Origin of the sequence: Bacillus sp. 0102A, from assembly GCF_036765155.1 — a bacterium.
In the GTDB taxonomy this organism is placed as follows: Bacteria; Bacillota; Bacilli; order Bacillales; family Bacillaceae; genus Bacillus; species Bacillus subtilis_G.
Map to the genome: position 1 here is coordinate 1 of NZ_JBAIZW010000006.1, position 115,020 is coordinate 115,020.

Below are 115,020 nucleotides of genomic sequence, written 5' to 3' on the forward strand. Positions count from 1 at the left end.
AATGGATCACAGGTTAAGTCCACCGCATCCTGCGGTGACACCTGCGTGACCTGCATTGTGCAGGCCCTAGTTTGACTGACTACGCACATCGCTGTGCGATTTTATAAAAAATGAATTAACAGGTACGTTTTGTCTTGTTTAGTTTTCAAAGATCATTTTCACTTCTTGTTGAAGCGACTTTACTAATATAACATTTTGACTTTCTTTTGTCAAATGTTTTTCAATTTATTTCTCCGCCGCTGTGAGCTCATTTTTCCAGAAGCACATCAGCGACGTTTAATAATATAACACGGTCAAGAATTAGAGTCAACATCTTTTTTGAAAGAATATCCTCGGTGATAGACAGCCTGTCCTTTCGTTTCTATCTGGCAGACGTTAATAAGTCCCTTGTCAGTCAGGTAATCAAGCATAACGCCAAGGTCTTGAGTAAAGTGCTTTAAGTCAGGATGCTGAAGAAGCTCCCCAAATTGCCAAATGTCTTTTTCTTTCATCACCTCAAAAAGATGTGCCGACCCGATATCTGATTTAGAATGGATAAGAAAATCATTTGCTAGAAATAATAATTCAAGTCTTTTTTCCAAGCTCTCGTGACTTTCAATCAGCTCAGAATATAATTTGTATACTTGAGGCTCCATCTGGCGCACTTGGCTCCATACCGTGGTTTCCGGATGGAATCCTCTGTCGATTACTTCTATACGCGCTAAATGATGCAGTGCATGAACAACCGCGTTGTAGGCATCTAAAAATTGATTGGCTTCAAAAAAAGCTTTTCCTTCAACATATCTTCTGATTAATTTGCCGTATTCAAGTCCGATCTTCAGTTTACGTTCGGCAAACGGAAATGTATTCAGTCTCTCAATCTGTTCGGCAATGTATTCATTGCGGTCAAACATGACTTTTCCATTTATAATCCAATCTATGATTCTTCTATTTGTCCCGAGCAAAATCCATTCTTGAATCTGAGAATCTGTTACCACATGCAAAGAAGCTGTTTTATGATCAAATTCATAATGCTTTATAAAAACAGGCTCGTAAGCCTCCTTTACAATCACCAGCAAAGCGGCATCAAAGTTATCTGTTAAGGAAGATGTTTTGTTTCTTCTCTCGATCATTATGACAGCCAATGTGTTGGGGTGACTTGCTCTTTCTTGGTAAATTGGACGGAGAAGATTATCCATCACTATTCCTCCAATGCAAATGTTCAATTTTTTTATTTTCTATTTGATTCAATTCTATGGTTAAAACGAAATTCCTTTATTCTAAACACATTGAACTATTATAAACAATTTCACAGGAAGTCTCCATATGTAAATTCCAGTTCAACCGAAAACATGAAGAAAATCCCATTGGGTTTGTGCTATAGTTAAAGTCAGAGGGGGATGGACATGGCGAAATACTCCAGCAAAATTAATAAAATCAGAACATTTGCGTTAAGTTTGGTTTTCGTTGGGTTTGTCATTATGTACATCGGGATCTTTTTCAAGGAGTCAGTTTTGCTTTCTAGTTTGTTTATGATACTAGGGCTTTTATCCATCGGGCTCAGCACGGTTGTTTACTTTTGGATCGGTATGCTTTCGACCAAAGCGGTCCGCGTCATATGTCCAGGCTGTGAAAAAGAGACAAAGGTTTTGGGGAGAGTAGATATGTGCATGCATTGCAGAGAGCCGCTGACTTTAGATAGGGGCTTAGAAGGAAAAGAATTTGATGAGTCTTATAATAAAAAGAAAATGTCCAAATAAAATAAGCTGACCGTTTCGTACGGTCAGCTTATTTTTAATGGTTTTCTTTTTTTGAACACTCTTGGCAGACGCCGTAAATTTCTAAACGGTGGTGACTTACTTTAAAGCCCGTGACATGTGCAGCAAGCTGCTCCACTTCGTCAAGGCCCGGGTAGTGGAAGTCCACAATTTTGCCGCAGTTTTCACAGATCGCGTGATAGTGATCGGATGTGACAAAATCGAATCTGCTGGAAGCATCACCGTATGTGAGCTCTTTTACCAAACCGGATTCCCGGAACACACGCAAATTGTTATATACCGTCGCTACGCTCATGTTAGGAAACTTCCCTTCCAGAGCTTTATATATATCGTCCGCTGTTGGATGAGCCATAGAGTTAACGAGATATTCCAGAATCGCATGACGTTGAGGAGTAATGCGAACTCCGGTTTCCTTCAACGTTTCTAAGGCTTCTTTTAGTTCATGTGCAGCCATCCGTCATGCACCTCTCTTCTAAAAAAAATTCTTACATTGTAATGTTTATAATTAGTGTAACTCTTTTTACGATAATTTGTCAATTGATATCAGGGTGAAAGTAACCAAATCAGTTTACTTTTCCGACATATCCTTGAGTGTCTGAAGCGCTTCGGCTACATGGTCTTTTACTTTTACCTTTCTCCATTCTTTAACGAGCCGGCCTTCCTTATCAATCAAAAAAGTAGAGCGCTCAATTCCCATATATTCTTTTCCAAAGTTTTTCTTCAGCTTCCAAACATCAAATGCTTCCGCCAGCTTATGTTCGTCATCAACAAGAAGCAGAAATGGAAGGTTATGCTTCTCTTTAAATTTTCCGTGTTTTTCCTGGCTGTCCGGGCTGACGCCGATAATAACAGCATCAAGTTCAGCGAAGCTTTCATGGCTGTCCCGAAAATCACATGCTTCAGTTGTGCATCCCGGTGTCATGTCTTTTGGATAAAAGTAAAGCACGATATACTTCCCTTTATAATCCGATAATGTTACTGTTTCCCCATGATCGCCCTTTAACTCAAGATCAGGCGCTTTTTGTCCGATTTCTATAGTCATTGCATTACCTCCGAATGTTTTTTATTAAGCGTATCCAATTCTTGTCCAGATTACAACCATCGTCCCCTCCATCTTAAGCCCGAATCCGTTGTTCTTATTGGGAAGCATGCTACAATAGAAAGGACGCATGGAGATATAGGAGGTTTTTATTTTTGCATACAAAATCAATTGAACTTCACAACGAGGCATTAATGCACATTGTCGGCGGAGTAAACAGCCCGTCTAGATCATATAAAGCGGTCGGCGGCGGTTCTCCCGTCGCAATGGAAAAAGCAAACGGCGCTTATTTTTGGGATGTGGACGGCAACAAATACATCGATTATTTAGCGGCGTACGGTCCGATCATTACCGGACATGCCCACCCGCATATTACAGAAGCAATTAAAAAAGCGGCAGAGAACGGTGTATTGTATGGAACACCGACGAAACATGAGGTTACATTTGCAAAGATGCTCAAAGAAGCCATTCCCGCTATGGACAAAGTAAGATTCGTTAATTCGGGAACAGAGGCTGTGATGACGACCATCCGCGTGGCTCGCGCATATACAGGCCGGACAAAAATCATTAAATTTGCAGGCTGTTATCACGGGCATTCGGATCTTGTTCTTGTCGCAGCCGGCTCTGGCCCGTCTACTCTCGGCACGCCAGACTCAGCCGGCGTACCGAAAAGCATCGCAAACGAAGTAATCACAGTTCCATTTAATGATATTGACAGCTATAAAGCAGCCCTTGATAAATGGGGCAGTGAAATCGCGGCGGTTCTCGTTGAGCCGATTGTCGGCAACTTTGGAATTGTTGAGCCGAAAGAGGGCTTCTTGGAAAAAGTAAATGAATTGACACACGATGCGGGCGCTCTCGTTATTTACGATGAAGTCATTACGGCTTTCCGCTTTATGTATGGCGGCGCGCAGGATCTCTTACAGGTGAAACCGGATTTAACCGCACTCGGAAAAATTATCGGCGGCGGACTTCCGATTGGCGCCTATGGGGGTAAAAAAGAAATTATGGAGCAGGTAGCTCCGCTCGGACCGGCTTATCAGGCTGGAACAATGGCCGGTAATCCCGCTTCCATCCTATCAGGCATCGCTTGTTTGGAAGTGCTCAAAGAGGAAGGCTTGTATGAAAAGCTCGATCATCTTGGCGCTATGCTGGAGGAAGGCATTTTACAGCACGCAGAAACACACGGCATCACGATTACTGTCAACCGGTTAAAGGGTGCACTCACGGTTTATTTCTCTGAGGAGAAAATCGAAAATTACGAGCAGGCTGAACGCAGTGACGGGGAAACATTCGCTACGTTTTTCAAGCTGATGCTGGAACGCGGAATTAATTTAGCACCATCTAAATATGAAGCCTGGTTTATTACAACAGCACACACAGAGCAGGATATTAAAGACACGCTTGCAGCTGTCGAGGATGCTTTTAAACATCTTAAAAACTAGGATCACACCCCTTGGACAGGAGCATAAAGCTCCTGTTTTTTCATTCATTCCCACAGCGTGTAAGATTTTGGTCTTTTTCTTGAAAAAATAGCTTGAATATTTGTATTGATCCCTGTATATTACTTAATTGTTTAGCAAATAAACTGACTGGGAATTTTAAGGATAGCCATTTGCTATGTCACATAATTTATTATAGAAAGGAATGCACGCACAAACCAATGAAACTTGGTGCCCGCATTTTCAAAACCGGGATTGCGATTACACTGGCTCTTTATTTGGCTTCGTGGATCGGGCTTCCCGCGCCGATTTTCGCTGGGATTGCAGCGATATTTGCGATTCAGCCGTCGATTTACCGCTCTTTTCTCATTATTATTGATCAGGTTCAGGCCAATATTATCGGAGCTGTTATCGCCACAGTGTTCGGCCTTATTTTTGGACCCAGCCCGATTATGATCGGGTTGACAGCAGTTATTGTTATTACAATTATGCTGAAACTTAAAATTGAGCATACAATTTCGATCGCACTTGTAACAGTTATTGCGATTTTAGAAACCGCCGGCGACGACTTTTTAATGTTCGCGCTGATCAGAACAAGCACAGTCATCTTGGGGGTGCTGTCTTCTTTTATCGTCAACCTTGTGTTTTTGCCTCCTAAGTACGAAACAAAGCTGATTCATAATACCGTTGAAAATACAGAAGAAATTATGAAATGGATCAGGCTGAGCATGCGGCAGTCAACAGAGCATTCGATTTTGAAAGAGGATATTGAAAAGCTGAAAGAAAAAATGATCAAGCTTGATCAGACTTATCTTCTATATAAAGAAGAAAGAAGTTACTTTAAGAAAACGACTTATGTGAAATCAAGAAAGCTTGTCCTGTTCAGACAGGCAATTATTACTGGAAACAGAGCGCTTGATACATTGAAGAAGCTGCATCGTCTGGAAAACGACATCTATCATATGCCGGAAGAGTTTCAGGAAACTCTGACTGAAGAGCTTGATTACCTGCTTTACTGGCATGAACGGATTTTGATGAGGTTTGTCGGCAAAATCAAGCCGCATGATGACGCAGATGAAGAAGGCATTCAATATAAGCAGCTTTTAACCAAGTCGTTTTTGAAAAATCAGCAGAATACTGATGATGAGCTAATTGATTACAATATGCTTAACATTATGGCAAGTGCCGTAGAGTATCGTGATCAGCTTGAACATTTAGAAACTCTTATCACAAGTTTTCAAACGTATCATCCGAAAGACTGCGAAATAGAGACAGAAGAGTAACCCGGTTAAACAGCCGGGTTTTTTTATACAAAAAAATCTTATACCCTTCGTTGAAAGGGTATAAGATAAATGTTTCAGCTTAAATTTTGAATGGTAAATAAGTGCTTGTACTGACTCTCATAGTCCATGAGTTCATGATGGGTTCCGGTTTCGGTGATTGTGCCGTTTTCCATGACCACAATTTTATCCGCATGTGTGATGGTCGATAAGCGATGGGCGACAACGAATGTTGTTCTGTCCTTTGCCAGTTTGTCCATCGCTTCTTGAATGTAATGCTCACTTTCCAGATCAAGAGCTGATGTCGCTTCATCTAAAATCAGGAGCGGCGGATTTTTCAGAAATACTCGCGCGATTGAGATCCGTTGCTTTTGTCCGCCTGACAGCTTAACGCCTCTTTCACCTACCCGGGTCTCATACCCTTCTGGGAAACTCATAATAAATTCATGGGCATTGGCAGCTTTAGCGGCTTCGATAATCTCTTCCAGCGTGGCATCAGGTTGGCCGATTGCGATGTTTTCCCGAATCGTTTCGCTGAATAAAAAGGTATCCTGAAGCACCATACCAACCTGGTTGCGAAGGCTTCTCGCTTCATAATCGCGAATATCTGTCCCGTCAATCAGCAGTCTGCCGCTTGTCACATCATAAAATCTCGGAATCAGGCTGACGAGTGTGGATTTGCCTCCTCCGCTCATGCCCACGAGAGCTACGGTTTCCCCTCTATTTACTTTTAAAGAGACGTCATGGAGAATGTTTTCTTTTTCCTTCTCATATTGAAACGAAACATGATGAAATTCCACTTCACCGCGAATTTGGTTGGCTTTAATGGCATTTGGTTTGTCGGTGAGCTCATAAGGCTCATCAATAAATTCAAACACCCTGTCCATTGATGCAATTGACTGCGTTAATGTTGTAGAGGAATTAATCAGCCTTCTAACTGGGTTGTACATTCTGTCAATATATCCGACAAACGCGACCATTGTTCCGACTGTCAGCGGTCCATTTATAACAAAATAGCCGGCGCACGCAATCACAATGAGCGGTGCCAAATCTGTAATGGTATTAACGACCGCAAAGGTTTTGGCATTCCAATTCGTGTGGCTGATGGCTTTATTTAAGAAATGGCTGTTTTTCTCATTAAAATTAGCTTGTTCATGATCTTCTATCGCAAAACTTCTGATGACCGGCATGCCTTGAATGCGCTCATGCAAATGCCCCTGCACTTGAGCTAGCGCCTGGGAGCGCTCCCTTGTCAGCTTTCTTAAACGGCCGTAAAAATACTTCACTGATATGCCGTATAATGGGAATAATACGATAGAGATCAGCGTTAATTTAATGTCCAGTGTCAGCATGATAGAGATTACAATCAAAATCGTCAGCATATCAAGCCATATATTCATCAGACCTGTGATGACAAAATCCTTAGTTTGTTCCACATCATTGATCACCCGGGAAATGACTTCCCCTGTTCTTGTATTCGCATAAAAACGAAGGCTCAGTTTCTGTATATGGTCAAACAGCTTGGCTCTTATATCGTAGAGCACCTTGCTGGCTGTCCACTGGGCAAAATATTGCCTATAGTATTCAACAGGCGGGCGCAAAATTAAAAATAAGGCGAACATAATCGCCATAATGGTGAACAATGACGTTGTTTTGTCACTGGCCGTGCCGCCCCCTTGAATAATGTCGTCAACTACGTACTTCAGAAGCAATGGGAGAGCAAGCGGAATGGAGAATTTTACAATCCCGATTAACACGGTAACGAAAATTTGCTTCTTATAAGGTTTGACGAACTGCATGTAGCGTTTCATAACCCCCACGTTGATTCCCCCTCTCTCTTTACCATGATGTGTGTGAGCCCATGTGAAAAACCTGTTGTACCCCGCAACAGGTTTTTTAAGTAACCATTATTTTGTATAGCGCAAATACCGTTCATACCACATATCGACAAACTCGGGAGCAAACGGTCCCTGACGCTGGTGAATCCAATGGAGCAGCGTGTTTAGGTAGTCTCTTAAAATACTGTCGATTTCTTTTGGATAATTCATGGCTTTCCGATGATCATCATATTCGTCTTCATCGAGAATATTGTAGGTCATGTCAGGAAAAACCTTAACATCTAAGTCATAATCAATATATTTAATTGCTTCGCCATCGTAGGCAAATGGAGAACTGATATTACAATAGTAATGAACTCCGTCTTCCCTCAGCATCCCGATGACATTAAACCATTGTCTTGCGTGAAAATAACAGATTGCGGGCTCTCTGGTTATCCATGTCCGGCCGTCTGATTCGGTAACCATCGTCCGGTCATTGGCTCCAATGACACACATTTCTGTACTTTTTAAGATTGTCGTCTCATTCCAAATTCTATGAATCAGCCCGTTATGCTTATAGCTGTGAATTTGAATGGTTTCTCCTTCCTTGGGATAGCCCATATTTCTCCCCTACTTTCTATAAAGCCCTACAGTTAGTATGTCCAAATTTTGCTTACCGACAACGTCTTTTACCTATTATAACGTTACAAATTGAAAAATGAAAATAAAAGAGCCATTCCGGCCGGGGAATGGCACATTCCTGCTCTACACAAAGGAAGACGGCTTTTCTGAGCTGCGATATGAACGAATCACCTGCTCTGTCTGTTTTTGAAACATATCCTTTATATCGGCAAGATGTTTCCGTTTTACCGCAATTTCATTCTGAATACCGCGCAGCCTTGCATCTCTTTCCAAATGCCGGAGTTCTGCTTCAATTTGTTTGCAGCGGTCGAGCTCTGATTGGAGCTCGAGAAGCTTGTCCATCGTTTTCATCTGTTCACTTACGAGCTTTTCAAATTCCGTCATCGGTTCCTCCTTCAGCCTGGTGAAAGTCTAAACGTTTCCTCCTTTCATTATTTCGATCTCAAGAAAGCAAACCCTTTGACTCTTTCTGTAGACCTTGCACAAGTTTTGTCGTTTTACAAACAGAAAAAAGCACTTTCACCCGAAGATGAAGTGCTTTTTTCTGTTTCAGTGATTAGCTGTTTTGTTGTTTGTTTTGTTCAGCAGATTGGTTTTGCTGTCTTACCTGCTGTACGTTTGTTTCGCTAGCGAATTCAGTGCCGAATTGGCCTTGTTGGCCAGCAGCTGATTGCTGGTTTTGTTTTCTGACTTGCTGAGCGTTTGTTTCGCTAGCAAATTCAGTGCCGAATTGGCCTTGACCAGCAGCTGATTGTTGGTTTTGTTTTTTGACTTGTTGTGCGTTTGTTTTGCTGAAATTTTGGTTTGCCATTGTTATCACCTCCACGGTCATTAGAATGTGCAGGTGACGGTATGGCTATTCCTCTTTTTTAAAAATTTTAAACGAGCAGCGAGCGTCCGCCATCGATAATAATGGTCTGTCCGCGAATCATGTCAGCCTTAGATGACACTAAAAATTCGACAGTATCAACCATGTCTTTAATCTCAACCATGCGTCCTGCCGGCGTGTTTTGACGCGCATCCTTGAGCAGGTCTTCTCTATTCGGGAAGTGTTTGAGCGCGTCTGTGTCAATCGCTCCGCCCGATACGGCATTGACGATAATTTGTTTTGGAGAAAGCTCAACCGCGAGATAACGGGTTAACGCTTCTAATGCCGCTTTAGATACCCCAACTGTCGTGTAGTTTTCCAGGTAGCGGATAGAACCTAGTGAACTGATGCTGACGATATGCCCGCCCCCGTTCTTTTCCATTAGCTTGGCCGCTTCCTGAGCGCAGAAAAGCAATGCCTTCGCATTAATGTTCATCGTCCAATCCCAGTGTGTTTCTTCTAATTCCATGACAGGTTTCAGGACGCCTGAAGCGGCATTATTAACAAAAACATCAAGTCTGCCGAACGTTTCTTCAATTTGCTGAAACATTTCTTTGATTTTTGCCTGCTGTCCTACGTTTGCTTTTACGACAAGCACTTTGACACCAAGCTTTTCGATTTCTTCCGCTGTTTCCAAAGCGGCTTTTTTACTGCGTGCATAGTTAATGACGATGTTATAACCGTTCTCAGCGAGCCTGATCGCTGCCGCTTTTCCGACACCTCGGCTGCTTCCTGTTACGAGTGCGCATTTATTTTGTTCCATTTTTTCCTCATCTCCTTGTAGCGTATAGTTCTTTTATTTCCACAAACAATAATGGCAAGAACGTAAAGGGGGATCTTCTGTTATGTATGTCGGACGTGATATGAGCGAATTAAACATGGTTTCCAAAAAAGATTGGAAGAACAGTGAACTCGCCTATTTTCATCATGCCTTTCAGCAAATTATGCCTTATTTAAACGAAGAAGGCCAATCAAAATACCGGGAATTAGCGCAAGAAATTGAAGCGCGAGGCGGGATGAAACGAAATGAAGCGGACTACACCCACGGCACGCGCGTCACTTACGATTAAGAACGTTTACGGAGCAGCCGTGTATTCGGCTGCTTCCACTGCCATCTTCCAGATTTTTTGATGTGACACCGGGAACGCAAATTGTTCAAGCTCTTCTTTCGTTACTTTTTTCAGCTTTGTGGAATCCGACACTTGTTTTACTTTACCGAAAAACACAGAAATATTCCATACCAGGTGGGTGAAAACGTGCTCGACTACACCTTGCAGATCACTGATGTCAGCTTGTATCCCACATTCGGTTTCTAAAAATGCAATGAGCTGTTCACGCTCGGTTTTGATTCCTTTTTGTGTTTCAAGATTAGGGAATTCCCACAGGTTGGCGAGCAAACCTTTTGACGGGCGTTTGTGTATATACACTTGTCCGTCTTCATCAGTCAGAACGATCGCGGCCATTGATTTGACCCCTGGCTTTTTCTTTTTGCTTTTTACGGGAAGTTCCCGTTCAGTGCCTTCTTCAAATGCTGAGCAATGCTGCTGAACCGGGCATAGCAGGCATGAAGGTGATTTCGGCGTACAGATCAAGGCTCCAAGCTCCATCAGGCCTTGATTAAATTCAGATGGTTTTTCTTTTGAAATAAATGCACGAACTGCATCTTCAAAGATCGTCCTTGTTTTTGGTTTGGCTATGTCATCCCAAATGGAAAGAATTCTGGACATGACACGCATCACATTTCCGTCAACCGCAGGGACGGGTTTATTGTAGGCGATGCTGAGCACAGCTCCCTTTGTATAAGGGCCGACGCCTTTTAAGCCGCCAAAATCTTTCTCGTCTGGAGGAACAATGCCCCCGTATTCCTGTTTCACTTCTTTTACCGCGCTTTGCAGATTTCGGACTCGCGAATAATAGCCGAGCCCCTCCCATGCTTTCAGCACTTTTTCTTCATCAGCATCAGCGAGCGCTTCCACTGTCGGGAATTGTTCCACAAACCGCAGAAAATAAGGAATCACTGTATCTACTCTTGTTTGCTGCAGCATCACTTCAGATACCCACACTTTATATGGATCTTGATCCTCTCTCCACGGCAGAATTCGCTGCTCTCGTTCGAACCATGAGATTAAATCATCGCGAAATTGCTGTATGTCTTTTTGTTTTAATTTGTCTTCAAGTACGTTCATATGTGTTTCTCCCCAGTCTTTCGCGCCCCGCTTTTCTTTAGACTGTTTTTTGTTGTACACTAAGGGCACAGTACGATAATATGTTACATTAAATAGAAGTAAAGAAAAAGCGGAAACATATGAGAACGATTAAATCGGTTGAAAAATTGGGTATATGAAAATGGGGAATATCTTATAAAGTCAATGTGCAGGACAATCCTGCAAGGAGGTCACCTATGGATACGGGCACACATGTCGTCATGGGCATCGCACTTGGCGGTATTGCGACGCTTGACCCTGTTGTCGGATCAGATCCGGCAATGGCTCACGCTGTTATGATCGCAACGCTTGCGGGCTCTCAGGCTCCGGATATTGATACTGTGTTAAAGCTTAAAAATAATGCTGTTTATATAAGAAATCACAGAGGATTTACCCATTCAATTCCCGCTGTTTTGTTTTGGTCTGTGATCATCCCGGTCATTCTGTATTTATTTTATCCGCAGGGCGATTTTCTGCATCTGTGGCTGTGGACGCTGCTGGCAGTCGTTCTGCATGTTTTTGTTGATATTTTTAACGCATACGGAACACAAGCCATACGTCCGTTTTCGAAAAAGTGGGTTGCGCTCGGGCTGATTAATACGTTCGATCCGTTTATTTTTATCAGCCATCTGGCGGCTATTGCGATATGGTACGCGGGCGGCAGTCCCGGCATCACGTTTCTCAGCTTATATATCATATTGGCAGGTTATTATATGGTGCGCCTGATCATGCAGCTGAGAATTAAACGGAAGCTTCATGAGATGATTCATGATGAAATCGAAAGCATCATTATTTCTCCGACGATGAAATTCAGGCAATGGCGGATCGCAGTTACGACAGCCCATGCTTTCTATGTGGGAAGAAGCATGGAAGGGCATGTCGTGATTCTGGATACGTTTAATCGGGTGCCTGTTCCTGAAACCGAAGTGATGCATGCGGCAAAGCAGGATGATAACATTGCGGCGTTCCTGTCATTTTCTCCTGTTTACCGATGGGAAGTGGATACGTTTAAAGATCATTATGAGGTGAGATTTATTGACCTGCGTTACCGAAGCAAAGGCCATTATCCTTTTGTGGCAATCGTGCATATCGGCCATGATCTCAAGATTCGCTCATCCTATACGGGATGGATATTCAGCGAAGAAAAGCTCCAGAAAAAATTAAAGCTCGGCTCTATTTAGAGCCGGGCTTTTTTCGTCTTATATATAAAACAGCAAGCAGCAGACTGACGAGAGATATGAGCGCCGATCGTTTAAAGTATGGCGGATAGTAGGCCAGCTCAATGTGATTGTCTCCCTTTTGCGCCTTAAAGCCTATGAAAGCATAGTCCGCTTTTTCGATCGTCTGTGATTTCCCGTTAATCTTCAGCTCCCAACCTTTTTCATAAGGGATGGGAAGCATGATGTACTTGTCTTTTGACAGATGATAGGCAAACATCAGTTTGTTTTTATCCCATTTCAGATTGTCTGCTTCTTCTGTTTTATTTTTCCGCACAGCGCTTTTCAGTATTTGATAATTTTCTTCGTAGAGCGCTATGTTTCTCAGTTCATATGATCCTTTCGGAAGCTGGATCGAGATATGGCCTGATTTAGGCACTCTGACCGTGATCTCATTTAGTCCGGTTTTATAAATCGATTGGTTCGATTTCCTTGTTGTGGCATAATCATTGACTCTTAACGTAAATCCTTTGTCTTTTGCTTTGCTTTTCAAATAAAAGCTGACATAGTAGTCTCCCGGAGAGGATGACGCCTCTTGCGGGGTAATGATCAGTTCTCCTCCGTTTTCTCCAGTCACAGTGAGCAGTCCGTTTTGATACTGGGCATGCTTTGCGGTGATGTCCGACTTGTGAATCAGATTGGCCAGTTTTGGTGCCTGCTCCGTTTTCCCCGTTGGATCTGCTACTACAATTCCTTGCAGCATTGCCTGTTCTTTCACAAGAGCGGGCAATTTGTCCAGCTCGGTTTCGCTGTATATGGCATCGGCTGTTTTGACAAAAGGAAGCATGTATTGATTTTCATAAACCGCATAATGCTCTGATTCCAAGTGCTTTTTGAAGCCGTACGGGACATTGGCTTCGTTTGTTTTTTCCGTCATGTAATATTTTCCGTAAAGCAGGCTGTATAAATTCGCCCTGTCTCCCAATGACGCATAACGGCTAACGCTTTCCCTCCCCATATCGATGCTCAAATCATTCCAATAAAAGGTCAGCAGATGTTTGTTTAAAATGCTGGAATAAGCGCTGAAGCCATTAAACCCGTAAATGATTGGCGTGTTATTGCGGACCCCATTCATCCAGTCTATTCTCATGAGCGGATCATCGTCTTCCTTCTGTAAACGCTTGATGAGCTCAGAAGATTCTTCCCCTCTGTACTCCTCACCCGTGAGATATGCTCTTGTCACTCTGTCCAGACCGCCGCCTTCTGAGAGTGCGTATTTTTGATAGGTGTTGGCGACGAGCAGCGAAGAAAGAATGACCACACCGTACACACCTACTGTTGCCCATTTTTTCGCAATGGCTGAAGTAAACAAGGCAGCGATTGTCAGGAATAAAAGTAATAGAATCCATTCATTCGCAGGCTTCCATATATCAAGCTTATACCTTTGGATATGATATAAGTACAGAAGCAGGACAACGGACGCAGCCGGGAGCAGTTCTTTCCATTTCAGTTCTGACAGCTGTGAAAATCCCCCCGCAACCGCTCCCGCAATGGTAAAGGCCAGAACATATTCAAACCGGTTTTGCGGGGCGGAAAAGCCGTTAAATGCACTTGCCGCATAAGGACTAAAATGAAAAAGAATAAACAGCAGGCTCAATCCGGCAAAGAGACGAAACACGCGTTTTTTGTAAAAAGAAACAATAAATAAAAACAGCAGAAAGGCGGCCGGCAAAATGATGATCCGGCTTGTAAATAAGATATTATCATCGAAATTAAGCCACTCTATGTTCTGGCTGTACGGAGGGCGCAGGTTGTTTAAATAACCGTATACCACCGGCATAAACGCCGCCGCACTAATACCAAAAGAAATCAGGCCTGAAACGACAAACATTCTGCTTTGAATCCATCTTTTCTCTTCATGCTTCTCCAGCCGGATCAACCACCTGAACAGCACGTAGATCCCGATGAATATGAGGTTTATGTATGCAAAGTAAAAATTGTTGATTAACGTCAGCGAAGACGCAATGATAAACCATGCCGGTCGCCGCTCTCTAATGATTTTTTCTGCTCCGAGAACAAGAAGCGGAAGCCAGATCATTGTATCGGTAAAAAATTCCCAATACGCTTCGTGTCGGAAATAAATGATTGAGGTACCATATAATACGGCCCCCGTAAACGACGCCGCTCTGTGTTTGAGAAGATAGTGAAAAACAGAAGCGGCCGTAAAGATGATCAGGCTCAGTTTAAAAATACTGATAAAAACAGCTGATTCCGCCCAAAAAAGCGTATCCGCTTCTCCGATCAGCTGGACGGCTTGAAGCAGCCAAACGACGGCGGACGCCGCAAGAAAAAGAAAGGAAGCAGAAAAATAATAGCCAAGCTGACTGAACGTGCCGCCGCCGAGCCCGAATGAATAATTATAAAAAAAATTCCCATGTGTATATTGTTCAAATAATATTTTTTTAAATACGATCATTTGCGCAAGCCCGTCACCAGGACCTGTCATATATCTGCCGTCCGTCCATTCTTTCACAAAAAAAGCGTGTGCCAGAACGGAAACCAGCAGACTGGCCGCATAGATCATGACATATTTTCTTTTCATATGAATTCTCCAGTCTTGCTTTTGAGATGGTAAACAGGCAAAAAAAGCACCGCTCGGTGATTTCAGTGCATTTTTGTCAGGCGCCGCATGCTTTTCAGTTCGTTCGTTTCAGGCATGTCTTTGTTCGGGATATTCGCTTCTTTAATCAAATAATGCGGGCGTTTTTTTGTTTCATAATAGATTCGCCCGATATATTCGCCTATGATTCCGAGGCTTAACAGCTGTACTCCGCCGAGAAATAACACTGCTGAGATAATCGTGAAATATCCGGGCACAGAAATGCCATTCGTCAAAATTTTAAAAAATGTGGCAATGATATAAATGATGGAAAGCAGTAAGATGAAAATGCCGGTATAAAAGCATATTCTCAACGGCTTATGATTAAATGAGACGACGCCGTCCATTCCGTAGTTAAACAGACTGCTGAACGACCATTTTGATGTGCCGTTTTTTCTTTCAACATTTTCATAAAACACGATTTTCTGATCGAAGCCGATCCAGCAAAACAGACCTTTTGAAAAGCGGTTGCCCTCGCTCAGCTTCAAAAGAGCGTCCACAGCTTGGCGGCTTAACAGCCGAAAGTCTCCGACACCGTCACGCAAATCAACCTCCACCGCTTTATTGATGAATTTGTAATACAGAGATGACAGGAATGAGCGGACAGGGCTGTCGCCTTTTCTGTTCCTTTGGGCAATAACTTGATCATAGCCTTCTTCGTAGCCTTTGATAAACTCCTTCAACAAATAGGTCGGATGCTGCAGGTCTGCGTCCATGACAATTACCGCTTCGCCTTGAACATGCTCAAAGCCCGCCAGAATCGCAGCTTCTTTTCCAAAGTTCCGTGAAAAAGATATGTATTTAACACGGCTGGATACGGCTGCTAAATCTTTGATCTGCTGAAGCGTGTCATCGACACTTCCGTCGTTTATGAAGAAAATTTCATAGTCATAATGAATGCTCTTGAATTCCTTTTTCAAGGATTCATGAATGAGTTTGACATTATACCCTTCATTGTAAGACGGGATAATAATCGAGATTAAACCTTGTTTCATTAAGGCACCTTCTTTTTATATTCTTTTTAAGCACTGCCTTAGGGGAGTTTTACACAAATCTTCAGTAAGGCTATTCCTTTTTTAAAAGTCGTTTAAACCTGTTTTTTGTTACATTTTATGGTGACATTCATGATTTTTAATGTTATTTTGTCATGTTTAAAACAGACTATGAAAAAAACGCACAGAAAAAGTCTGCCATTACGACAGACGATTGGGAGACATTCTGGCTTATATTTTTTAAAGATATTCGAGAATAAGCTGATTGACGATGGCTGGTTTTTCGTGGTTAATCCAATGGGAAGCTTCATCAACAAAAATGAGATGCCCATTCTGGCAATACCTTGCCGTTTCTTTCGCAAGCTTTCTGCTTAAAAAGCGGTCTTCCATTCCCCAGATCATCCGGTAAGGTGCTGTTTCGCAAGTTGCTTTCTCTGATAGGCTTCCTTTTCTGAGGGCTCTGTACCAGTTCAGCATAGCCGTCAGCGCGCCAGGCTGTTTCCACGCTTCTTTGTACCTGCTGACATCCTCGGACGAAAAAAGCTCAGGACGTGTCGATAATCCAATCGCTTGATCTAATGTTTCATAATCATTTTCCTTTAGTGATGCCTCCGGTATGTCAGGCAGCTGGAAGAAGGCGATGTATGAGCTTTTCAGCCACTGTGGAGGATAAACCGGCGTTATACTTTTCATGATATGTGGGTGCGGGATGTTAATGGCGATCAGCTTTTCAAGATATTCGGCGCGTGTTGAAGCCAGATGCCATGCGACAGCACCTCCCCAGTCATGCCCGATAACAATTGCTTTTTCATCTGTGAATTGGGTAATAAGCCCGATGATATCATCTCTTAATGTATCAATCCGATATGATTCAATTCCCTCCGGTTTATCACTGAGATTGTAGCCTCGCTGATCAGGAGCAATGACTCGGTAACCCGCATCGGCGAGCGGCTTGATTTGGTTTTTCCAGCCGTACCAAAACTCAGGAAATCCATGGAGCAGGACAATTAACGGGCCGTCCTCCGGCCCTGCGGCTGCAACGTGGAGCGTGATTCCATTTGTTTTGACAAACTGGCATTTAACTCCGTCCACTTCTATCTCCTCCTTGACTGTGCGTCATGTTTTTCAGCCTTTTCTCCGTTAGCATCATTGTGATGACACAGGCCGTTACCAGAAGGCTAAGCTGAAGAATGATCAAGTTTGACTTCAGCAGCACACCCATTCCCACAATCAACAAGCCTGACAGGATCATCAATGATGCACTGTAACGGTTCGCTTCATTCCATAATTTTTCATCTGACATTGAGCGTCTCGTTCTATATCCGTACACACTGTTGATGGACTTGGGAGGAAACAGCTTGGTCAGAACACCTGCTATGACCATAAGGCCTCCGCCTACTAAACCAACCATATCATCATCTCCTTTCTCATTGTTACGTACAGAAAGAAGAAATGTTTCATACTCAGCAAAAAGACAAGCCTCGGCCTGCCTTTTTTATCCTAGTTGTAAGTCCTTTGTCTGAACATAGCCCATGACTCCGCCGTAATCAACAAATGCCCAGGTGAAGTCAAATCCGCCGTTTTCACTGAATCCCCATCCGAGTAATGTTACCTCTGTTCCAGATGAGAGCTGTTTGGCTTTTCCGTTTTCGGGTGTCGGTGCATAGAAGGCTGTCTGTTTTGCCGTTTTCGCTTGGCTTGCGGTTTTCATTAAGAAGTGTGTTGAAATATATGCTTTTTTTCCTTTGAAGTGAATTTGAGCCCAATCGGCATTTGCGAAACCATTGACTGTAACTTTTTGTTCTGATGATAAAGTGCCAAGAATTTTGCCTTTTTGATTCGGCTCAGTCCGGACATTCAGCTTTCCTGCTTTTATGATGTAAGAATCGGATGATGGCATGCTTACAGATATGTTGTGAAGGGGCGCAGCTTTTGCTGCGGGCACGGAGTGAAGTGCTGTAAAACCCAGTCCTGCTGCAGCTGTTAAAGCGAGCATTACTTGTTTCTTTTTCATACAAAGCTCCTCCTCGCAATTTGACCAAGATATAGGTGGTATTCCCTGATTGACATGCGGGTGAAACACATATTGTTTATTTTTTTATCCTGTTAAGGTAATTTTAAGAAATGTAAGGTGTACATTACGTACTAATTCCTGTATCGTTATTTTTGTAAAGTAGACGTTACATATAGAGAGGATCTATCAAGATGAAGCACGGGGTGCGCAATTGCGTAAAAGAATACAGAAAAGACAAAGGGTGGACACAGGACCAGCTTGCAGAACAAATCCAAGTCACAAGACAGACAATTATCGCGATTGAAAAACAAAGATATGAACCTTCAATTGGTACTGCAATTAAATTATCTACCGTGCTGAACTGCTCATTAGATCAATTATTCTGGATAGAAGGAGAAAGGTAATATGAACATGACGTATCGTACCGGATTATTTTTTCAAGCACTGCTTCCTATTTTATTATATGTCCTTTATTGGTATGCACCTTCAAGGTTGACACTTATATTAGCAGTTATTGGAACTTCTAGGTTTCTCTATTCTGCCCTGCGTATCCATAAAAATAAACTATGGAGAAAAGTACATTTGCAAAATGACCAGCGAACTCGATCAAATTCTCATTTTGCCGGTTACATATCTCATTGGGTAATGATTGTCGTTTTACTTCTAGGGGTTGTTTTGATTCATCAGTCTATGCTTCCTCTATCATATCTGCAGCTGATTACTTATACTGCTCTTCTTGGTTTTTTAATTAGAATGGTGGTCAAAGATGTACTGAATACAAATGTATAAAAAAACCTGCCGGATGATAACGGCAGGTTTTTTAATGCAAAAGGCCTCTGCTTTGGTTTAAGTAATCATTCACGTTGTCACGGGAGCTTTGGAAAAGGTGGAGCTGGCCGCCATAGTTTTCGATCCATTGTATGACGATTTTTTCGGTCATTTTTTCACCCTGATAGGCGTGTCCGGCTTTTGCATAGGTTGCTTCGAAGTCGCTCCATAACAACTCCACCCATGTTTTTGCCTGTATATAGCTGATCATCTCGTTCTTTTCCAGAAGCAGATTTGTCAGTTTCTCAATGTACGTATTCATGTGCAGTCTCCTTTCTTCAGGAAAAAAATGACGCTTTAAAACGTGCTGTTCTCCATATACTAACCTTACGTCTTCATCTGGAAAGACGCAACTTTTTGATCTCGAACCTAGGGGGAAATGACATGGTCCGGAATAAAGAAAAAGGATTTCCTTACGAAAACGAAAACAAATTTCAGGGTGAACCGAGAGCAAAGGACGACTATGCTTCAAAGCGTGCTGACGGTTCAATCAATCAGCATCCTCAAGAAAAAATGAGAGCCTCCGGCAAACGGTAAAGAAGAACAGCTGCATGCGCTGCAGCTGTTCTTCACCCTTTATTGACCTGATACTCATAGACGCTCTTCTTTTCTGATAAGTGGGCAAGGGTTGAAAGCACGAGTCCGCATGCGGTCATAAGCGCTCCGCCCGCAAACAGCCAGGAATAAGAACCTGTTCCGCTCAAAATCATCCCGCCGATCCACGCACCGAGCGCATTAGCAAAGTCATTGGCAATCGACGTCAAAATCCCCATCACGGCGTATTCTGTGTATCCGATTGAGAATGTACAAATCATAAGAACAAAAATAATAAATTTCACTGATGGGTTTTTGATACTCAACGTCAATCGCCTCCTTCGATTTTAAAAAACAACGAGGTTCATCTTAAAAGATTTTTGGAGTGAATTCAATGATTTTTTCTTGAAGATTCAGTGTAAATGTGCTGCAAATAAAAAGAGGCTGATATTCAGCCTCCCTGTTACACTTGCTTCTCTTTTTGCAATACTGAGATTGGCAGCGCTTCTTCTCGCTGAGGAGACGAGGTTCTGTATCCCCATGCGAAAACGCCATTTAAATAACTGATGGTAAACTCGTCCTCAGTGTCTTCCACACGATACGTTTCTCCCGGTGAGAAATCTTCCGGAGTCAGCAAATATGCCTTTGCCATCGTAATTTTCCGTTCGAGCACTGCCAGTTCATTGATGATTCCGTGCTGTTCGGCTTTTCTTGCTTTTTCTGAAAGTGATGCGATTTCGGTATTGAGTTCGTGCGGTGTCATTTGACTGTATCGTTTCTCCATTTTTCAGCTACTCCTCTTCCTGCAGAAATTGCTCGATTAAATCGAGTGAGAATCCTTTGCGGAATAAAAATTGTTTGACCTTCATGGTGCTTTCATACGAGCCGTCATAGCGGTATTTTCTAAGCGCTTTTTCGGCGTGAAGGCGCAGCGCTTCTTTCTCTGTGTCTTCATCATTTTCATATTCAATCTGCTCCAGCGCAGCGCTGATGACATCAAATGAGAAGCCCTTGCGCTGAAGCTGCATCTGAGCGCGCTGTTTGAGTTCTTTCGTCGAAAGTTTTTTATCTTTTTTGAGAAGCTTTTCAACATGCTTAACTGCTTCTCTCGTCTGATCTTCAAAGGAAAAGGAACTTAATGCCTCCTTAATTGTATCGTCGTCAATCCCCTTCGCTCTCAGCTCTCTGAACAAAACATCAGGGCCTTTTCCGTTCGTTTTTTTGTGGGTGCTGACATAGGCCGCGGCAAATTCCTGATCATTTAAGTACTTGTAGTCGTTGAGCTTATGAATGACTTCCGCAATTGCAGGCGCTGAGGTTTCTTTTTTCTTTAAGTGATCCTCTACCTCTTTCGTTGACCGCATTCGGTAGGATAAAAAGTCAAGCGCACGGTTGAAGCCTTTTTTCACTTCATCACCGTATTGAATCTCTATGATGTCAAGGTCATCAAGCTCTTTTCCCTTTGTGAGCTCAAATTTTACGAGCACATCTGCGTCCACGCTAAAGGCGTATTTTTCATCGAGAAAAATATTGAAGCGTTCCGTATTCTTTTTTTGCGTTGATATTTTTGTAATAAATGGCATCTTAATCTCCCTTCTCAGGCCTGAAACGCGTTTTCTTTTATGAAAGTGAGGTAAAGTATGGTTATTAGAACGATGAGGAGAGATGTTTATGAATATCGCAATGACAGGCGGAACCGGTTTTCTCGGCCAGCATCTGACAGGCATTCTTACCCGTCAGGGACACCATGTTTATATTTTATCAAGAAACGCAAGGGAAACTGAACAAAAAAATATGACATATGTTCAATGGCTGACAGAAGGAGCCGCACCAGAACGGGAACTTCCTCATATTGATGTCTGGGTAAATCTTGCGGGACAATCGATTTTTGGCCGCTGGACAGAAAAAACGAAGCAGCAAATCCTCTCCAGCCGTATTAATGCGACCCGTGAAGTGCAACGGCTTATTCATAAACAGAAGGAAAAACCGAAGGCGCTGATCCAAGCGAGTGCCGTGGGCATTTACGGCACAAGTCTTGAGAAAACTTTCACAGAGGATTCTGCAACGTCAGATGAGGACTTTCTTAGCCATACTGCCCATTTGTGGGAAAAGGAAGGACAGAAAATTGAGGCGATGGGCATCCGGACGGTTTATGCGAGATTTGGCGTGATGCTTGGGGAAAAAGGCGCTCTCCCGCTCATGGTTCTTCCCTATAAGCTTCTGGCCGGCGGAACGATCGGAACGGGCAGACAGTGGCTGTCATGGATTCACGTCGAGGACGCGGCTCAGATGATTCGATATGCGATGGAAAACACCGGCATCTCAGGACCCATGAATGTCACCGCGCCAAACCCTGTGGAAATGAAGCAATTCGGAAAAACGATTGCGCGGGTAAAGCACCGACCGCACTGGCTCCCTGTCCCGGAATTCTTTTTATCAAAGACATTGGGTGAAATGAGTCTTCTGATTGTAAAAGGACAGCGTGCCCTGCCTAAAAAAGCAATGACCTCCGGGTTTCGTTTTACATATTCAGACCTTGAATTGGCACTCTCACAGCTGATAACGGTCCGAAAGACTGTATAAAAACGGAAAGAAGCGTCAACCTTAAGAATAACATGGTTGAAGGAGGTCCTTTTATGGAAAAGAAGAGGGAGAAGCATCAGCAAGGCGCTAACCTGAAAAAAATGCAGGAAGTTCTTTATTCAGGCGAATTTAAAAAAGCGGAAAAAGCTGCTAAGCGCAAGTAGGAATACATAGCCCCTTTATGCCAGATACTATGTTTGTTTGATATCACTTTTTAGGGGGAATTTGATATGGGCAGAAATCATATTCACAAAAACCGTGATAAAAACAAACAAAAACTTCCTCAAGTTCCCGACGCATTAAAAAGGGAAACTGACGGTGTTTACGAAGAATATTCAAGCGAGCTTGCTGATGCGGATGACCGCGAAGCGCAAGAGCGTGCGAAAGCAGCAGACAACAGAGCGAAAAAGAAAACTCGTTAACGAAAAACCCCTTGTCTCCGTTTGAGACAGGGGGTTTTTTACATGTCGGTGAACCGTTCACGGATCGGCGTGCGTTTTTTCACTTCCGGCGCTTCGTCAGGATAGCCCGTTTGTATGATGGCGGCGAATCGTTCATCATCCTGTAAACCAAAGGCCTGATGCACCTCTTTGTCGTAAAGGATTTTTCCGCTTTTCCAAACCATGCCGATTCCTTTTTCCCAAGCAAGAAGCTGAAGATTTTGAATCAATGAGCTGGTTGCCGCAAAATCATCGTCTCGCGCTCTTTCGTTTTCATCTTCTTGAAACACGACGAGCAGAAATCCCGGTACGCGTCCAAGTGTGTTTTTGAAATTTTGAAGTTTTTCCTCTGTTATATCCGGCTTGGATTTCTTAGAGAATGCTGCAAATGTATTGATCAGGTTTGCTTTTCCCGTCTCACTAGAAACGTAAATAAATCTCCATGGCTCTGTCACTCTGTGATTTGGCGCATATTTCGCCGTTTCAAGCATGTCAAGAATATCTGCTGAAGGTACTGGCTCTTGTTTGAATTTTCGAATCGATCTTCTGCTGCGTATGATGTCCTGCAGTGCTGAATGTTGATGTATCTGTTCGGTTTGAGGCATACCGTCTCACCTTCCTAAGCAATTGAAAATGATTATCATTCATAATAATAACGGATAGTGCATCTTTTTGTAAACCATCATCCGTATTAGATTTTTAGAATACGGGTTTCTGAGTAAACAGCCGTTCCTGTCATATTCACTTTCACATGGCCGCCGTCTTCGTTCATTTCGATTTCCACTTTCCCGTCTTTTCCTATTTCCTGCCCTTGTTCAATGATAAATTCTCGCTGCTCGGCATTGCCGTACTGTTTCATATAAGCCCCCATCACGCCGGATGCCGTGCCCGTCACGGGATCTTCTATCGTTCCCGAATACGGGGATGAAAAGTGGCGTCCGTGCAAGTCGCTGTCGGGATGAATGGTTTCAAAGGTAAACGGGTGGACTGAAGCGTTTGGCAGATCAACTAATACTTCCGGAAATTGTTTGTTATCAGGCACCATTTTTTTGGAGGCCTCTAATGATTTAAGCGGAACGATGGCTGTCCATATGCCAGTGCTGCCATACACAATCGGAAGGTCTTCATGAAAATCTTCTTCAGAGATTCCTAGCGCGCCCGCAAGTTTTTCCCGATTGCCTGTAAATGGTTTGAATTGCGGAGATGCCTGTTCAAGCGTGATATGAATGCGGCCTTCTTTTTCAGAAGTCTTCACAGGCAGGATACCGGCTTTTGTCTGGATACTGTACGTTTTACCGCTCTCCAGCATTCCTTTTTCACATAGTGCGTAAAGAGAAGCAACTGTTGCATGACCGCACAAGTTCATTTCGTGTCCAGGGGTAAAGTAACGGAGTTCAAGATCAGCCGGCTCGCTTTTCCGGATAAAGGAGGTTTCTGAATATCCGGCACGCTCAGCTATGATCTGCATCTCTTCGTCAGTGTAGTGGTCTCCCTCCAATACAACGCCTGCGGGATTTCCTTTGCCGGGACTGCTTGTAAATGCTTCATATTTTAATACCTCTATTTCTTTCACTTGTCTGCCGCCCTTTCTTTATCAATGTCTCTGTCAGTATAGCAAAAAATGATTATGAATTTTCAGTCATTATCAAAAAAACCCATTTTCTTTTGAAAATGGGCGTAGCTATCAAGTGTTTCTCGTTTTATAGAGCAAATAAATAAAATAAGGGGCACCGATAGCGGCTGTAAAAACACCGGCTGGCACTTCCACCGGAGCAAATAAGGTTCTGCCGACGATGTCAGCTGTTAGGACGAGCAACGCCCCGATGAGTGCCGACGCCGGGAGCAGCGCCCCATAAGAAGAGCCGACGAGGCGTCTTGCAATATGGGGCGCCATCAGTCCGACAAAGCCGATTGTGCCGGCAATCGAAACCGCACAGCCCGTAAGAGCCGTACTCAAAAGGAGCAAGAAAAAGCGATTTCGCTGCACAGCGCTTCCCGCACCCGCCGCAATATCTTCCCCCAGCACCTGTATATTCATATTTTTCAGCGCGATAAAACAAATAAAAATGAGAATGACAGATAAGATAATTGCTATTTTTACATGCTGCCAGTTTGATCCATAAACTGATCCAGTGATATACACATTGGCTTGTGATGCTCGGTAAATTGGGCCTTTGATCATCAGCAGGGTGGTCAGCGCTTGTGCCGACATTGAAAATCCGATCCCGATAAGCACCAGCCGAAATGTGGAGGCGCCATTTTTGTATGCCAGTAAATAGACGATGAGCCCAACAGCTGAGGCACCGATAAATGCAGCCGCCGGAAGCCATGACAGACTGATTGTAAGTGAACTGCTGCGGTCTGAAAAGAACATCATCACAAGCACGACTGCTACCGCCGCTCCCCCCGTTATTCCGATAATATCCGGAGATGCGAGAGGGTTTCTGACGAGCCCCTGCAATATCGCGCCTGCCGCCGCCAAGCAAACGCCGGCGCATAAAGCGGTTAAAATTCTTGGCAGGCGGAATGACATGATCATCAGTTCATCCAGCTTGGAGCCTGCACCAAAAAATGTTTTTGCCACATCCCAGGGAGGAATAAACCTTTGTCCGAGACCAGCGCTAATGATCAGTACAGCCGCTGTTAATCCCAGTAAAACGAAAAAGACGGTCCATGCTTTCTTTTCAGCCGCGGTAACGCCAAAACGAAGTTTCATAGTTTTGCCCCCCTTCTTGCGATGTATACAAACACAGGCATACCGATGATGGCTGTCATGACCCCGACAGGAACTTCCTGAGGCATAATGATATATCGGGCCCCGATATCCGCGGCAACAAGCAAAACCGCACCCAAAACAGCGGAAAACGGCAGAATCCAGCGATAATCATTGCCGACGATAAACCGCGCAAAATGCGGAATAATGATGCCGATAAAGGAAATCGGCCCGGCAATGGCCACAGCAGATCCGGCAAGTAAGACAACACAAAGCGCCATCACAAATTTCAGCAGGCCCGTTTTTTGGCCGAGTCCTTTTGCCACATCTTCTCCCATAACGAGGAGATTCATTTTCTGGCCAAGAAAAAAGCTGATCACAAGCGCTGCGGCTGCATATGGAAGCATTGTCATCAGCAGATCCAGACTCCTGCCCTGCACAGAGCCGGTCAGCCAAAAAAGCACCTGAGCGAGCTCGAGTTCATTGACAGAAAGCAAGCCTTGTGTCAGAGAAGAAAACATGGCCGCCATGGCAGCCCCCGCCAGCGTCAATTTGATTGGCGTCAGCCCTTCCCTTCCAAGCGATCCTGCGGCATAGACGATCGCAGCGGTAAATGTTGCACCGAGAAAAGAGCTCCATACTAGCGCCTGAGGTGATTGAATATGCAGAAAAAACGATCCGGCAACAATAAAAAAGCCGGCACCGGCGTTAACTCCGAAAATCCCCGGTGACGCGAGCGGATTTTTTGTGAGCGCCTGCATGAGAACGCCTGCGGCTGCAAGCGAGGCGCCGACAACTGTGGCAACCACTGCACGCGGGAGTCTGACGTCTTTGATGATGACATGTTCATTTGTACCGTTGAAAGAAGTAAACGCCTGATAGACCTGTCCCCATGACGTACCTGTATAGCCGTAAACAACGCTTGCACAGACAGCCGCCAGTAAAGTCAAAATCAGACATACTAACACAATCCATTTTGAAGATGCCTTTTTGCAGATCATGATCTAATTCTCCTAGTTATTTACTATGTCATGTTTGTTTTTGAGAATAATCCTCAATTAGGGATTGACACTCTTAACACTAGCTTATTATGATCTAAATGATAATGAATTTCAATATTGGGAGGAAAAAGATGAAAAAGCATATCAGCATGCTATTCGTAATTTTAATGGCCGTTATGGTACTTTCTGCCTGTAATGGTTCAGAAAGTTCAAGCAACAGCGAGGGGTCAAGCAGCAAAACAAGAACAGTCAAACATGCAATGGGGACATCAGACAACATTCCCGCCAATCCAAAACGGATTGTTGTTTTAACAAATGAAGGAACAGAGGCGCTCTTAGCGCTTGGCATTAAGCCGGTCGGAGCCGTAAAGTCATGGAAGGGCGACCCGTGGTATGACTATCTGAAAGATGACATGAAAGGTGTTAAAAACGTCGGTCTTGAAACGGAACCGAATGTGGAAGCGATCGCAGAATTAAAGCCTGATTTGATTATTGGCAACAAAGTGCGCCAGGAAAAAATTTATGATCAGTTAAATGCGATTGCGCCGACCGTTTTCGCTGAATCTTTGGCTGGGAACTGGAAGGATAACCTGACTCTATACGCCAACGCGGTGAATAAGGCGGATAAAGGCAAGGAAGTCATTGCCGATTTTGATAAACGCGTTTCTGATTTGAAAGACAAGCTTGGCGATCAGACAAACAAAACAGTTTCTGTCGTACGCTTTTTATCCGGCGAGTCAAGAATTTATTATACCGATTCATTTTCTGGGATTATTTTAGACCAGCTTGGATTCAAACGCCCTGAAAAACAGGTGGAGCTGTTTAAGAAACAGAAAGATCAATTTACGTTCTCAACAGACAGTAAAGAGTCCATTCCTGATATGGATGCCGATGTGCTGTTTTATTTCACGTATAAAGCCGATAACGCAAAAGAAAATGAAAAATGGGCCAGTCAGTGGACGAGCAGTTCACTATGGAAAAACCTGAAGGCCGTGAAGTCAGGTAACGCCCATGAAGTCGATGACGTCGTATGGACAACCGCAGGCGGAATTAAAGCGGCAAACTATCTGCTTGATGATATTGAAACCTATTTCTTAAAGGCGAAATAAAAAAGGACTCCGTCTGGTTAGACGGAGTCTTTTTTGCTTTTACCGATCAGCCGCGTAACGAGGAACATCGTGACAGAAAGAGATCTGTTTTTCCGGTACGCCAAATATTTGCCGCGCCACTCCGGTTTATATTTTTCTTTAAAGGCCCTGAGCCCGCTGAAACTGTACATGTATCTGACATTATTAAAAATGACAGCGGCAAATCTTTCTGACCAGAAGGATGTAAAGGCGGTGCCGACATTGGCCAAGGGTGCCATTCCCATGTTAAACGACGTGCAGCCTTCCTCCTTCGCCCATAAAAACATGCGGATGAACAATGCGTCCATAATGCCGTTCGGGGCGTCATCGCGGTAGCGCATCAGATCGACTGAGATTTCCCCTTCCTGATACATCGGCATGACATTTGCGAAGGCAACGATCTCTCCTTCTGCATTTTTCATGTAGGCGATCGGCGCTTTCTGTAAATATGAAGGATCAAAAAATCCGAGCGAGAACCCCTTCTCCTTTTTCAAGCCGAGCCATTCATCCGAGATTTGTTTCAGTTCCTCCAAAAACGCATCAGAAAATGGGGGATGATCGATATGGAAGGTATATCCCTCCCGCTCAAAGCGGTTATTGATTGCTCGAAGACCGGCTTTTTTCTTCCCGGTCAAGGTAAATGTATTTAAATCCACATAGGCTTCCTCGCCCAGTTTAAAGAAGTTATAGCCGAAATCGTGATACAGCGCCATGTCCTCTCGTTCAATTTGATAGAACAGAACACTGAATCCTTTCTGATGCGCTTCGTTCAGAAATTCTTCCAGTACGAGCGGGAACGATTCTCTTCGGCCTGACGGATCGCCGAGCACGACCAGCCTTCTGGCGATTTTCCCAAACAGAAGCAGTGCATTCCCATCACTTGAAAAATAAAACCGCTTATCTCCAAGATAGCCGAGGTGGCTCAGCGCGTTCCCGCCATTTTGATTTAAAAATAAAGCAAGGCGATCGGGATCAGCTTTTTCCCCGATTGGTTTTGTCTTTTTATGATACACCACTGTAAATAAAAAGAAGAACAGCGGCACAATGATGATCGCCATGATGGTTGCATAGGTAATATGCGAGGTGCTGTGGACGAAATATTCGTGGCGCATCACCTTCTTCATATGTTCCCAAATGAAACCTGCAATGACGTTATAATTAAAGAGCGCCACAGTGAAAAGCGCTGCAGCGAAAATCATTTGTCCGAGCGTATAGGATGCCTGTTCTCGAACAAATTGTTTTTTCAATAGCACAAGCAATACAATAATCACCGGCAGTACGAATATCGCACTGATGTTGAGTCCTTTTAAGAAGCTGAACACAAAACCGCCGACAAGCGCTGTAATCGCCATCGTATAGGAGCGTTTTGTCCGTTTATAAAGCTCTATCGGCAAAATCAGCAATATGAGCGCTGAGCTTAAGGACAGGCCGTTGAACAGCAAAAGGGCCGGGCGCGGAATGTGCGGGATAACGGTCAGCCTGTCAATCGGCAGAGATACTGAAGCCAGGACAATCAGCCCGGCAACAAACACAATAAGGGAAAGTGAGCCCTGCAAAATTCTCAGTAATATCGCCCGCTGGACGACAAGCAAAACGTTTGTCGTCTCAATTGCCGGTGCGATGCGCGGATTCGTTTCGAGCCGTCTCATTGTGTTTTCGGTCAGGTCGCCGGCAGCAAAGAACAATCCCAGACCGAATGGGATAAATGAATAGACGATCCTGTACAAGAGAATAGATGTCACAATGGCCTCCTGATGATAGCCAAGCTGCTCCATCCCGAGCAAAAACAAAAGATCAAATGAGCCGAAGCCGCCCGGCACGAGACTGATCATCCCTCCGATCGCCGCAATGACGAATACCCCGAACACATACCGGATATCAGCATGAATACCCATGGCGAACAAAGACAGATAGATGACGCTCCCAGCCATTAACCATTCGGCAACGGAAGCGCCGATATAAGCGAAAATTGGATTTTTCACTTTGTCCGCATTTTCTTCGTCTCCGGCTTTACGGCCTTTTATTTTAGAAACCGCTAGTGATAGCGGCAATAACAGCGCGAAACCGATAACGACAGCCCACAGCCAAGGCTTTTCATGAATCACTTCATCCACTGGCAGCACTCGTGCGGCGACGAAAATGCTGAAAACAGATAACCCAAGAAGCATTGAGGATGTAAGCCAGGCGATTCCTTTTACGAGCGCCTTATGGTCTTTCGTATGCTCTTTATAAAACATCATTCTTAACCCGACTCCGGCTAAACCGCCGAACCCGAGCACATTATTAAATGAATTGGCGATCCAGGAAACCCTGAATACCTTTCCGTTTGTGATCGATAGGCGCAGTGAGTATTTCAGGACATAATCATACAGCGACATGGCCGCAACAGCCAGCAAGCCGATCAATACAAGGATGAATAAGTCCGTACGTTCCAGCCCGTTGATGACCATAAGCGTGCGTTTGAATGATAGATTTGTCAGTTCTTTTTTCGATTGATAAATAACAAATAGTAAAACCGCAATAGGAAAAACAATTTTTAAAATTGATAAAGCATTCTTTTTAATCAGCAATGGTCTCTCCAATCATATTCTAGTTCACTCTTCTCCCCCTAATAATCTCCAACTCATTATACACTACCGTTATTTTTCGGACAAAGTCCCGCATGCGGTTTCTGCTCACTTTCTTTCGGGAGTGAAAATCGAGTAATATGGTAAGAGGAGCGAATGATGAGGAAGTGATGAAATGGAATATAATTTACACGATACAACGGTATTAAACGAAAACATTCTTTCATCTGAGGAACGGGAAATATGGGTGCTTTATATGAAAGTCTTAACCTCTGCCGGGCTCGGTGACGTGTCCGAGTGGATGAAGCTGGATATGAGCATGCCGCAAATGAAAGTGCTGATGCTATTAAACAACCATGGAACACTGAAAGTAAGCGACATTGCTGAAAAAATGGGGGCTTCCCTGTCCAATACAACAGGGCTGCTTGACCGCCTTGAGAAATCAGGGTTTGTCAAACGCTCACATTCTGAAGAGGATCGCCGCTCAGTGGTTGTTCAGTTGACTGAGAATGCAAAAAATATTTTTCGTGGTCTTTATGAAAAGGGCCACCTGAAATTAAAGCGTTCACTGGAACTGCTGTCTCCTGAAGAAAAGCAGGCTGTTTCCGAAGGGCTTTCTATCCTTTCAAAAGCGTTGGAGAAAGTGAAAAAAGAATAAATCTTTAAGTCTGTCCTCCGCAAACCGCGGAAGCAGGCTTTTTTTATTTGACATTTAGTTCATTATGAATGAATAATATATTCGAAGTGAACAAAAAGGGGTTGATGAATATGTTTGAAGCATCGGTAGAGCAGAAAAGCCAAAAGTGGGCGATCAGCCTGTTTACCATCGGTGTGTTTATGGCTGCGCTGGATAACGGAATTATTTCGGCGGCTTTAACAACGATAAACGAGTCGTTTGCCGTTTCTCCTTCCTGGGGGTCGTGGGGCATTACCCTTTATACGCTCGGCCTTAGCGTCAGTGTGCCAATCGTCGGAAAGCTTTCCGATCGCTACGGCAGAAAGAAACTCTTTCTCATTGAGGTTTGCCTGTTCGGACTTGGTTCTTTGCTTGTTGCTTTGAGCCAAAGCTTCCCGCTCTTTCTGATCTCACGGCTGATTCAGGCGCTTGGGGGCGGCGGGATTTTCATTATCGGCAGCTCACACATTCTCGCTACCCTTCCAAAAGAAAAACAGGGGAAGGCGCTTGGGCTGCTTGGCGCGATGAACGGGATGGCCGCTGTGCTCGGACCGAATATCGGAAGCTTTCTGCTTGACTGGACCGGATCTTGGCATTGGCTGTTTTTGATTAATCTGCCGATTGCCGTGTTATTGGTTGTTTTCGGTGCATGTTTTATTGCAGAAACAAAAGCGCCTGAAGCTAAACGCCTTGATACGGCGGGAATCCTCCTTCTATCCCTGTCGATTTTAGCTGTGATGTACGGCATGACGAATCTTGACGGGGCAAATCTCTTAAACAGCTTGGGAGATTTAGAGGTTTATGGATGTATTGGTTTTGGCATTCTTTGTTTTGCAGGGCTTATCTTGTTTGAAAGGCGGGTTGAAATGCGCGGGGGCGATCCGATTTTGGCGTATTCTCTGCTGCGCAACCACATGTTTCAGCGCACGCTTATTATCGGTTTGTTATCTGGCGGACTCTTGGCGGCAGTCATTTTTATCCCGTCATATGTTGAGCAGTATTTGGGTGTCCCTGCTGCAAAAGCAGGCTATTGGATGACACCGCTTGCGTTAGCTTCAGGAATCGGCGCTTGGCTCGGCGGAGCGCTCACCGACAAAAAAGGTCCGGTGAAAACCGTAATTCTTTCGGGAATCATTTCATGTGCGGGATTTGCTTTATTTCCGCTTTGGGTGACGGAGAAATGGGAGTTTGTAATCGCTAGTGTGGCGGCAGGCATCGGTTTTGGCTTTCTGTTAGGCGCCCCGCTGAACGTCCTTGTATCAGAGGCGGCGAAAACGAATAAAGGCACAGCGCTTGGCACGCTTTCATTGGTGAGGCAAATCGGACTGACATTGGCGCCTACTCTTTATGCAGGTTTTATCACAGCCGGTTTTGACCAAATCGGTGATGAAATCAAAAACCGCTTATCGGATAGCGGACAATCAGAAACGGCGATGCAAGCGATTCCGAAGATCGACAGTTCTGATGTTTCTGCTTTACAAGCACAAATCGAACGCATTCCCGTGCCTGAAGTCAAAACCGCGATAAGCGATGCCATTCACGCGAGTGTCGCCAGCGGCTATGATCATTTATATGCGGCGGCGGCTGTAATTTCACTGCTGGTGATTGCTGCTATCACTCTTCCGGCTTTCCGCCGGCAAAAGCGTTAAGACCACCCCATCCGTTTGGAAAGCTCCGTAATATGGGCGATATGATGATGTGAGTGCCAGACATACAGCCCGAGCGCGTTCTCCAGGGTCATGACCTCTTTTGTGTCGGGGTGATAAAAACCACATTGAAATTGCTGATCCGTCAGGGTGCGGAGAAGAGCCGCCCATCGCCCGTGAAGCGCCTGCAAAAGTGCGAGTGAACCGCTCGGATCAGCTGTTTTCGGGTCCTTTAGCTCCGACCACGCTTTTTCATCATATGGACGGATGGCCGGTGTCTCTTCCGTCAAGCTCAGCTTGAATCGAATATAGCTGTTCATATGACTGTCAGCCAGATGGTGAACAACTTGCCGAACGGTCCATCCCCCGTCCCGGTACGGTGTGTCAAGCTGGCTGTCCGTCATGCCTTCAACGGCTTTCTTCAGTTTGGCCGGCACTTTTTCAAGAGCTTGAATCCATACAACTTTTTGCTCCTTTGATACCGATTCCCTCGGCTGGTATTCTCCTATTGGATAGCTTAGATTGGCTGTTGTCATGTATGTTCTCCCTTCTGTTCAATCTTCTCCTTTATTTTACAAGAAAAAGATTGTATATTGTGTCTTTTTCCCATACAATAAAAACGACACAAGTGTCATTTTAATGATCAGGAGGATGAATCATGGAAAAACCGTTGTTTCGCAATCAAAAAGGACTGATAACACTGTTAGCCTCGCAAACCATTTCTTCACTTGGAGACTGGCTTCACATTTTGGCCGTGCTAACATTAGCTGCTTTTCAGCTTCACGCTTCACCGTTAGATATGTCATTTTTGATGATGTCCTTCGCTTTGCCTGTCATTGTACTCGGTCCGGTATCGGGTTTGCTTGCCGACCGCTTTGACAGAAAAACGATCATGTTTCTATCTGAAATCGGCCGTGCCCTCACCGTTATCAGCTGCGTTTATGTCAGTGAGCTTTGGCAGCTTTACGTATTGCTAAGCCTCCAGAGCTGTTTTTCTTCACTTTTTTCACCTGCTAAAAACGGGAAGCTTAAGGAATTGGCTCCAGAAGCGCGCATTCAGCAGGCCGTTTCCGTCAGCAGCATCATTGATAACAGCGCAAAAATCTTCGGCCCTGCCCTTGGCGGCATGCTGATCGCTGCTGTCTCTATACATTCTGTTTTCTATATCAACGCCTGCGCCTTTCTTCTTTCCGCTGTCATTTTGTTTTTCCTCCCCAAAGATGCTTTTTTACAAAAAGCCAATACACCTCAAGAAAAAACATCAGCACTTGCTTCTATCAAAGAAGGCCTTCAGTATTTGAAACGGATGCCGCTTCTTTTAACAGGCTTACTCACAGCTTGCGTCGTTCTCTTTGTTTTGCAGATTGGTGATTCCCAGGCTATCATTCTTATCCGTTCTTTTTCAGGCGCTCCGCCTGAGCTTGCAGGCTGGTGCATGGCCGTCAGCGGAGCCGGCATGCTCCTTACGGCGGCAATTGCCGGCAGACGGCGAATCACTTCTTATTTTCTTTATTTCTCAGCTGGGACCTTTCTGCTTGGACTAGCAACTGGAGGCGTGCCATTTCTGAGCGGAATGGGAATTGCCGGCATTGCTCTTTTTATTTTCGCTTTTTTCATCATGGGAGCGGCTTTCGGTCTTGTCCATATTCCATTTCAAATTCTCGTGCAAACAACAGTGCCTGTCGATTACAGCGGCAGGGTGTTTGGCGCCATTCAGAGCGCGACGACCCTCGCCTCCATCCTCGGCATGGCGGGCGGGGGCGTGCTGGCGGAATGGATCGGTGTATCACTTGCTTTTCTTGTCTGTGGCTGCTTGCTGATCATGGTCGGGTTGATTACACTTGTAGGTAAAAAAGTTGCAGAAAGCAGGCGATATCTTGTCACCGAAAGTAACAAAGGAGCACAAGGATAAACGGCAGGCAGAGATTTTAGAGGCTGCCAAAACGGTTTTTAAACGAAAAGGATTCGAATTAACGACAATGAAGGACGTTGTGGAAGAGTCAGGTTTCAGCCGAGGCGGTGTCTATCTTTATTTTTCAAGCACCGAGGAGATGTTTCGGCGAATCATTGAAGCAGGGCTAGATGAAGGGCTCCGAAAGCTTGATGACTCAGCTGAACACCGAAGTGTTTGGGCCGCCATCTCCAGCTATTTGGATGAACTGGCTGAAGGCCTGCGTGATGCAGCGGATACACTGGCGCCGGTGCAGTTTGAATATTTAGTGACGGCTTGGCGCAATGAAGAACGGCGGAAGTATTTGGAAAAGCGGTATGATCTTTTTGTGGCAAGGTTTTCAAAGCTATTGCAAAAAGGAATCGATCAGGGGGAATTTCAGCCTCTGCAGCCTCTCTCGACGATCGCGAAATTTTTCCTCAATATGAATGACGGCATCATCCAGAACGCGCTATATTTCGATGAAGAAAAGGCTGATGTATCTGGACTTGCTGAATCTGCAAAACTGTATTTAAAAACGGTACTGCAAGTAGATGAGAAATAAAGAAATGTGGCAGGAGCCTCTCTCCTGCCGCTTGTTTTCACCCTGCGTGATCACCCACTTCTACTGTTACTTTTTTCTGTTTTGGCTGATAGACCTTTCCCACAAATAAATAACCGTATTTGAATTTATTCAATGCCCATGAGGTCAGGATCGGGCCGGCTGTGCACACGGCAAACAACAGAAGAACAGCAGGTACGGCGGGAATCCCGGGCATATTTAAAAGCAAAACGTAGCCTATGATCATAAAATAAGCATGAAGCAGATAAATCGAAAAGGAATAGTTGCTGATAAACATCACGATTTTCGGCACATGCTTCATGTTAGAAAACAAGTGAAAGCACAGGAAAATCATGCTAGTCGAATACAGCATGATATCAGGCCGTTTCGAACTGATCATGCCGGTTTCTCCGCCATAGGAAACAGTGACAACCAGCGCAGCAGAAGCTAGCGCGGCGCCGTATATCACCCAGCGGTATTGGTTCAGCAGCGCTAAAAAGCGCTTGTACTCTTTTCCGCAATAGTAGGCCAGACAAAAGTAGAAAAGCCAGCCTGTGAACGGAACCCAGAAGAACGGAAACGCCCCTCCCTCTTCAGAAGCAGGAGCCGGGCTGACTGCTGAGAAATAGCTTAAATAAGCGGCTGTCACGACAAATGAGATGGACAGCACCCATTTCGGCGATGCTTTTTTCAAATACTCGTGAAAAATTATATGCAGAATGTAAAATTGAAAGATAACGAGAATAAAGTATCCGATAAAGTTTCCTAACAATACGTTCGCCAGGTATTTTTGCACAAACGCGAGAAAGGTCACCTCTCCTCCCATCGCACTGGTCATCAACAGTGCATCAATAGACGCGATAAATAAAAAAGGAACGAAAATCACTTTTCCCCGCTTCTTTAAAAAACCGTCCGGCACCCCGTCAGGATAAGAACGGGCCAGCAAAAATTCAGAGATGAAAATGAAAGCAGGCGTGCTGAACATCAGGAGTGTGCGGAAAGAATCTATAGTGTGAGAAATATTTGCGAGAGCTTCTGCCTGGAGCATCAGGACCATTGAAATGATATGGAGCAGGACAACACATAAGCACGAAATGCAACGGATCATAAAAATTTCTTTAATTTGCATAACAGCGCTCCTTTTATTTCAAATTTTTAGAAATCGTTGGTTGTACCTTAACATGTCTGCTCTATTTGAAAAAGTGGCTGATGTCATAAATTGGCGTATGCTTTTTGGTGTATCTTTCTCAGACGAAATTGCTTAGAGAATCCAAAAACCTGCTGTCACGGAGACGGCAGGTTTTTTAGATTGATATTAATTTGTATTGAGGCCTCCGCCATTCAGCCCTTCTTTGATATAGCCGTTCACTTGGCTATTCGAAAGCAAGCCAATATGGCCGATGCCATAAAGCTGGATGTTTCTCGCTCCTTGTAATCGAGACAAGCTATTGATTACGATTTGATCATTTAGGCTGTAGATAGATGTATAGACAATTTTTTGATTAGGATCTGTACCTGGCAGCGCAACAGATGACACTAAACCATTAGCCCCTCCAAGCGTTACGACATTTTGAATCTTATTGCCCCCGCCTAAATATTTAATATAGTACAGCGTGTTTGCGCCTCCCATACTATGAGCCACAATATCTACTTTTTTGGCTCCCGTCTCTTTTAAAACACGGTCAATATATGAAGCGAGCTGCGGACCGTTATTTAGGTTGTTGCCTGTTTTATCATAAAAATCAATAGCATACAGTTTGTTGCTTTGCCAGCCTTGAGAAATTAAGTAGTTTTTAATAGCAAAAAAGTTGTATGAGGCACCGCTTATTCCATGAACAAGAACAACAGGATTATGCACTGATTCAGCTTTTGCGCTTGACGGCGGAGCGGCTAGAACAGATAGAATCAGCGATAAACAGATAGCGGATGCAAAAAGTATTTTTTTCACGTTCATTCCCCCTTAAAATGTTTGTACCACCAATTACCTATTATATATAAAGAATCAATATTGTTAATATTTTTTCAGAAAAAACAAATTTAAGCATAGCCTTTTGATATGATTGAGGGAGATGAATTTCATATTACCTGTTATCTTTATTATACAAGCAGACCGGGTTGTGTTCCCTTCCTCCCTTTTCTATAATAAGGGGAATAGGCAGTTAGGATCACAGGTGAGCGCTGGCTCATCTATTTTTGTGAAACAGCCATAGACACGGAGGATAGCATGAGAGTATTGAAATACGCCATATTAGGGCTTTTGCGAAAAGGCGAATTGAGCGGCTATGATATTACGAGTTATTTTAAAGAGGAGCTCGGCCAATTTTGGAGCGCCAAGCACAGCCAGATTTATCCTGAGCTCAAAAAGCTGACGGATGAAGGGTTTATCACGTTCCGCACAACGATTCAAGGCACGAAGCTGGAGAAAAAGATGTACACCCTGACAGACAGCGGAAAGCAGGAGCTGCATGAGTGGCTGATCCGCCATCAGCCGATACCGGAGACGGTGAAGGATGAATTTATGCTGAAGGCTTATTTCATTTCTTCCCTATCGCGGCAGGAGGCTTCTGATTTGTTCACAGACCAGCTGCGAAAACGCAAAGCCAAGCTGTCTGATTTGCAGGAAAGCTATGAAAAGCTTATGGTTTCAGCGGATCCGATATCATTTACTTCACCGGACTTCGGCCACTATCTCGTGCTGACGAAAGCGCTGGAGCGAGAGAAAAATTACGTTTCTTGGCTGGAATCGATTTTAGCGATGATAGATGAGGATTAGCGGGAGCAGCCTTCAGGCTGCTCCCATACTTTATGTGGGGGGACGAACGATGAATGTGACATTGCGTGAATTAACAGGAGAACTGATCCGGGTGGTGCCGATGGACAAAAGCCATATTCAAGGTTTATATGAAGCTGCAAATGATGAAACCATCTGGGCCCATTTACCGAAAACGATTACAACGCTGCATGATATGGAGGCTTTTGTTGAGGAGGCGCTGAAAACGAAAGAATCCGGAGCGGAATTTCCATTCGTGATGATTCATTGTGAGACTGGCAAAATCGTCGGCACGACGCGATTTCTGCATATGTCATCCGCTGCAAGGAGCCTTGAGATCGGCTGGACATGGCTGCACCCTTCAGTGTGGGGCACCTCGGTCAACACTGAATGCAAATATTTGCTGTTACAGTACTGCTTTGAACAGCTCAACACGATTCGGGTGCAGTTTAAAACAGATGAGCGGAATATCAGATCGCAAAAGGCGATTGAACGGCTGGGAGCAGTCAAAGAAGGCATATTGCGAAACCAAATGATCAGAAAAGACGGAACATTCCGTAATTCAGTGTTTTACAGCATTATCGACAGTGACTGGCCGTCCGTGAAACAACATTTGGAACAGAGACTGAAGCTTACAGAAAAAGCAAAATGATCCTAAAAAAACATCTGCCCCGAAGGCAGATGTTTTTTAGGCGCAGAGCGCTTTCAGCCCTGCTGTGAAGATAATTGCTGCAAAAGCAAGCAAGATGCCGCAGATCCCGAGAATATCTGTGACGTGTGCACCGTTAGCGATAATCTCAGTCAATCCGCTCATCGCCCACTTTTGCGGAAGAAATTCAGCAACGGACTGCATCAATTTCGGTTCAATGTCTATCGGCCAATACATTCCGCTTACCATACACGTTGCGATGACGAACAAGTTGCCGAACGCAAGCTGCTGTTCCGGCGTTCTGACATTGGCCGCAATGGCCAACCCGATGGCGACAACGGTCAGCAGAAAAAGCGATACTAACACAATAACTGCAGCCGGATTGCCCCAGTTGATGCCAAACAGCCAATGGGTTGCGAGCAGCAAGATGCCAAATTGAATCCAGCCAATGACGAAGAAGGACAGCACATACCCCGCACCGATTTCAGCTCGGCTGACAGAGGCTGTAAGCAATCTGGACCAGACGCCGTTTTTTCTTGCTTCTAAGATGGTTCCCGCTGCCCCCATCATGGTCAGCATGACAAACAGAATGGAAAAGCCGGCTGCTCTGGAGGCTGTGTCACTTCCGCCCGCACCCTCTTTTTCATCGCTAAGCGTCTTTCGTTTTACGGCTGGTGCCGCATCTTCATGATCTTTGGCGATAACTGTCTTATACGCCGCCTTCCAGTTCTCCCCCGCTGCCTGAGCTGACGTTTTCGCCGCGGTAACCTGAATATTGAGTTTTGCCAATGTGCTTTCCGCATATTGTTTGGCCATCGGCGCTTCCAACAGTTCCGGGCCGTGGCGGAAGATCAGCTCAGGATGTTTTCCTTTTTCCAGCTGTGCCTGGAACGAGCGGGAAATGGTGATGATCCCGGCAATTTTCTTTTGTTTCAGCTTTTCTGACGCTTTGCTATCGGACATGGTTTCAAATGCATACATATCATCGTGTGCCTTCAGCTGCCGAATATAATGCTGCGAGAGAATCGTGTCATCCTGATCAATCACCGCAAGCCGTAGCTTGTCGTCATTGCCGCCGAGCATCCCTCCAAATACAAAGGTCAGCAAAAGCGGAGCAGCGAACATCATCAAATAGTTCTGCCGCTTCTTAAAAATGAGAGAAAGCTCAATGCCGCAAATGGCTAAGATTTTTTTCACTTGGTTACCTCCTTATCTTGTATGAAGCCGTCTGATGCCAAGCGCGAGTGAACAAAGGCCGATCGCCGCAAAAAGAAGCACAGGCATTTGAAGGTCATCCCAGCCTCCCCCTTCCATTAAAGAAAGAAAGCCGTCAAGCGCCCATCGATTCGGCACCGCTTTGGATACAGACTGCAAGAAGTCCGGAAATTGGTACAGCGGCAGCATGGACCCGCCAAGAACCGCAAGCAATTGAATGCCGAAGCCGCCTATCGCATCGGCCGATTTCATGTCGCTGATGCAGGACGCAAGCAGCATTGAAATGCCGGATACAGCCGCAGCATAAGAAAGCCCCAGTACACTCACAAACAGCAGATTGCCGCCCCAGTACACACCAAATACATTGATCGTGACAATCAGAAATATGAAAAATTGTATGATGGCAAACAGATAGGTTCCGAGCCATTTTCCGAAGAGAATGGCGTATGTTTGTGCAGGCGTCATCATCATTCTGGCAAGCGTTTCCGTATCCTTTTCTTGTAAAAATGATTTCGCCCCGACTGTCATATGAAACAGCATAAACATGCAAAGCATGGCCGCCGAATAGTATTGAAAACTGGTAACAGCCTTGCTGCCGATTGATTGTTCTTTCATAGTAAGCTTGTTACCCGTTTCTTTTTCAAGCACCTTGACTAGGTTGTCCGCAAAATGTGAAGGATCAAGTTTCCCTTGTTTGACAGCTGCTGTTTTGCTGACATAGTCCATTGAAGCTGACGCAGCTTCTTTTACCGTTTTATATTGGTCTATGAACGACGCGGCGGCTGTTTCGATGATGGAACTTTTTAATGTTTCATCAGGATGAGCATAAACAAAAGCTGATGTTTTGCCGGCTTCCCAATGTTTCGGGATGACGATGCCAACATCGATTTTCTTTTCATCGAGCAGGTGCTTCATCTCATCTTCGTTGCTGGCTTGTGTGACCTTTAGCGATTTCATTTTTTTGAGCACATCTGTTTTAAACATGTTCGCTGCATCTGACTGGTCTGACTGCACATAGCCGACTTTGATGCCGTCAATCTGGCTGCCTCCGTCAACAAGCGATCCGAGCGCCGCCCCTAAAATACAGGTCAGGATCAGCGGCATTAAGATCAGCATCATAAACCCTTTTTTGTCCGTGATTCTGATTTTGACATCTTTCCATGCGATCCACATGCTTTTTTTCATAGCCGTCCCTCCTAATCCCGCAACGTGCGGCCGGTCAGATTAAGAAACAGGCGCTCCAGATTCGGTTCCTGCACCTGAAGAGACAGCAGGTTTGTATGATGGGCAGCGGCCTCCGCAAGCAGACTGGTGACGACTTTCTCATGATGAGCCGCAGAAATGTCAATTTTGAGCTCTGACTCGTGTACGGTCACATCATTCACATGAGCCAGTGAACGGATTGCCATAAGAAACGCTTCATCAATTCCGCTGACCGTGAGCTGAATGATGGTATCGCCTCCAAGGCGGCTGCACAAATCGCTTTTTGTGCCGATCGCAATCATTTCTCCCTGATCAATAATGCCGATCCGGTCGCATAAATACTCGACCTCTTCCATGTAATGACTCGTATAGATCACCGTCATGCCCGTTTCATTGAGCTGTTTCACCGTTTCTAAAATATGATTTCTCGATTGAGGGTCGATGCCGACAGTCGGTTCATCCATGATCAGCAGCTCAGGCTTGTGCATTAAAGCGGCACCGATGTTGATTCTCCGCTTCATTCCACCTGAGAATGTTTCAATTTTATCTTTGGCCCGCTCAGTCAGGCCGACATATTTAAGAACCTCTGCTGATCTTTTTTTTGCCTCGCCATGCGTCAGTCCGTACATTTTCCCCCAAAACATCAGATTCTCATGAGCCGTCAGCGTCGGATATAAAGCAATTTCCTGCGGCACAACGCCGATTTTTTGTTTCGCTTTGGACGTTTCTTTTCCGATGACATGGCCGTCCACTGTGATATTCCCGCTATCATGCGGCACGAGGCCGGAAATCATCGAGATGGTTGTGGACTTCCCCGCGCCGTTTGGTCCGAGCAGCCCGAACGACTCCCCTTTTTGCAAGGAAAAAGAAATGCCTTTCACGATTATTTTTTTTCCATATGCCTTTTTGATGTTTTCTGCTTGCAGCACGTCGTTTCACTCCTTTTGTAATCCCATTGTCATTGTAGAAAAAAGAAAGACGTGCGGCATGTGGCGGCAGATAGAATGTAAAGCATGAAAAAAAGGCCTTTAACAAGCCTTTTCAGAGAAACGCATATGCTGAATGTCATATGTCAAAAGTCAGATACACCATGTCTGACCGAATAGATAGCGGCCTGGGTTCTGTCTCTGACAGACAGCTTGCTGATAATGTTCGACACGTGATTTTTCACTGTGCCTTCTGTAATGTACAGCTTTTCGGCAATTTCTTTGTTATTCAACCCGTACCCCAGCTCAGCCAGAACTTCCAATTCGCGCTCAGTCAGGTCGAGCAGCTCCTTAGGTTTATCTGTCTCGTTTATTCCTTTCAGCTGTTTTTCGCGCTTCCATTCATTCAGCATCTGGGCAGTCAGTTCCGGGGGAAGCACCATTCCGCCAGATTGAACCGTCATCACCGCTTTGACAATCGTATCGGCTGACATGTCCTTCAGCAGGTACCCGCTCGCTCCTTCTTCAAGCGCTTCCGCAATCAGCTCTGAATCCTTGAAGGTTGTCAGCATCAAAACCTTTACGCCGGGCAGCGAGCTTGTAATCAGTTTTGTCCCTTCAACTCCGTTGGACACCGGCATTCGGATGTCCATTAACACAATATCCGGCTCAAATTCTTTCGCCTTTTCGAAGGCTTCCTGCCCGTTTCGCGCTGTTGCGATCACATCAAGCTCTTCTCTGAGCTGAAGCAGTGATGCCAGCCCTTCTCTGACGATATCCTGATCGTCGGTAATGATGATCTTAATCATGATAAATTCTCCTTTTGCTGCGCGGGCCCGAAGCTCCATTTTTTATTAGCCAGTGAAAATTCGGCGATTACAGTAAACCCTTGATCTCGTTCGCTCTCAAAGCGGATCATTCCGCCATGCTCCGCTGCCCGTTTTTTCATATTCAAAAGGCCAAAGCCGAGTGCCGCCTCGGGATTTCCTTTTCCGTCATCCTTAATGACAAGACTGATATTGTCCGTTGTGCAGGCAAGCTGGATCGAACAGGCTGTAGCGCCGCCGTGCCGTTTGGCATTGGTCAATGCTTCCTGCACCGTCCTGACCAGAGTCGGATGAAGAGACAGCGGGATCATCGCAGGATCGCCGCTGACCGCAAATTCGGTTGTGACGCCCACATTTTTGTAAAAGTCTTCTGTCAGCTGTTTTAGTGAATCGATGACCGATGGAGCATTTTCCGTTTGCAGGGTCCGCACTGATAAGCGGACATCATCAAGCGCTTCACGGGCAAGTGTTTCACATACACTGACTGTCTCCTCCGCTTTATGGCCGTCTCTTTTTTGCCATTCACGCAGAAGCTGCAGCTGGACGAGAAGCGCCGTCATTTTATGCCCCACTATATCATGGATTTCCCTTGCCATTCTGTTCCGCTCGTAAATGGCCGTCAGTTCTTCAACCTGCTTCGCATATAAATGCAGCTCCTGGTGCGCAGCAGACAGCGCCAGATGGGATTCCGTCAATTCCTGAAACTGCTGTTTTGCCGTTTCCTGCGCATCCAGCAGCTTGCGGATTAATTTGCCGACGACTCCGCAGAAGACGACGAATGTCATGCTCGACAAATGATCGATGACAGATTCATTACCGAACATCAAATATGTACGGATGAGGACGATCAAAAACAAAATAGAGCATAGACATAAGACAGACCAAGCGATTCTTTTATGAAACCCGCACAGAAAAAAGGCGACTGCAACCGGACAGAGCATGATAATGAATAAACCCGTGCCGGGAAAGATAAATCCGAACGAAAAGCCGACCGCGATATCAATTAAACAAAACCAAACGGCATTTGTCTCTGGCTTCTGTAAAAAATGATTGGCTGCATACACAGCAGCACCTATTGCTATAAATGCATATTCAAACCAGTTATTCTCTTTCACAATGGACAGATACATCAAACAGCTCACCATCAAGGTAAACATTCTCGTAAAAAACAGAGCCTTCACGCTCATCACTCCCGTTACCCAATTCCCTTCTTATCATACCTGCCTCAGATCATTTTTGACAGGAGTTTCTGGAAATCAAAAAATCCCCCTGCCATTTTTTCGGCAAGGAGATTACAGTTAACTAACAAACATAATATGGACGCCGGAAACAGGATCTTTCACACGGAAGCTGTTTTCCGTTTCTTCGATCGAATATCCGGCATGTTTGACTCGGTCTGCCACTCGATCCAGTTCCTCTTGATGAGGCAGGACAACAGTGTAATCGTCTAATCCACTGGCATTTGTCGGTTTAGGCGGCGCGTTTCTTCCCGCCCAAATGTTTAAGCCGATATGATGGTGGTAGCCTCCGGCTGAAACGAAGAGAGCGGACATGCCCGCATAGTTTCCGACAATGTCAAAGCCCAGTACATCTGTATAAAACGTTTTGGCTTCGTCCAAATCACTGACATGCAGATGAATGTGTCCGATGGCGGTACCGTTTGGAAGCCTTGTTTTCCGCTCATCTCCGGTCTCTTCCAAAAGACCCTCGATGTCAACAGCGATTGTCGTCATGACGTAGTTTCCTTCACGATCACGCTGCCACGTGCTGCGGGGGCGGTCAGCGTACATTTCAATGCCGTTTCCATCAGGATCAGACAGGTAGAGTGCTTCGCTGACTGCATGATCTCCATGTCCGATCGCAATGCCATAATCAATCAGCCGGGCAAGCGCGATACCAAGTTCCTTTCTGTTCGGAAGAAGAATCGCAAAGTGATATAGGCCCGTCACAGACCGTTCAGGCAAGACGACGGCGCTCGGATTTTCTTCAAGAATAAGCAGTACGCGTTTTCCATCAGCCGTTAATTCAGCTTGCCGATCCGTCTTTTGTAAGACTTGAAAGCCAATGACGTTACAGTAGAACTGAAGAGAACGCTCCAGACTGCGGATTGTGAGTTTGACATAGCCAATATTTGTATCATCATGAATGCTGGTCATGCTGAATGCCTCTTTTCTTATGCTGCTACGTTTTCGCTCTTTTTTCCTTTAAACACAAATGGATCCAGTGCCAAGAAACGGCTTCCTGTAAGCGCCAGGTGGATGGATGTCAAAAGCAGAAGGTAATCAAATTCTGCATTGCCCATGAAAGGCGCTTTCAGCTTGACTGTGATGATGGCTCCGATGAGCGTGAGAGCAAACAGAACACCGACAATACGTGTAGCCAATCCGAAGAAGACGAGCACGCCGCCAACGAGTTCAATTGCTGCGATGACATACGCCATAAAGCTTGGAAGGCCTATGCTGCCGAAAAATTGGATGGTGCCCTCCATTCCCTGAAACTTTGATAAACCGTGAACAAAAAAGATAATACCTGTCATAACTCTTAAAAGTAATGTGCCAATTTCAAATGATTTATTCATTTTATCCTCCTTGATAAATGTTATCAGTTACTTAATGTAAGTTAGTATATATACATAACTTATTTACGTCAAGTAATTTCGTTACATTTTACAAAAATGAAATAAAAGAACTATAAAACTGTAACAAAAAAGACCTTTGTGCAGGACAAAGGTCTATTTCTCAAATTGGCTTTCATATAAGTCACTGTAAAATCCTTTTTGCCGCAGCAGCTCGTCATGACTGCCTTTTTCAATCATTTCGCCGTCTTTTAGCACTACAATTTGGTCCGCTCTTTGAATGGTGTTCAGCCTGTGGGCAATGATGACGCTTGTTCTTCCCTCCATTAAACGGGCAAGCGCCTCTTGAATGTTGACTTCTGTGACGGTATCAATGTTGCTTGTCGCTTCATCCAAGATAAGAAGAACCGGATCGGCAAGCACCGCCCTGGCTATCGAAATCAATTGTTTCTGTCCTTGGCTGATGCCTGATCCGTTTTGCGTCAGCACTGTGTCATACCCTTTTGGCAGCCTTTCAATAAAGCTGTGGGCGTTCGCTGTTTTTGCAGCAGCTTCGACTTCCTGATCAGAAGCATCGAGCCTGCCATAGCGAATATTTTCCCTGATCGTTCCCTGAAACAAGAACGAATCCTGTAGGACAAACCCCATGTTTTTCCGCAAGCTTGCCCTAGTGAGCGTTTTAATATCTGTACCGTCGATTAAAATCCTTCCCTCATTAGGTTCGTAAAAACGGGCGAGAAGATTTGTGACGGTTGTTTTCCCCGCTCCCGTCGGGCCGACAAACGCGATGGACTGTCCGGCAGGCACGGTAAACTGTAAATGCTTCAGTGTCTGCTGCCCTTCATCGTAAGCGAAAGACACGTTTTGGAATTCAATACTGCCTGTTTGGATCGGCTGATGCATGGCGTTCTTTTCATCATCGCGCTCCTCTTTTTCGTCAAGCACGTCAAACACCCGTTCAGCACCGGCAATGGCGGACAGCATCGTATTAAACTGGTTCGCCAGATCGTTTAAAGGGCGCGTGAATTGTCTTGAATACTCGGCAAAGACGACGATGGAGCCGATCGAGATCCAGCCTTTCAGCGCGAACAGACCGCCGATTGCGGCAATCAACGTAAAGCTTAGGTTATTCAAAGAGTTCATGACTTTCGGGATAAACCCGGAAATCGTCTGTGCCCAGAAGCCCGACGTCTTGAGCGCGGCGTTTTTTTCGAGAAATTCGGCTGTGATTTGCTTTTCACGCGAATAGGCTTTGATGACCTTTGCGCCGGAAACGGATTCCTCAATATATCCATTCAGCTCACCAAGGTTTTTCTGCTGTTCTTTAAACAGCTTTCCCGTCCGGTTGGTGATCCATTTTAGGCTCACAGCCATCACCGGAATGATGGTCAGGGTAATCACTGTAAGGAGCGGGCTCAAGTACAGCATGACCGCAACCGTCCCGGCAAAGGTGATGACGCTTGACAATATTTGAATGACTGACGTGTTTAAGGTCGAGCTGACATTTTCGATGTCATTTGTCACCCGGCTCATCAGCTCGCCGTGCCGCTGTTTATCAAAAAACGGAATCGGCAGCTCATGCAGATGGGTAAACAACTCGCTTCTCATTCTGAAAACAGTGCCTTGCGAAATCGTAATCATCCAATAGTTCTGAAACCAGAGCGACAGAGACTGAATCACATAAATGACGAGCAAAAGAAGCAAAACGGGAATCAGTCCGTTGACCGTTCGCCCGACGATAAAATGGTCGATGGCCTTTCCGATCACAAAGGGGCCGAGGAGCCCGAATATCGCGCTGATGACAACCATTAGCATGACAAGGATGAGCAGTCCTTTTCGTTCAGCCAAGTAAAACCAGATTCGCTTCAGTGTTCCTTTTGCATCCTTTGCTTTCGTCCGCTTTTTCGCGCTTTCTTTTTTGTCGATTGGCAGTTTGGGATATTGGAAAGGTTTGCGGATGCCTTTTAGCATGACTCACTCCCCTCCCTTCCGAATTGCGACTCGTAAATGCGCTTGTATAACTGAGATTCAGAAAGCAGCTTACTGTGCGTGCCTTTTTCAATCAGTTCGCCATCCTCAAGCAGCAAAATCTTATCAGCTTTCATCGCCGTGGTCATTTTTTGCGTAATGATCAAAGTTGTGCACTCATAGGTGCTGATCGCCTCAAGCAGCTTCGCCTCCGTTTGCAGGTCGAGTGCACTGGTGCTGTCATCTAAAAGAAGGATGGCCGGCTTTCGGATCAGCGCCCGCGCAATGGAAATCCGCTGCTTCTGGCCGCCGGACAGGTTGACGCCTCTTTGTCCCAATACAGTGTCATATCCATTCGGGAGCTTCATAATCGTTTCATGAATCTGCGCATGTTTGGCCGCTTCCATTATTTCATCAAGTGAAGCATTTTCTTTGCCCCAAGCGATATTTTCTTTGATTGTGCCGGAAAACAGGAGCACTTCCTGCGGTACATATCCAATTTGCTTGCGAAGACCCTCTGCCGGAACATCACGAATCGGCTTCTCATCTATGTAAATGCTGCCTGAATCGGGCTGATAAAGCCGCGGAATGAGCTGAAAGAGCGTGGATTTGCCCGCTCCCGTCGCACCGAGAAGCGCGATCGTTTCCCTCGGCTTCGCGGTAAATGAGACATCTCGCAGCGCTTCTCTGTCCATGTCAGGATAACGGAAGGATACATGCTGAAACGCAATCCGTCCCGACAAACGATCAGATATGATCCCTTCCTCTCCTTCATCGCCCTCCGTTTCAAGCACCTCGCCGATTCTATCCCCAGAAGCTTTAGCCCGGGTGAAAATCATAATCAAAAACGGAAACATCGAAAGCGCGCCCGTAATTCGTGTTGCGTAGTTAATAATCGCGACAACATCACCGACCTGAGTGCTTCCGCTCGTGATACTGTGGGCCCCTGCCCACAAAATCAAAAGAATGCAGAGGTTCATCAGCAGCATCAGCACAGGCATCGTGAATTCCACAAGCTGAAAGGCTGAAACTGTTTTTTCCATCAGCCTTGTGTTGGCTTTGATAAATCTTTTGACCTCGTGGCTGCCGCGAAGCAACGCTTTGATCAGCTTGATTGCGGTTAAGTTTTCCTGCATGACGGTGTTCACCTGATCCAGCCGTTTCTGCACTGAGCGGAACAGCGCCCCGCCTTTCTTTAATACCCATAGCAAAAACAAGATCAAGATCGGAATGGTCACAAGCAGAAAAAAGCCGAGTTTCACATTAACGGCCAGCGACAGCACAATGCCGCCTGCAATCATTAACGGAGCCCGCAGCATAAACCGCAAACTCATAAAAATCATATTCTGAACCTGTGTGACATCGTTTGTCAGCCTTGTGATATAAGAAGAGGACGAAAACTGTCCAAATGTCGAATAGGAGAAGGACTGGATTTTTTGAAAAAGCCCTTTTCTCGTATCATAGGAAAAGCTTTGGCTGACATGGGCGGCATAAAAGGAATTCAGCATTCCCGCCGCAAATGATAACACGGTCAGTCCAATCATGACCGTGCCCCATGTCCACACATGCCGGAGATCTTGCTTCAATATCCCATCGTCGATGATTTTTGCGATCAATAGAGGCTGCACCAGTTCAACCGCAAGCTCCGTCAGCATGAGAACCAGGGCAATTCCCACCAGGAATGAATGTGGTTTTAAAAACGATAAAGCCTTTTGCATGTAAAAGCCTCCAAACCCCTTTTTACTCGATTGTCTCTTTCTTTACTTTACTATGATGGTCTTTTTGACGGCAAACGAAAACCCTCCCGAAAAGGAGGGCTGGCTTTATTGATTCAATATTTTTTCCACACGCTCCCGCATCTGCGGAACGCTCAATCCGATAATCACCTGAAACGCTTTCCCATTCCTGACGACCCCGTGTGCGCCAAGCGCGCGAAATACGCTGTCAGATTCAACCTTTGTTTCATCCTTGACGCTGACTCTGAGGCGGGTGGCGCAGTTTGTGACTTCTGTGATGTTGTCTTTTCCGCCCAGCGCTTCAACATACAGAAAAGCGGTGTCATCTGCCGTTTCAGCAGCGGCGGCCGTTTCATCCTTGTTTTTTCTTTCTCTGTATTCCTTTTTCGAATACAGCTTTGTTTCCTGCTGGTCATCCTTTTCCCGTCCTGGTGTGGCGATATTGAATTTGAGGATTAAAAATCGGAAGACGAAAAAATAAATAGCTGTAAAAGAGAGTCCGATCAAAATTTGATACACATACGTCATGCCGTGGCTGCCAAAGAGCGGAATCCAGTTCAAGGTGGCCGCTTCGATCAGCCCGCCTCCCATGTTTCCGACGACACCAGCCAAATACATGACGGTCGACATTGATGCCGCAAGCACGGCGTGAACCGCAAATAAGAAAGGAGAAATGAATAAGAAAGTGAACTCAATCGGCTCTGTAATACCGGCGACAATCGCCGTCAGCGTGACAGGAATCAGCAGTCCTGCGACGAGTTTTTTCTTTTCCTTGCTGGCTGTGGCATAAAACGCCAGGGCGATCCCCGGAATGCCGAAAATTTTCGAGTTGCCGTGGAGCGCGAAGCCGCCTTGCGGGAAAAGCTCCTTCAGCGATTTGGCACTTTGCGAATATTCACCGAGATGCTGTGCCCAATACGTGACGATCCCGCCTTCCGCTACAGCAGGCCCGTAAATAAACGGCGTGTAAATAAAGTGATGAAGCCCGGTCGGAATCAAAATCCGTTCCAAAAACGTATAAATCCAAACGCCCACCGCCCCCGAAGCAACCAGGAAGCTTTGAAGCGAGCCGATTCCCGTCTGAACCATCGGCCAAATATAAGACACGGCCAAGGCAATCGGGATCATAATGAAGAAGGAAATCATCACAATATACGTTGAGCCTTGAAAGATGCCGAGAAAATCGGGCAGTTTTTTATCGAAATAACGATTATGCAAATAGACGACAATCGAAGAAATAAAGATGGCCCCGATAATGTTGGTATCAAGCGTTTTGATGCCCGCTATCATCGTTAACCCACTCGTTCCGCCGACCTCTTGGTTCATGTCGACGCCAAATGCGCCTCCCCATACTGTCAAGATCGAGCTCACAAAGTAATTGAACGTCAAGTAAACCGTAAGCGCTTCCAAACAAGCGCGAGCCTGAGCGTTCTTCGCCAAAGCAACCGGGATTCCGATGGCGAATAAGAGCGGCATTTGATTAAATACTGTCCAGCCGCCCTGCTCAATGATATACCAGCACTGATACCACAACCCGTCTGGATCGGCGAGCGGGCCCATGAGGGTTTGATTTTTAAATAGCGTACTAACCCCGACGATGATGCCGGCGAACGCGAATAATAGAACAGGCACAAACATCGCGCTTCCAAAGCGCTGAATTTTTTGCATCATACCAGAAACCCCCTGTTACTCAATGTCATTTTTTTCTGCCTCTTTGTAATCAACATATGCGCGGAACAATGCTTCGCCAACGAGAAAAAAAGGTGCAAAAGCGACAATTTCCGTTTTATCGCTCAATGTCACAGGTTTACTTGTCGCATAAAGATTATGCGGAGTCAGCTGGGCGAGGACATTGTTTTTTAAATTCGTAATGGAAATAAAGGGTATACCCTTTGCAGAAAGCATTCTTGCTTGAGGAATCAGCTCCGGTGTTTCCCCGGAAAGCGAAATGATAATAAACAGATCATTTACTTTAAAATCGTCGCGCATCAGATTGAATTCATTTCTGTCTTCAATCAAAATGAGATACCGATGGCGCGGAATAAACATTCTTTGCAGATCACGGGCGCAGATTTTTTGCGCATTTCCTGATCCATAAACGAAAATGCGGTCAGCTTCATCAATCAGCTGGCACATGTCCGTCATATCCTTTGTCCTTAAGAACTTCAGGTTTGCTTCCATATCATCAAGCAGCTTTTGAAAACTCATATTCTCGCCTTCTTCCGGCTGATCTTCCCACTTTAAAAAGACGCGAAATTCACTGTAGCCGCTGAAACCGAGCTTTTGGGCAAGCCGCAAAATCGAGGAACGCGATACACTGCAGGCTTTGGCCAGCGCGTCGATTCCAAGGTGATAGCACGTGTGCTTGTGATTCAAGATATATTTTAAAATATGAAAATCGTTGTCATTTAATTTGTTATAGTGCTGATTAATCAGTTCTTCAAGCTGCATATCAGATTCCCCCATTTTCTTTCTATTATATACAATTACAGATTCGAAAATGGGGGAATTTCAGTTATGAAATGCGGGTTGGGCTTTGATCAAGCTGTGGCCAATAGTCTTTGTTGGCCTCTATTAAATCCTCGAGAATGAGCCTTGCCACACGCGCGTTCGGCACTGTTTTTGACAGAATCAGCGCTTGCCAGAGCTTTTGGAACGATTTCTCTGCCCACGCTTCAACCGTCAGTTTTTCAACGGATACCTGTTGCTCCATCATCCCCTTTTGGAATTGCGGAATGGTGCCGACGGTGATCGGTTCAGGCCCATTAGAGCCGACGATACATGGCACCTCGACCATCGCAGTCGGGTCAAAGTTCGCAATCGCGCCGTTGTTTTCAACGATCAACAGCATTCTTTCACCTGTGTTGTAGGCAATTGCCCGGGCCAGATCAACGATATATGATGCGTGATCATCTATTTTGATTTCGCTGTTTTCCGAGGACTGCTCGCGTGTGATCATGTCACATTGACTGAAAATAAAGGCTTCGCGCCCTTCCATCACTTCGTTTGCCCGCGTATGATTCGGATTTGATTTTTTCACCATATCATCCGGGAACAAATAATATTGCAAATACGTATTCGGCAGTGTGTCAGGATCTGCGGCCTGTACGTCACGCGCTTTGGCGAACGTATCATTCCAGCTCGCCTCTACAGCTTCGGCCTCCGTCTTCGGAATATACCCGTATTGAGATACATGCTCCTTCAGCTTCGGCATTAAATCGTTACCCTCTTGATCATGAATCGATGTCCACCAGCCAAAATGATTTAAACCGTAATAGCGGACCTTCATGTCTTTTCTTGAGGACAGGCCGAGAATGTGCGCCATCCGATCTTCGATTCCGACCGGCATATCACAGATATTAAGAATTTTAGAATTCGGTCTGAGGCGTCTCGTAGCTTCGGCTACAATCGCAGCCGGGTTGGAGTAATTAAGCATCCATGCATCAGGCGAGTATGTTTCCATGTAATCTAATATTTCAAGCACGCCGCCGATCGAACGCATGCCGTATGCGATACCGCCCGGCCCGCACGTCTCCTGGCCGACAACTCCGTACTTCAGCGGAATTTGCTCATCGAGCGCACGCATCGCGTATTTCCCTACCCTAATGTGCGCCATGACAAAATCGACATCTGTAAAAGCTTCTTCCGGGTCAGTCGTCGCTGTAAATTCAATGTCCGGCGCTTTTTCTCTAATAAAAACATCACAGGCGCCCGCAATGCGATCCTGTCTTTCCTTATCATTATCATACAGCTTGAGCTTTCTGATCGGAAACTCCTCCAAATGATCTAAGAGCATTAGAACGATCCCTGGAGTGAAAGTGCTTCCTCCGCCCGCTATTACGATTGAGAATGATTTTTTCTTCATATGGCGACCTCCTTGATAACGTTTACATTTTTATTTATACCATGGGAGAGCCCGTCCCGTAACACGTTTGGCGCACTTAGGTCATTTAATCAACTTTAGTGTTTTTTCTCATAGGGCGGGAAATTTCTCATTTACCTTGCGTCTGAGAGATTTGGTTTTTTTACCTTTTTTGTAATCTTAAAGTCTCACCAACTGTGAAATTTAAGTGAATATACACCCTTCCATTTCTTATGAAAAGGTTCTTTTGTACGATTCGGATACATGCCGAATTATTTATAATCATTTATAGAAAACATCCATTTGTGCGTTAATTTAGGAAAGGCAGGGGACAAAAGTTGGACTCATATAAAGTCATTGAGCTGGCAAACAAGTACAGTGCGGCCGCGGAAGAGGTCAGAAGTTCCAAAATGCTCCTTGAATCCCGGTTATCTGCATTAGGGGATGCTTGGCAGGGGAAAGCAAGAGATTCGTTCGACCAGGATTTCGAGGAAACGAAAGCGGCCTACGATCAATTCGAACTGGAACTGCTTGAAACAAGCCAAGAACTTAAAGCAGCCGCCGTCAAAATAGAAGAACGAAAAGCAGAGATTGCCAGAATGGAAGAAATGGAACGTAAAGCCAGAGAGGAAAGACATAAACTCAGGGGGTGAACAGTGTGTCAGGTAACATTGCAGTTGATCCGGATAAGCTCGAACAGCTGGCAAATGATGTTGTCACTGAATTAACCGATATGGAAAACAAATATAAGGACCTGCATGTGGAGCTGGGGCAGATGATTTTGCAATGCGATCCCCGCTACAGCAGCTGTTTTTCCGGAGTCGGCGATGCGTGGAGTTCAGGAAAAGCGCTTGTCACCAAGCTGAGTGACAATGACATTTTCATCAGGAAAACGGGCGATAAATTTGTTGAACAGGATGATATGTTACGAAAGCTTTATCATGCTTATGACAAATATGGGACAATGACAAGCTTAACCGCTCTTATGCTGACGCAGGGAAAATACTACGGGCTCGGGCTTACGAAATTCGAAAAACAGCCAAGTGGCTTACATACCGCCCGTCATTCCAAGCTTCTCTTGGATATTTCCGGAGCCGTTGACAGGTCACGTTATCAAAAAGCGGCCAGAGTGCTTTTGAACCCTAAATATTTGTTTAAAAAGACAAACCGGCCATTTTCAGATTTGGTACATAAAAAGTTTACAAAGTACTTCCCTCAGGATACGGTGGATTTTTCAAACAGTGTCAGAAGCTACACAAGAGGATTTCTTAATGAAGCCGGCGTACGCTCGACTTTGAAGGATGTCGGAAAAACAGGCTTGAAATTCGCAAAAGGAAATGCCATTACCGCCACACTGATCACCGGAGCGACTGAAACGTTCGGAGCAGGCTTGAAAATTGCTGAAAATTACGCGAAATACCAAGACAAACCGGACGTTCTCAAGCGTGAAAACGCCAAGGCTGTCGGGAATGCTGTGAATAACACCATTTTCATCGCAGGAGGGGCAACGGCGGGCGCTGTCGTCGGCGGTGCTGTTGGAAGTGTGTTAGGCCCTGTTGGTACAGTAGTCGGAGGTACTATCGGTTCGGCGGTAGGAGGTTTTGTTGGAGAAAAAATCGCAAAGTTCACATCAGGTTTTGCTGAAAAAGCGGCGATAAAGCTGAAAGAACCAATTCACGCTGTCGTTGATACAGCCAAGAAAGGGCTGGAATCAGCCGGCAAAGTCGTCAAATCAGTGAATGACGGCATAGATGAGGCGAATAAAACGATACATAAAGGAATAGATAGCGCGAAAAAAGGAATGGAAAAAGCAAAGAAAACAGCGGATTCGCTCATACACGGCGCAACCCATTTCCTTAAAGGGAAATTTTCATTTGGATAGGAGAATAATCAATGAAGCAGTTTACAATCAGCATAGAAGAGCTTTTATTTTGTTTTTACAGCGAAGGATTTTTTGAACAAGGCATGGCCTTGAAGCAAGCCTATTTCCCGGAGATAGAGGATGAACAGCTCGGCGCTTTGTTTGAAGCCGCGTGCCGTTCACTCTTAGCCAAGGATGCGGCTGAATATCGGAATCATCAATATCGGCTAAAGGACGAGTATTGTCCGTTTATCCATGTATTGAACGATGCTGACTATACAGTGAAGCTCTCTAAATTTGACGGGCAGGGCACAGAACAGAATGTTTCCTGTCATGTATCAAAATTCGGCACCTACTCTCACGAACTCCTTTTTGATGAGCAAGTACACAGCATTACAAAACTAGAATCAAATGAAGGGCTGCTTACGAAGACAGATGAATTTTTACATATAATAGAGACAGAGGATAAGAGAGATTCGCTTCTGAGATTGACATCAAATGAATTTGAAAAACTCTTGGAGGGCGCTTCAGACAACCCCTCATACCTCAAGGAATTCCTTGAGAAACATGACCACCAAGAGGACGTTACCCGATTTGTAAATGATCTGGCTTTGCGTAAAGGGAAAATGGATACACTGATGCGTCTTGTTTATGACAAAGACAACTCGCCGGAAGTGGCCGACATGGCTTTCGTATTGCCTGGCAGCCGTCATACTTGGCTGGTAACAGGCATTACTCAAAATGAATTTTCTATCGTACCAGCAAATATAGATGTGATAAAAGATATACTTTTTTGCTAAAGAGCGATAAAGGAGAATAGCAATTGAAAAACGATGAGGTAATTAAGGTCAAAAGCAGAATGTTTTTTAGAATATGGCTGTTCCTCGCCACAGGGGGCGCCTTTATTGCGGGAGTGTGGCTGGTGTCTGAAGCACTCACATTTGAGTCTAAGTATGCCCTGCTTTATTTGGGCGGCGGATTAATGGCGATCGTTTATGGATTGATCACATTTTGTATGGCTTTCCCGGCGTTCACAAGCCGGGGAAATATTATTTTCAGCGTAAAGACAGGTCCTGATGGCGAGATTTTCTCGAGAAAACGCAGTGTGCATTTTTCTGAGATCAAACGGATTTATATGGGACGGCATCATTACAGTTTGAAGGGGATCTTTTTTGAGGATATTATCATCGAGAAAACAGATGGCAAGGCCGTTCGCATCCCTACCTGGAACATTATCGCGAACCCTCTGTTTTTTGAAGCGGTTGAGCGCTATATCCTTCCGCATATGAATGATGAAGCGAAAAGCAATTGGATCGGCCAGTTTACGGAGGTTCAGAGAAACGCGTATTTGAAGGAATTTGAGGATCATCCGAAGCTTTAACAGCTCCCCTCCTTTATAATGAAAGAGAAAAGCAAGTTGAGGAGTGCGCGTGATGCTGATGACCATTCTTTTATTTCTCGCGGCGGGGCTTGCCGAAATTGGCGGCGGGTATTTGGTTTGGCTGTGGCTGAGAGAGGCAAAGCCAGTCGGCTACGGGATCGCCGGAGCGCTGATCCTGATTGTCTACGGCATTCTTCCGACGTTTCAGTCCTTCCCTTCCTTCGGCCGTGTATATGCCGCTTATGGCGGGGTATTCATCGTGCTTGCGGTCCTGTGGGGATGGCTTGTCGACCGGAAAACACCTGATCTGTATGACTGGGTCGGCGCATTGATTTGTCTCCTCGGCGTCTGTGTCATTTTATTTGCGCCGCGCGGATAACAAAATGGCCTGCTTATGAAGCGGGCCATTTTTGTTTAATCCTCTTTTAAGTTGGTCAGCTGCACTTCATGCTCCTCTTGCGGTTCATCAAGCGGATAAATTCTCGCTGTTCCGTCTTCTTCATTCACGTGCTGAATGTAAATAGGAACTCCGTTATATGTTACTTTCTTCATGTCGGGAGATTCTACAATTTCTTTCGCCCTTTGAATATTCATTCTAACACCCTCCTTCATACATAACGTTTCCATTTCTTGAAAGAAGTATGCTTTATGATTCAGCGGCCAAGTTGAATTTTTTCAGCCGTTTGTAGAAAGTGCTTCGGGGGATTCCGCTGATTTTGGCGGCTTGAGAGACGTTACCTTTTGCGGATTCAAGCGCTTTGATCATCATATCTTTTTGGATTTGCTCACGAAGGGTCAGCGCACCGGCCGCATCCGGCTTTTTTTCTGCCGGGCTGATCGGCAGTCCAGCGGCTTCCAGTAAAGCGGTGAGCGGCTCATCCCTCAGCCGGCCGTCCGGAAATCTGATGGAAAGACGTTCAAACACATTAAACAGCTCGCGAATATTCCCCGGCCACCTCCATTGTTTCAGCACATCCAACAAAGCAAGGGGAAGTTCGCCAGGCCAATGATTTTTCTGTTTGTAGTACTGAAAGAGGTCCGGAATATCCTCGGGGCGGTCGCGTAAAGGAGGAAGCTCGATTGGATAGACATGAAGGCGGTAAAACAAGTCCTCTCTGATTTTCCCGCTTTCAGCAAGCTCGCGTAAATCACAATGTGTGGCGGCAATGACTCTAATATCAACCGGAATTTCTTTCGCCCCGCCGACCGGCGTAATCTTGCGTTCCTGAAGCACCCTTAAAAGCGCAACCTGCATCGAATGGGAGATTTCTCCGATCTCATCTAAAAATAAGGTCCCATGATTTGCTTTTTGAAAGGCGCCTTTGTAGCCGTTTCGTTTCGCTCCCGTAAAAGCGCCCTCCGCATAGCCGAAAAGCTCGCTTTCAATCAAGTCAGACGGGATCGCTCCGCAATTGACAGCAACAAACGGGCCATGCCGCCGCTCGCTGTTCTCATGAAGCGCGCGGGCAGCGACTTCCTTCCCCGTACCCGTTTCGCCCGACAGACAGACCGTTGCATCCGCCGCAGCCGCTCGTTCAAGGTTCTTCAGCATTCCTTGCGATCGGCCGCTTTGCCCGATAACTCCATTGAAACGAAATGCCGGCTTTTTCTTTTGTTCCGAGAGATAAAAACACGTGCCGCCATCTCCCATGGTGACTGCTTTTTCGATTGAAAAGCCCCGTTCTTTCAACTCATACAGGTGCCGGCCCTGCCAATCCGGTATTAAGGTTCGAATCGGTATGCTCGCGCTGATAATGTGCTGTTTGGTATTGCAGAGGACCATTGGCACACGGGATGCAGCCCTATCTCCAAAACGGCTGATCAGCTCCAGCTCTTTCTCGCGGCTTTTAGCTGCCAGTTCCCGTTCCGCGGCATAGGCGATCGCAGTGGCTATACCGAGCATGTGGGGATGCGCGCCTGCCGCCGGACACGATATGTCAATCACACCCGCAAGGCTGCCATCCTCATGGTGAATCGGAGCGGCTGAACAGTTCCAGTGATGGGAAGCGATGGAGTAATGTTCTGATCCTTGTATCGCAACCGGCTCAATCATGTGGAGCGCCGTACCAATCGCATTTGTTCCGACAGCCGTTTCCGTCCAGCATGCGCCCTTGACGAAGTTGATGCGTTTGGCTTCATAGAGCGCGCGGGGATGGCCGTCGAGTGCCTGAACAACACCCTCTGAATCAATTAACAGCGCCATCATTTCCATTTCTTTTATGGCAGGCAGCAGTTTTTCAAGGTAAGGCTGTGCGGTCTTCAGGAAAAATGAATGCTTTTTTGACTGCTGAGCCAGCTCCGTTTGCTGTAAAACCTTTGGGCCTTTTTCTAAATATGGATTGACCTCAGCTTTTTTGCAGCGATGCCATGACTCGGCGATCCGTTTTCTTAACCGGGCTTCATCAAGTACACCGTCTTTCACAAAACGTTTCCAGGTTTGCAAATCGTTTGGGATCGAATTCATTTCCTTGATCGCTCCTCCCTTACACGCCGTTTTCATCTATTGTAGGGGAAAAATAAAGCGCTTTCAACAATAAAAAAGCAGGCGCCTTGTATTCCCCGCGCCTGCTTTTTCCCGTGTTATGCATGCACTGCAAGCCCAATTGTGCTTAACAGCGCCTCGTGTAATGTTTCCGACAGTGTCGGATGGGCGGCGATAAAATGCTCCGCCATATCAGCGGTCATCTCACCATTCATGATTGCAGCCGCCTGGCCGATGAGCTCGGTGACATCAGGACCAATCATCGAGACACCGACGATTTCCCCGAATTCAGGTTCCGCCACGATTTTGACCTTTCCTTCCGCTTGCTGTTTAATGAGCGCTTTGCCGTTTGCGGAAAAAGGAAATTCACCAATCTTCACATCCCCGTATTCGCTTCTTGCCTGTTGTTCTGTCATTCCGATACACGCGATTTCCGGTGATGTGTAAATGCAGCGGGGCACATGTTTCTCATTGATTTGGACATCCCTGCCGGAAGCATGAGAAGCAGCGATGATGCCCTCATGGAAAGCCGCATGCGCCAGCTGAATGCCTCCAATTGCGTCTCCGCACGCATAAATATGAGGTACGTTCGTCTGCATGTGCCCATTCACCGGAATGCCTTTTGGAGAAAAATCTACTCCGGCATGCTCCAGCTGCAACCCGTCAAGACGGGGTTTTCTGCCGATCGCCACCAGCACATAATCGGCCTTCGTTTTAAACTCCCGCTGCCCGCTTTTCCATATTGCCGTTTTGGCCGTTTGATCCACCCGCTCTAATCTGGATGCAGTATGCACTTCAACACCGTCTTTTTCGAGCCTCTCCTGAAAGAGACGGGCAATCTCTTCATCTTCAGCCGGGATCAGCTGGCCGGCTGTTTCAATGATGGTCACCTTCGATCCCAGTCTGGCAAACAGCCCGGCATACTCGCAACCGATAACACCGCCGCCGACAATGACAAGTGAAGACGGAATCTCAGAAAGAGAAAGCGCGTCCTTGCTGTCGATGATCCATTCGCCGTCAAACGGGGCGAATGGCAGCGCAATTGGCTCTGATCCCGATGCAATCAATACTTGGTCCGCCTCTCTGATTTCTTTTCCGTTTTCTCCTTCGATCAAGAGCTTTCTGTCAGAAAGAAAGGAGGCCGTCCCCTTCACAACCTGTATTTGATTTTTCTTCATCAAGTATTGAACGCCTTGGACAAGCTGACTGACAACCTGTTGTTTTCGGTTCTGCATTTTGCTCCAATCAACCGATATCGTACCGGGCGGAAGTTCGATTCCAAAGTGGCCGGCATGCTTGATTTTATCAAGAACGTTTGCGTTTTCTAATAAAGACTTTGTCGGGATGCAGCCTTCATTCAGGCAGGTTCCCCCAAGCGGGCCTTTGTCAATCAGCAGCACGGTTCTGCCCTGCTGTGCTGCGGAGACTGCAGCCGCATAGCCTGCAGGTCCGCCGCCGATAATGGCTAGTGTCATGTCGTTTTCACCTGCTTTTCCTATAAAATTAATGCTGCCGGTTCTTCTAAATATGTTTTAATGGCTTTCAGAAATGCAGCGGCAGGAGCACCGTCACAAGCCCTGTGATCAAATGTCAGGCTAAGCGGCAGGATCGTGCTTCTCACAATCTCTTCCCCTTGATACACGGGCGTGTCATAGCTTGCTCCGATGCCGAGAATACCTGTTTCCGGCGGATTTAATATCGGCGTAAAATGCTCCACTCCAAAAGCGCCAAGGTTTGTAATAGAGAAGGTTGAGCCTTGCAGTTCTTCGCTTCCTGCCCGTCCCTCGCGCGCTTTTTTGGCATGCTCTGAGATGGATTGGGCCAGTTCAACCAGCGATTGCTTTTCAGCGTGGCGAATCACAGGCACAACTAATCCATTTTCCAAGGCCACAGCCATTCCGAGGTGCACATAAGGATGTGTGATGATGCGTTCATTTTGATAAAAGCTGTTCAGCGCAGGATGAGCTTGCAGAGCGAGGACGGCGGCTCTTGAGACCAAATGAGTCATCGTCAGCTTTGTGCCGTACCTCTCTTCTGCTGTTGGAGAAAGCTGTTTTTGAAGGGCTGCCAGCTTGGTGATATCAGCCTTCATCGTAATCGTCAGCTGCGCGCTGTTTGCCAGGCTTTCCTGCATTCTGGCCGCGATAACTTTTCTCATGCCTGTCACCGGTGTTTCTTTCGCCTTCTGCTCAGAAACCGGCTCTGGCCGATCTTTTTTCTGTTCAGCAAGCGCCTTTGTTACGTCGTCTTTTACGATTCGCCCGCCTGGCCCTGTGCCTTTCAGCTGTTTCAGGTCTAATCCTGCTTTTTCCGCTATTTTTCTGGCGACTGGAGATATTTTGATACGTTCTTTTTTGACGGCTCCGGTTTTGTTTTCGTATTTTACGGGCTGGGCGGCTGGCGGCTCACTGTCTTCTGCAGCAGGCGCTTTCGCCTCTTCCTGCGCCGATTCATTAGCATCCCCGATGTAGCAGATCGCTGTGCCGGGCGGAACCCCTTCTCCCTCTTTGACTTTGATATCGATCAGCGTTCCTTTTTGCGGCGCCTCAACATCCATTTCAATTTTCTCCGATTGAATGCTGGCAATGCTTTCTCCTTTTTCAACCGGATCGCCTACTTTTTTATTCCATATCGATACTTCCCCTTGTTTCATGGCCATTCCCAATTTTGGCATCACTACTTTTACCGCCATTTGTGTCCCCCCCATTAATTCATTGCCGGCTCGCCAAGCAATTCTAGCGTGACGCTGACAATTTGATCTGCTGTCGGCAAATATTGATCTTCAAGCACTGGTGAAAACGGCACCGGTGTATGCGGCGCTGTAATTCGTTTAATCGGCGCATCAAGCAAATCAAAGCCCTTGTCGGCGACAATCGCAGCAATATCTGTGGCAATGCTGCAGCGCGGATTGGCTTCGTCAATGATGATCAGCCGGTTTGTTTTTTCCAACGATGTGAAAATCGCTTCCTCATCCAGAGGAGACAGACTGCGAGGATCAAGCACCTCGGCTTCGATGCCTTTCTCTGAAAGCTGTGCAGCCGCTTCAAGTGCGGTATTTACCTGCTTGCCGACCGCAAACAGCGTGATATCGCCGCCTTCGCGTTTGATGTCCGCCTTTCCGAGCGGGATTGTATAATAATCTTCCGGCACCTCGCCCTTCATGTTGTAGGACGTTTTGTCTTCAAAAAAGAACACCGGATCATTGTCTTCGATTGCTGCAAGCAGCAGTCCTTTAGCGTCATACGGATTGGACGGAACAACCGTCTTCAGTCCCGGAATGCTGGTGAAAAGGCCATACAGCGCCTGTGAATGCTGGGCAGCGGCCCGGAACCCCGCTCCATATGTGGTGCGGATGGTAATCGGCACTTGCGCTTTTCCGCCGAACATATAGCGGAATTTCGCGCCTTGGTTGATGACCTGGTCAAAGCACGTGCCGATAAAATCATTAAACATCAGCTCGGCAATCGGTCTCAGCCCGGTTGATGCCGCAGCCATAGCCGCACCCATGTAGCCCGCCTCAGAAATCGGTGTGTCCAGCACTCTTGTGCGCCCGAATTCCTGTACGAGCCCCTTTGTGACCCCTAATACACCGCCCCAAGCTTCATCATCCTGCAAATGATCGACAGCCGCTCCCCCGGCGACATCCTCGCCGATCAAAAGCACATTTTCGTCTCTTCTCATCGCAAGCTTCATAGCTTCATTGATCGCGTCTGACATGCTTATGACTCTCGCCATCTCACATTCCCCCTTTTTCATATGACACGTAGACGTCTGTCAGCAGTTCTGACTCTTTTGGATAAGGACTGTCTTCGCTGAACGAGACGGCTTTTTCAATTGATTCATTGACACGCTTTTCAATGTCTGACAGTTTATTGGCATCAGTTTCTTTTAAAAGGTAGTTTTTAAAGCCTTGAATGGCATCCTTTTCTTCAAGATGCTCAGCTCTTTCATTCTTCGTTTTATACGTTTGGGCATCCCCTTCGAAATGGCCGTAATTTCTGTAGGTCATACATTCAATCAAAGACGGGCCTCCGCCGTTTCTTGCTCTTTCTATCGCTTCCTCGGCTGCCTGGTAAACTGCTAAAATATCTTTTCCGTCCACCGTGACTCCCGGCATATTATAGGCAGCCGCCCGATCAGCGATTGAATTACAGGCCGACGCGTATTCAAATGGGGTGGCTTCGCCGTAGCCGTTGTTTTCATTGATAAACACGACAGGAAGGTTCCATACTGCCGCTAAGTTCAGCCCTTCGTGGAAGGTGCCTTGGTTGTTTGCTCCATCTCCGAAAAAGCAAACGCTTACATTTTTAGTCTGTTTATATTTAGCGGTGAGCGCTGATCCGCATGCGAGCGTAAATCCGCCCCCGACGATTCCATTTGCCCCTAACATGCCTTTATCGAGATCCGCAATGTGCATAGAACCGCCCTTGCCTTTGCACAGTCCGGTCGCTTTCCCGAAAATTTCCGCCATCATGCCGTCCAGATCACAGCCTTTGGCGATACAATGTCCATGTCCCCTGTGCGTGCTTGTAATGCTATCGCCATTATCTAAATGAGCGCACACGCCTACCGCTACCGCTTCTTCACCGGCATACAAATGGACGAATCCGGGAAGCACTCCCTGTGCGAACAGTTCATGCACTTTGTCTTCAAAGCCCCTGATTTCCAGCATCTTTTGGTACATCCACAGCGCTTTCTCCTCAGTTAATGACAAGCCTTCTCGTTTTAACAATTCCATTTTGTGCGCCTCCTTCTATTTAGGGTTCACATTTATAAATGCAAGAAGTGTGCCAGTCTTTGATGCCCGAAAAATCAGGTTTTTCATTTTTACACTAGAGACAGTTTGAGACAGGTGTCTCATTTTGTCTCGATCTGATCCATTTGTCTCGTTTTATGGCATGCAAAAAAGACCGGGCATCACCCAGTCTTTGACAATGATCGACGTATTTATTTCCTCGGAAATCTTTTAACTTCCTAATTCCTCTGCATCGTTTGGCTGAATGGCTGTTTTCGGAAGAAAATCAATTGAATATTTGACATAACCGAAACCGCCGTCCCCGTCCTCCTGCATACAGTCTACCGTGCCGTTTGCATATGTATATCCCTTTTCATTAAGTGTTTTTCTTACTATTTCCGCCATCTTTGCGGCATCTGTTTTTGATAACCCGCTGGCATCTAACTGAATCGTCATGCTCATAGGCGCTTTTTCAGCCAGCTGTTTGTTCCATTTTGTATCTAATGTGAACTGGCCGTTTTCAATGATCAAAGCAGCGTCAGCTTTTATGATTTGCGGCACCTCTTTTTTCAGATCTGCTTCGATTTCCTTCGATGCTTCTTCATTTAAGTGTTTCGCTACTGATTCGGTATACGCTTCTTCAATTCCATCACACGTGACTTTCGGATGGAGAAATCCCTTCGTACACATTGGATAGCGATGAGATTGAATGTTTGCTTGGAACACATATTCAGTGGTTTTAGCGCTATATACCCCATTCGTGATGTTGATTTCTTTTTTAGGATAGGTCTGTTTCACATATGATGTGAGCTTTTGCTCTGCGGCATTTTTCGAAAAAGGATCACCGAATAAAACATGATAGATATACAAGCCACATCCAAATACAGCAATGGCAAGGAAGCCGAACACAATTCTTTTCATTTTCACACTCTTTTCCGAAAATATACTTTTACAGTTCATGTTTTTCTTCAGCCGCTCTGTTCAGTGCCTGAAGCATGTAGCCAATGCCTTTGTACGGTGATAGCGGCCAGCTGATGTGCTGGTGTTCACTGATGACGGCGTTAAGGACACTGCGATATTTTTTCCCGCCGAGCATGACGACCTCTTCTTTTTCGAAAAAGCCCTTTTCGCGAAATTGGCGGCTCAGCTCCTCCGCTGTCATGATCTCCGGATGACCGGTTCCAAAAGCCACATCGTAATTTTCGGGTACGATATCATCTGGGCGAAGGAATCCGTGCTTTGCAGACAAAATGACCCACTCGTCAAAAAACGCTTTTGCATACCGCTCGCACGCTTGATGAAACGGGCTGAGATAAGCGTCTTCCGCCCTTGTTGGACCCGCGTCAGGCCGGACGTCCCATATTTTTTTCTTGCCGCAGGGGATGATGCATACTCGTTTCATTTTTCTATTCCCCCTGTTTCATTTTTCATATCCCGGGCAGTTAGTTCCTCCCATTATTGTGAAAGAGGCATTAGTTAAAATTCATTTTCCCAAACCAGATGTAAAATCTTCTTTGATCATTGAATACATATATAAATCTTCAAATTTACCACAAGCAAATTCATAATGTCTCAGCAAGCCCTCTCTGCTAAAACCTTGTTTTTCCACTAGTTTTATCGATGAAATATTAGAAGGTTCAATAAGAGCTTCAATTCTTTCCAGCTGCAAGTGGTTATATCCATATTTGACAACAGCCTCTAGTGCTTCACTGACGATTCCTTTTCGCCAGTAATCTTTGCTTAATTCATATCCAACTTCAGCTCGATAATGTTTTGCAAGTCTATTAAGAAATCCACAGCTTCCTATGACGATGCCAGAATCTTTAAGTGTAATGCCCCATCTGACACCTGTACCTTTTTCATATATGGATTTATACCACCTAATCTCTTTCCAAACATCACTAGTTGTTTCAAAGGGTTCTAACCCCATCGGCTTAACAACATCTTGATCTGAAAGATATGTTAGCATATCTTTGTCATCTTCAAAGTTTACTTCTCTTAACAATAATCTTTTTGTTTCAATTATAGGAAATTCTTTCACCATAAACTCCCCCTTCTTTGTATCCGCACCATCTCCTGTTATTACCATGTATTTTATCTTATCCTTTTAGATAAAAAAAGATAGCAAGGACAATTATCCCTGCTATCTTGATTCTTATCATACTTCAACAGCTTCTCGGCAGAATGTCTTCCCGCATATCAAATTTTTCGCAGGAATAATCGGATTCAATACCGCTTCCACCAGTTTAACGTCCCACTTCGCTTTACCCTTGAAATGGGATCCTTCTGCTATTGCTCCGCCCCATTAAGATACTTTCTCTCAAATTCATCGAGCAATGCACGCACTTCGTCTGTTGACTTTGTGTTCATACATTGGTTTCTTAAATCACTTGCCCCGCGGAATCCACGGAGATATATCTTGAAAAAGCGAGGAAGCGGTTTATATGCTCGAGCTTCTGTTTTTGAATATTCATCATGGAGATCCAGATGCAGTCTCAAAAGATCAATCAATTCCTTACTGCTATGCTCTTTCGGCTCTTTTTCAAAAGCAAAAGGATTTGTAAAAATACCGCGTCCAATCATTATCCCGTCAACGCCGTATTGTTCAGCAAGTTTCAAGCCAGTTTCACGGTCAGGAATATCTCCATTGATCGTCAAAAGTGTATCTGGTGCCACCTCGTCACGAAGTTTCTTAATTTCCGGAATCAGTTCCCAATGCGCATCTACTTTGCTCATTTCCGCTCTTGTACGCAGATGGATGGAAAGATTCGCAATGTCTTGCTTCAGTACGTGTGTCAGCCAGTCTCGCCATTCGTCCACATCCGTGTAACCAAGCCTTGTCTTCACACTCACAGGCAATCCTCCTGCTTTTGCTGCTTGTATTAATTCTGCTGCAACTTCAGGACGGCAAATAAGGCCGCTTCCCTTTCCATTCCCCGTCACATTAGGTACAGGACAGCCCATATTGATATCTAGACCCTTAAACCCTAATTCCGCCATGCCAATACTCATTTGCCGGAAGTTTTCAGGCTTATCTCCCCATATATGGGCGACCATTGGCTGTTCATCCTCAGTAAAGGTCAAACGGCCTCGTACACTATCCTTTCCATCTGGATGACAATAGCTCTCCGAGTTTGTAAACTCCGTAAAGAACACATCAGGTCTGCCTGCTTCACTCACGACATGGCGAAAAACAACATCAGTCACATCTTCCATTGGTGCCAGTACAAAAAATGGTCGTGGCAATTCACGCCAGAAATTATCTATCATAACAAATTCAAATCCTTTCATTATGGATACCAGGCCAAACGTAATTAAGCAAAAATGTTCTTTTACACTTATAGCATGCTGAAGCGCTTCTTATCAAACGATAGTAAATTTTGAACATTTAAACCTTTACCCATAACACATAAATAGCGATAAAGTACACCGATCACAGGGTTGGGCACATGACCCGGGTTTCTGTTCTATGGCTCTGACATTATTCTTATCAATAGCTGGGGGCTTATCACATATTGTTTCTTTGGCCCTAGTTACATAAAAGACAGCAGGGCAACGCTGGCGCATGAAAAAGACCCGGAAATCGGCAGTGTTCTCTCCGAAATCCAGATCTGATTAGGAATCGTTTCTTTTAATTAGACGATTTTAATACAAGCTTCGCCACGGCTTCCACATGAGCCGTCTGCGGAAACATATCCACAGGCTGAATATATTCTACACGATAGTCTTTTGACAGCGTCTGCAAATCCTTCGCAAGCGTGGATGGATTGCAGGAAACGTAGACGAAGCGTTTCGGTTTGACTTTTTTGATCGTGTCCAGGAACGTGCTGTCACAGCCCGTTCTTGGCGGGTCAACGATGACGACGTCCGGGCGGAAGCCTTCTTTCGTCCATTTCGGGAGCCAGTGCTCGGCTGTTCCTGTTACGTATGTGGCATTTGTCATGCCATGTTTTTTGGCGTTTTTCTTGGCGTCATCAATCGATTCCTTGATGACATCCATGCCGCGGACTTCCTTCGCGCCGTCCGCTACCCACATGCCAATGGTGCCGACGCCGCAATACGCGTCAACGACTTTTTCTTTTCCGGTCAGCTGCGCCGCTTTTTTCACTTCGCCGTACAGCTTGATGGTTTGTTCCGGATTGAGCTGGAAGAAAGCGCGGGCGCTCAGTTCAAATGAGACGTCGCCGAGCACCTCTTGGATCACTGTATGTCCGGCGAGCGGTTTTGTTTTCTCACCGAAAATGACAGAGGTTTTCGCTCCGTTTACATTTTGGATAATGGATTTGACCTCCGGCAGGCGCTTTTGGATCGCTTTGACGATTTCTTCCTTGTGCGGAAGCGTTTCTTTTGCTGTCACAAGCACTACCTGCACCTCGCCTGTTTCAAAACCGACTCGCGTCACAATGGTGCGAACGTCGCCTTTTCGTTTCCGTTCATTATAAACAGACACATTGAAGTCCTCTAAAATGCGGCGGACGATGCCTGTTGTTTTGTTGGTTGCCGGATGCTGAACGATGCAATCTTTGATCGGCACGATGTCATGAGAATCGAGGCCGTATAAGCCTGCGATGATGCTCCCGCTTTGCGAGCGCCCGATCTGGAATTGGCTTTTGTTGCGGTAATTCCACGGGTTATCCATACCGATCGTTTCTTTGATTTCCATGTTTTCTACTTTAAACTTCGTATGGCGTTCAAGAGACTGAATGACGATGTCACGTTTTTCCCGAAGCTGTTGGCTGTATGCAAGGTGCTGAAGCTGACAGCCGCCGCACTCTTCGTATACAGGGCAAGGCGGTGCCACACGGTGCTCCGACGCCTTGCGGATCTTCTTCACGCGGCCTTCCGAAAACTTCGGCTGAACCTTTGTGGCCTGCACGACAACCTCTTCACCGGGAAGCGCGCCGGGCACAAAGACGACTTTTTTCTTAAAGTAGCCGACACCTTCTCCGTTAATGCCGAGACGCTTAATCGTCAGCGGAAAGGTTTGTCCAACTTTCAGTTCGACGGGCGCCTGTTTCTTTTGTTGGTTCACGTTGTTCTCTCCGTTTCTATATAGAGCTTTCTGCAACTAACAGAAAGTGAAATGTTTTTTTCACATCTTTCTAGTATAACACGCTTGCCTGGATTCCTTCATATTTTTCAAAAACATTACCAATTTTACTCAATAAACCAGCAAGGCAGCCGTTTTTCTATTCGATACTCCTCCACAAATACAAAGACGCATAGCTTAAATAAGGCTCCCACTCCTTACTCATCGCCAGCATGACATCCTTTGCCGGTTTGTCGTCCAGCTGAAAATGGCGTTTGATCGCATTTTGGAGTCCAATATCGGCAAGCGGGAACAAATTTGGGCGCCCAAGCCCGAACATGAGAACGTTTTGCACGGTCCACGGGCCGATGCCTCTGATTTTGACCAGCTTCTTCATGATGTCTTCATCTGTCATCTCCGGCAGCTTCGACAAGTCGAGTGTGCCTTCAGCGATCATCCTTGACGTATCAATGGCGTATTCCGCTTTCCTCATGCTGAATTGCAGATCGCGCAGATCCTGATAATCGAGTTCCGCAATCGTTTCCGGCGTTGGATAGCACCACACGCCGTCCTTCTGTTCGCCAAACGCATGAACAAACCGTTCGGTTAACGTATAAGCGAAGGAAAGATTGAGCTGCTGGTGGATGATGCATTTCATGATGCAGTTGTACACGCTGTAGTCCAGTACAAGCGGCGTGCCTGCATGCTCTTCAAAAATGGCGGACAGACTCGTTTTCGAAAAATGATCGAGAACGTGCTGCAGATCATGTTCCCATTGAAAAATCCGCTTGATTTCCTTCATCATCTCTTCCTGATCCGTTTCCCCGCTGACGAGAAACCCAGGCTCATCCGCATGGCCCAACGCCTGTACCTTCACAATGCACACGTCTCCCGCTTGGTTTCTGATCGGCACACGTATTTCCCGCGCTTCTTTATCTGCCGCATTGAGAGGGTCTAAAGACAGTCTGTCCAGCACGCGGTCAAAATGGTACGGAGGCGTGACAGATACTTTTTCCTTCCACATGCAATCCACCCTTTTTCCGTTTTTTGTCCAGTATAACACGCCACTTGAAATAGGCAGAACACCGTATACTTTTCTCATAAAGGCCGCATGATATAATGGCAGGTGGAGGGTTGTTTATGATCAACATTACGGCAATTACAACAGAGCATCAGCTGCTGAAAAATATACCGATCGAACGAGTGGAACAGCCTGATATTGCGTGGTACTGGGTTGATTTATACGGCCCGGAGGATACAGAAACGGCATTATTGAGAGATTTTTTTCATTTTCATCCGCTTGCTATTGAGGATTGCTTTCAGCATATGCAGCGGCCAAAGCTTGACAATTATGACGGCTATCGCTTTTACGTGATTCATGCGCTGAATAAAGAAACACTGGAGACAGAGGAAGTGGATATCTTTCAAGGCGAAAGATTTGTCGTCACCTTTCATTTACATGAAACGCCCGGTATCGCCAAAGTCCGGGAGCGTTTGTATGCATCACCGGACCTATTTAAAAAAGGGCCTGGACATATCACTTATATGGTCATGGATCAGCTTGTTGATGAATATTTTCCTCTCGTGTACAAAATTGAAGACAGGCTGAACGAGATAGAAGAAAGCCGTCCTCACAAAACATACGGAACATTGATGAACGAGGTGTTTGATCTGAGGACAGATCTATTGCATCTGAGACGGACGGTTATTCCGATGCGTGATTTGCTCTATCGGATTTTAACCCTTGATCATGTGAAAGAGCATCAGGAAACGAAAGCCTATTTCAGCGACATATACGATCACTTGTTAAAATTATCTGAGATTGTGGAATCCAACCGTGACATGACGTCCGACTTGCGCGACAGCTATGTGACACTGAATACAAATCGGATGAATGCGATCATGATGACACTGACGATCGTATCGACCATTTTTATCCCCCTCACCTTTATTGCCGGTGTGTACGGGATGAACTTCGACTACATGCCCGAGCTTCATTGGGATTACGGATATTTCGCCGTGCTCGGCCTGATGGCCGCGCTTGTGATCGGGATGCTGATATGGTTTGTACATAAAGGATGGTTCAACATATTTAAATGAGGACAGCGTAAAGCTGTTCTTTTTATGTTGGCAAGCCGATTTCCATGCATATGATATTTTATTTGTTTATAATGGAAAAAATGTTCAGGGAGTGATCAGATTGAAAATTGCTGTTATCGGACTCGGCAATATGGGACAGCCCATTGCCCGAAACGTACTTCAGGAAGGCTATGAATTGACTGTTTATAATCGGACGGAACAAAAGACGAAGGAATTTGTAACAGAAGGTGCACAGGCAGCTGACACGCCGCGACAGGCGGCAGAGTCCGCTGATATTGTCATAACGATGCTTTCAGATGACGATTCTGTCAGCGCCGTGACATTCGGAGAAGACGGGCTGATTGAAGGATTAGCCAAGAACGGCATCCACATTTCAATGAGCACAATCAGTGTCGAGTTCTCTGAAAAGCTCGCAGCGGCTCATGCGGAAAAAGGACAATCCTTCCTCGCCGCTCCAGTACTCGGAAGACCGGATGCGGCCGCCAAGGCCGCGCTCCGCATCATAACAGCCGGGCCGGCGGAAGCGAAGCAAACCGCCAAGCCTCTGCTTGACAGCCTGAGCCAGCAGGTATTTGACGTTGGCGAAGAAAGCAAGACGGCAAACGCGGCCAAAATCAGCATCAATTTCTTGCTCGTGTCTATGCTGGAGGCGTTATCTGAATCATTCTTAATGATGGAGAAGTACGGCTTAGAACAAAAACAATTTTTAGAAATCGCCAGCGCTCTCTTTGGCTCTCCTGTCTATCAAAATTACGGAACCATCATGGCTGAGCAGAAATTTGAGCCTGCCGGTTTCAAAATGTCTTTAGGACTGAAGGATACCAACCTGGCACTTGCCGCCGCTGAACAAGTGTCTGCACACCTCCCTCTTGCCGAGCTGGCCAAGAGCCATTTTGAAAGCGGGATTGAAAAAGGCTTCGGAGATCTGGATTGGGCCGCACTCATTAAATGTATCAAATAAGAAGAAAGCCTCTCCGTTCATGGAGGGCTTTCTCGTTACAAGGACGGCAGCTTCATTTCTTTCTCAAACATCAAATCATCAATGCTTTTAAATGTGTAGCCTTGTTTTTTCAGGTCTGTGATCGCATCATCCAGTGCTTCGGCATTGTCCTTCGATACGGTGTGAAGCAGGTAAATGGCCCCTGGGTGCGCCTGCTTGATCATATGATCGTAGGCATATTTCTTCCCCTTTTGGTTTTTGATTTTCCAATCAACAAAAGCGACCGACCAGAAAATGGTTTGATAGCCTAGGCGTTTCGTTTCTTTCAGCACGTATTCACTGAACACGCCACGCGGCGGACGCAGATACAGGTTGTCCTGCTTTCCCGTAATTTTATAGACCTCTTCGTTGACTGAATCGAGTTCGTCCTGAATCTGGTCAGCTGTTTTTTTCGTCAGATCCGGATGGTGAAACGAATGGTTGCCGATAATATGCCCTTCATCTGACATGCGCTTAATTAGCTCAGGCTGATCTTTTACGAAATGCCCTGTGACAAAAAATGTTCCTGTTACGCGGTGTTTTTTTAAGACATCAAGCACTTTTGGCGTATAGCCATTTTCGTAGCCGTTATCAAACGTTAAGTAAATCGTTTTTTCCTTGGTATTTCCTAAATAAAACGCGTCATATTTTTCAATTAAACTGTTCAGCTGCTCCCCGGCATCAGGCGGCTGATGATTGACACTTCGTTTAAAGCCCCAGTTAATCGGGTCATTCGGCACCGCTCTCGCCTGTACTGCTCCCCCGGCAAGCAAGACGGCGGCGCAGCATATTGAACACATCCACTTCATGGCCAGCGCTCCTTCTGCATTTTTTTATATTTTACAGAAAGGCGCTTCGTTTTATACTGACGCTTTATGTCAAAATAAAAAACCGCAGCGTGCGCGGTTTTATTCCCAGTCTTTTTTAAAGCGTTCGTATTTCGCTTCCAGGTCATCAAGCATGCTGATGAGTCTGTCTATATCTTCAACGTCAGTTGCTTCAGGGTCTAATGAATCAACGACGTTCATAAACATGTCGAGTCTGTTCTTTAAATAATCAAGCTGCTGATCCTTATTATTTACGGCGTTTCCCATTCTGTTCCTCCATTCATTTTTTATTATGGTAGCTCATTTTTTGCCGTTTTTCAATCGCTGCGCTACTTGCGATCTTGACAAATCAGGTCTAAAATTAACTGTTGGCAGCATTAGTATGCCCCATTTATAAAGGAGTTAGATAGTCATGACACAAAACACGAAGCTGCGTCCGATCACACCCGAGTTTGATCCTTGGGAAGCTTATATGGATGTTGAACAGTATGGAGACATGCAGCTGACAAACGTTGAATTCACAACCACGACACTGTGCAATATGAGATGCGAGCATTGCGCTGTAGGCTATACATTGCAGCCTAAAGACCCGAATGCTCTGCCAATAGACCTTCTGTTAAAACGGCTGGAGGAAATTCCGCGTCTGAGATCCATCAGCATTACAGGCGGAGAGCCGATGCTTTCATTAAAATCAGTAAAGGAATATGTCGTTCCGTTATTAAAATACGCCCATGAGCGGGGCGTGCGGACGCAGATCAATTCCAACCTGACCCTTGATATTGATCGATACGAATGGATTATTCCGTATCTTGATGTCCTGCATATTTCGCATAACTGGGGTACAGTTGAAGATTTTGCTGAAATCGGCTTTGCCATGATGGACAGAAAACCGACCTTCGAACAGCGCGCGCGTTATTTTGAAAAAATGATCGAAAACAGCCGCACGCTCGTGGATGCTGGGGTGATGGTTTCTGCGGAAACGATGCTGAACAAACGGACACTTCCGCATATTGAGCATATTCACCGCCAAATCACAGAAGATATGAAATGTCAGCGTCACGAAGTCCATCCGATGTACCCGAGCGATTTCGCAAGCGCTCTTGAATCTCTCAGCCTGAAAGAGATGAGACAGTCCATTCACCGTTTGCTGGACATTCGTGATGAAAATACATGGATGCTGTTCGGGACACTGCCGTTTTATGCCTGCAGTTCGAACGAAGAGGATCAAAAGCTGCTTCACCGGCTTCGCGCGGCGAAAAACGTCACGGTGAGAAACGACCCTGACGGACGTTCCCGCCTGAATGTGAACATTTTCGACGGAAACATTATCGTAACAGATTTCGGCGATACACCGCCGCTTGGCAATATCCAGACGGACAGCCTCCCTTCCGCCTATGAAAAATGGAGAGAGACCAAGCTTGCCAAAGAGCTGAATTGCCACTGCCCGAATGTCCGATGCCTTGGGCCGAATGTTCTCGTCAAAAACAGTTATTATCAGGATGCAGATTTCACAAAACGTCAAGCCAGGAGTTAGATGCGAATGGAAGAAACACTTACAGAGATTTTCCAGAATAAAATCGTCGATATTCTTCTCGTTGCTGTCATTCTGTGGATCGGTGTTTTTATCATCAACCGGCTGGTCCAGCTATTTTTTAAACGGACGGACTTCATTGAAGAAAGAAAAGAAAAAACAATTGAAAGTCTTATCCGTTCTGTCACCCAGTACACAGCGACAATCGCTTTTATCTTTTATGTTATGTCTTTATTTGTGCATGATTTCGGCAAAATTTTAGCCGGGGCGGGTGTTGCCGGTATCGTCATCGGTTTTGGCGCCCAATCACTGATTAAGGATGTGCTGGCAGGCGTGTTTTTGATTTATGAACGCCAGCTGCACAAAGGCGATTATGTCACCGTCAACAATTTGTTTAACGGAACTGTTGAGGAAATCGGCCTTCGCTCGCTGCAAATCCGGGAATGGAGCGGGAAGCTGCTCACCATCAGCAACGGCGAAGTCAGGCAGATAGAGAACTATAATATTGATTTTATGCGGATTACCGAATCCTTTCTCATCAGCTTTAAAGAAGATCCGGATCGCGTGTACAGCGTATTAGAAGAGGCATGTGACATGCTGAATGAAGAACTTCGGGATTCATTGAAGATGGATGAATTCGGCAATCCGGCAGAACCCTTTCAAATACACGGGATCACCGCATTGAATCATATCAATCGCGGCGTCGAATTCACGGTAAAAGGGATGGTCAAAGACGACGATTATTTCAGCGCCAGCCTTGCAGCTAGACGGATTCTCGTTCGCCAGCTGTACCAAAACAATGTGCAAATGCTTGAAGAAGCGGTCCGAATCGAGAGACCACAGTAACAAAAAAACTGATTCCACCTGAATGGAATCAGTTTTTTATTTATCTTGGCTGCGAGGAAAGCTGAAAGCCAAATGTGACGTGGTCTTGAACCGGAATCCAAGCACCGATTCCCTGTGATGTGACATTTTTCACGACAAGTTTTCGTTTATTCCCTTTCAGCACTAAGTATACTTCTCCGTAAGTCACTTTTCCTTTTTCATTCACAGCCGGCGCATATGCGTTTAGATACCCAAGTTTCTTAGGAGCGACTTTATAAATTTGATCCCGCTTTGTACCCGCTCCGACGACCGTATCAAATGCCAGCGGAAGGTTCGTTTTCTTCATTGCTTTCAGCATCATCATGCTTTTAACATCTTCAGCATTTGGAACCTTAGCTGTCAGGCCGCCCTTCACTTTGTATTGCTGTTCCTGGGCATAGTGCATTTCAGCCGTTTCTTTTCCGCCGCGGTTATCAGCACGGTTTGTATTGATTTTTTTATATTCCCAATTTGCGACTGTTTCGTTTGATTCATAGCCGAGCGCCCATTTCCCGAGAAAGATTGTCGCCCGGTAGCCGACCGCAAGCGGTGTGCCGGATATGTTGGATTCATTCAGCATTTTGATGAGGTGCGGGTTTTCAATCTTCACATCAGAATGATCGAGCAATTCCTTTGCAAGCTTGCTCGGCTGAAGCATCGGCTGATCCTGTGAAGCATTCGGATACGTGTTTTCCTTCGAGATGCTTGCGACAGAGTCAGGAACCTTAAACTGCTTTTTCGCGTGGATGGGCTGAACGCCGAAAAAACTAAAGAATAACAGCACAATAAGTGTGGAATGAAATAGCTTTTTCATCATATCACTCTTTCTATGGCATTTTCCCTTAGTCTTTTCAACCCGCTTTGTTGTTATCCATCATTTTTTCAAGTTAAAGAAGGAAAAAGCCGATTGCCATAATGACATAGGCGGCAAGCAGTGTCGCCCCTTCAAACCAGTTGGAATCGCCGTCATTCGAAATCGCGATCATCAAGAGAACCGATGATACCATCGCAACGAGCTCCGGCAATGTAAACACAAGCGGCATACTTACCGGGAAAAAGATGGAACAAATCACAAGAACCGGCGCAACAAACATAGCAATCTGCAGCGTCGAACCAACCGCAATTTCAACCGCAACGTCCATTTTATTTTTATAGGCCATGATAATGGCTGATGCGTGCTCTGCGGCATTACCGACTATTGCCACGATGATGACCCCGATAAACAGCTCGCTCCAGCCGAACTGCTCAGCTACCGAGTGGAACGTGTGCACCAGGTTTTCGGATATGTATGCCACAGCAATCGTTGCCGCAAACAAGACAATTGTGGCAATTTTGCCCGACCATTCCGGCTCTTCCTCTTCCACGTGCTGGGCGGAATAGTTCTTCGGCTGATAAACACCGCGGTGTGTGACAAGTTTAAAGTACAGAGCCGCCACATATAACAGCATCAAAATGATGCTGATGCCGATGCTTAAATTGAGCTTGCCCACGTTACCCATACCAACGGAAAATACCTCCGGAATCACAAAAGCGACAATAATGGCAAAAATCAAAAGACCGGAGTTATGGCGTGCATCATGGATATTAAACTCCTGCCGCTTATATTTTAAACCGCCGACAAAAAACGATAGCCCCGCCACCAGCAGCAGGTTCCCCAGCACTGAACCGGTTAAAGAGGCAAGCACGATTCCCGTCAAGCCTTCCTTCAGTGCAAATAAAGAGATGATTAACTCAACCGCGTTCCCAAAGGTGGCGTTCAACAAACCGCCGATCCGCGGGCCTGCGATGATGGACAATGATTCTGTCGCCCTTCCCATATAGCTTGCAAGCGCGATAATCGTTACGCAATACAAGGCAAAGAGAATGACAGAAGGCCAATGCATCAAACTGCCGATCACAGAAAGCGGAACACCCGCCGCCACTAAAATAAAAAAGATACGATTCATGGTGAATTGGCTCCTTTAATATGACTTGTTTTATTTGTATTCTTCACAAAAATGATGATGATTACACGAGGTCCGATGGTCACGTGTGATATAGGCTTTTTCAGGTTGCCTGATTATGGAAAACATTGTACGATCAACATAGATTCCACATAAGGAGAACAGACAAAATGTCACGATTTCATTTCTTTATCCTTGTCTTGCTCGTTTCCATTTCCGGGTTTTCCCAAGGCATGCTGCTGCCTGTCATCTCGATCATCTTTGAAACAAATGGTGAATCGGCCGCTATCAACGGCCTGCACGCCACGGGACTGTACATCGGCGTGCTTTTGGCTTCACCGTTTATGGAAGCGCCGCTCAGAAAGCTCGGATTTAAGCCGCTGATCGTCATTGGCGGAAGCATTGTCATTTTAAGCTTATTTGGATTTATATGGCTTCAGTCGGTTTGGATCTGGTTCCTGCTCCGCCTGTTTATCGGAATCGGTGACCACATGCTTCACTTTTCTACGCAAACGTGGGTGACTTCCATGTCATCAAAAGAAAATCGCGGAAGAAACCTGTCTGTTTACGGACTTTCCTTCGGCCTTGGCTTTGCCGCGGGTCCTTTCATGGTTCCGCTTGTCAAGCTGAGCCCGGCGCTGCCTTTTATCGTATCCGGCTGCTTCAGCCTGTTTGCGTGGCTTTTTGTTTTCTTTCTACAAAATGCATACCCGCAAACCAGTCCTTACGAAACCAAATCAGACAATAGTTTCAGGCGGTTTTATCAAGCGATCCTGTTTGGATGGGTTGCCTTTATGCCCACATTCGGTTACGGCTTTCTCGAGACGGCGCTAAACGGAAGCTTTCCGGTATACGCGCTCCGGCTGGGGATCTCTGTGGACGCAGTGGCGCTGATCCTGCCCGCATTTGCGATCGGAAGCATTATTTTTCAGTTTCCGCTCGGCATCCTCAGCGATAAATACGGGCGGCGGAATGTCCTGCTTGTGATTTTGCTGACAGGGGCGCTTTGCTTTTTGATCGCCGGTGTATTCCCTTTACCTTACGTGATCGGATACTGCTTTTTTATGGCGGGAATGGCAGTTGGCTCAACCTTTACACTTGGCATCAGCTATATGACAGATCTTCTTCCGTCCCACCTGTTGCCGGCAGGGAACCTGCTTTGCGGCATTACATTCAGCCTCGGCAGCATCCTCGGCCCGATTGCCGGCGGCTGGTATATGCAGACATTTGATAGCGCAAACTTGTTTTATTTTATTACCCTCACGCTTAGCGGTGTTTGGCTTGCTCTTGTGCTGGGCAAACCGAAAAGCTGGTCGCCAGCCGAAACCTATTCTTCATCTTCTTAATCAAAAAGCCTCCTGACATGGTGTCAGGAGGCTTTGATGCTAATGATAGCCGTTTTGCCCGTTGGCGCTTCCGCTTGTTTTATGGCTCGGTTTGCTTTTCGAATTTTGTTTGTTATGGCTTCCGCCTTTTTGCTTGCTCATCACGTTGGCCCCCCTATATCTTTTTGAACCGAAGTTCATTTATAGGGTGCGCTAAAGATAGGGATTTTCATCAGGAAGCTTTTTACGTTTATGTAAAAGAGCGTTGATTTCTCCCCCTAAGATAATTAAAATGCCGCTCAAGTAAAACCAAATCATCAGGACGATGATTCCCCCGATACTCCCATACGTGGCGCTGAAGTTCGCAAACGTGCTGACGTAAAATGAAAACAGGGTGCTGACAACGATCCAGCCAATGGCCGCAAACACCGCACCCGGCATGACAAACCGGAGGGACAGTTTTTTGTTCGGCGCGATGATATACAGGGCGGAAAAAACGATCAGCAGCACAAGCGGACTGACACCCCAGCGCACTGCTGCCCAAACGGATAAAAACAGATCCGACGCGCCGACGAAGTCTGAAGCGAGCACCCCGATCTGCCGGCCGAATACCGGCAGAAGCAAGGCCACTAAAATCGTAAATACCATGGCAATCGTCAAAAAAATTGAGGTTAGACGAACGATGATAAAAGAGCGGTTTTCATCCACTTCATATGCGTGGTTTAGCGATCGGACGATGGCGTTCATTCCATTAGACGCAGACCACAAAGCCCCGATAATCCCGAATGACAGCAAACCGCCATTTCGGTTGTTCAAGGTTTGTTGGGTAATGGATTCAACGAGGGACATCGCACTGGCGGGTGCATATTGTTTGACAACTCCCAGAACATCATCGGTAGAAATCGGAAGATACGCGGTGAGCGTCAGCATAAAAATCAAAAACGGAAACAATGACAAAAGAAAAAAATACGCCAGCTCCGCTGATTTGCTCGGCCCCTCATGAAGGGTGTATCTGCTGAAAAGCTCTTTCAAAAAATTCATGTCGCCTCACCTCGCATATTTGATCATTTTTTTGTAAAATGCTCTTTCGTTTCTTGCACAAGCTCCATCACTTGCGGCGTTGTTTTCTTCAGCTCTTTCACCTGCTGATTGACAAACCCGACTTCATTTGACAAGGATTGGGCCAGCTTTTTGGCCTCATCCATCTTTGTGCTGACCGTGTTTTTCAACAGCTCCGGATTGCTTTTGTACAGTGAAAGCTTATGCTTGCATGTCAGCCATCTCATGCCGCATGCCTGTCTTGTCGGCTTATGGAGCAGCGATAACGCCGCGCCTGCCGCAGCTCCGAGAAAAATACCTTTCAGCATTAAACGTTCGTTGTTCATGCAAATTCTCCTTTCACTCACAATTGTTTTTCTTTTTGAATGGATGCAAGCAGCTGCTCACAGCCCGACTTGATTAATTGGCAGACCTCTTCAAAATTTCCTGTGTAGTAAGGATCGGGAACATCGGCAAGATCTGAATCTTCAACGTAGTCCAAGAGCCTTTTGATATGCGAGGTGTTCTTAAAACCCGCCATGCTTCTGAGGCTCCCGATATTTTCTGCGTCCATCGCAATGATGTAATCAAAATCGGCCAAATCCTGTTCGCTGACTTGACGTGCAAGCATGCCCTCAAAGTTGATTCCTTCTCTCTGCAATATCTCCTGTGTTCCTTCATGGGGCGGATTGCCGATGTGCCAGCCGCCGATACCGGCTGAGTCCGTCTTGATTTTCTCCTCAAATCCTTTTTTAGCTGCCAGGTCCCGAAAAATCGCTTCTGCCATCGGAGACCTGCAAATATTTCCTAAACAAACAAATAACACGCTTATCATGTTGTGCAACCTCCCTATTCTTTGCCCATATTTCTCTAAAAAAAAACCTTCATGAATATCTTAGTAGGATGTTCATTTTCTTTTCAACTGATGACTTCACTTTTTTGAAATCAAAAGCTTGCTCTTAGAAGAGGGTTTTTTTCTGATTGAATTCTGTTAGAATAAAACATACCGAATATCGCATAAAGAAAGGATGGAACCATTTGTCCAGCCCAAATACAGAAACATTGACTCAAATGATTGAAGAGATTTCCCAAAAACTGAACATGCTGAACGTCGGCGTGATCAAAGCGGAGGATTTCAGTGATGAAAAGATAGAAGACCTCACGTACCTTCACAGCATGGTGATGAAAAAAGAATCATTCAGCCCTAGTGAAATGCAGGCGATAGCTCAAGAACTCGCCTCGCTTCGTAAATAATTGAGACTGGCCGGAAACCCGGCGAGTCTTTTTTATCATTGGCGAACACAGCTGATCGGATGATTGCAGCACCGAGCGGTTAAAAAGCAAGTTATAAGGACTTGGGCCTGATCAAAGCGGGTGAAGAAGGCTGCCACATGATAAACACACCCGGCATGCCGGCTGTTCTTTCCTCAGTAAAGAAATCCATATTAATGAAAGTGTTCGAATAAGATTTGAAGGAGTACAAGCCATGAAAACGACATCTATCAAAACAGCCTCCGGAATGTATATCAACTACTTCTTTCTGGGAATGGTCAACATTATTCTCGCATCCAATATGTCCTCCTTAACAAAACAGTGGAATACCGATCCGACCGGCATTAGTTATGTCATTGCCGCTATCGGGTTCGGCAAGCTGCTGACCTACGGCATTTCCGGCGTGTTATCAGATAAAATCGGCAGAAAGCCGCTTGTTGTCGCTTCCGCGGGAATCATGGCCGTCTTTTTAGTCGGTATTCCTTTATCACCGAGCTATGAACTGGCGTTTGTGTTCGCCTTATTAGCCGGAGTCGCAAATTCAGCGATGGATGCCGGAACATATCCGGCCCTGACCGAGCTCTTCCCGGCTGCTCCCGGCTCGGCAAATGTTCTGGTCAAAGCCTTTATGTCTCTGGGGGCCGCACTTTTGCCGCTTTTGATCACATTTTTAGCAGACCACCGCATGTCTTACGGATTTACTTTTTATCTCCCGGCTGCCGTCTATGTACTGAATATCGTTTATTTATCAACGCTTTCGTTTCCTAAGAAACAGAAAAAACCAAATAACAGCGGCCAACAGGAAGCTCCCGCTTTCTTGTCTGAACCCGTTTTTCGGAAAGAAGGCACCGCCCTGATTATGATCGGTTTTACATCAACAGCTTTATTTACGGTTTCTCAAATCTGGCTTCCGAGCTACGCGCAAAAAGCAGCCGGTTTAGCTGAATCAGCTTCCGTGCAATTGCTGAGCTATTATAGTGTTGGATCTCTGGCATCCGTTTTATTATTAGCCCTTTTGCTGAACAGATGGGTAAAGCCAGTCATGATTACGCTCTTGTATCCGGTTATTACTTTATGTACGCTTGCGATCATGCTGACAATTCATGTGCCGGTTGTGCTGGACATCACCGCCTTTTTCTTAGGCTTTTCAACCGCGGGTGTGTTTCAAATCACCATTACATTAATGACAGAGCTTTTCTGGAAGCGAAAAGGAACCGTTACCGGAATTGTAGCGACCGCTTCAAGCCTCGCGTCGATTTTGCTGCCGATTGCCACAGGGCTTATCGCAAAAGCGGGAGGCATCGCCCATATCTTTATGTTCGACTTCTGTATTGCGGTTATCGGAACAGCTGCAGCCGCCTTCTTGTATTACAGATACAAGAAACTGACGGGCGCTCAGGCCGATGTCAAGCTGTAATCAACAAAAAACGGACGCCCGCAGGCGTCCGTTTTTCTTATTTCTCAAGCAATGCCAACGATTCACGATTAAATGCCGGAATATCATCCGGTGTGCGGCTAGTGACCAATTGCCCTTGGCAAACAACCACTTCCTTGTCCACAACGTCGGCACCCGCGTTTTCCATGTCAACAAGAATGGACGTATAGCCTGTCGCTTTTCGGCCATCGAGCGCTTTCGCGTTGATTAAGAGCTGCGGGCCGTGGCAAATGGCGAATACCGGTTTTTTGTCAGTCATAAACGATTTCGTAAACTGAACGAAACGGTCATCGGCGCGAAGCTGATCTGGTGAAAATCCTCCTGGAATCAACAGCGCGTCAAAGTCTGAAGGGTTTACGTCATCAATGGACGCGTCAACTGCCACTTCCGCGTTCCCCTGCTTGCCTTTTACGGTTTTGCCTTTTTCATTTTCGATGACAGTCAGTTCATGTCCCGCATCTTTAAAGGCTTTCGCAGGTTCAGTGTATTCGCTGTCCTCAAAATAATCTGTCAAAACAACTGCAATTTTTTTCCCCATTTTTCATAACCTCCCGTTTAATCTGTCTACATAAAACACTCTTCCCCAGCCACACTAAAATAAACATTTTCGCAGACCCGACAAACAATAAGCATAAATACCCGGCATTTGTCGTTTGACGATATTACATTATACTCATTTTTTCCCCTTTTACAATAATCATAAAGAAACACCTACAAATGATTACAAAATATTCTTACAATAGTAGTTGTAACACAAATTTCGTTGAAAGGTGGAGAACTGGTGAGAATACAGAAAAGACGAACATACGTCGGTAACATTCTCCGTATTCTTTTGCCCCCTATTATGATACTTAGCCTAATCCTTCCAACACCACCCATTCATGCAGAAGAAAGCGCGGCTCCTCAGGTGCAACTGAGTATTTTGGCCACGACTGATATTCATGCCAACATGATGGATTACGATTACTACAGCGACAAAGAAACGACGGATTTCGGGCTGGCAAGAACGGCACAGCTGATCCAAAAGCACCGCCAGCAGAATCCCAATACCCTGCTTGTGGATAACGGAGACTTGATTCAAGGGAATCCGCTTGGAGAATACGCGGTGAAGTATGAAAAAGACGACATTATTTCCGGCGCGAAAACCCACCCGATTATCAGTGTCATGAATGCGCTGAAATATGACGCCGGCACACTGGGCAATCATGAATTCAACTACGGGCTCGACTTTCTCGACGGCACGATTAGAGGAGCCGATTTCCCGATTGTAAATGCAAATGTCAAAACAACAAACGGTGAAAACCGTTATACGCCGTATGTCATTACAGATAAAACCGTCACTGACGAAAACGGCCATGAGCAGAAAGTAAAGGTCGGCTACATAGGCTTCGTTCCGCCGCAAATTATGACATGGGACAAAAAGCATCTCGAAGGTCAGGTGCAAGTGCAGGATATCGTAGAATCCGCCAATGAAACGATCCCGAAAATGAAGGCGGAAGGCGCTGATGTCATTATCGCCCTCGCCCACAGCGGCATTGAAAAGCAAGCCCAATCGCCAGGCGCGGAAAATGCTGTATTTGACCTTGCCACCAAAACAAAAGGCATTGACGCGATCATCTCTGGCCATCAGCACGGACTGTTCCCTTCCGCCGAGTACGCAGGTGCTGCCCAATTTGATGTTGAAAAGGGAACGATTAATGGCATTCCAGTCGTCATGCCAAGCAGCTGGGGCAAATATCTAGGCATGATTGACCTCAAGCTCGAAAAGACAGATGGTTCATGGAAGGTGGCAGATTCCAAAGGCAGTGTTGAATCTATTGCAGGCACCGTCACATCAAGAAACGAAACCGTCACAAACACCATCAAGCAAACCCATCAAAACACACTGGATTATGTCCGAAAGCCAGTCGGCAAAACAGAAGCCGATATTAACAGCTTCTTCGCGCAGGTGAAAGATGACCCATCCATTCAAATCGTGACTGATGCGCAAAAATGGTACGCGGAAAAAGAAATGAAGGATACCGAGTACAAAGACCTCCCGATTTTGTCCGCTGGGGCGCCGTTTAAAGCAGGCGGCAGAAACGGAGCCAATTACTATACGAATATTCCAGCCGGAGATCTCGCCATTAAAAACGTCGGTGACTTGTATCTTTACGATAATACCGTTCAGATCGTCAAGCTGACTGGAAGCGAGGTCAAGGACTGGCTTGAGATGTCAGCAGGCCAATTCAATCTGGTTGATCCGTCAAAAGGGGGCGATCAAGCTTTACTGAATGACAATTTCCGCTCCTATAATTTTGACGTAATTGACGGTGTCACTTATCAAGTCGACGTTACAAAACCGGCGAAATACGATGAGAACGGAAAAGTCATCAACGCAAATTCTTCCCGAATCATCAACCTTTCCTATGGAGGCAAGCCCATCAGCACGAATCAGGAATTTCTCGTCGTCACCAATAATTATCGTGCGTCCGGAGGCGGCGGTTTCCCTCATCTGACGAGCGAGAAGATTGTCCACGGCTCCGCGGTTGAAAACAGGCAGGTGCTGATGGATTACATTATTGAACAGAAAACAGTCAATCCAAAAGCAGACAACAATTGGTCAATCGCGGCTGTTTCCGGCACGAATTTGACGTTTGAGTCCTCACTTTTGGCCAAGCCATTTGCGGATAAAGCAGACGATGTCGCTTATGTAGGCGAGTCTGCGAATGAAGGCTATGGTGTATACAAGCTGCAATTCGACGATGATTCAAATCCCGAGCCCCCTAGGGACGGACTGTGGGATCTGACTGTGATGCACACCAATGATACGCATGCCCACCTCGATGACGCGGCGAGACGAATGACGAAAATCAACGAAGTGCGAAACGAAACAGACCGCAATATTCTCCTTGATGCGGGAGATGTGTTTTCCGGCGATCTGTATTTCACAAAATGGAACGGTTTAGCCGATTTGAAATTGATGAACATGATGGGCTATGACGCCATGACCTTTGGAAACCATGAATTTGATAAAGGCCCGACAGTGCTTTCTGATTTTCTCAGCGGAAACAGCGCAACAGTCGATCCGGCGAACCGCTATCACTTTGAAGCGCCTGAATTTCCGGTCGTCAGCGCAAACGTAGATGTGTCAAACGAACCTAAGCTGACTTCATATGTCAAAAAGCCGCAAACCTTTACGGCAGGTGAAAAGAAAGAGCCCGGCATCCACCCTTACATTCTGTTAGATGTTGACGGTGAGAAAGTCGCTGTATTCGGACTGACAACGGAAGATACAGCCACTACATCAAGTCCGGGCAAAAGCATTGTATTTAATGACGCGTTTGAAACAGCGCAAAACACTGTCAAAACGATTCAGGAAGAAGAAAAAGCAAATAAAATTATCGCTTTAACCCATATCGGGCATAACCGTGATCTTGAGCTGGCCAAAAAAGTAAAAGGCATTGACTTGATCATCGGCGGACACACCCACACCTTCGTAGACAAAATGGAAGTCGTGAACAATGAAGAGCCGACGATCGTGGCGCAGGCAAAAGAATACGGCGAATATTTGGGACGCGTCGATGTCGTGTTTGATGAAAACGGCGTTGTGCAAACAGACAAATCAAATCTGAGCGTGCTGCCAATTGATGAACATACAGAAGAAAACGCAGAGGCAAAAAAAGAGCTTGATCAGTTCAAACATGAATTAGAGGACATCAAAAAGGAAAAAGTCGGCTACACGGATATAGCGCTTGACGGCCAGCGTGAGCATGTGCGCACGAAGGAAACGAACCTCGGAAACTTCATCGCGGACGGCATGCTGGCAAAAGCGAAAGAAGCAGCTGGCGCCAGAATAGCGATCACAAATGGCGGCGGCATCAGAGCTGGCATTGACAAAGGCGATATCACACTCGGCGAGGTGCTGAACGTCATGCCGTTCGGCAACACGCTTTACGTGGCCGACTTAACCGGAAAACAAATTAAAGAAGCCCTTGAACAAGGATTGAGCAATGTGGAAAACGGAGGCGGCGCCTTCCCTCAGGTGGCCGGAATCCAATATACGTTTACATTAAACAAGGAACCCGGACACCGAGTTCTTGAAGTCAAACTCGAATTACCTAACGGAGACACGGTTAATCTCGATTCCGATAAGACCTACCGCGTGGCAACGAATAATTTTGTCGGCGCCGGAGGAGACGGATACTCTGTCTTTACGAAAGCATCCCATGGTGAGGACCTTGGTTACGTAGATTATGAGATTTTCACTGAACAGCTGAAAAAACTAGGAAACAAGGTATCTCCTAAAATCGAAGGACGAATCAAAGAAGTATTCCTGCCGACAAAACAGAAGGATGGCAGCTGGACACTCGATGAAGACAAATTTTCGATTTATGCCCAAAATACCAACACGCCGTTTGTCTATTATGAAACATCAGAAGGATCTCACGAGAAGCCTATCAATCTTAAAGTAAAAGAAGATCAGGTCAAACTTTTGAAAGAAAGAGAGTCAGATCCTTCATTGACGGTATTCAACTATTGGTACAGCATGAAGCTGCCAATGGCGAACCTCAAAACCGCAGACACTGCAATCGGCATCAAGTCAACGGGAGAATTGAATGTTTCACTTGCAGATGTATATGACTTTACAGTGAAACAAAAAGGAAAAGAAATAAAATCATTCAAGGAACCTGTTCAGCTTTCGCTTCGCATGTTTGATATTGAAGAAGCCCATAACCCTGCTATTTACCACGTTGACCGTAAAAAGAAAACTTTCACAAAGATTGAAAAGGGTTCAGTCGACGATGATATCGTGACAGGATATACAACCCATTTCAGCGAATACACGATCTTAAATTCCGGTGCGAACAACAAACCGCCGGCATTCCCGTCCGATCAGCCGACAGGCGGTGATGATGGCAGCAATGGCGGAGGTTCTGACAAACCAGGCGGAAAACAGCCGACTGACGGAAACGGAGGACATGATACACCTCCCGGCACTGACCCGACAAACGGATCAGGAGGAAACGGATCAGGTACGGACGGCCCGACTGGCGGCCTGCTTCCGGACACAGCCACATCCATGTACTCGATCCTCTTGGCCGGATTTCTGATCAGCGCACTCGGAACAGCACTGTTTTTACACCAGAGGAGAAAACAGAATAGAGCGAATCAGGCATAAAAAAAGAGCTGCTCGTCATCGAGCAGCTTTCTTTATTACACCCACTTCACAACATCTTCAACAGCCGATCTTGTTTTCGGGCGAGGGTCTCTCACGCGGTAGCCGAACGCCACCATCACAGAAATGTCGAAGCTTCCGTTTTCCAGAAGGCCTTCTTCTTCAAGAATACGGTGAATGTGATCATATTGGAAGCCTTCCACAGGGCAGGAATCAACACCGATTTGCGCAGCCGCAGTCATCATGTTGCCAAGTGCAATATACGTTTGTTTTGATGCCCAATCAAACAGCGTTCTGTCACTTTCAAGCAAATGCAAATCGTTTTTCTGGAACTCTTCCGTTTTGCTGAGATAGCCTTCGTACATGTCCTGAGGCATGTGTTTCACTTCTTGTAAATGCTTTTTGATGTAATCTGCATCATATTTGATATCCTTAGCTGTTCGCGCAAGAATCAGGACGAAATGGCTTGCTGTCGGAAGCTGCTTTTGAGCGCCCCATGTGTATTCGCGAAGTTTCTCGCGGAATTCAGGATTTTCGACGACGACAAATTTCCAAGGCTCAAGGCCGAGTGAGCTCGGAGACAGTCTTCCTGTTTCTAAAATAAATTCAAAATCGCTGTCTGATACTTTTTTATTCGGGTCAAATTCCTTTGTCGCATGTCTGAAATTGTACGCATCCAGAATTTGTTTCTTTACATCTGCCATGTCAAACACCTCTCCTTTTGGTTACTCTCAACTCTATTGTAGCTGTTATCGCAAAAAGTAAAAGTACGCACATTTTTGTTGGATAGTATCAATTTTGATACCAAACAAAAAAAGCGCGCTGCCGCAGGCAGGCGCCTTTCTCATTTTCCCCGCCGCGCAAAATCGACAAACCGGAATTTGTCAAGGCGGTGTCTGCTTTCCGTATATTGAAAGAGACTCGTATCCTCCAAAAAGACGTAGTTTCTCACCACGACCATATGGTCATAACCTCGTAAATCAAGCAGCTCCCTGTCCTCATCCGTACACGGCTCGGCTACAATTTCTTTTTGCGCATAACTGATCGAAAGACCCAGCTCTTCTTCTATATATTCGTATACGGAGTTTTCACAAATTTCTTTCGTCAGGTGAGGCACATGCTTTCTGAAAAAGTAATCCTTATCCAAAATCACATGTTCCCCGTCAATCTTTCTTGACCTGATGACTTCCCAGGTGTCGTCATCAGGCTTGGCCCGGAGCTGTTTTTGGATCAGCTCTGACGGAGGCCCCAGCCCGAATTTGTGTACAGTTGTTTTCGTTTCTTTGCCAAGCGTTTGCGCGAGCTCCTTGAAACTGACAAGGCCCGAGACGGGAAACTGCATTTTTTCGCGGTTGAGAACGACGGAGCCCTTCCCTCTGATTTTCTGGATATAGCCGTTTTGCGCAAGCATGTGAAGCGCCTTTCGGACCGTTTCTCTCGATGTACCGAACTGTGCGGTCAACTCATGTTCAGACGGAAGAATCTCCTCCGCTTTCCACCGACCGCCTTCAATTTGCTGTGCGATGTCTTTATAAATTATAATAAATTTATTCGCCTTCATTATGGACCACCCAGCTTAGTTTAACACGGTTTCGTTAAACGATAAACAATGGACTCATACGGACGGAGCGTCATGTTCTGCAGTCCTTCCCTCACATCATCGTTGGTCAACAGCACCTCTGCCTTCCACTTGCCAGGCGCTAAAGAGTCCGGCATTGTAAAGGCTGCCTCAATCCCGTAAAAGTTATTGATCACGAGCAGCTTTTCATTGCTGCCGTGTCTGAGATATGCAAAAATGTTCGGATCATCCTTTGCGATTAACTCATACGTCCCCTCTGTCACAATGTCATACGTTTTTCGAATCTGGATCAGTTTTTGATAATGATAGAACACTGAGTTCTGATCCTTCAGCGCCGCTTCGGCATTGATTTCATGATAATTTCCGGCGACCGGTATCCATGGCGCGCCCGTTGTAAAACCGCCATTCGGCGTATCATCCCACTGGACAGGCGTTCTGGAGTTGTCTCGGGATTTCGCCTGTAAAATCGCTGTGATCTCTTGATCAGCCATCCCTTTTTCCTTAAAAGCGTGATACATGTTCAGTGATTCGACATCCCGATAGGAGCTGATGTCCGTAAACTTCGGATTCGTCATTCCCAGCTCCTCGCCCTGATAAATATAAGGCGTGCCCTGCATCATATGAATGGCGGCAGCGAGCATTTTCGCCGATTTCACCCTGTACGCGCCGTCATTTCCATATCTGGATACAACGCGCGGCTGATCGTGATTGCACCAGAACAGAGCGTTCCATCCCCCTCCAGCGTGCATCCCCGTCTGCCACTCGGATAAGATTTTCTTCAGCTTCAAAAAGTCAAACGGCGCCAAGGCCCATTTTTCACCGTTTGGATAGTCGACCTTGAGATGATGGAAGCTGAACGTCATATCAAGTTCTTTATTGGCAGGATTTGTATACCGGATGCAATGGTCTACGGTCGTTGAAGACATCTCGCCGACCGTCATACTGTCATAATGCGAAAACACCTTTTCGTTCATTTCATGCAGATATTCGTGCACCCGCGGCCCGTCAGTGTAAAAGGAACGGCCATCGCCTCCGCCTTCCGCATTCGGAAAGCGCTGATCTTTAGAGATCAGGTTAATGACATCAAGCCTGAAGCCGTCTATTCCCTTTTCAAACCAAAAATGCATCATGTCATAGATATGCTTTCTGACCTCTTCATTTTCCCAATTCAAATCAGCCTGCGTCACATCAAACAGGTGCAAATAGTATTGGCCCGATGCTTCATCAAGCTCCCATGCGGAGCCGCCGAATTTCGATTCCCAGTTTGTCGGAACAGAACCGTTTTCCTGCGGGGTTTTCCATATATAAAAATCACGGTACGGGCTGTCTTTTGACGAAATCGCCTCTTGAAACCATTTGTGCTCTGTTGATGTATGATTGACGACAAGATCCATGACGACTTTCAGGCCCCTTTGATGGGCTTCGGACAGTAACCGCTCAAAATCCTCCATCGTCCCATATTCAGGATAAATCGAGTAATAATCACGAATATCGTACCCATTATCATGCTGCGGGGAATCATAAATCGGTGTCAGCCAAAGCACATCCACCTGAAGTGTTTTTAAGTAATCAAGCTTTTCAATAATGCCGTTCAGATCGCCGACACCGTTCCCCGTCGTATCGTTAAAGCTTTTCGGATAAATTTGATAGACCACAGCTTTTTTCCACCATGGTGTTTGTTCTGTTTTCATCTGTCTCCACCACCGTTTTATAGAATAAAAACGGGAAAAGGGAACGTTAAAACACGTCCCGCTCCCATTCGTTATTTATGTTTGAATCTTGCATACGCGTATGTTCCGGCAAACGGCACGATCAATACCATCGCCATCCCAATTGCAAACGCGCCCCAGTACTGGCTCATGATTGAGAAAATCCCCGGCACGCCGCCGACACCGACGGAGCTTGCCAGCACACCTTGAGAAGAAATATACATTCCCGCCAGCCCGGAGCTGACCATTGCAATGATAAACGGGAATCTGTATCGCAGATTCACCCCGAAGATGGCAGGTTCTGTAATGCCGAGATAAGCAGAAATCCCTGATGTGAGGGAAAGGCCTTTTTGTTTCTCATCCTTCACGATAAACATCATGGCCAGCGCTGCCGAACCTTGTGCGATATTCGAAAGCGCCAGCATCGGCCATAAAAATGTGCCGCCTAGTTTTGAGCCGATGAGCTGCAGGTCGACTGCAAGGAACGTGTGATGCATGCCGGTAATCACGAGCGCCGAGTATAAACCGCCATATAACAAACCGCCCACTGCGGCAAAAGAGCCGAACACCGAGATAAGCCCTGAAGTCAGCACGTTTCCGATCGCAAATGTAACCGGGCCGATGATGATAAAAGAGGCAAAACCTGTTACGAGAAGCGTAATCGGCGCGACAACGAGCAGCTGTATGCCTTCAGGTGTCCTTTTTGTTAAAAACACCTCGATTTTCGCCAGCATATAAGAAGCAAGCAAAATCGGGAGCACCTGTCCCTGATAGCCGACTTTCTGCACCTCAAGGCCGAACAAATTCCATATCGGAATCTTTCCGCTTTGTTCTGCAGCGCCATATCCCCACGCATTCAACAAATCAGGATGCACGAGCATCACGCCGAGCACAATGCCAAGCAGCGGATTGCCGCCGAACCGTTTGACCGCTGACCAGCCGATTAACGCAGGCAGAAACGTAAAGGCCGTTCCCGCAATCAGGTTAATCATATTAGCAAGATCCGCCCACTGCGGATAGACCTGCACAATCGATTTTGTGCCGAAGAAAATGCCTTGCGCCGTTAAAATGTTATTGATCCCCATCAAGAGACCCGCCGTGACAATCGCAGGCAATATCGGAATAAAAATATCCGCAAGCGTTTTCACAGCACGCTGCAAAGGATTCATATTGTTTTCTGAAGCCTTCTTCACTTCGTCCTTTGTTGATTCGCCAATCCCCGTTTCCTTGACCAATTCTGCATATACTTTGTTGACCGTTCCCTGGCCGATCACGACCTGAAATTGCCCGTTTGTTGAAAACGATCCCTTTACAATGTCAATTTGATCAAGCACTTCTTGGTCAACTTTGCTTTCATCTATCAATGCAAAACGCAAACGTGTAACACAATGAGTTGCCGCTGCAATATTTTCGGCGCCGCCGACTGCTTCGACAATCTGCCGTGTCGATGTGTTCAGTTCCCCCATGCCAACCCCTCCGTATCCGTTTTTTATAACTTGTATATACAACTTATGATAATATTGTATTCCTGTATATACATGTAGTCAACAACTTTTTATAGCGCTTTCATCCCAGACTGAGAATATCTGAAACAGACAAGGTTACCCTAAAAGTCACAAGCACTTGTTGAATTAGACATTGAAAAAGCAGGGTGAGCCTCTATGAATAAACGCGAAAAAGCGCTTCAGCTCATCAAAGAGCTTGAAGACAATCAGGACAGACCGGTCTCTCCGAATTTGAAGTAAACCTCGATCATCTGACCTTATGAACAGGCTGCTCAGACATCGTAATTAGGCAATTTGACTTCGAAAACGGGCTGTCGGGTTTATTGTTTATATTGAAGGAATTGTAAAATCTGAACAAATACAGGACAACACCCTCTGTCCTTTCTTGAGGCATCTGACAGATCAAATAGATGAACATGAGGAGTCGCTGCAAAACACTCTATCGATATCAATCGTAGCGGCAGAAACGAGTGTAAGCAAAGTGGCTGAATCCATCATTGAGGGAAACGCGGTTCTGTTTGCAGACAGACATTCAAAATGCCTGATCTTAAAAATAAAAGGCGGTCAAAGAAGAAGCATTGAGGAACCGATCACAGAATCGATCATCAGAGGATTAAGAGAGAGCTTCACTGAAAGCCTCAGGGTCAGTACCGCTCTTGTGCGCATTCGCGTCAAAACGCTTCAGCTAAAAATGATCTCTTTTAAAATCGTTGCCTTGGCCTATATTGACGGGATTGCTGATCCAAAGGTCATTGACAAAGTGAAAAAAAGAATCAAAAACATCAAGATTGATGCCGTGTTAGAAAGCGGATATATTGAAGAGTTTATAGAAGACGACACGTACTCGCCTTTCCACAGCTGCAATACACAGAAAGACCCGATACCGTTGCCGCCCAGCTTCTAGAAGGCCGATTTATCATTTTTCTGTTTTCTTTCTATTTCCTGTTAATCAACGCTCATGATATGCGTTTTTTCATCAATCTGATTCATATTTTATTTCTCCCGAACACCATGGCCGTTCTTAGCGGCGTCATTATTTTTGCAGCGATCTGTATTGCCAGAGAAGGAAAAGAAACGTTGACCAGAATGGCGCAGATTTTTTTAGTTCCATTCGGCACCTTGGCCTTGTTCCTTCCGTTTACGCTTGCCGCACAAATTGAGCTGCAAAATGCAACACCGGTCTTTGAAGGACCGATCCAATACCTCCAATCAGGTTTTGATGCCTTTGGGACGATGGAGGTATTGATCATCCTTCCGCTTCTCTTCTCAAGCCGGAGCATCCCGCTAAATCACACCATTATCGCCATGCTGCTAGGAGCTTTATTGCTAGCGGTGATGTTATTTTCTTCAATTTCCATCTTCGGTGCCAACCTGACATCTACTTTTTTTGATCCGGCCTATATGGTGATCAGGCAGATCCGAATTACTGATTTTTTAGACCGTTCAGATCTCATCATCGCAGCCTTGCAGATCCCGCCATTATGGTGAAAATCGCAGGTGGTATATGGGCCTTCCTTCTTACATTCAACAATTGAGGTAAAAGCTATGTACACACCGACCGGCATGTTTTCTTTAGTGTGCAGCTTTTGGTTTTTCCAAAACACAAATCATCTGATCGACTTTAACATAGTCAAACCGGTCATCAAGGTGTTCATTTCCATTTTGCTGCCTTTGCTCATTTATCTATTTGTCAAAACGAAATCGCTGGCCAGTGCGAGGGCAAAACACTAAGAGTTTTTGGTTCCTTTTGTCTGATAAACAGCATTCTGTTTCGTTTTTCCTCTGTCTTTCAGGTAGTACTGTTCAGATGTGAAAAACTCGGTATATAGTGCTTTTACCTTTCTGCTCAATAACAGCAACGCAATCACATTCGGAACGACAATAAAAACTAATGCTAAGTCCAGAAATCCCCAGATGGCTTTTGCTCCGCCTGCGGCCCCTATGATAATAGCCGCTAAATAAACGATTTTGATCACATGTCCTGCCAGCCGTCCGAACAGAAATTCAGCTTGCTTAACGCCGTAAAAAATAACAACCATAATAGTCGATATCACAAAGAAGACAAGGGCAATCGAGACGAAGTACCCTCCGCCGGAACCGAAATAGTGCTGAAACGCAGCCGTTGTCAGTGCTGCCGGGTCATTTGAGGCATTTCCTCCTGTCCAAACACCGGATGTAATGACGATAAAAGCCGTGGTGGTGCAGATGATCAAGGTGTCAATGACAATGCCGATCACAGACCAGAACCCTTGCCTCACAGGGTGATCAGTCATGGCCGCCGCATGTGCAATCGGCGCTGTTCCCATTCCGGCTTCATTAGAATACAGCCCGCGGGCAAAGCCCCAGCGAACGGTTTCAGCCAGCGCAGCACCTGCGAACCCTCCAACTGCTGAAGTTGAGGTAAACGCATTCGAAAAGATAAGAGAGAAAAACGCCGGCACCGCTGAAAGATTCGTGAGAAAAATCAGGAGACCGGCCCCAGCATATGCCCCTGCCATAAGAGGCACGACGAACTCTGTTACTTTTCCAATCCGCTTTACCCCTCCTATCACCACTAACCCAATCAAAAACGCAATGCCGATTCCCGCGTATATTTTATTGAAAGAAAACGTTTGGGCAAGAGAGACTGAAACCGAATTCCCCTGAACCATAATGCTCGGGATCAGCTCCACGATCAGCGCTACAGAGAAAAATACGCCGAGCCATTTCATGCGCAGCCCTTTTGTTATGTAATACATCGGTCCCCCGACAAATTCCCCCTGCTCATTTTTTTCTCTGTAATGAACAGCAAGCACACTTTCAGAAAACTTAATCGCCATGGCAAATAAGGCAATAAACCACATCCAAAAAACCGCTCCGGGACCGCCAAACATAATAGCGGCAGGCACACCGACAATATTCGCCGCACCGATAGTTGAGCTGAGGGCTGACGTCAATGCCTGAAGCGGTGTGACTGTGCCCTCTCCCTTCGGCTTCTTTCCTACACTGCCGATCGTTTGCTTGAGAATGTATAAAGGATAGCGAAATTGAAAACATTTCAGCAAAATGGTGAAATACAATCCCGTACCCGTCAACAAGATGATTAGCGGCGGCCCCCACAGCCAATCAGATATACGTTCTATCCATTCTAATAGTCGTTCCATCCCATCACCCTTTTTTCGTTTATGAGTCATTTCCCCCACGACGGATAAACATAAACATTTTAGACAGAGACCATTGGAACATAAAGAGGATGGCTTTTATCAATCACCATCCTTCAGACAAGACAAATCAGCTGGAAGAAGGTCTGTTTCGTCCAAGCCGGTCATATACTTTATTCTTATAAAAAGCGGATACTGGCTTTGAAAACATGCCTTTTTTGCCGACAAGCTTATCAAGCATCATCTGCTTTTCAGTTTTTTTTCTGATTAATTGTTCCCGTTCTTTTTCGTCAAGGCACTTTGCGATTAAATGGTCGATGGTCATGAGTTCTTTTTTGAGCGCGCCCTCGTCCTCTGCCATCCCCGCATTTTTTAACATACGGTAGCTCATGCGGAGCGATTCCGGCAAGTGTGCCGCGTCATCCTTCGGCAGCGGTTTTCCCATTCCCGGCAGGTTTTCAAATTCTCCGTCTTTGATGGCGCGCTTTATTTTATCTTCAGACACAATATGGGAAAAATCCATCCTTTCACCTCTTTTCAGCATTTTCTCTATTTTATCATACAGCAGCCACGGTTCCATTTTATTCCTTCGTTTCCACAAAGAAACCTTTTTTATATTAGGGCACTATGTAAAGAAAAACATTGATTCGACGGCGTTTTTCGCCACTTTTTCCACCAGACGATTTTCACTTTTCTAATCTGCTGATTCGTGTTATATTTGATACGTTCGTTTTTTCTATCGTTTCGCTCGAACTGTGATCGGAAAAAAGGAGTGTAACAATGAAAACATTTATAAAAGAAAGAGGACTGGCCTTCTTCTTAATCGCGGTCGTCCTATTATGGATCAAAACGTATGTCGGTTATGTCCTGAATTTTAACTTAGGAATAGACAACACGATACAAAAAATATTGCTTTTTGTGAATCCTCTCAGCTCAAGCTTGTTCTTTCTTGGCTTTGGACTTTTGTTCAAGAAAAAATTACAGCAGACAGCCATCATAGTGATTCATTTTTTAATGTCTTTTTTACTGTACGCAAACATTGTGTACTACAGATTTTTCAATGATTTTATTACAATTCCGGTCATTATGCAGGCTAAAACAAACGGCGGCCAACTCGGCGACAGCGCATTTTCGCTGATGAGCCCGGCTGACGTCTTTTACTTTATCGATACGATCATTCTGATCATCTTGGCGATCAAAGTGAACAAGCCTGTAGAAACGTCGAGCAAAAAATCGTTCCGAATCGTTCTTGCGTCTTCGATTCTTGTTTTCCTTATCAACCTGGCAGTTGCGGAATCAGACCGCCCTGAATTGCTGACAAGATCATTCGACCGAAACTATCTGGTGAAATACTTAGGCACATACAATTTCACGATTTATGATGCTGTCCAGAATATCAAGTCCAACAGTCAGCGCGCGCTTGCCGATTCCAGCGACGTGACGGAAGTGGAAAACTACATGAAAGCCAATTACGACGTGCCGAATAACGTGTATTTCGGCAAAGCGGAAGGAAAAAACGTCATTTATGTTTCACTTGAATCTCTGCAGTCCTTTATCATTGACTATAAAATTGACGGCAAAGAAGTCACACCGTTCTTAAATAAACTGGCACATGATAACGAAACGTTCTACTTTGATAACTTTTTCCACCAAACGGGACAGGGTAAAACATCCGATGCGGAATTTATGATGGAAAACTCTCTATACCCGCTGGCTCAAGGTTCCGTTTTCGTAAACAAAGCGCAAAACACGCTTCAATCCGTTCCGGCGATTCTGAAGTCTAAGGATTACACATCTGCTTCGTTTCACGGAAACACGCAGACGTTCTGGAACCGTAACGAAATGTACAAAGCGGAAGGCATTGATAAGTTCTTCGATTCTGCCTACTATGACATGAACGAAGAAAACACGAAAAACTACGGCATGAAAGACAAACCGTTCTTTAAAGAATCAATGCCGCTGTTAGAAAGCCTGCCGCAGCCGTTCTATACGAAGTTTATTACTCTGTCTAACCACTTCCCATTCGGAATGGATGAGGGGGATACAGACTTCCCGGCTGGAGACTTTGGTGACTCTGTCGTCAACAACTACTTCCAGTCAGCCCATTACCTTGATCAGTCTATTGAACAATTTTTCAATGACCTGAAAAAAGACGGGCTATATGACCAATCGATTATCGTGATGTACGGAGACCATTACGGCATCTCTGAAAACCACAATAAAGCGATGGCCAAAGTGCTTGACAAAGATGAAATTACCGATTATGACAACGCCCAGCTTCAACGGGTTCCGCTCTTTATCCACGCTGCCGGCGTGAAGGGCGAGAGAGTTCATAAATATGCCGGAGACGTCGATGTGGCCCCTACCATTCTGCATTTGCTCGGAGTGGATACGAAAGACTATCTGATGTCCGGTTCTGATATTTTATCTAAAGAACACCGTGAAGTGATCCCGTTCCGTAACGGAGACTTTGTTTCACCGAAGTACACGAAAGTATCCGGAAAGTATTACGATACAAAAACCGGAAAAGAGCTTGAGGAATCTGAAGTCGACAAGTCAGAAGACTCCCTCGTCAAGAAAGAACTTGAAATGTCCGATAAAATCATAAACGGAGACCTGCTGCGTTTCTACGAGCCGAAAGGTTTTACGAAGGTGAACCCTTCTGATTATGATTACACAAAACGTGACGAAGATTCTTCCGAAACGTCAACGGAAGATGCAGATCAATAAGAAAAAGCGGAGAGGATGCCCTCTCCGCTTTTTTATTTTACCGCAGCTCTCAATTCCTCCGCCGCAAATTCCACATTCGGGCCAATGATGACTTGAACCGATTGCCCGCCTGATTTGACGACCCCTTTTGCGCCTGCTTTCTTTAGCAGCGCTTCATCTACTAAAGCGGTATTCTTCACAGTCAGCCGCAGCCTTGTAGCGCAATGATCAATGGTTTGAAGATTTTCTTTTCCGCCGAGCCCTTTGAGCATGATGTTTTCATTCACATCCTGAACGGTATTTTCATCCAGCACTTCATCCACATCGTCATCTTCCCGTCCCGGCGTTTTTAAATTCAATGCCTTAATCAGCACATAAAACACAATAAAGTATACAGCCGCATAGCATATGCCTACCAGAAGCAGAAGCAGCGGCTTTTCTGCAATTCCGTAGCTGAGCACATAATCGATGGCTCCTGCTGAAAAAGAGAAGCCTGAGCGGATGCCGAGCAAGTTGACGATAAATAAAGACAGCCCAGTTAAGACCGCGTGAACAGCGTATAATAGCGGAGACAAAAACATAAACGCAAACTCAATCGGCTCCGTAATCCCTGTGATAAACGCAGTCAAGGCAAATCCGATCATCATTCCCGCCGTGGCTTTCCGTTTTGACGGCTTGGCAGTCACAATCATAGCCAGACACGCCGCCGGAAGACCGAACATCATGATTGGGAAGAAACCGGTCATATATGTGCCCGCAGTCGGATCTTTCGCGAAAAAGCGCGCCAGGTCGCCTGTCACTCCGTTATATTCTCCGAATTGGAACCAGAAAATATTGTTCAACACGTGGTGAAGGCCAAGCGGTATTAACAGCCGGTTGAACAGGCCGAATATGCCAGCCCCGATGCCCCCGAGCCCCAGCATCCATTCTCCAAACGTATTAATCCCTGATTGAATCGGCGGCCAGACGATTCCGAAGATACCGGCTAAAATAATCGTAATAATGGCTGTTACAATCGGCACAAGCCGCCTGCCGCTGAAGAATCCCAGATATTCAGGCAGCTTTGTATCCTTGAAGCGGTTATAGGTGTAACCGGCAATTAAACCGGCAATGATTCCCCCAAACACCGCCATGTTGTTTGTTTTATCAATTGTCTTTGTCGCTGCGTCCAGCATCAGATATGAAATCGCCCCTGATAAACCCGCGGCCCCATTACTGTCCTTTGAAATGCCGATGGCAATTCCGATCGCGAAAATGAGCGGCAGATGATCAAAAATCGCCGTCCCCGCTTGATAGACAAACGGGATATTCAATAAATCCTCTCTGCCAAGCGCAAGGATAATTCCAACCGCAGGAAGAACCGCAATCGGAAGCATAAATGACTTCCCCAGTTTTTGTAAAAATGAAAGCATACCCATCCCCCTCATACCCTTTTTTTTCAAATATACCATATAGGATATCTAGTGATCTATACCAATTTTCCCGGGGTGTTTCTTTTTTCCCAGGTCCGTGTGTTTCCTATTTTTAAGGCAGTTGTGGTAAGCTTAAAATAGATTATTTAAAAAGAAAGCGGGAATGACAGATGATTGTAACAAACGATCAAGAATTAGAAGGCCTGAAAAAAATCGGAAGAATCGTAGCGCTGGCGCGTGAAGAAATGAAACGAAAAGCAGAGCCCGGCATGAGCACAAAAGACCTTGACCTTATCGGAAAAGCGGTTCTTGATGAGCACGGTGCCGTTTCAGCTCCTGAGAAGGAATACGATTTTCCGGGTGTGACATGCATCAGCGTAAATGATGAAGTGGCTCACGGCATACCAAGCACTTCCAAAATTTTAAAAGCGGGAGATCTTGTGAACATTGACATCTCCGCTGAGTTCGGCGGTTTTTATTCCGACACAGGCATCTCATTTGTGCTCGGCGAAGGAGAAGAACGCCTTCATAAGCTTTGCCAATGCGCGGAAGACGCTTTCCAAAAAGGGCTGCAGCAGGCAAAAGCAGGCAAGCGCCAAAACCAAATCGGAAGAGCCGTTTATCATGAAGCACGCTCTAAAGGCTTTACCGTCATCAAAACCCTGACCGGCCACGGAATCGGCAGAAGCCTGCATGAAGCGCCGAACCACATCATGAACTACTATGATCCGTTTGATAACGCGCTTTTCAAAAACGGCACAGTTATCGCGCTTGAACCGTTTATTTCAACGAAAGCGGAAACGATTGTTGAAGCAGGAGACGGCTGGACGTTCAAGACGCCTGATCAAAGCATGGTTGCCCAAGTTGAACACACCATCGTTATCACAAAAGATGAACCGATTATCCTGACAAAACTGTAAAACACATTCCGGGCTGCCGGAAGGTTTAACCTCCTCCAATTGCAGGTAAAACATCACTATTCTGCAGGAGGAGGTATTGCAATGAACAGAGATCCAGAAAAAATCCAAATTGAAAACGAAATGGATGCCATGCATGGCGCAACAAAAGAAGACATTTTAAAAGACTTTGAGGAATTTAAAGGCTACCTGAGTAAACAAGTGAACCGAGGCAAAAAGCTGGGATTGGATGACGGCAAGCTTGTGAAAAGCGCCGCGATCCTGGGAGACTACCTCGCGAAGCATGAAGAACCGCACAACAGTGAAGAAATGCTCCTGCAAGAGCTTTGGAGTGTTGCGGACGAAGACGAGAAAAAACATTTGGCACAGCTGCTGGTCAAATTGGTTGATAAGCAATAAAAAACAAGAGCCGGGCGCATATGCTGCCCGGCTTTCTTGATATTGTCACAGCCCGGCTCTTCCAGATATGCTACACTACTATTATGTCTGCGAAAGGAGCCTTTATCTGCATGTGGTTTATTATTTTCGGCATTATTTTTTTCATTGAAGGCATCATTATGGCCGTTTACGGCGTAAAGAAAAAAAACGGGATGCTCACATATATCGGCATTGTGTTCAGCATTATGACATTTGGCGTTGTCATCATCAAGCTGACCGGCCATTAAATCATATTCAGCCTTTTCTCCGCATATACATACAGAAGAAGATTCTTACAGCTAGTGCAAAAGGCTCAGTTTTTCCCTCACCTCTTTTCAGCATCTTTCCATAGATGTTACAATGCCAATCGCTTGGTAAAATCCTCTCCAGCCGGAGAGATAGGGAAAGGAGTTTTCTGACATGCATTACGGCAGTAAAGGCTGGTATGTGGCAGAATTAAAAAAGCAGGGGATCACGCACTATGAAGGAAGAAAGCTTCAAAGCTATAAAACCTATTTTCTTGCCAACCTGCTTGAAACAAAGAAAAATTGATCTTAAGAATAGTAAAGCCGCGCACGTTGTATGCGCGGCTTTTTTTCTATTCAGCCGGCTGCAGCCTGTCCCTTTTTTTCATAAAGGACGCTCTCCAGCTTTCCGACAGTGTGTCTTCACTTAAAATCCGTTCAATGGCGGCGAGGTTTTTCGCATCATGGTATTTGATACGGTTTGCGAATTGAACGGATATGTCTTTCTCGCCTCTGGACAGCAATTCAAGTTTGGCGCCGGGAGACACCCTGCCCTCTTCCAGCACGCGAAAATAAAATCCGGTATAACCGGTTTCTTGAACCTTCATCACCATATCCTTTACGCCAAACTTTTTCGCCAGCTTTACACACGGTTGGCGCGGCTGGCTGACCTGGACAACAGCTTCATCAAGCTTGTACACATCCCCGATGCAAACGTTCTCCTCGGTCAGGCCCTTGACGGTCAGATTTTCACCAAACGCAGCGCTTGGCAGCGGTCTTGAGAGGAACTCTTCCCAAAACGGATAGTGCTCTGCCGGATAGACACAGACCGCCTTATCAGGTCCCCCATGATTGATGAGGTCCGCCTGTCCATCTCCTTCAAAATTCTCCCGATACAGCATGACAGCGGAATCAGCGGGCTGCTTCATGATGCCGGTTTCGATTTTCTTTCCGTTATATTCAAGCGTCTGCGGCTTCCCGAGATTAAGAGAAAGAACTGAATAGTGCGGTGGTTTCATACGAACCATCCCCTTTACAGGTTGTAAAATAATTGATTATCATAAAAAGAAAAGGTGGTTTTTACATGCTTCAATACCGCATCGTCGCAAACGGCCGGGTTCAAGGTGTGGGCTTTCGCTATTTTGTTCAAATGGAAGCCGATAAGCGAAAACTGGCCGGCTGGGTCAAAAACCGTGATGACGGCCGTGTCGAGATTTTGGCGGAAGGCCCGGAAAACACTTTACAATCGTTTCTTGAGGCTGTTAAGAAAGGCAGCCCATTCTCAAAGGTTACCGATATCTCAGTCACCGAATCTCGCAGCCTTGAAGGCCATCAACGATTTTCCATTGTTTATTCGTAAGGCTTATCCTGATAAAAGTAATTCGGCTTAACGATTGCGTTGTCATAGGAACGGTGGAAGATATGAGTGGCAGCGGGTGAAATCGGCGGAATCAGCCACGTCCAGTCCCCCGTCAGCTCTCTGCCCGCTTCTTCCTCCTGTTCTTCAAACCGTTTAAACTGGCTTGCTGCCGTATGATGGTCAACGATGCTGACACCTTGCTTTTTATACGAGTGCAACACAGCTTTATTCAATTCAACAAGCGCTTGATCCTTCCATAAATCCGTATTGTAATCAGAGGAAATGCCAATAACGGACGCCACTTTTTTGAGCTTGTCGTACCGCTTTTCATCTGCCAGGTTTCTTGCCCCGATCTCCGTGCCCATATACCAGCCGTTAAACGGCGCGGCATTATAATGAATCCCCCCGACCTCAAGCTTCATATCAGAAATAATTGGCACGCCGTACCATTTCAGCTCCAGATCAGAAAACGCTTCGATGTCCGGATGTGTGATTGGAACCTCAATGACAAGTGAACGCGGCAGTTCATACCAGACCGGCTGTTCGTCGCCTTTCATGCGAAAAATGAGCGGCAGCAAGTCAAAATCGGTTCGCTCTCCGCGCCAGCCAAGCTGCTCGCAGGCTGCGGTCAGGGAACGGGAAGCCGGGTCGCCGATTCTTTTTCCGTCTGATTCATAACCAGCGTACCGTATCAGCTGATGATTCCAGATCTCGACTTGCTTTTCACCCTTCTCTTCCGGAGGAAAAATCGTAATGCACGGCCTGATTTTCCCGTTATTTGTAGCGGTTTCAATGTGATGAAAGAGGGCGTCCCGCACATCCTCCTTCGTCTGGACGTCACGTCTGTCGATGACATTCAGCGAATTCCAGAACAATCTGCCGATGCAGCGGTTGCTGTTTCTCCAAGCCATTTTCGCTCCGTGTGCAAGCTCTTCCTTCGTATGTACATAGCTCCCAGTTCGGTCAATTTCACTTTTAATGCTATCGAGACGGTCTTTCACTTCCTTTTCCTTTCCCAATTCCTGATAGCATGCGGCAATAAACGTTTTCGCTTCGTTCCAGAGTATTTCTTTTTCTTTCAACAAACTCTCTCCTTCAAATCGCATTCATGCTTATCATTGTATCGTTTTTAAGCGGGAAGACAAATGATTTCCCTGCATCTTCTTGGAAAAACAATAAAAACACCCGCCTGTGCGGGTGTCACAGAGACGATAGGCGATTTGCCAATTCAGTTAAGTCGCTGCGAAAGTTTTTGCCGGTCATCGGTATGCCGTGCCCGGTCAGCAGCGCTTCCGGTTCAAGGCCGGCAAGCTTCTGAATGGATTCAGCTGCCGTCTCTGTATCAGGCGTAAAATAAGCCGGCGGCCCATGAAGCTCCTGTTTTTGAATCAAGACGTCAGCCAGTTTCTCCTGTTCCACTGTTATGACAGCATCGCCTGCCACAAGCACACGCCCGTCCTCGCGGAACAACGAAATATGCCCTGGCGTGTGTCCCGGGGTCGCGATCCACACCCACTCCTCAAGAAACGGAACAGAGCCGTCTTCCGGCAGTGCCTGTACTTGTGACGAAATATCGATAGAGTGCCGCGGAAACAGCGGCGAAAGCTTGGCAACCAGCCCGCTTTTGCTGTCAGGACGAGCCTGAGGATAATCCTCTTTACCTGTTACATAAGGCATTTCCCGAGAATGGACATAAACAGGAACATCCCAATGCTCAAGAAGCTCTTCGATTGCCCCGATATGATCAAAGTGCCCGTGTGTAAGGATAATCGCCTTGAGCTGAAAATCATCGCCAAATCGTTGTTTAGCTTCATTGACTATCATGTCGGCTGATTGAGGCATGCCGGCATCAATTAAAACAAATGAATGAGGTTCAGAAGGCAGCTGAATAAAATAAACATTCGCAATTTGCACAGTTAAGCCGTGCACTCCTTTTTCCGCTTCAAAACCCGTTCCGCTTCTGACTGAAGTCAGCGGCATATAAGGATCACTCATGAAGACACCTCCGGTATGTTGATGCCGTTAGTGTATGTCATTACGCCTGAATTATCATACGGAAATACAGATGGTGCCTATCGTCAGGACGACCACTGCGAGAACAGCCCATTTCAATGCGAATTTTTGATGGTCGTCGATGAAAACCCCGGCAAAGCCGACAACCAAATGAGTGGATGGCACAAGCGAACTCAGCATATGGATCGGCTGGCCGTTCCCGAAAATATGACTGACCTCCGGCTGAGACAGAAGCAATACCTGTCTGAACCTGTCAGCCTTTACAAATTAGTTGGCAGTCTCCTTTATAAAAATAAAAAAGACAGACCGCGTCTGCCTTTTTCTTTCTACCATATCCCCAGTACTTTCCACCATAATCCGCCGATTACAAGCCATACGACAATATGGACGATCGACAGGATAAATCCGATGGACCACCATTTGCTTTGCGGAACGTAGCCTGCTCCGAAGAAAACCGGGGCCGCTCCAGCGCCGTAGTGAGTCGTTGACCCGAACAGGTTGCTAAAGAATGCGAGGCTTAGCGCTGCTAAAAGCGGCGGTGCGCCCGCTGCCACGATCACAGCCAAAAATGCTGAATACATCGCGCTGATGTGAGCTGTCGCGCTCGCAAAGAAGTAGTGTGAATAGAAATACACAACGATTAAGATTAAGAATGCCACAATCCAAGAGAATCCTGATACGGATGATTTCATGGCATTACTGAACCAAGACACCATGCCTAACTCATTCAAGAAGTTGGCCAGCATCACTAGCGCCGCAAACCAAGTGAGCGTATCCCAAGCGCCCTGTTCTTTTTTGATATCATCCCACGTCAGAACCTGTGATAATAATAGAACGGCCAAACCGATTAATGCGGTTGTGGTTGCGTCGATGTTGAAGCTGCCGCCAAAAATCCACAGCACAAGCACCAAAAGAAACACAATAACCATGGAAAGCTCTGACTTTTTGAACGGTCCCATTTCTTTTAGTTTTTCTGTGGCGATTTTCGCCGCATCCGGTGTTTCTTTGATTTCCGGCGGATACAGCTTGTAAATCACAAGCGGTGTGATGATTAAGCTTACAAGCCCCGGCACAATCGCGGCGATTGCCCAGCTTGTCCATGTTAAGTCCACCCCTGCGACATCATGGGCCAGCTTGGCAATCAGCGGGTTCGCTGCCATCGCCGTTAAGAACATAGCAGATGTAATCAGATTCCCCTGAAAACCGGTTTTTAATAAGAAGGCGCCGATTTTTCTCTCTGTTCCATTTGCCGGGCTTGATCCGAATGTTTCGGATAATGATCTGATAATAGGAAAGATAATGCCTCCTGCACGCGCCGTATTACTTGGAATGGCAGGTGAAAGTATTAAATCACTGAACAGCAGTGAATAAGAAAGCCCAAGGGTTTTTTTTCCGAATTTCTGAACGAATACATACGAAATCCTCGCACCGAGCCCGGTTTTGATAAATCCCCGGGAAATAAAGAATGCGATGACGATCAGCCAGATGGTCTTATTCCCGAATCCGCTTAATGTATCCTCAATTGATAGTGTTCCAGTTAGTGCAGTAACTGCCAATGCGAAAATGGCAATTGCACCCATTGGCAAGGGCTTGGAGATAAAGCCGATAATTGTCGCGACAAAGATCGCAAACAAATGCCAAGCTTTAGGTTCAAGTCCGGACGGAGCGGGAATAAACCAGATGATCAATCCCACAGCGACAGTAATAAGCAATGGTACAAGTTTTACTGTTGACTGTTTTCCTGCGTCTTTTTCTGAAGCCATAAATAGGTCTCCTCCTATATACTTGTTTTCTAATCCCCTTTCCCATTCTACTCCTTAACTAAATTAATAAATAATTTAGTTAATTAAAAAAACACAAAGGTGAGCAGCCCTTTGTGTTTTTTTCATTCCTTAATTTAGTTTACCCGCACCCGCTTGAGATATAACATTCGATTTCACATTCGCGGAATCATCGATTGTGCCGTGCAGAGATGGTTTCCAGCCGACAGAAGAGCTCAGCCCGTTTGCAGCTGATGCGCTGATCTGCGTGCCATTCAGCAATGTGCCTGCGTCATATAAAGCCGTTCCGCCCTTAAATACGCTGATTGTTTTCTCAGCTGACAGTCCCGGTACGTCAATGACATTGTTTTGAGCATAGATTTTAGATGACTTTCCGATTCCCCACGTATAGCTGAAAGGATAACTTGAAGAGCTTTTGTTTCCTTCATAATAGTTGTTGTATACGTGCACTTGCCCAAAGCGGACTCTCGGTGCGCGCTGAACGATATTTTTGTAGTGGTTATGGTGAAGCGTGACTTTTAATTTCCCATCATCGGAGGTTTTGCTATCGCTTGATCCGATAATAGAGCTTTTATCATGATCGTGATAATAATTGTAGGACATCGTGATATAGTTAGCCCCATTAGATACATCCGTTTGTCCGTCATGATGCTGATATTCTCTTCCATAATACTTTGGTGATGTACTGTCCGGACGGGATCCGTCATTAAATGTGCAGTGATCAATCCAGATATGCGTGCCACCGTTTATTGTGATGTTGTCGTATTGAGAGTTCCAGTTTCCTGAACTCCCGTCAGTCGGGTCCCATTGCGGAAAATAATCATAAGCGTCCTGGAATTCGATGTTGCGGATAATGACATTTTCACTCTTAATTTGGAAGTTCCCGCCCACGATTTTGGCATTTGTCCCTGAACCGACAATCGTTGTATTCGCAGGAATGTCAACCATCACTCGTGCTTTTTGGTTTTTTTGAGAACGTTCTCTGGCTTCTTCCTGTGTGCCGGAGGGCTCTTTTTTGCCCCATGTGCTTGGATCATAAGCTTTTAAATATTTGTTGAAATCGTACTCTGAGTCTGCATAATCATCTGCGTCAAGCGGTTTCAGGTTGTCATCGACATTCATATCAACCGTTCCGTTAATATAAATGATTTTTGGCGTTGTGTTGGTCTCCTTGCCTAATGCAGAGACAAGCTGGTTTCTGTTGCTGACGGTATACACGTTCGAGGACGATGCTTTCGATCCGCCCGTCGTGCCGGTCGAGTACGCGCCCCAGCCATCATTTGACCCTAACGTCTGATGGCCTAAATCCGCCGCGTTCGCGCCAGCTGGAGTCAATCCTAAGAATAGAGCCGTAGCTAACATCACTTTTTTCATTCTCTATGAACCCCCAATTTCTATTTTGTGAGATTATATTCCAATTTCTCACAAAGATTATAATAGCAAATTGAGGGGCATGCAGAACCGAAAATGTTCCGCTATCTTATTGCGGCATTCTGCAAACCATACACCGCAAAGACCGCAAAAAAACCCAAAAGGCCAAAGTCTGCCTTTTGGGTTATATCCCTGCTTTAAGCCCAGGATTTCACTTTTTCATTATCTGTCACAAAAAGAAGCACTTTCCCTTCATCTAAACGTTTTTCGAATTGAGCGGCCTCATCTTCAGAAAAGCCGATTTCATGAATTTGATTGCGGAGCTCGTCTCCTTTTTTATTAAACATGTTTCCTACCGCGTGCTTGAGACCCGTTTCTTTGGCTCCGATCGTGTTGGCATTCGTGTTGTCTGCCAGCCGTTCCGTTCTGTCATCGTCGTGAGCTAAGACATATACATCTTCTTTTGCGACACCCATTTGCTGTAATTCTTCCACATCCTTCATGAGCTGTTCGTCGTTTGTATACTCTTTTACAACTGGTTTCATTTCAACATTCCTCCTTCATGTTTTCTATGTTTCTTTCATACCCGTTCACATATTGATAAAACAGATTCCAGAACATTGAGGAGAAAAACAGGAAGAATGGTGGTAGCCATTTATTTTGCGCCCATGGTAAAGTGATAGGAACGACGTATATTTTCAGAAAAATCAAAATCAAAGAGAAACCGCTGCACGGAGCAAACGATCATGAATGGCTGTCTTTATCCGTACAAGCAGGAGGTATGTCTAATGCAATACTTTTCACCAGAACAGCAATACAATGCATGGATTGTGAGTGATTTAGTCAAACAGATTTTCCATCAGCGGACCGGCTGTTCACCCGGAATTCACGAGCTGGCGGTCTTTGCTGAGGAAAAATTTCAAATCGATATCGACTTTGTTTTCTCGATTATCATGAATATTGGCGACATTGAATTCGCACTCTCAGAAGAAATAGAAAAGAAATTGTCCGGCTATCTCGGCGCTCTCCTTCCATATGTCAACGCTGACATGCTTGAAACCTCTAAAGCCAATGCCAATGCGTTTTTATCCCGCAGACACGGCAATGCTGTATACCATTTATTTGTGTCTGATGATGCTTTCATGAAAAAGCAGTAAGCCCGCATCTTTCTTTATTTAAAAAATATTGACATGATGGGCCATGCTATTATAGTGTTTACATGTGATAATGATTCTCATTACTAAATCTGAAAAAAGGAAGAATGACATGCGCACCTATTCTAACAAGTTGATTGCCATCATGAGTGTTTTATTAATCGCCTGCTTCATTGTATCGGGCTGTTCATCCAGCCAGAATAACAGCGGAAGCAGCGAAAGCAAGTCTAAGGATTCCAGAGTGATCCAGCACGAAGAAGGAAAAACAACAGTAAGCGGCACACCTAAACGAGTGGTTGTCCTTGAGCTTTCATTCTTGGATGCTGTATACAATCTCGGCATTACGCCGGCGGGCATCGCCGATGACAACAAAAAAGATATGATTAAAAAGCTTGTCGGCAGCTCAATTGATTATACATCTGTAGGCACACGCAGCGAACCGAATCTTGAGGTCATCAGTTCCTTGGATCCTGATTTAATCATCGCTGACGCTGAGCGCCATAAAAACATTTATAAACAGCTGAAACAAATCGCACCGACGATAGAATTAAAGAGCCGGGAAGCGACATATGACGAGACGATCGACAGCTTTACAACCATTGCTAAAGCATTAAATAAAGAAGATGAAGGAAAAGAAAAGCTTGCCGAGCACAAAAAAGTCATCAACGATCTAAAAGGGGAACTTCCGAAAGATGAAAACCGCAGCATCGTCCTCGGGGTTGCAAGAGCAGATTCATTCCAGCTTCATACGTCATCATCTTATGACGGAGAAATCTTTAAAATGCTCGGTTTTACACACGCTGTCAAATCGGATAACGCCTATCAAGAGGTCAGCCTCGAGCAACTAAGCAAAATCGACCCGGATATTTTGTTCATTTCGGCCAATGAAGGCAAGACCATTGTAGATGAATGGAAAACGAATCCGCTCTGGAAAAATCTCAAAGCGGTGAAAAACGGACAAGTCTATGATGCGGACCGTGACACTTGGACAAGATTCAGAGGCATCAAGTCTAGTGAAACAAGCGCCAAAGACGTGCTTAAAAAAGTGTATAATAAGTAGGACAATGAGAAGCGAGGGGAGATCCTTGCTTCTTCGTTTTTGCAACCAGACGCAGTAAGGAAGTGAGACTGTTGTATCATTCAGCCAAACGGCGTTCATCATCAAGACTGATGATGTTCCTCATCGCACTAATCATTTTGATATTCGGGCTTGGGCTGAATCTTTCAGTAGGAGCCTCAGATATCAGCATCATAGATTCATTGAAATACCTTTTTGTATGGGACGGTTCAAAGGAACAGCTCATCATCTCTACTCTTCGCCTTCCCCGCACATTAATCGGCGTTTTCGTCGGCGCCAGCCTGGCCGTAGCAGGGGCGCTGATGCAGGCCATGACCAGAAACCCTTTGGCTTCGCCTCAAATTTTCGGTGTAAATGCGGGTGCGTCTCTTTTTGTTGTTGCCGCTCTCGTCATTCTGCCGGCATCGCCCTATTCATCCGTTGTATTCGCTTTTGCGGGTGCGGCCGCAGGAGGCGCGATTGTGTATACGATTGCCTCATCCGGCGGAATGACACCTGTCAAGCTGGCGCTGTCGGGAATGGCGGTGCATTTGTTCCTCTCCTCCATGACACAGGCCATCATTATTTTAAATGAGTCGGGAGAGGATGTTCTGTACTGGATGACAGGCGCGATAGACGGCAGCAATTGGCAGGACGTCATGACCATCGCTCCGTTTTCTGTCATCGGCATCGGGCTTGCCCTCATGTTTTCCGGTTCTATTTCTGTTCTCGGTCTCGGTGACGAAACGGCAAAAGGGCTTGGGCAAAATATGAACGGCATCCGGATTCTGATTAGTTTTGTCATTTTAATTCTTTCCGGCGCTTCCGTAGCCGTCGCCGGGCCGATCGGCTTTGTCGGACTGCTCGTTCCGCATATTGTCCGCAAGCTGATCGGAGAACATTATCAATATGTGCTTCCGTTTTCAGCGCTGTTCGGTGCTATTTTGCTGGTGTACGCAGATGTTCTGGCCAGATGGATTGCCTTTCCTTATGAATCACCGGTCGGCATTGTCACCGCGATTATCGGAACACCATTCTTCTTATATTTGGCAAGGAAAGGGCGAAATCTGAAATGAAGAAAACAACCAGAAAGCAAAAACGCCCCTTGCTGGCGATACTCATATTGGCCGTGCTTCTGATCGTTCTGTCTATCACCAGCATCGGCTTCGGTGCATTATACATTTCCCCGGATGCGGTGGTGACGAATTTGCTGGGCCTGGATCAATCCTTTGAATTCATCATCCAGCAATACCGCCTTCCACGGATACTATTAGCGATTTTGGCCGGTGCCGGACTGGCCGCGGCCGGAGCGATTTTGCAGGGCGTCATCCGCAATCCGCTCGCTTCCCCTGACGTTGTCGGCATTTCAAAGGGGTCCGGACTCGCGGCGATGACAGTGATTCTAATGTTTCCTGAATCGCCGGTGTACGTGCTTCCGTTCTCCGCATTTGCCGGAGCAGCCATTATTGCTGTACTATTGTTAATGATCGCCCGAAAAAAAGGCATTCAACCCTCTTCCTTGGCTTTATCAGGCATCGCATTAGGCGCGGTCTGCCATGCCGAGATGCAATATATGATGGTCAAGTTTCCGGGCGACGTGAATGCTGCACTCATTTGGCTGACAGGCAGCCTCTGGGGAAGAAATTGGGAAGAAGTCAAGCTGCTTGCGCCATGGCTATTGATTCTTTTGCCGATCATCTGCATTCTCATACCGAAACTGGATCTTATGTCACTCGGTGATGAGCTTGCGCAGAGTCTCGGCGAAAACGCAAACAGGCTGCGGTTCATTCTGATATTCACCGCGGTTGCACTGGCGGGAAGCTGTGTAGCCGTCGTCGGCTCAATCGGTTTTATCGGCTTGCTTGCTCCGCATATCGCCAGACGGCTCACCGGAGAAAAAGCTAAATATTTACTGCCTGCATCGGCATTGATTGGTGCTATTATCTTATTAATTGCAGATACGTTAGGGCGCAGCATCATGCCTCCGGTTGAAATACCTGCCGGAATATTAACAGCCGTGATCGGCGCGCCTTATTTCTTATATTTATTGAAATTCGAAGCGAGGAAACAGTAGGGAGAGGATACCATGGGAAAACTGGCTGCAGACCAGCTCACTCTTTCATATGACAGCACGGTGATTATTGACGGAGTCGACTTAAAGATAGAAGAAGGAAAAATCACTGCGCTCATCGGTGCCAATGGCTGCGGGAAATCAACAATCCTCAAATCGCTCGCCAGGCTGATGGCTCCAAAAAGCGGTACGGTCCTATTGGAAGGAAAAGATATACACCGCCAGCCGTCAAAAGAAGTCGCCAAAAAGCTGGCCATTCTTCCTCAATCGCCTCAGGCGCCTGAAGGATTGACAGTGGAGGAATTATGCTATTTTGGCAGACATCCTCATAAAAAGCTATTATCCAAGCATACCCAAGAGGATCACGATATGGTAGAGTGGGCGCTGGAAGCAACGGGAATGATTGAGCTGAAAGAACGGACACTGGATGCCCTCTCAGGCGGCCAAAGACAAAGAGCATGGATTTCCATGGCGCTTGCTCAAGGCACTGATTTACTTTTGCTTGATGAACCGACCACGTATTTAGACATTTCACACCAGATTGAAGTGCTTGAACTGCTGAAAAAGCTGAACCGCGATCACGGCCGCACCGTTGTGATGGTGCTCCATGATTTAAACCAGGCCGCTCAATATGCGGACTATCTGATCAGTGTGCTGGACGGAAAAATATACAATGCCGGTACACCGGAAGATGTGTTTACCCAGCCGTTTTTCCGTGAAGTCTTCGGCTTGGAATGCTGCATCATGAAAAGCCCTATCGACCAGAAGCCCATGTGCCTGCCGACGGGGCTGTGCCCGAAATTACGGGCGACATAAAAAGGAGAGGAACCCCCCTCTCCTTTTTTGTATGCCGGCTTACCTTTTGTATTTCATCACTAGTCCGTGTTACATTGGTGTCAATCAAGTAGTAGGAGGATGAATATGACAAAAACTCAACAGCAGATTCAATTAGCCAGACGTCCGCAAGGGGTTCCCGTTCATGAAGACTTCCGCTTTGAAACGATCCCTGTCCCTGAACCCCAGCAGGGTGAAGTGCTTGTCAAAACGCTTTATGTATCCGTTGACCCTTATATGCGCGGCCGTATGCAGGATACGAAATCATATGTTGAACCGTTCGGCTTGAATGAACCGCTCTCTGGCGGGGTGATCGCTGAAGTCGTGTCAGACGGTGAGCATCTGAAAAAAGGCGATATCGTCATCGGAAACCTCAGCTGGCAGGAATTTTCAGCTGTGAGCGAGTCTGCCTTGCGAAAAATTGATACAAGCCTCGCTCCCGCATCGGCCTATCTCGGCATTTTAGGAATGACCGGCTTGACGGCATATTTTGGACTGCTGGACATCGGGCGCCCGAAAAAAGGCGAAACCGTGGTTGTCTCCGGAGCTGCGGGAGCCGTCGGTTCAACGGTTGGACAAATTGCGAAAATCAAAGGCGCGCGAGTTGTCGGCATCGCGGGCTCTGATGAAAAAATCGCCTATTTAAAACAGGAGCTGCAGTTTGACGAAGCCATCAATTATAAAACAGCTGATGATATTCAAAAAGCACTTGAAAACGCTTGTCCTGAAGGTGTCGACGTGTACTTTGACAATGTCGGCGGGCCGATTTCAGATGCGGTCATGAACCTGCTCAATGAATTTGCCCGCATTCCGGTGTGCGGTGCCATTTCTTCCTATAATGCGGAAAGCGAAGCGGATGACATGGGCCCCCGCGTCCAATCGAAGCTGATCAAAACGAAGTCGCTGATGCAAGGGTTTATCGTAGGCGACTACTCCGACCGTTTTCCTGAGGGAGCAAAACAGCTGGCCGAATGGCTGAAGGATGGAAAGCTCCATTACGAGGAAACCATCACAGAAGGCTTCGAAAACATTCCTGACGCGTTTCTCGGCTTGTTTAAAGGCGAAAATAAAGGAAAACAGCTGATCAAAGTCAGTGATCCGAGCTGAGCTGATATGATAATGAAAACAAGGAGGGCTTTTCGCCCTCCTTTTGTTTCTGTATGAAGTCAGATGCGAAGAATCAAAGTGAGAAAGCCATCTTCATCAGGTTCAGTGTATTCCAACGTAAATCCGGCTGCTTGAAAGCAAGCCACACTAATTTGATTGTCTTCTTCAATGCATGCGGCCCATTCCCGCACTCTCGTCAAATCAGGATGATTACGCAGTTTTTGCAATATCTGTTTTCCGTACCCTTGAAGCCGGTACAAAGGATTGACGATCAATCCAATATACGCCCGCTCCTCCACGAACTCCATCACGACCATTCCCGCCGGCAGCTGCCCGTCATATGCCATGATCACACAATCGTTTTCATCTTCATTCACTCGTGCATACCACACATCTAATGGCAGCATCCCATCCATTCTCCGCCTGGTATCCTCATTTCGGAACCAGTGTTCAATGATTTTCAGCTCAGGCTCCTTCACTATTTGAAATCTGTCTATTGAAGCCATCTCCCCACCCCCGCGCATAATCTTTTCTATTATTTTACAACAAAAAAGAAGGGCTTTTCGCCCTCCTTTTTATTTCGTTTTCAGTTTTCCGCCTGCATACACAGCTTCACTCAGCTCCACGCCAAGCTTCTTCGCCATTTTCTTCAGCTTTGACTCTTCCAGTTTTGTGACGAGGCTCAGTACGTTCCCTTCTTTCCCAGCCCGGCCTGTTCGGCCTGATCTGTGAACGTAGCCGTCTTCGTCAGGAATATCGGCATGAATCACGTACGGCAGGTTTTCAATGTCCAAGCCGCGTGCGGCAATGTCAGTCGCTAATAAGAGCGGGAATTCCCCGTCTTCGAATGCGGCAATGATTTTCGCCCGCTCCATTTTTTTTGCTTCACTGTGCAGCACGCCGAGATCGACATGGTGATACTCAAGCTTTTCCGCATACACACTCAGGTTGCCGATGTCTCTTACAAACACGAGCGCCTGCATGCCCTGAAGTCTTGACAGCTTTTGCAGCAGCTTCACTTTGTCACGCTGGTCGCAAATCAGATATTGATGTTTCACTTTCCCAGCTTCCGCCTTGCTTCGCTGCACCTTCAACACCTCAGGCTCATGCGCCAATTCGCGGAGCACGTCCTCTGTTTCCTGTTTGAGCGTGGCAGAAAAACATAGAAGCTGCCGATCTCTTAATGTCGTTTTAATGATTTGCTTGATCGTTTCGCGGTGCTCCGGAAGGATAAGTTGATCCGTTTCATCAAGCACGATCGTTTTCACTTCATGCATCTTTAATTTCTTCGCTTTAATCAGTTCAAACACCCTGCCTGGCGTGCCGACAATGATATGCGGATGTTTCTTCAGCTTTTCGACCTGCTTCTTCACATTCGCCCCGCCGATTAAGGAAGCCGCGCGCAGCTCTGAGCCCGCTTTCCAATCCTGAATCACCTGAAAGATCTGCATCACCAGCTCACGCGAAGGCGCTAAGATCACTGTCTGCGGATGCTTCTGATCTGGTTTGATCCGCTCCATGACCGGAAGCGCGTACGCCAGCGTCTTGCCTGTGCCTGTCGGCGATTCCGCGATGACATCCTTTCCGTCCATAATCAGCTGAGCCGCCTGTTCCTGAACAGGAGTCGGCTTTTGAAAGCCGGAAGCATTCCAATTCTCTTGTATAAATGATTGTGCATTATGTAAAAATGGCCAAGTTTGCGTCATTTTTTTCTCCTCAATTCGTGAAATCTATTCCATAGTATCTCAAAAGCTCGCCCAGAACGCAATTTTTCTTTTTCTTTCCTATACCTTTCAACATTCCGATTCCTCCTTTATAATCATAAGGGTGAATAATACACGCCGATTGTGCGTGTTTGATAAACGATAGAGGTGTAAATATGAGTATTTTATCTGTAAAGGATTTAAGCCACGGCTTCGGTGACCGGGCCATTTTTAATAACGTCTCCTTCCGCCTGTTAAAAGGCGAGCACGTCGGGCTGATCGGCGCAAATGGAGAAGGAAAATCAACCTTCATGAATATTATTACCGGAAAGCTTGAACCTGATGAGGGAAAAGTCGAATGGTCAAAAAATGTCCGTGTCGGCTATCTAGATCAGCATACCGTGCTGGAAAAAGGAAAATCCATTCGTGATGTCCTAAAAGACGCGTTCCATTATTTATTTGCGATGGAAGAGGAAATGAACGAGATTTACAACAAAATGGGCGAAGCTGATCCCGATGAACTCGAAAAGCTGCTTGAAGAAGTCGGCGTGATTCAAGACGCGCTGACGAACAATGATTTTTATGTCATTGATTCTAAGGTAGAAGAAATCGCCCGGGGACTCGGTTTGAGCGATATCGGATTAGAGCGTGATGTCACCGATTTGAGCGGTGGACAACGCACCAAGGTTCTTCTCGCCAAGCTTCTCCTTGAAAAACCGGAAATTCTGCTTCTCGATGAGCCGACCAACTATCTTGATGAGCAGCAT

The 115,020-nt window shown here is 45.9% G+C and carries 116 protein-coding genes and 3 pseudogenes (1 of these 119 only partly in view); 45 read left to right on the forward strand and 74 right to left on the reverse strand.

Annotated elements, in window-relative coordinates; translation table 11 throughout:
* Positions 1–293: 293 nt before the first annotated feature.
* Positions 294–1,178, reverse strand: a complete 885-nt coding sequence (locus V6D41_RS14225; RefSeq protein ID WP_333518636.1) for a nucleotidyltransferase-like protein — start codon at positions 1,176–1,178, stop codon at positions 294–296.
* Between the two features lie 207 nt (positions 1,179–1,385).
* Between V6D41_RS14225 and V6D41_RS14230 the strand changes: the two genes are divergently transcribed.
* Positions 1,386–1,739 (forward strand): YgzB family protein, encoded by a 354-nt coding sequence (locus V6D41_RS14230; protein WP_148963677.1) that lies wholly within the window; start codon positions 1,386–1,388, stop codon positions 1,737–1,739.
* A gap of 34 nt (positions 1,740–1,773) precedes the next feature.
* Here the strand turns inward: V6D41_RS14230 and perR are convergent, their stop codons facing one another.
* Both perR and bcp read right to left on the reverse strand, forming a co-directional pair.
* A complete protein-coding gene (perR, locus tag V6D41_RS14235) occupies positions 1,774–2,211 on the reverse strand; it encodes a peroxide-responsive transcriptional repressor PerR (protein WP_003223285.1) in 438 nt (145 codons plus the stop codon).
* 114 nt (positions 2,212–2,325) lie between these two features.
* The gene (gene bcp / locus V6D41_RS14240) at positions 2,326–2,799 is read right to left on the reverse strand and encodes a thioredoxin-dependent thiol peroxidase (protein ID WP_003223280.1); all 474 of its coding nucleotides are present in this window, start codon (positions 2,797–2,799) and stop codon (positions 2,326–2,328) included.
* Between the two features lie 152 nt (positions 2,800–2,951).
* Here bcp and V6D41_RS14245 point away from each other — a divergent pair, with 152 nt between their 5' ends.
* The gene (locus V6D41_RS14245; RefSeq protein WP_333518637.1) at positions 2,952–4,241 is read left to right on the forward strand and encodes a glutamate-1-semialdehyde 2,1-aminomutase; all 1,290 of its coding nucleotides are present in this window, start codon (positions 2,952–2,954) and stop codon (positions 4,239–4,241) included.
* Positions 4,242–4,459: 218 nt separating this feature from the next.
* Positions 4,460–5,521 carry an aromatic acid exporter family protein gene (locus V6D41_RS14250; RefSeq protein WP_333518638.1) on the forward strand — a complete coding sequence of 354 codons (1,062 nt, stop codon included), beginning with the start codon at positions 4,460–4,462 and terminating at the stop codon, positions 5,519–5,521.
* 74 nt (positions 5,522–5,595) lie between these two features.
* Here V6D41_RS14250 and V6D41_RS14255 read toward each other — a convergent pair whose 3' ends face one another.
* The 5 genes from V6D41_RS14255 to fabL form a co-directional block, all read right to left on the reverse strand.
* Positions 5,596–7,338: an ABC transporter ATP-binding protein gene (locus V6D41_RS14255; RefSeq protein WP_333518639.1), complete on the reverse strand. Its 1,743-nt coding sequence runs from the start codon at positions 7,336–7,338 to the stop codon at positions 5,596–5,598.
* Between the two features lie 87 nt (positions 7,339–7,425).
* Positions 7,426–7,956, reverse strand: a complete 531-nt coding sequence (gene ntdP / locus V6D41_RS14260; RefSeq protein WP_003223272.1) for a nucleoside tri-diphosphate phosphatase — start codon at positions 7,954–7,956, stop codon at positions 7,426–7,428.
* A 144-nt stretch (positions 7,957–8,100) separates the two neighbouring features.
* Positions 8,101–8,361 carry a YgaB family protein gene (locus V6D41_RS14265; protein ID WP_087992627.1) on the reverse strand — a complete coding sequence of 87 codons (261 nt, stop codon included), beginning with the start codon at positions 8,359–8,361 and terminating at the stop codon, positions 8,101–8,103.
* A gap of 172 nt (positions 8,362–8,533) precedes the next feature.
* On the reverse strand, positions 8,534–8,788 hold the full coding sequence (locus V6D41_RS14270; protein ID WP_148963673.1) for a gamma-type small acid-soluble spore protein: 255 nt from the start codon (positions 8,786–8,788) through the stop codon (positions 8,534–8,536).
* A gap of 67 nt (positions 8,789–8,855) precedes the next feature.
* Positions 8,856–9,608, reverse strand: a complete 753-nt coding sequence (gene fabL / locus V6D41_RS14275) for an enoyl-[acyl-carrier-protein] reductase FabL (RefSeq protein WP_333518640.1) — start codon at positions 9,606–9,608, stop codon at positions 8,856–8,858.
* 82 nt (positions 9,609–9,690) lie between these two features.
* Between fabL and V6D41_RS14280 the strand changes: the two genes are divergently transcribed.
* Positions 9,691–9,915, forward strand: coding sequence for a hypothetical protein (locus V6D41_RS14280; RefSeq protein WP_148963672.1), 225 nt, complete (start codon positions 9,691–9,693; stop codon positions 9,913–9,915).
* Positions 9,916–9,921: 6 nt separating this feature from the next.
* Here the strand turns inward: V6D41_RS14280 and mutY are convergent, their stop codons facing one another.
* Positions 9,922–11,031 (reverse strand): A/G-specific adenine glycosylase, encoded by a 1,110-nt coding sequence (gene mutY / locus V6D41_RS14285; protein WP_333518641.1) that lies wholly within the window; start codon positions 11,029–11,031, stop codon positions 9,922–9,924.
* A 215-nt stretch (positions 11,032–11,246) separates the two neighbouring features.
* Here mutY and V6D41_RS14290 point away from each other — a divergent pair, with 215 nt between their 5' ends.
* A complete protein-coding gene (locus V6D41_RS14290) occupies positions 11,247–12,230 on the forward strand; it encodes a metal-dependent hydrolase (protein WP_087992622.1) in 984 nt (327 codons plus the stop codon).
* Here the strand turns inward: V6D41_RS14290 and V6D41_RS14295 are convergent.
* From V6D41_RS14295 to V6D41_RS14315, 5 genes are all read right to left on the reverse strand, one after another.
* A complete protein-coding gene (locus tag V6D41_RS14295) occupies positions 12,223–14,808 on the reverse strand; it encodes a YfhO family protein (protein ID WP_333518642.1) in 2,586 nt (861 codons plus the stop codon). The two genes, V6D41_RS14290 and V6D41_RS14295, sit on opposite strands and share 8 nt — an antisense overlap.
* A 62-nt stretch (positions 14,809–14,870) precedes the next feature.
* Positions 14,871–15,860: a glycosyltransferase family 2 protein gene (locus V6D41_RS14300; RefSeq protein ID WP_333518643.1), complete on the reverse strand. Its 990-nt coding sequence runs from the start codon at positions 15,858–15,860 to the stop codon at positions 14,871–14,873.
* Between the two features lie 237 nt (positions 15,861–16,097).
* Positions 16,098–16,949: an alpha/beta fold hydrolase gene (locus V6D41_RS14305; RefSeq protein ID WP_333518644.1), complete on the reverse strand. Its 852-nt coding sequence runs from the start codon at positions 16,947–16,949 to the stop codon at positions 16,098–16,100.
* Positions 16,936–17,268: an SdpI family protein gene (locus V6D41_RS14310; RefSeq protein WP_333518645.1), complete on the reverse strand. Its 333-nt coding sequence runs from the start codon at positions 17,266–17,268 to the stop codon at positions 16,936–16,938. Before V6D41_RS14310 ends, V6D41_RS14305 begins: the two co-directional genes overlap by 14 nt.
* 84 nt (positions 17,269–17,352) lie before the next feature.
* Positions 17,353–17,871 (reverse strand): SH3 domain-containing protein, encoded by a 519-nt coding sequence (locus V6D41_RS14315; protein WP_333518646.1) that lies wholly within the window; start codon positions 17,869–17,871, stop codon positions 17,353–17,355.
* Between the two features lie 191 nt (positions 17,872–18,062).
* Between V6D41_RS14315 and V6D41_RS14320 the strand changes: the two genes are divergently transcribed.
* Both V6D41_RS14320 and V6D41_RS14325 read left to right on the forward strand, forming a co-directional pair.
* Entirely contained in the window at positions 18,063–18,275 is a 213-nt protein-coding gene (locus V6D41_RS14320) for a helix-turn-helix transcriptional regulator (RefSeq protein WP_087992617.1), read from the forward strand.
* Between the two features lies 1 nt (position 18,276).
* A complete protein-coding gene (locus V6D41_RS14325) occupies positions 18,277–18,660 on the forward strand; it encodes a hypothetical protein (RefSeq protein WP_333518647.1) in 384 nt (127 codons plus the stop codon).
* 31 nt (positions 18,661–18,691) lie between these two features.
* On the opposite strand, the gene V6D41_RS14330 is transcribed toward V6D41_RS14325, so the two are convergent.
* Complete coding sequence (locus tag V6D41_RS14330; RefSeq protein WP_087992615.1) at positions 18,692–18,961, reverse strand: YfhJ family protein; 270 nt, start codon at positions 18,959–18,961, stop codon at positions 18,692–18,694.
* Positions 18,962–19,083: 122 nt separating this feature from the next.
* Between V6D41_RS14330 and V6D41_RS14335 the strand changes: the two genes are divergently transcribed.
* Positions 19,084–19,236 carry a small, acid-soluble spore protein K gene (locus tag V6D41_RS14335; RefSeq protein WP_010330867.1) on the forward strand — a complete coding sequence of 51 codons (153 nt, stop codon included), beginning with the start codon at positions 19,084–19,086 and terminating at the stop codon, positions 19,234–19,236.
* A 32-nt stretch (positions 19,237–19,268) separates the two neighbouring features.
* Here the strand turns inward: V6D41_RS14335 and V6D41_RS14340 are convergent.
* The 3 genes and pseudogenes from V6D41_RS14340 to recX all read right to left on the reverse strand — a co-directional run.
* A pseudogene (locus V6D41_RS14340) lies at positions 19,269–19,451 on the reverse strand (MFS transporter); the annotation flags it as partial.
* Positions 19,452–19,696: 245 nt separating this feature from the next.
* Positions 19,697–20,017, reverse strand: coding sequence for a YfhH family protein (locus tag V6D41_RS14345; protein WP_333518648.1), 321 nt, complete (start codon positions 20,015–20,017; stop codon positions 19,697–19,699).
* A 7-nt stretch (positions 20,018–20,024) separates the two neighbouring features.
* Complete coding sequence (recX, locus tag V6D41_RS14350; protein WP_333518649.1) at positions 20,025–20,816, reverse strand: recombination regulator RecX; 792 nt, start codon at positions 20,814–20,816, stop codon at positions 20,025–20,027.
* A gap of 88 nt (positions 20,817–20,904) precedes the next feature.
* Here recX and V6D41_RS14355 point away from each other — a divergent pair, with 88 nt between their 5' ends.
* The 3 genes from V6D41_RS14355 (at position 20,905) to V6D41_RS14365 (ending at position 22,238) form a co-directional block, all read left to right on the forward strand.
* A complete protein-coding gene (locus V6D41_RS14355) occupies positions 20,905–21,816 on the forward strand; it encodes a TIGR01777 family oxidoreductase (RefSeq protein WP_333518650.1) in 912 nt (303 codons plus the stop codon).
* A gap of 53 nt (positions 21,817–21,869) precedes the next feature.
* The gene (locus tag V6D41_RS14360; RefSeq protein ID WP_003223230.1) at positions 21,870–21,980 is read left to right on the forward strand and encodes a YfhE family protein; all 111 of its coding nucleotides are present in this window, start codon (positions 21,870–21,872) and stop codon (positions 21,978–21,980) included.
* 66 nt (positions 21,981–22,046) lie between these two features.
* Entirely contained in the window at positions 22,047–22,238 is a 192-nt protein-coding gene (locus V6D41_RS14365; RefSeq protein ID WP_148963659.1) for a YfhD family protein, read from the forward strand.
* 38 nt (positions 22,239–22,276) lie between these two features.
* Here the strand turns inward: V6D41_RS14365 and V6D41_RS14370 are convergent, their stop codons facing one another.
* From V6D41_RS14370 to V6D41_RS14385, 4 genes are all read right to left on the reverse strand, one after another.
* On the reverse strand, positions 22,277–22,861 hold the full coding sequence (locus tag V6D41_RS14370; protein ID WP_333518651.1) for a nitroreductase family protein: 585 nt from the start codon (positions 22,859–22,861) through the stop codon (positions 22,277–22,279).
* Between the two features lie 86 nt (positions 22,862–22,947).
* Entirely contained in the window at positions 22,948–23,829 is an 882-nt protein-coding gene (locus tag V6D41_RS14375) for a PhzF family phenazine biosynthesis isomerase (protein WP_333518652.1), read from the reverse strand.
* 111 nt (positions 23,830–23,940) lie between these two features.
* Positions 23,941–24,972: a FecCD family ABC transporter permease gene (locus tag V6D41_RS14380; RefSeq protein WP_333518653.1), complete on the reverse strand. Its 1,032-nt coding sequence runs from the start codon at positions 24,970–24,972 to the stop codon at positions 23,941–23,943.
* Positions 24,969–25,970: a FecCD family ABC transporter permease gene (locus tag V6D41_RS14385; RefSeq protein ID WP_148963655.1), complete on the reverse strand. Its 1,002-nt coding sequence runs from the start codon at positions 25,968–25,970 to the stop codon at positions 24,969–24,971. Before V6D41_RS14385 ends, V6D41_RS14380 begins: the two co-directional genes overlap by 4 nt.
* A gap of 131 nt (positions 25,971–26,101) precedes the next feature.
* On the opposite strand from V6D41_RS14385, the gene V6D41_RS14390 reads away from it, so the two are divergent.
* Positions 26,102–27,079, forward strand: a complete 978-nt coding sequence (locus V6D41_RS14390; protein ID WP_333518654.1) for an ABC transporter substrate-binding protein — start codon at positions 26,102–26,104, stop codon at positions 27,077–27,079.
* Positions 27,080–27,096: 17 nt separating this feature from the next.
* Here V6D41_RS14390 and mprF read toward each other — a convergent pair whose 3' ends face one another.
* Positions 27,097–29,667 (reverse strand): bifunctional lysylphosphatidylglycerol flippase/synthetase MprF, encoded by a 2,571-nt coding sequence (mprF, locus tag V6D41_RS14395; protein ID WP_333518655.1) that lies wholly within the window; start codon positions 29,665–29,667, stop codon positions 27,097–27,099.
* Positions 29,668–29,839: 172 nt separating this feature from the next.
* Between mprF and V6D41_RS14400 the strand changes: the two genes are divergently transcribed.
* Together V6D41_RS14400 and V6D41_RS14405 are read left to right on the forward strand one after the other, a co-directional pair.
* A complete protein-coding gene (locus tag V6D41_RS14400) occupies positions 29,840–30,322 on the forward strand; it encodes a MarR family transcriptional regulator (protein ID WP_289346722.1) in 483 nt (160 codons plus the stop codon).
* Positions 30,323–30,432: 110 nt separating this feature from the next.
* A complete protein-coding gene (locus tag V6D41_RS14405) occupies positions 30,433–31,989 on the forward strand; it encodes an MFS transporter (RefSeq protein ID WP_333518656.1) in 1,557 nt (518 codons plus the stop codon).
* Here the strand turns inward: V6D41_RS14405 and bstA are convergent.
* The gene (bstA, locus tag V6D41_RS14410; protein WP_333518657.1) at positions 31,986–32,522 is read right to left on the reverse strand and encodes a bacillithiol transferase BstA; all 537 of its coding nucleotides are present in this window, start codon (positions 32,520–32,522) and stop codon (positions 31,986–31,988) included. The genes V6D41_RS14405 and bstA overlap by 4 nt on opposite strands.
* Positions 32,523–32,644: 122 nt before the next feature.
* On the opposite strand from bstA, the gene V6D41_RS14415 reads away from it, so the two are divergent.
* Together V6D41_RS14415 and V6D41_RS14420 are read left to right on the forward strand one after the other, a co-directional pair.
* A complete protein-coding gene (locus V6D41_RS14415; RefSeq protein WP_333518658.1) occupies positions 32,645–33,898 on the forward strand; it encodes an MFS transporter in 1,254 nt (417 codons plus the stop codon).
* Positions 33,864–34,481 (forward strand): TetR family transcriptional regulator, encoded by a 618-nt coding sequence (locus tag V6D41_RS14420; protein ID WP_003239741.1) that lies wholly within the window; start codon positions 33,864–33,866, stop codon positions 34,479–34,481. The genes V6D41_RS14415 and V6D41_RS14420 overlap by 35 nt, the downstream gene beginning before the upstream one ends.
* Positions 34,482–34,518: 37 nt before the next feature.
* Here the strand turns inward: V6D41_RS14420 and V6D41_RS14425 are convergent, their stop codons facing one another.
* Positions 34,519–35,607, reverse strand: a complete 1,089-nt coding sequence (locus V6D41_RS14425) for an acyltransferase family protein (RefSeq protein WP_333518659.1) — start codon at positions 35,605–35,607, stop codon at positions 34,519–34,521.
* A 186-nt stretch (positions 35,608–35,793) separates the two neighbouring features.
* The gene (gene estB / locus V6D41_RS14430) at positions 35,794–36,426 is read right to left on the reverse strand and encodes an esterase EstB (protein ID WP_333518660.1); all 633 of its coding nucleotides are present in this window, start codon (positions 36,424–36,426) and stop codon (positions 35,794–35,796) included.
* Between the two features lie 276 nt (positions 36,427–36,702).
* Between estB and V6D41_RS14435 the strand changes: the two genes are divergently transcribed.
* Both V6D41_RS14435 and V6D41_RS14440 read left to right on the forward strand, forming a co-directional pair.
* Positions 36,703–37,251 (forward strand): PadR family transcriptional regulator, encoded by a 549-nt coding sequence (locus tag V6D41_RS14435; protein WP_148963648.1) that lies wholly within the window; start codon positions 36,703–36,705, stop codon positions 37,249–37,251.
* Positions 37,252–37,300: 49 nt separating this feature from the next.
* Positions 37,301–37,900 carry a GNAT family N-acetyltransferase gene (locus V6D41_RS14440; protein WP_333518661.1) on the forward strand — a complete coding sequence of 200 codons (600 nt, stop codon included), beginning with the start codon at positions 37,301–37,303 and terminating at the stop codon, positions 37,898–37,900.
* 36 nt (positions 37,901–37,936) lie between these two features.
* Here the strand turns inward: V6D41_RS14440 and V6D41_RS14445 are convergent, their stop codons facing one another.
* From V6D41_RS14445 to glvA, 12 genes are all read right to left on the reverse strand, one after another.
* Entirely contained in the window at positions 37,937–39,094 is a 1,158-nt protein-coding gene (locus V6D41_RS14445) for an ABC transporter permease (RefSeq protein WP_333518662.1), read from the reverse strand.
* A 12-nt stretch (positions 39,095–39,106) separates the two neighbouring features.
* A complete protein-coding gene (locus V6D41_RS14450; protein WP_333518663.1) occupies positions 39,107–40,297 on the reverse strand; it encodes an ABC transporter permease in 1,191 nt (396 codons plus the stop codon).
* 11 nt (positions 40,298–40,308) lie between these two features.
* Positions 40,309–41,244: a linearmycin resistance ATP-binding protein LnrL gene (gene lnrL, locus V6D41_RS14455; protein ID WP_333518664.1), complete on the reverse strand. Its 936-nt coding sequence runs from the start codon at positions 41,242–41,244 to the stop codon at positions 40,309–40,311.
* Between the two features lie 143 nt (positions 41,245–41,387).
* The gene (lnrK, locus tag V6D41_RS14460) at positions 41,388–42,050 is read right to left on the reverse strand and encodes a two-component system response regulator LnrK (RefSeq protein WP_333518665.1); all 663 of its coding nucleotides are present in this window, start codon (positions 42,048–42,050) and stop codon (positions 41,388–41,390) included.
* On the reverse strand, positions 42,047–43,249 hold the full coding sequence (locus tag V6D41_RS14465; protein ID WP_333518666.1) for a sensor histidine kinase: 1,203 nt from the start codon (positions 43,247–43,249) through the stop codon (positions 42,047–42,049). The genes lnrK and V6D41_RS14465 overlap by 4 nt, the downstream gene beginning before the upstream one ends.
* 117 nt (positions 43,250–43,366) lie before the next feature.
* Positions 43,367–44,224 carry a VOC family protein gene (locus V6D41_RS14470; RefSeq protein WP_333518667.1) on the reverse strand — a complete coding sequence of 286 codons (858 nt, stop codon included), beginning with the start codon at positions 44,222–44,224 and terminating at the stop codon, positions 43,367–43,369.
* A gap of 17 nt (positions 44,225–44,241) precedes the next feature.
* On the reverse strand, positions 44,242–44,646 hold the full coding sequence (gene catD, locus V6D41_RS14475) for a DoxX family oxidoreductase CatD (RefSeq protein WP_333518668.1): 405 nt from the start codon (positions 44,644–44,646) through the stop codon (positions 44,242–44,244).
* 153 nt (positions 44,647–44,799) lie between these two features.
* Positions 44,800–46,614 (reverse strand): ABC transporter ATP-binding protein, encoded by a 1,815-nt coding sequence (locus V6D41_RS14480; protein ID WP_333518669.1) that lies wholly within the window; start codon positions 46,612–46,614, stop codon positions 44,800–44,802.
* Entirely contained in the window at positions 46,608–48,329 is a 1,722-nt protein-coding gene (locus tag V6D41_RS14485) for an ABC transporter ATP-binding protein (RefSeq protein ID WP_333518670.1), read from the reverse strand. The genes V6D41_RS14480 and V6D41_RS14485 overlap by 7 nt, the downstream gene beginning before the upstream one ends.
* Before the next feature lie 105 nt (positions 48,330–48,434).
* A complete protein-coding gene (malP, locus tag V6D41_RS14490; RefSeq protein WP_333518671.1) occupies positions 48,435–50,018 on the reverse strand; it encodes a PTS maltose transporter subunit IIBC in 1,584 nt (527 codons plus the stop codon).
* A gap of 15 nt (positions 50,019–50,033) precedes the next feature.
* Positions 50,034–50,798 (reverse strand): MurR/RpiR family transcriptional regulator GlvR, encoded by a 765-nt coding sequence (gene glvR, locus V6D41_RS14495; RefSeq protein WP_333518672.1) that lies wholly within the window; start codon positions 50,796–50,798, stop codon positions 50,034–50,036.
* 64 nt (positions 50,799–50,862) lie between these two features.
* Complete coding sequence (gene glvA, locus V6D41_RS14500; RefSeq protein ID WP_333518673.1) at positions 50,863–52,212, reverse strand: maltose-6'-phosphate glucosidase; 1,350 nt, start codon at positions 52,210–52,212, stop codon at positions 50,863–50,865.
* Positions 52,213–52,547: 335 nt separating this feature from the next.
* Between glvA and V6D41_RS14505 the strand changes: the two genes are divergently transcribed.
* From V6D41_RS14505 to V6D41_RS14525, 5 genes are read left to right on the forward strand one after another with little or no spacing between them, the layout of a single operon-like run.
* Positions 52,548–52,862 (forward strand): WXG100 family type VII secretion target, encoded by a 315-nt coding sequence (locus V6D41_RS14505; protein WP_087992581.1) that lies wholly within the window; start codon positions 52,548–52,550, stop codon positions 52,860–52,862.
* 5 nt (positions 52,863–52,867) lie between these two features.
* Entirely contained in the window at positions 52,868–54,091 is a 1,224-nt protein-coding gene (locus tag V6D41_RS14510; protein ID WP_333518674.1) for a hypothetical protein, read from the forward strand.
* Between the two features lie 11 nt (positions 54,092–54,102).
* Positions 54,103–54,870: a hypothetical protein gene (locus V6D41_RS14515; RefSeq protein WP_333518675.1), complete on the forward strand. Its 768-nt coding sequence runs from the start codon at positions 54,103–54,105 to the stop codon at positions 54,868–54,870.
* A 23-nt stretch (positions 54,871–54,893) separates the two neighbouring features.
* A complete protein-coding gene (locus V6D41_RS14520) occupies positions 54,894–55,451 on the forward strand; it encodes a YfjD family protein (protein WP_333518676.1) in 558 nt (185 codons plus the stop codon).
* A 49-nt stretch (positions 55,452–55,500) separates the two neighbouring features.
* Entirely contained in the window at positions 55,501–55,830 is a 330-nt protein-coding gene (locus V6D41_RS14525) for a YnfA family protein (protein WP_087992577.1), read from the forward strand.
* Positions 55,831–55,865: 35 nt separating this feature from the next.
* On the opposite strand, the gene V6D41_RS14530 is transcribed toward V6D41_RS14525, so the two are convergent.
* From V6D41_RS14530 to V6D41_RS14585, 12 genes are all read right to left on the reverse strand, one after another.
* Positions 55,866–56,045, reverse strand: a complete 180-nt coding sequence (locus tag V6D41_RS14530; RefSeq protein WP_087992576.1) for a small acid-soluble spore protein H — start codon at positions 56,043–56,045, stop codon at positions 55,866–55,868.
* 52 nt (positions 56,046–56,097) lie between these two features.
* Positions 56,098–57,915: a sigma-54-dependent Fis family transcriptional regulator gene (locus V6D41_RS14535; protein ID WP_333518677.1), complete on the reverse strand. Its 1,818-nt coding sequence runs from the start codon at positions 57,913–57,915 to the stop codon at positions 56,098–56,100.
* A gap of 116 nt (positions 57,916–58,031) precedes the next feature.
* Complete coding sequence (acoL, locus tag V6D41_RS14540) at positions 58,032–59,408, reverse strand: acetoin dehydrogenase complex dihydrolipoyl dehydrogenase (RefSeq protein ID WP_333518678.1); 1,377 nt, start codon at positions 59,406–59,408, stop codon at positions 58,032–58,034.
* A 20-nt stretch (positions 59,409–59,428) separates the two neighbouring features.
* Positions 59,429–60,625, reverse strand: coding sequence for a dihydrolipoamide acetyltransferase family protein (locus V6D41_RS14545; protein WP_333518679.1), 1,197 nt, complete (start codon positions 60,623–60,625; stop codon positions 59,429–59,431).
* A gap of 14 nt (positions 60,626–60,639) precedes the next feature.
* Complete coding sequence (gene acoB, locus V6D41_RS14550) at positions 60,640–61,668, reverse strand: acetoin:2,6-dichlorophenolindophenol oxidoreductase subunit beta (RefSeq protein WP_333518680.1); 1,029 nt, start codon at positions 61,666–61,668, stop codon at positions 60,640–60,642.
* 1 nt (position 61,669) lies between these two features.
* Entirely contained in the window at positions 61,670–62,671 is a 1,002-nt protein-coding gene (gene acoA / locus V6D41_RS14555) for an acetoin:2,6-dichlorophenolindophenol oxidoreductase subunit alpha (protein ID WP_333518681.1), read from the reverse strand.
* Positions 62,672–62,899: 228 nt separating this feature from the next.
* Positions 62,900–63,589, reverse strand: a complete 690-nt coding sequence (locus V6D41_RS14560; RefSeq protein ID WP_333518682.1) for a YfjL-like protein — start codon at positions 63,587–63,589, stop codon at positions 62,900–62,902.
* A gap of 28 nt (positions 63,590–63,617) precedes the next feature.
* Positions 63,618–64,070, reverse strand: a complete 453-nt coding sequence (locus tag V6D41_RS14565; RefSeq protein WP_333518683.1) for a DUF6884 domain-containing protein — start codon at positions 64,068–64,070, stop codon at positions 63,618–63,620.
* Between the two features lie 81 nt (positions 64,071–64,151).
* Positions 64,152–64,709: a GNAT family N-acetyltransferase gene (locus V6D41_RS14570; protein ID WP_333518833.1), complete on the reverse strand. Its 558-nt coding sequence runs from the start codon at positions 64,707–64,709 to the stop codon at positions 64,152–64,154.
* Between the two features lie 248 nt (positions 64,710–64,957).
* Positions 64,958–65,938: a tRNA dihydrouridine synthase gene (locus V6D41_RS14575; RefSeq protein WP_333518834.1), complete on the reverse strand. Its 981-nt coding sequence runs from the start codon at positions 65,936–65,938 to the stop codon at positions 64,958–64,960.
* 361 nt (positions 65,939–66,299) lie between these two features.
* On the reverse strand, positions 66,300–67,700 hold the full coding sequence (gene rlmD / locus V6D41_RS14580; protein WP_333518684.1) for a 23S rRNA (uracil(1939)-C(5))-methyltransferase RlmD: 1,401 nt from the start codon (positions 67,698–67,700) through the stop codon (positions 66,300–66,302).
* A 157-nt stretch (positions 67,701–67,857) separates the two neighbouring features.
* A complete protein-coding gene (locus V6D41_RS14585; protein WP_333518685.1) occupies positions 67,858–68,721 on the reverse strand; it encodes a DNA-3-methyladenine glycosylase family protein in 864 nt (287 codons plus the stop codon).
* Between the two features lie 116 nt (positions 68,722–68,837).
* Here V6D41_RS14585 and corA point away from each other — a divergent pair, with 116 nt between their 5' ends.
* Together corA and V6D41_RS14595 are read left to right on the forward strand one after the other, a co-directional pair.
* Positions 68,838–69,797: a magnesium/cobalt transporter CorA gene (gene corA, locus V6D41_RS14590; RefSeq protein WP_333518686.1), complete on the forward strand. Its 960-nt coding sequence runs from the start codon at positions 68,838–68,840 to the stop codon at positions 69,795–69,797.
* A gap of 100 nt (positions 69,798–69,897) precedes the next feature.
* Entirely contained in the window at positions 69,898–70,758 is an 861-nt protein-coding gene (locus V6D41_RS14595; RefSeq protein ID WP_333518687.1) for an NAD(P)-dependent oxidoreductase, read from the forward strand.
* 35 nt (positions 70,759–70,793) lie between these two features.
* Here V6D41_RS14595 and pdaA read toward each other — a convergent pair whose 3' ends face one another.
* Together pdaA and V6D41_RS14605 are read right to left on the reverse strand one after the other, a co-directional pair.
* The gene (gene pdaA, locus V6D41_RS14600; RefSeq protein ID WP_333518688.1) at positions 70,794–71,585 is read right to left on the reverse strand and encodes a delta-lactam-biosynthetic de-N-acetylase; all 792 of its coding nucleotides are present in this window, start codon (positions 71,583–71,585) and stop codon (positions 70,794–70,796) included.
* Between the two features lie 99 nt (positions 71,586–71,684).
* Positions 71,685–71,870, reverse strand: coding sequence for an SE1561 family protein (locus tag V6D41_RS14605; protein ID WP_087992562.1), 186 nt, complete (start codon positions 71,868–71,870; stop codon positions 71,685–71,687).
* Between the two features lie 145 nt (positions 71,871–72,015).
* Between V6D41_RS14605 and yfkAB the strand changes: the two genes are divergently transcribed.
* The gene (gene yfkAB, locus V6D41_RS14610; protein ID WP_148963617.1) at positions 72,016–73,137 is read left to right on the forward strand and encodes a radical SAM/CxCxxxxC motif protein YfkAB; all 1,122 of its coding nucleotides are present in this window, start codon (positions 72,016–72,018) and stop codon (positions 73,135–73,137) included.
* Positions 73,138–73,980 carry a mechanosensitive ion channel protein MscC gene (gene mscC / locus V6D41_RS14615; protein ID WP_333518689.1) on the forward strand — a complete coding sequence of 281 codons (843 nt, stop codon included), beginning with the start codon at positions 73,138–73,140 and terminating at the stop codon, positions 73,978–73,980.
* Between the two features lie 40 nt (positions 73,981–74,020).
* On the opposite strand, the gene V6D41_RS14620 is transcribed toward mscC, so the two are convergent.
* Positions 74,021–74,815, reverse strand: coding sequence for a YfkD famly protein (locus V6D41_RS14620; RefSeq protein WP_202328286.1), 795 nt, complete (start codon positions 74,813–74,815; stop codon positions 74,021–74,023).
* 70 nt (positions 74,816–74,885) lie between these two features.
* A complete protein-coding gene (cax, locus tag V6D41_RS14625; RefSeq protein ID WP_333518690.1) occupies positions 74,886–75,944 on the reverse strand; it encodes a calcium/proton exchanger in 1,059 nt (352 codons plus the stop codon).
* A gap of 167 nt (positions 75,945–76,111) precedes the next feature.
* Here cax and V6D41_RS14630 point away from each other — a divergent pair, with 167 nt between their 5' ends.
* Complete coding sequence (locus V6D41_RS14630) at positions 76,112–77,287, forward strand: MFS transporter (RefSeq protein WP_333518691.1); 1,176 nt, start codon at positions 76,112–76,114, stop codon at positions 77,285–77,287.
* A gap of 192 nt (positions 77,288–77,479) precedes the next feature.
* On the opposite strand, the gene V6D41_RS14635 is transcribed toward V6D41_RS14630, so the two are convergent.
* The 3 genes from V6D41_RS14635 to yfkJ are packed head-to-tail and all read right to left on the reverse strand — an operon-like array spanning position 77,480 to position 79,139.
* Positions 77,480–78,307: a YihY family inner membrane protein gene (locus V6D41_RS14635; protein ID WP_333518692.1), complete on the reverse strand. Its 828-nt coding sequence runs from the start codon at positions 78,305–78,307 to the stop codon at positions 77,480–77,482.
* Between the two features lie 23 nt (positions 78,308–78,330).
* Positions 78,331–78,651, reverse strand: a complete 321-nt coding sequence (locus V6D41_RS14640; protein ID WP_087992555.1) for a hypothetical protein — start codon at positions 78,649–78,651, stop codon at positions 78,331–78,333.
* A gap of 17 nt (positions 78,652–78,668) precedes the next feature.
* Positions 78,669–79,139: a protein-tyrosine-phosphatase gene (gene yfkJ, locus V6D41_RS14645; RefSeq protein ID WP_148963611.1), complete on the reverse strand. Its 471-nt coding sequence runs from the start codon at positions 79,137–79,139 to the stop codon at positions 78,669–78,671.
* A gap of 203 nt (positions 79,140–79,342) precedes the next feature.
* Here yfkJ and V6D41_RS14650 point away from each other — a divergent pair, with 203 nt between their 5' ends.
* Together V6D41_RS14650 and V6D41_RS14655 are read left to right on the forward strand one after the other, a co-directional pair.
* Positions 79,343–79,558 (forward strand): DUF1128 domain-containing protein, encoded by a 216-nt coding sequence (locus V6D41_RS14650; RefSeq protein ID WP_010330293.1) that lies wholly within the window; start codon positions 79,343–79,345, stop codon positions 79,556–79,558.
* A gap of 232 nt (positions 79,559–79,790) precedes the next feature.
* Positions 79,791–80,993 (forward strand): MFS transporter, encoded by a 1,203-nt coding sequence (locus V6D41_RS14655; protein WP_333518693.1) that lies wholly within the window; start codon positions 79,791–79,793, stop codon positions 80,991–80,993.
* A 37-nt stretch (positions 80,994–81,030) separates the two neighbouring features.
* On the opposite strand, the gene yfkM is transcribed toward V6D41_RS14655, so the two are convergent.
* The gene (gene yfkM / locus V6D41_RS14660; RefSeq protein WP_333518694.1) at positions 81,031–81,549 is read right to left on the reverse strand and encodes a general stress protein 18; all 519 of its coding nucleotides are present in this window, start codon (positions 81,547–81,549) and stop codon (positions 81,031–81,033) included.
* 243 nt (positions 81,550–81,792) lie between these two features.
* Here yfkM and V6D41_RS14665 point away from each other — a divergent pair, with 243 nt between their 5' ends.
* Positions 81,793–86,172 (forward strand): multifunctional 2',3'-cyclic-nucleotide 2'-phosphodiesterase/3'-nucleotidase/5'-nucleotidase, encoded by a 4,380-nt coding sequence (locus tag V6D41_RS14665; protein ID WP_333518695.1) that lies wholly within the window; start codon positions 81,793–81,795, stop codon positions 86,170–86,172.
* Between the two features lie 35 nt (positions 86,173–86,207).
* On the opposite strand, the gene V6D41_RS14670 is transcribed toward V6D41_RS14665, so the two are convergent.
* From V6D41_RS14670 to treP, 4 genes are all read right to left on the reverse strand, one after another.
* Entirely contained in the window at positions 86,208–86,873 is a 666-nt protein-coding gene (locus V6D41_RS14670; RefSeq protein WP_333518696.1) for an NAD(P)H-dependent oxidoreductase, read from the reverse strand.
* Between the two features lie 140 nt (positions 86,874–87,013).
* Positions 87,014–87,730 carry a trehalose operon repressor gene (treR, locus tag V6D41_RS14675; RefSeq protein WP_333518697.1) on the reverse strand — a complete coding sequence of 239 codons (717 nt, stop codon included), beginning with the start codon at positions 87,728–87,730 and terminating at the stop codon, positions 87,014–87,016.
* A 20-nt stretch (positions 87,731–87,750) separates the two neighbouring features.
* Entirely contained in the window at positions 87,751–89,439 is a 1,689-nt protein-coding gene (gene treC, locus V6D41_RS14680) for an alpha,alpha-phosphotrehalase (protein WP_333518698.1), read from the reverse strand.
* Positions 89,440–89,510: 71 nt separating this feature from the next.
* Complete coding sequence (gene treP / locus V6D41_RS14685) at positions 89,511–90,923, reverse strand: PTS system trehalose-specific EIIBC component (RefSeq protein WP_333518699.1); 1,413 nt, start codon at positions 90,921–90,923, stop codon at positions 89,511–89,513.
* A 195-nt stretch (positions 90,924–91,118) separates the two neighbouring features.
* Between treP and V6D41_RS14690 the strand changes: the two are divergent.
* Positions 91,119–92,450: pseudogene (locus V6D41_RS14690) on the forward strand (endospore germination permease).
* Between the two features lie 239 nt (positions 92,451–92,689).
* Here V6D41_RS14690 and V6D41_RS14695 read toward each other — a convergent pair.
* A complete protein-coding gene (locus tag V6D41_RS14695) occupies positions 92,690–94,105 on the reverse strand; it encodes an alanine/glycine:cation symporter family protein (protein WP_333518700.1) in 1,416 nt (471 codons plus the stop codon).
* Positions 94,106–94,232: 127 nt separating this feature from the next.
* Positions 94,233–94,625, reverse strand: a complete 393-nt coding sequence (locus V6D41_RS14700) for a J-domain-containing protein (RefSeq protein WP_148963604.1) — start codon at positions 94,623–94,625, stop codon at positions 94,233–94,235.
* Positions 94,626–94,882: 257 nt separating this feature from the next.
* Between V6D41_RS14700 and ltaS the strand changes: the two genes are divergently transcribed.
* Entirely contained in the window at positions 94,883–96,832 is a 1,950-nt protein-coding gene (gene ltaS / locus V6D41_RS14705; protein ID WP_148963603.1) for a lipoteichoic acid synthase, read from the forward strand.
* A 32-nt stretch (positions 96,833–96,864) separates the two neighbouring features.
* Here the strand turns inward: ltaS and nagE are convergent, their stop codons facing one another.
* Positions 96,865–98,223 (reverse strand): N-acetylglucosamine-specific PTS transporter subunit IIBC, encoded by a 1,359-nt coding sequence (gene nagE / locus V6D41_RS14710; RefSeq protein ID WP_333518701.1) that lies wholly within the window; start codon positions 98,221–98,223, stop codon positions 96,865–96,867.
* A 170-nt stretch (positions 98,224–98,393) separates the two neighbouring features.
* Here nagE and map point away from each other — a divergent pair, with 170 nt between their 5' ends.
* The 4 genes from map to V6D41_RS14730 all read left to right on the forward strand — a co-directional run bounded on the left by map (position 98,394) and on the right by V6D41_RS14730 (position 100,109).
* On the forward strand, positions 98,394–99,143 hold the full coding sequence (gene map / locus V6D41_RS14715) for a type I methionyl aminopeptidase (protein WP_087992542.1): 750 nt from the start codon (positions 98,394–98,396) through the stop codon (positions 99,141–99,143).
* Between the two features lie 81 nt (positions 99,144–99,224).
* On the forward strand, positions 99,225–99,539 hold the full coding sequence (locus V6D41_RS14720) for a DUF3243 domain-containing protein (protein WP_333518702.1): 315 nt from the start codon (positions 99,225–99,227) through the stop codon (positions 99,537–99,539).
* Between the two features lie 110 nt (positions 99,540–99,649).
* Positions 99,650–99,805, forward strand: coding sequence for a hypothetical protein (locus V6D41_RS14725; RefSeq protein ID WP_333518703.1), 156 nt, complete (start codon positions 99,650–99,652; stop codon positions 99,803–99,805).
* A 172-nt stretch (positions 99,806–99,977) separates the two neighbouring features.
* Positions 99,978–100,109, forward strand: a complete 132-nt coding sequence (locus tag V6D41_RS14730; RefSeq protein ID WP_087992540.1) for a YflJ family protein — start codon at positions 99,978–99,980, stop codon at positions 100,107–100,109.
* Between the two features lie 46 nt (positions 100,110–100,155).
* On the opposite strand, the gene V6D41_RS14735 is transcribed toward V6D41_RS14730, so the two are convergent.
* Positions 100,156–100,821 carry an MOSC domain-containing protein gene (locus V6D41_RS14735; RefSeq protein WP_333518704.1) on the reverse strand — a complete coding sequence of 222 codons (666 nt, stop codon included), beginning with the start codon at positions 100,819–100,821 and terminating at the stop codon, positions 100,156–100,158.
* A gap of 65 nt (positions 100,822–100,886) precedes the next feature.
* Here V6D41_RS14735 and V6D41_RS14740 point away from each other — a divergent pair, with 65 nt between their 5' ends.
* Entirely contained in the window at positions 100,887–101,162 is a 276-nt protein-coding gene (locus tag V6D41_RS14740; protein ID WP_148963597.1) for an acylphosphatase, read from the forward strand.
* Here V6D41_RS14740 and nosA read toward each other — a convergent pair.
* The 6 genes and pseudogenes from nosA to V6D41_RS14770 form a co-directional block, all read right to left on the reverse strand.
* Complete coding sequence (nosA, locus tag V6D41_RS14745; RefSeq protein ID WP_333518705.1) at positions 101,153–102,244, reverse strand: nitric oxide synthase; 1,092 nt, start codon at positions 102,242–102,244, stop codon at positions 101,153–101,155. The two genes, V6D41_RS14740 and nosA, sit on opposite strands and share 10 nt — an antisense overlap.
* Before the next feature lie 118 nt (positions 102,245–102,362).
* Positions 102,363–103,157 (reverse strand): MBL fold metallo-hydrolase, encoded by a 795-nt coding sequence (locus tag V6D41_RS14750; RefSeq protein WP_333518706.1) that lies wholly within the window; start codon positions 103,155–103,157, stop codon positions 102,363–102,365.
* 54 nt (positions 103,158–103,211) lie between these two features.
* A pseudogene (locus V6D41_RS14755) lies at positions 103,212–103,370 on the reverse strand (citrate transporter); the annotation flags it as partial.
* 131 nt (positions 103,371–103,501) lie between these two features.
* On the reverse strand, positions 103,502–104,938 hold the full coding sequence (locus V6D41_RS14760) for an anion permease (protein WP_333518707.1): 1,437 nt from the start codon (positions 104,936–104,938) through the stop codon (positions 103,502–103,504).
* Between the two features lie 129 nt (positions 104,939–105,067).
* Positions 105,068–106,330 carry a pectate lyase family protein gene (locus V6D41_RS14765; protein WP_333518708.1) on the reverse strand — a complete coding sequence of 421 codons (1,263 nt, stop codon included), beginning with the start codon at positions 106,328–106,330 and terminating at the stop codon, positions 105,068–105,070.
* A 194-nt stretch (positions 106,331–106,524) separates the two neighbouring features.
* Positions 106,525–106,872 carry a general stress protein gene (locus V6D41_RS14770; protein ID WP_010330324.1) on the reverse strand — a complete coding sequence of 116 codons (348 nt, stop codon included), beginning with the start codon at positions 106,870–106,872 and terminating at the stop codon, positions 106,525–106,527.
* Between the two features lie 243 nt (positions 106,873–107,115).
* Here V6D41_RS14770 and V6D41_RS14775 point away from each other — a divergent pair, with 243 nt between their 5' ends.
* The 6 genes from V6D41_RS14775 to V6D41_RS14800 all read left to right on the forward strand — a co-directional run bounded on the left by V6D41_RS14775 (position 107,116) and on the right by V6D41_RS14800 (position 112,550).
* The gene (locus V6D41_RS14775; protein ID WP_333518709.1) at positions 107,116–107,484 is read left to right on the forward strand and encodes a DUF3212 family protein; all 369 of its coding nucleotides are present in this window, start codon (positions 107,116–107,118) and stop codon (positions 107,482–107,484) included.
* A 109-nt stretch (positions 107,485–107,593) separates the two neighbouring features.
* A complete protein-coding gene (yfmC, locus tag V6D41_RS14780; protein ID WP_333518710.1) occupies positions 107,594–108,541 on the forward strand; it encodes a Fe(3+)-citrate ABC transporter substrate-binding protein YfmC in 948 nt (315 codons plus the stop codon).
* A gap of 71 nt (positions 108,542–108,612) precedes the next feature.
* A complete protein-coding gene (fecD, locus tag V6D41_RS14785) occupies positions 108,613–109,614 on the forward strand; it encodes a Fe(3+) dicitrate ABC transporter permease FecD (protein ID WP_087992527.1) in 1,002 nt (333 codons plus the stop codon).
* Complete coding sequence (gene yfmE / locus V6D41_RS14790) at positions 109,611–110,612, forward strand: Fe(3+)-citrate ABC transporter permease YfmE (RefSeq protein WP_333518711.1); 1,002 nt, start codon at positions 109,611–109,613, stop codon at positions 110,610–110,612. The genes fecD and yfmE overlap by 4 nt, the downstream gene beginning before the upstream one ends.
* A 12-nt stretch (positions 110,613–110,624) precedes the next feature.
* Positions 110,625–111,425, forward strand: coding sequence for a Fe(3+)-citrate ABC transporter ATP-binding protein YfmF (gene yfmF, locus V6D41_RS14795; RefSeq protein WP_333518712.1), 801 nt, complete (start codon positions 110,625–110,627; stop codon positions 111,423–111,425).
* 105 nt (positions 111,426–111,530) lie between these two features.
* Positions 111,531–112,550: an NADP-dependent oxidoreductase gene (locus tag V6D41_RS14800; protein WP_333518713.1), complete on the forward strand. Its 1,020-nt coding sequence runs from the start codon at positions 111,531–111,533 to the stop codon at positions 112,548–112,550.
* Between the two features lie 59 nt (positions 112,551–112,609).
* On the opposite strand, the gene V6D41_RS14805 is transcribed toward V6D41_RS14800, so the two are convergent.
* Positions 112,610–113,056 carry a GNAT family N-acetyltransferase gene (locus V6D41_RS14805; protein WP_333518714.1) on the reverse strand — a complete coding sequence of 149 codons (447 nt, stop codon included), beginning with the start codon at positions 113,054–113,056 and terminating at the stop codon, positions 112,610–112,612.
* Positions 113,057–113,125: 69 nt separating this feature from the next.
* Positions 113,126–114,256 (reverse strand): DEAD/DEAH box helicase, encoded by a 1,131-nt coding sequence (locus V6D41_RS14810; protein WP_333518715.1) that lies wholly within the window; start codon positions 114,254–114,256, stop codon positions 113,126–113,128.
* A 173-nt stretch (positions 114,257–114,429) separates the two neighbouring features.
* Between V6D41_RS14810 and V6D41_RS14815 the strand changes: the two genes are divergently transcribed.
* Positions 114,430–115,020 carry the 5' portion of an ABC-F family ATP-binding cassette domain-containing protein gene (locus V6D41_RS14815; RefSeq protein WP_003223006.1) on the forward strand. 966 nt of this gene lie beyond the right edge of the window, so 591 of the gene's 1,557 nt are visible here — the first part of the coding sequence; the start codon lies at positions 114,430–114,432; the stop codon falls past the right edge of the window.

Coding starts and splice junctions, on each gene's coding strand:
- V6D41_RS14225 (WP_333518636.1), bottom strand. CDS start 1,178: ATGGATAATCTTCTCCGTCCAATTTACCAAGAAAGAGCAAGTCACCCC.
- V6D41_RS14230 (WP_148963677.1), top strand. CDS start 1,386: ATGGCGAAATACTCCAGCAAAATTAATAAAATCAGAACATTTGCGTTA.
- perR (WP_003223285.1), bottom strand. CDS start 2,211: ATGGCTGCACATGAACTAAAAGAAGCCTTAGAAACGTTGAAGGAAACC.
- bcp (WP_003223280.1), bottom strand. CDS start 2,799: ATGACTATAGAAATCGGACAAAAAGCGCCTGATCTTGAGTTAAAGGGC.
- V6D41_RS14250 (WP_333518638.1), top strand. CDS start 4,460: ATGAAACTTGGTGCCCGCATTTTCAAAACCGGGATTGCGATTACACTG.
- ntdP (WP_003223272.1), bottom strand. CDS start 7,956: ATGGGCTATCCCAAGGAAGGAGAAACCATTCAAATTCACAGCTATAAG.
- V6D41_RS14265 (WP_087992627.1), bottom strand. CDS start 8,361: ATGACGGAATTTGAAAAGCTCGTAAGTGAACAGATGAAAACGATGGAC.
- V6D41_RS14270 (WP_148963673.1), bottom strand. CDS start 8,788: ATGGCAAACCAAAATTTCAGCAAAACAAACGCACAACAAGTCAAAAAA.
- fabL (WP_333518640.1), bottom strand. CDS start 9,608: ATGGAACAAAATAAATGCGCACTCGTAACAGGAAGCAGCCGAGGTGTC.
- V6D41_RS14280 (WP_148963672.1), top strand. CDS start 9,691: ATGTATGTCGGACGTGATATGAGCGAATTAAACATGGTTTCCAAAAAA.
- mutY (WP_333518641.1), bottom strand. CDS start 11,031: ATGAACGTACTTGAAGACAAATTAAAACAAAAAGACATACAGCAATTT.
- V6D41_RS14290 (WP_087992622.1), top strand. CDS start 11,247: ATGGATACGGGCACACATGTCGTCATGGGCATCGCACTTGGCGGTATT.
- V6D41_RS14295 (WP_333518642.1), bottom strand. CDS start 14,808: ATGAAAAGAAAATATGTCATGATCTATGCGGCCAGTCTGCTGGTTTCC.
- V6D41_RS14300 (WP_333518643.1), bottom strand. CDS start 15,860: ATGAAACAAGGTTTAATCTCGATTATTATCCCGTCTTACAATGAAGGG.
- V6D41_RS14310 (WP_333518645.1), bottom strand. CDS start 17,268: ATGGTTGGTTTAGTAGGCGGAGGCCTTATGGTCATAGCAGGTGTTCTG.
- V6D41_RS14315 (WP_333518646.1), bottom strand. CDS start 17,871: ATGAAAAAGAAACAAGTAATGCTCGCTTTAACAGCTGCAGCAGGACTG.
- V6D41_RS14320 (WP_087992617.1), top strand. CDS start 18,063: ATGAAGCACGGGGTGCGCAATTGCGTAAAAGAATACAGAAAAGACAAA.
- V6D41_RS14325 (WP_333518647.1), top strand. CDS start 18,277: ATGAACATGACGTATCGTACCGGATTATTTTTTCAAGCACTGCTTCCT.
- V6D41_RS14330 (WP_087992615.1), bottom strand. CDS start 18,961: ATGAATACGTACATTGAGAAACTGACAAATCTGCTTCTGGAAAAGAAC.
- V6D41_RS14335 (WP_010330867.1), top strand. CDS start 19,084: ATGGTCCGGAATAAAGAAAAAGGATTTCCTTACGAAAACGAAAACAAA.
- V6D41_RS14345 (WP_333518648.1), bottom strand. CDS start 20,017: ATGGAGAAACGATACAGTCAAATGACACCGCACGAACTCAATACCGAA.
- recX (WP_333518649.1), bottom strand. CDS start 20,816: ATGCCATTTATTACAAAAATATCAACGCAAAAAAAGAATACGGAACGC.
- V6D41_RS14355 (WP_333518650.1), top strand. CDS start 20,905: ATGAATATCGCAATGACAGGCGGAACCGGTTTTCTCGGCCAGCATCTG.
- V6D41_RS14360 (WP_003223230.1), top strand. CDS start 21,870: ATGGAAAAGAAGAGGGAGAAGCATCAGCAAGGCGCTAACCTGAAAAAA.
- V6D41_RS14365 (WP_148963659.1), top strand. CDS start 22,047: ATGGGCAGAAATCATATTCACAAAAACCGTGATAAAAACAAACAAAAA.
- V6D41_RS14370 (WP_333518651.1), bottom strand. CDS start 22,861: ATGCCTCAAACCGAACAGATACATCAACATTCAGCACTGCAGGACATC.
- V6D41_RS14380 (WP_333518653.1), bottom strand. CDS start 24,972: ATGAAACTTCGTTTTGGCGTTACCGCGGCTGAAAAGAAAGCATGGACC.
- V6D41_RS14385 (WP_148963655.1), bottom strand. CDS start 25,970: ATGATCTGCAAAAAGGCATCTTCAAAATGGATTGTGTTAGTATGTCTG.
- V6D41_RS14390 (WP_333518654.1), top strand. CDS start 26,102: ATGAAAAAGCATATCAGCATGCTATTCGTAATTTTAATGGCCGTTATG.
- V6D41_RS14400 (WP_289346722.1), top strand. CDS start 29,840: ATGGAATATAATTTACACGATACAACGGTATTAAACGAAAACATTCTT.
- V6D41_RS14405 (WP_333518656.1), top strand. CDS start 30,433: ATGTTTGAAGCATCGGTAGAGCAGAAAAGCCAAAAGTGGGCGATCAGC.
- bstA (WP_333518657.1), bottom strand. CDS start 32,522: ATGACAACAGCCAATCTAAGCTATCCAATAGGAGAATACCAGCCGAGG.
- V6D41_RS14415 (WP_333518658.1), top strand. CDS start 32,645: ATGGAAAAACCGTTGTTTCGCAATCAAAAAGGACTGATAACACTGTTA.
- V6D41_RS14425 (WP_333518659.1), bottom strand. CDS start 35,607: ATGCAAATTAAAGAAATTTTTATGATCCGTTGCATTTCGTGCTTATGT.
- V6D41_RS14435 (WP_148963648.1), top strand. CDS start 36,703: ATGAGAGTATTGAAATACGCCATATTAGGGCTTTTGCGAAAAGGCGAA.
- V6D41_RS14440 (WP_333518661.1), top strand. CDS start 37,301: ATGAATGTGACATTGCGTGAATTAACAGGAGAACTGATCCGGGTGGTG.
- V6D41_RS14450 (WP_333518663.1), bottom strand. CDS start 40,297: ATGAAAAAAAGCATGTGGATCGCATGGAAAGATGTCAAAATCAGAATC.
- lnrK (WP_333518665.1), bottom strand. CDS start 42,050: ATGATTAAGATCATCATTACCGACGATCAGGATATCGTCAGAGAAGGG.
- V6D41_RS14470 (WP_333518667.1), bottom strand. CDS start 44,224: ATGACCAGCATTCATGATGATACAAATATTGGCTATGTCAAACTCACA.
- catD (WP_333518668.1), bottom strand. CDS start 44,646: ATGAATAAATCATTTGAAATTGGCACATTACTTTTAAGAGTTATGACA.
- V6D41_RS14480 (WP_333518669.1), bottom strand. CDS start 46,614: ATGCTAAAAGGCATCCGCAAACCTTTCCAATATCCCAAACTGCCAATC.
- V6D41_RS14485 (WP_333518670.1), bottom strand. CDS start 48,329: ATGCAAAAGGCTTTATCGTTTTTAAAACCACATTCATTCCTGGTGGGA.
- malP (WP_333518671.1), bottom strand. CDS start 50,018: ATGATGCAAAAAATTCAGCGCTTTGGAAGCGCGATGTTTGTGCCTGTT.
- glvR (WP_333518672.1), bottom strand. CDS start 50,798: ATGCAGCTTGAAGAACTGATTAATCAGCACTATAACAAATTAAATGAC.
- glvA (WP_333518673.1), bottom strand. CDS start 52,212: ATGAAGAAAAAATCATTCTCAATCGTAATAGCGGGCGGAGGAAGCACT.
- V6D41_RS14515 (WP_333518675.1), top strand. CDS start 54,103: ATGAAGCAGTTTACAATCAGCATAGAAGAGCTTTTATTTTGTTTTTAC.
- V6D41_RS14530 (WP_087992576.1), bottom strand. CDS start 56,045: ATGAATATTCAAAGGGCGAAAGAAATTGTAGAATCTCCCGACATGAAG.
- V6D41_RS14535 (WP_333518677.1), bottom strand. CDS start 57,915: ATGAATTCGATCCCAAACGATTTGCAAACCTGGAAACGTTTTGTGAAA.
- acoL (WP_333518678.1), bottom strand. CDS start 59,408: ATGACACTAGCCATTATCGGCGGCGGACCTGCAGGCTATGCGGCTGCA.
- V6D41_RS14545 (WP_333518679.1), bottom strand. CDS start 60,625: ATGGCGGTAAAAGTAGTGATGCCAAAATTGGGAATGGCCATGAAACAA.
- acoB (WP_333518680.1), bottom strand. CDS start 61,668: ATGGCGAGAGTCATAAGCATGTCAGACGCGATCAATGAAGCTATGAAG.
- acoA (WP_333518681.1), bottom strand. CDS start 62,671: ATGGAATTGTTAAAACGAGAAGGCTTGTCATTAACTGAGGAGAAAGCG.
- V6D41_RS14560 (WP_333518682.1), bottom strand. CDS start 63,589: ATGAAAAGAATTGTGTTCGGCTTCCTTGCCATTGCTGTATTTGGATGT.
- V6D41_RS14565 (WP_333518683.1), bottom strand. CDS start 64,070: ATGAAACGAGTATGCATCATCCCCTGCGGCAAGAAAAAAATATGGGAC.
- V6D41_RS14575 (WP_333518834.1), bottom strand. CDS start 65,938: ATGATAGATAATTTCTGGCGTGAATTGCCACGACCATTTTTTGTACTG.
- V6D41_RS14585 (WP_333518685.1), bottom strand. CDS start 68,721: ATGTGGAAGGAAAAAGTATCTGTCACGCCTCCGTACCATTTTGACCGC.
- corA (WP_333518686.1), top strand. CDS start 68,838: ATGATCAACATTACGGCAATTACAACAGAGCATCAGCTGCTGAAAAAT.
- pdaA (WP_333518688.1), bottom strand. CDS start 71,585: ATGAAGTGGATGTGTTCAATATGCTGCGCCGCCGTCTTGCTTGCCGGG.
- V6D41_RS14605 (WP_087992562.1), bottom strand. CDS start 71,870: ATGGGAAACGCCGTAAATAATAAGGATCAGCAGCTTGATTATTTAAAG.
- yfkAB (WP_148963617.1), top strand. CDS start 72,016: ATGACACAAAACACGAAGCTGCGTCCGATCACACCCGAGTTTGATCCT.
- mscC (WP_333518689.1), top strand. CDS start 73,138: ATGCGAATGGAAGAAACACTTACAGAGATTTTCCAGAATAAAATCGTC.
- V6D41_RS14620 (WP_202328286.1), bottom strand. CDS start 74,815: ATGATGAAAAAGCTATTTCATTCCACACTTATTGTGCTGTTATTCTTT.
- cax (WP_333518690.1), bottom strand. CDS start 75,944: ATGAATCGTATCTTTTTTATTTTAGTGGCGGCGGGTGTTCCGCTTTCT.
- V6D41_RS14630 (WP_333518691.1), top strand. CDS start 76,112: ATGTCACGATTTCATTTCTTTATCCTTGTCTTGCTCGTTTCCATTTCC.
- V6D41_RS14635 (WP_333518692.1), bottom strand. CDS start 78,307: ATGAATTTTTTGAAAGAGCTTTTCAGCAGATACACCCTTCATGAGGGG.
- V6D41_RS14640 (WP_087992555.1), bottom strand. CDS start 78,651: ATGAACAACGAACGTTTAATGCTGAAAGGTATTTTTCTCGGAGCTGCG.
- yfkJ (WP_148963611.1), bottom strand. CDS start 79,139: ATGATAAGCGTGTTATTTGTTTGTTTAGGAAATATTTGCAGGTCTCCG.
- V6D41_RS14655 (WP_333518693.1), top strand. CDS start 79,791: ATGAAAACGACATCTATCAAAACAGCCTCCGGAATGTATATCAACTAC.
- yfkM (WP_333518694.1), bottom strand. CDS start 81,549: ATGGGGAAAAAAATTGCAGTTGTTTTGACAGATTATTTTGAGGACAGC.
- V6D41_RS14670 (WP_333518696.1), bottom strand. CDS start 86,873: ATGGCAGATGTAAAGAAACAAATTCTGGATGCGTACAATTTCAGACAT.
- treR (WP_333518697.1), bottom strand. CDS start 87,730: ATGAAGGCGAATAAATTTATTATAATTTATAAAGACATCGCACAGCAA.
- treC (WP_333518698.1), bottom strand. CDS start 89,439: ATGAAAACAGAACAAACACCATGGTGGAAAAAAGCTGTGGTCTATCAA.
- treP (WP_333518699.1), bottom strand. CDS start 90,923: ATGGGGGAACTGAACACATCGACACGGCAGATTGTCGAAGCAGTCGGC.
- V6D41_RS14695 (WP_333518700.1), bottom strand. CDS start 94,105: ATGGAACGACTATTAGAATGGATAGAACGTATATCTGATTGGCTGTGG.
- V6D41_RS14700 (WP_148963604.1), bottom strand. CDS start 94,625: ATGGATTTTTCCCATATTGTGTCTGAAGATAAAATAAAGCGCGCCATC.
- ltaS (WP_148963603.1), top strand. CDS start 94,883: ATGAAAACATTTATAAAAGAAAGAGGACTGGCCTTCTTCTTAATCGCG.
- nagE (WP_333518701.1), bottom strand. CDS start 98,223: ATGCTTTCATTTTTACAAAAACTGGGGAAGTCATTTATGCTTCCGATT.
- map (WP_087992542.1), top strand. CDS start 98,394: ATGATTGTAACAAACGATCAAGAATTAGAAGGCCTGAAAAAAATCGGA.
- V6D41_RS14720 (WP_333518702.1), top strand. CDS start 99,225: ATGAACAGAGATCCAGAAAAAATCCAAATTGAAAACGAAATGGATGCC.
- V6D41_RS14725 (WP_333518703.1), top strand. CDS start 99,650: ATGTGGTTTATTATTTTCGGCATTATTTTTTTCATTGAAGGCATCATT.
- V6D41_RS14730 (WP_087992540.1), top strand. CDS start 99,978: ATGCATTACGGCAGTAAAGGCTGGTATGTGGCAGAATTAAAAAAGCAG.
- V6D41_RS14735 (WP_333518704.1), bottom strand. CDS start 100,821: ATGAAACCACCGCACTATTCAGTTCTTTCTCTTAATCTCGGGAAGCCG.
- V6D41_RS14740 (WP_148963597.1), top strand. CDS start 100,887: ATGCTTCAATACCGCATCGTCGCAAACGGCCGGGTTCAAGGTGTGGGC.
- V6D41_RS14750 (WP_333518706.1), bottom strand. CDS start 103,157: ATGAGTGATCCTTATATGCCGCTGACTTCAGTCAGAAGCGGAACGGGT.
- V6D41_RS14760 (WP_333518707.1), bottom strand. CDS start 104,938: ATGGCTTCAGAAAAAGACGCAGGAAAACAGTCAACAGTAAAACTTGTA.
- V6D41_RS14765 (WP_333518708.1), bottom strand. CDS start 106,330: ATGAAAAAAGTGATGTTAGCTACGGCTCTATTCTTAGGATTGACTCCA.
- V6D41_RS14770 (WP_010330324.1), bottom strand. CDS start 106,872: ATGAAACCAGTTGTAAAAGAGTATACAAACGACGAACAGCTCATGAAG.
- V6D41_RS14775 (WP_333518709.1), top strand. CDS start 107,116: ATGCAATACTTTTCACCAGAACAGCAATACAATGCATGGATTGTGAGT.
- yfmC (WP_333518710.1), top strand. CDS start 107,594: ATGCGCACCTATTCTAACAAGTTGATTGCCATCATGAGTGTTTTATTA.
- yfmE (WP_333518711.1), top strand. CDS start 109,611: ATGAAGAAAACAACCAGAAAGCAAAAACGCCCCTTGCTGGCGATACTC.
- yfmF (WP_333518712.1), top strand. CDS start 110,625: ATGGGAAAACTGGCTGCAGACCAGCTCACTCTTTCATATGACAGCACG.
- V6D41_RS14800 (WP_333518713.1), top strand. CDS start 111,531: ATGACAAAAACTCAACAGCAGATTCAATTAGCCAGACGTCCGCAAGGG.
- V6D41_RS14805 (WP_333518714.1), bottom strand. CDS start 113,056: ATGGCTTCAATAGACAGATTTCAAATAGTGAAGGAGCCTGAGCTGAAA.
- V6D41_RS14810 (WP_333518715.1), bottom strand. CDS start 114,256: ATGACGCAAACTTGGCCATTTTTACATAATGCACAATCATTTATACAA.